We start from the raw sequence: 114,122 nt of genomic DNA, 5'->3' as shown, positions 1-114,122 counted from the left end.
CGGGCGTGCGCCGGGCTTGAGGGCACGGGTGAAGAAGGCGTTGAAGTGCTCGTAGGCGGTGAGGTCTTCGACCAGCGCTTCGCTCATGTTGACTTGGTAACGCTTGGCGAACCAGGCGGTGAAGGCATTCTTGAACCAGCGTACGCGGCACTCGGCCACGCAGCCGGCCAGGCGCGAGAGCAGGTGATGCGGCAGCAGGTACTGGCTGATGATGAACAAACGGGATTTCATGCAGTTTCCTTAAACGTCTACAGGCGTGTCCGGGTGATTGCCCCACTCGCTCCACGAGCCAGCGTAGGCCTTGACCCGTGGATAGCCCAGGGCCTTGGCGACCAGGTAGGTGAAGCCGGAGCGACGGTGGGTCTGGCAGTGGGTGATCACTTCCTTGTCGGGGGTGATGCCCAGGTGCTGAAGGGTCTGTGCGATATCGCCGCGAATGCGCAGGCGGTCGTTGAGGTCCATGCCGGCGGTCCACTCGAAATTGATCGCACCGGGTATGTGTCCGCCTCGGGCGGCCAAGATTTTCTCGCCGGAGAACTCCTGCGGTGCACGGGCATCCCAGACCACCAGGTCAGCGGCGCCCAGGCGGCTTTGCAGGTACTCGCGGGTCGCGGTGGGTTCACTGTGCAGGCGCAGCTTAACCGGTGTGTTCGCCACGGGCGGCACCTCGGTGGACAGTTGATCGGCAGGCCAGGCCTGGATCCCGCCATTGAGGTAGTGGTAGGCCTTGTGCCCGATCACGTCGAGCAGCCAGATGAAGCGCCCGGACCAGCCGCCGCCTTCGTCGTCGTACACCACGTACACCGCATCGTCGCGATGACCCAGTTCGCTGAACAGCTTTTCCAGATCGCCCAGCGCTGGCAACAGGCCGGGCGCAGGCGGTTGGCCGAGCTGGGTGCGCTTGCCGTCGACCAGGCGCGCGCCGGGAATGTGGCCGCTGCCGTAGCGATTGGCGCTGCTCAGATCGACCAGGATCAGCTCGGGCGATTGCAGGCGCGGCAGCAGGTCGTCGGCTTCGATCACCAGAGGCAAGCCGGAAAAATCAGTCATCCACGGTCTCCGGGGGCGAGAAAGGGGCGATTGTAGCGCACGGCTCAGCCATTGCGGTTGGCGAAGCTGGCCAGTGCGCGCTCGATACATTGCGCGGTTTTGCCGAACGCCTGCACGCCAACATCGGCCAGCGGCTTGCCGCCCTGGTCGGCGATCACCAGCATCAGCGCCTGCTCATTCAACGCCAGCGAGCGCAGCAGCACGTGTTCGCTGGGGAACAGGGCGCGCAGTGTGGTGGGCAGCAGGGGCGCGAAGCGGGCGTGGTTTTCCGGCGTCAGGCGCAGTTGCGAGGCCTTGCTCAGCAGTTTTTGCAGCAGGGTGCTTGCGTTCAGGTCGATCTTGAGCGCCGCCGCTTCACGCGGCAGGCCGGCGCTTTGCTGCACGCGCAGGCAGTCGTTGGGCTTGTCCAGCATCAGCAGTAGCACCCGCTGCATGCCGCAGGCCAGCAAGGCATCACGTGCCAGGGTGGCCAGGTGCATGCTGTTGCTGAACGGACTGGGCTGGGTGAGCAGCTCGCCGCACAGGGCACGCCAGCGTTCCAGGTCCTGCGCAGGGGCGGCGGCGCGGTGAGCATGTCCGGGTGCGGTCGGCGTTGCTCCCAAGGCCAGATCAGCGCTTCGGCCGGATGGAACAACGCATGCCGGGCGTGATGGCGGGCGCTGGCGGCCGCCTGCTGGTGGACCTGCTGCTGGACGTCGTCCAGGGTGGTTTGCAAATACAGCGCGGTAAGCAGTTGCCAGCGCAGCAGGTGCGGGTTGTCCCAGCCGACCTGCGCCGACAGCGCCAGCCCGTTGGCCAGCAGCACGGTATTGGCCGGCTGGTTGAACCAGCGGCGCAGACCGCTTTCGTCGTCCAGGCGATGCTGTTGGTTCAGTGCATCGGGATCGCGCGCGATATTCAGCACCTGGGCCAGTTGCTCGCGCTCTTCGAGCAGCAGGCGATAGCCCTGGGTGACCCATTCCGGCAGGCGCCAGTGCAGGGCGACGGCCCGGCACAGTTCCATGATGCGCACGCCGAACAACGCATGCTCCACCTCGGCGGCGTCCTCGCCCTTGTGGATCACCCGCAGTTCCCAGGCGTCGAGCAGCTTGGGGTAGGCCAACGCCAGGGGCCACAGCGGCGAGAGGAACAGCAGGCTGCCCCAGTGGATTTCCTGCCACAGCCGTGCCAGGCGACTGGCGAACAGGCCGTTGGCCTGTTGCGTGGCATGCTGGCTGATCAGCAGGAACTGGCGCAGCACCGGCGGGATGTCGTCGGCCGGCACCGCCGGCAGACGCCCCATGAGTTGCAGGATGCGTGAAAGACCCAGGCGGTTGAGGGCGATCTCCAGGCTTTCGGCCGGCTCGGCCATGCTGGCGTTGGCCGGATGGTTGGCCTCGCGCATGACGCACAGCACCAGCGACGGGCTGTCCTGCATCAGTTCGGCGATGTCGCGCAGCGAGCGGCGGTTGTCGTTGACCGCGGCCAGGACGCGGTCATGACTCTCCTTGGGCACCGGCACACGGATACCGTCGAGTAGCTTTACCCAGCCCTCGAGAGAGGAGGGGACCTGCGCTGGCAGCTTGGTTTCGATTGGCATTTTGACATCAGTCCGAACTGGCTTTTCGCATTATGTGGCTATAGTCTGGCGCAGTTCTGCCGATAAGTAGAAGCAGAGTTTCAAAGCTCCCGCCCCTGAACCTGACCACGACAGCAAGTGCTTCCAATCTATGGCTAAAATTATCGGCATCATCGTCGTATTCGCGAGCGTTCTCGGCGGGTACGTCCTATCCCACGGCAAGATCGCGGCGCTGATCCAGCCATTCGAAGTGCTGATCATCGGTGGTGCAGCCTTTGGTGCCTTCCTGCAGGCCAACCCGGGCTACATGACCCTGCACGTGATCAAGAAGTCGCTGAAGATGTTCGGCAGCCGCTTCACCCACACTTTCTACCTGGAAGTGCTGGGCCTGATCTACGAGATTCTCAACAAGAGCCGCCGCGAGGGCATGATGGCCATCGAGGGCGACATTGAAGATGCCGCCGCCAGCCCGATCTTCGCCAAGTACCCGGCAGTGCTCGGCGACGAGCGCATGACGGCGTTCATCTGCGACTACCTGCGTATCATGTCCACCGGCAACATGGCACCCCACGAGCTCGAGGGCCTGTTCGACATGGAACTGCTGAGCATGAAGGAAGAGCTCGAGCACCCGTCGCACGCGGTGACTGGCGTGGCCGACGGCATGCCCGGCTTCGGTATCGTCGCGGCGGTACTGGGCATCGTGGTGACCATGGCCTCGCTCGGCGAGGGCGACCAGAAGGCGATCGGCATGCACGTGGGCGCGGCGCTGGTCGGTACCTTCTTCGGTATCCTGGCGGCTTATGGCTTCTTCGGCCCGCTGGCCAACTGCCTGCAGCACGACGCCAAGGAAGAGCTGAACGTCTACGAGGCGATCAAGGCCTCGCTGGTGGCCTCGGCCTCCGGCATGCCGCCGTCGCTGGCGGTCGAGTTCGGGCGCAAGGTGCTGTATCCGAAGCATCGCCCGAGCTTCGCCGAGCTGGAACAAGCGGTGCGCGGTCGCTGAGTCATGGAGAACAACCAGCCCATCATCGTCAAGCGCATCAAGCGCTACGGCGCCGGCCATCATGGCGGTGCCTGGAAGATCGCCTTCGCCGACTTCGCCACGGCAATGATGGCGTTCTTCCTCGTGCTGTGGCTGCTGTCCACGGCCACCCCTGAGCAGAAGATCGCTATCGCCGGTTACTTCAAGGATCCGATCGGCTTTTCCGAGAGCGGTACGCCTTACGTCATCGACCTGGGTGGCTCGCCGCAACTGGCGCCGGAAAAGACCATCAACCCGGAAGAGAAGTCCGAGCCCACGCCTGACACCAGCCTGCAACTGGACAAGGACAAGGTCGAGACCATGGCCGAGCAGGTCGAGCAGGAGCGTCTGCAACTGCTGCTGCAGGAACTGCAGAACAAGGTCGAAGAAAACCCGCAACTGCAGAAGTTCAAGGATCAGATCCTGTTCGAAATCACTCAGGACGGCCTGCGTATCCAGATCATGGACGCCGAGAACCGGCCGATGTTCGACTTGGGCAGTGCGCGCCTCAAGCCCTACTTCGAGGACATCCTGCTGGCCATGGCCGACACCATCAAGGCGGTGCCGAACAAGATCAGCGTCAGCGGCCACACCGATGCCAAGCCATACGCCGGCACCGGCGACTTCGGCAACTGGGAGCTGTCGGCCAACCGCGCCAACGCCGCGCGTCGTGCGCTGATAGCGGGTGGTTACCCGGACGATCAGGTGGCGCGGGTGGTGGGCTATGCTTCGTCGTCGCTGTTCGACCGCGAGCATCCGCAGAACCCGGTCAACCGCCGCATCGACATCATCGTGCTGACCAAGAAGGCCCAGCGCGACATCGAAGGCGAGCAGAGCCAGCCCGATGCGCCGGCCAGCCCGACCACGCCGCCCGCCAACGCCGCGCCTGCGGCACCCGGCGCTGCGGCGGCGCCCACCACCGAGCCGGCGCAGCCGATGCAACCGCGCGAGCTGCGCCAGAAGCTGAACATCTTCGAGAACGGCACCTTGAAGATGGACGACAGCAAGGAAAACTGACGCGCTGCCACGGCCCTGCAAGGGCCGTGGCTGTCAGTAGGTGTCTTGGGTCAGGCTGGCCACGATCGAGCGATAGCTGTGCATGCGCTGCGCTGAAACACGACCCTCTTCCAGCGCCTTGAGCAACGCGCAGCCCGGCTCGCGGTCATGCTTGCAGTCGCGGAAGCGGCAGTTGCCCAGCAGGTCGCGAAACTCGATGAAGCCCGCTTCCACATCGTCGCGGCTGACGTGCGCCAGGCCGAATTCGCGGATACCCGGCGAGTCGATCAAGTCGCCGCCATTGGGGAAGTGATAGAGCCGCGCCGTGGTGGTGGTGTGGGTGCCCTGGCCGGACCACTCGGACAAATCGCCCACCCGCGTCTGCGCCTGCGGCAGCAGGCTGTTGACCAGCGACGACTTGCCCACCCCCGATTGCCCGACGAACACACTGATGTGCGTGTCCAGCGTCTGTTGCAGGCGCTGCATGCCATCGCCGTGGTGGGCCGACACTTCCAGCAACGGATAGCCCAGGTCGCGGTACACCGCCAGCAGCGCGTTGAGCGTGGGGCATTGTGCGCGTCGATCAGGTCGGCTTTGTTCAGCAGCAGCAGCGGGCGGATACCGGCGTGTTCGGCGGCGACCAGGTAGCGGTCGATGAGGTTGGCCTGGGGCTCGGGCGCCGGGGCGAAGACGATCACGATCAGGTCGACGTTGGCCGCCACCGGTTTGAGTTGGCCGTGGTTGTTGGGCCGGCACAGCTCGGTGCCGCGCGCAAGCTGCGCCACGATCACGCCGTTGCCCTGGTTGCCGGCACGCCAGACCACCTTGTCACCGGTGACCAGCGCCGGCAGGTTGGCGCGCAGGTTGCAGCGGAACACCTGGCCGGCGGCCTCGCCGTCCTGGGCTTCGACCTCGACCGTGACACCGAAGTGGGCGATCACCAGGCCCAACTGCTCGGGGCCCAGGTCGCCACCTTCGAGCTCCTGCAGCGCGTGCTGCTCGCGTTTGGCAGCGCGGGCGGCGCGTTCACCCTGGATCTTTTCGATGCGCCAGTTCTGGCGGCGATTGAGCTGGCGTTTGGCCATGAAGGTTCCGTGTCGGCGGGGCAGAAAGAAAACGGCAAGCAGTTTAGCACGCTCCACTAGGCTAATATGGCGGCCTATTCGAGGAGCTCATGCATGCACAATCCACAGAACCTGATCTGGATCGATCTGGAGATGACCGGCCTGGACCCGGACACCGATGTCATCATCGAAATGGCCACCATTGTCACCGACAGCGAGCTGAACACCTTGGCCGAAGGCCCGGTGATCGCCATCCACCACAGCGATGAGGTGCTGGCGCGCATGGACGAGTGGAACACCCGCACCCACGGCGCCTCGGGCCTGACCCAGCGCGTGCGCGAGAGCCGCATCGACATGGCCCAAGCCCAGGCGCAGACCCTGGCGTTCCTCGAGCAGTGGGTGCCCAAGGGCAAGTCGCCGATCTGTGGCAACAGCATCTGCCAGGACCGGCGCTTCCTCTATCGCCACATGCCCGAGCTCGAAAGCTACTTCCATTACCGAAACCTGGATGTCTCCACGCTCAAGGAGCTGGCCGCGCGTTGGGCGCCACACGTGCGCGACAGCTTCCAGAAGGGCGGAACGCACCTGGCCCTGGACGACATCCGCGAGTCGATCGCCGAGCTGCGCCATTACCGCCAACACTTCATCAAGGTTTGACGAGCAGCGGCTTGTCGCCGCAGCTTCACGTCATCAGCGGCAAGCGCCCTGTGGCAAACCGTGCACCGCACAGGCTTGTCGCTTGCCGCTTGCCATTCGAAACTGCCTATCAGGTGCATCATGCTGTTGTTGCTCTATCTGATCGCGATCACGGCCGAGGCCATGACCGGTGCGCTGTCCGCTGGACGGCGTGGTATGGACTGGTTTGGCGTGGTGCTGATCGCCTGCATCACCGCCCTGGGTGGCGGGTCGGTGCGCGATGTGTTGCTCGGGCACTACCCGCTGACGTGGGTGAAACACCCCGAGTATCTGGTGCTTACCAGCTTCGCCGCCCTGCTGACCATCTTCATCGCGCCGTTGATGCGCCATCTGCGCACGCTGTTTCTGGTGCTCGATGCGCTGGGGTTGGTGGCGTTCACCCTGATCGGCTGCATGACGGCACTGGAAATGGGCCAGGGCATGCTGGTGGCGTCGATCAGCGGGGTGATTACCGGGGTGTTCGGTGGGATCTTGCGCGACATCTTCTGCAACGACATCCCACTGGTGTTTCGCCGTGAGTTGTACGCCAGCGTGTCGTTCGCGGCGGCCTGGTTCTACTTGGGCTGTGTGTACTTTCAGGTGCCGGCCGAGCAGGCGATGCTGTTGACGCTGTTCGGCGGTTTTCTGTTGCGGCTACTGGCGATCCGCTTTCACTGGGAAATGCCCAAGTTTCATTACAACGATGAGCGATGACGCCTGCGAGACGCTACTCCAGCGCGACCTGATGCCGCGCCAGCGCCCACTGCACATGCTCTCTGACTAATGCCGACGGGTGCTCGCGCCGTGCTTTCAAGGCTTCGATCACGGCGATCGTCGAAGGCGCATTGCCCAAGCCCACCGCCAGGTTGCGCAGCCAGCGCTCATAACCGGCGCGGCGCAGCGGCGAGCCTTCGGTGCGGCTGAGGAAGGTCTTCTCGTCCCACAGGAACAGCGCCGCCAGTTCGGCGTTGTCCAAACCGTGGCGGGGTTTGAAGTCGTCTTCACCGGTGGACTTGGCGAAGCGGTTCCAGGGGCAGACGATCTGGCAATCGTCGCAGCCGAAGACCCGGTTGCCGATCAATGGCCTGAGCTCCACCGGAATGGCGTCCCGCAGTTCGATGGTCAAGTACGAGATGCAGCGCCGGGCATCGAGTTGGTAGGGACCGACGAAGGCGGAGGTCGGGCACAGGTCCAGGCAGGCCTGGCAGCGTCCGCAGTGTTCGCTGGTCTGGGCCTCGTCCGCCGGCAGTGGCAGGTCGACGAACAGTTCGGCGAGGAAGAAATAGCTGCCGGCCTTGCGGTTGAGCAGCAGGGTGTTCTTGCCGATCCAGCCGAGCCCGGCCTGTTGGGCGATGGCCTTTTCCAGCACCGGGGCACTGTCGACGAAAGCGCGGTAGCCGAACGGGCCGATGGCTTCCTGGATGCGGTCGGCCAGGTGCTGCACGCGCTTGCGCACCAGCTTGTGGTAGTCGCGGCCCAAGGCGTAACGCGAGACATAGGCTTTTTCAGGCTGGGCAAGGCGCTGGGCCATGCGTGTGTCGCCGGGCAGGTAGTCCATCCGCAGCGACACCACGCGCAAGGTGCCGGGAATCAGTTCGGCCGGGCGCGAACGTTTCGTGCCATGCGCTGCCATATAGTCCATCTCACCGTGGTGCCCGGCGTCCAGCCAGCGCTGCAGATGCTGTTCGTGTTCGCCAAGCTCGACATCGGCGATGCCCACATGGGCAAAACCGAGTGCGTGGCCCCAATCCTTGATGGACTGGGCCAATAGAGGCAGGTCTGGAAGAGAGGCGGACATGGATGGACAGGCATTACAGGCTCAGGTGCGTATAATTCTGCCAGACATCGGAGCCTTTGACCCCATGCCTCAGACCAAACACCCCGGCAACGCCCCGCTCGCGCTCAGCAGCCTGACCGTCGCGCACCTGCCCGCGCGTCCCGCCGACGCCCACAAAGGCGACTTCGGTCATGTGCTGGTGATCGGCGGCGACCTGGGTACTGGCGGTGCGGTGCTGCTCAGTGCCGAAGCGGCACTGCGCTGTGGCGCCGGGCTGGTCAGCGTGGCGACGCGGCCCGAGCACGTAGCCGCCAGCCTGGCCCGTCTGCCGGAAACCATGTGCCTGGGCGTGAGTTCGGCCAATCAACTGATGGCGGTACTCGAGCGCGCCTCGGTGCTGGTGGTCGGGCCAGGCCTTGGCCAGGCCGCCTGGGGGCGTAGCCTGCTGTCGGCCGTGGCCAACGCGCGGTTGCCGCAAGTGTGGGACGCCGACGCACTCAACGTGCTGGCGCATGCGCCGTTGGCGCTGCCGGCCGGTAGCATCCTCACCCCGCATCCTGGCGAGGCGGCGCGGCTTTTGGGGCTGTCGACCGAGGCGGTGCAGGCCGACCGTGCGGGGGCGGCGCGCAAGCTGGCGCGCCGTCATGACAGCGTGTGCGTGCTCAAGGGCGCCGGCACGTTGATCGCTGACCCGCACGGCCAGTTGCGCGTATGCGAGCGCGGTCATCCGGCGATGGCTGGCGCGGGCCTGGGCGATGTGCTCAGCGGCGTGCTTGCCGCGCTGCTGGCCCAAGGCCTGGACGCGTGGCAGGCGGCGGGGCTGGGCGTGTGGCTGCACGCCTGTGCCGGCGAGCGCCTGGGCGTCCGGGGTAGAGGCTTGGCCGCCAGCGATCTGGCGCCGGTCATTCGAGAATTGTTGGAGGAGCATTCAGCGTGTCAGGCATAACCCTGTTTCTGGCCGACGAACCGGCCACCGTCGCCTTCGGTGCGACCCTGGCTCAGGTCACCGGCGGCCATGGCGTGATCTTTCTGGAGGGCGACCTGGGCGCTGGCAAGACCACCTTGTCACGCGGTCTGATCCGTGGGTTGGGCCACACCGGCGCGGTGAAAAGTCCGACCTTCACCGTGGTCGAACCCTACGAGATCGGCGATATACGCGCTTTTCATTTCGACCTGTATCGCCTGGTCGATCCAGAGGAGCTTGAGTTCATGGGCATTCGCGACTATTTCGAAGGCGATCCCCTGTGTCTTTTCGAATGGCCGCAGAAGGGCGCGGGCGTTTTGCCAAAGCCTGACCTGACCATTACCATAAGCCCCCAGGCGGGCGGCCGCTCGCTGAATCTGTCGCCGCAGGGGGCTCGCGGCGAAGCCTGGTGTGCCACTCTGGCTGCCGAATTCAAACAGTAAGTGGGGAAAGGTATGCCGCGCATCCGCGCACTGGTCGCCATCGTTGGCCTGCTGTTGACAGCAGTGACCCTCGACGCTCTGGCCGTCACGCAAGTCAAGAGCATGCGCCTGTGGCGCGCGCCGGACAACACACGGCTGGTCTTCGACCTGTCCGGACCGGTGCAGCACAGCGTCTTCACGCTCAGTGCGCCCGATCGTCTGGTCATCGACATCAATGGTGCGACGCTGGCCTCGCCGCTGAACGTCTCCACCTCGAACACGCCAATCACCAGCGTGCGTTCGGCTCAGCGCACCCCCACCGACCTGCGCGTGGTGGTCGACCTGAAGAAGGCCGTCACGCCGAAGAGCTTCACCCTCGCGCCGAACGCCCAGTATGGCAACCGTCTGGTGGTGGATCTGTACGACCAGGAGGCTGACGCCATCGCCGCCAGCAACCCGACGCCTGCGCCGGTCGCTACCGCGCCGGCGACCACGCCTGCGGTGCCGGTCACTCCGACCCAACCGGCGATCAAGCTGCCGCCGGTGCCCAACGGCAAGCGCGACATCGTGGTTGCCATCGATGCCGGTCACGGCGGCGAAGACCCCGGGGCCTCCGGCTCGCGCGGACAGCACGAAAAAGACATCGTGTTGCAGATCGCCCGCGAACTGCAGCGCCAGATCAACACCGAAAAGGGCTATCGCGCCGAACTGACCCGCACGGGCGACTACTTCATTCCGCTGCGCAAGCGCACCGAGATCGCCCGCAAGAAGGGCGCCGACCTGTTCATCTCCATCCACGCCGACGCAGCGCCCTCCAAGGCCGCCTTCGGCGCCTCGGTGTTCGCCCTGTCCGACCGGGGCGCCACGTCCGAAACCGCGCGTTGGCTGGCCGACAGCGAAAACCGTTCCGACCTGATCGGCGGTGCTGGCAACGTCAGCCTCGACGACAAGGACCGCATGCTGGCGGGCGTACTGCTGGACCTGTCGATGACCGCCACGCTCAGCTCCAGCCTCAATGTCGGGCAGAAAGTGCTGGGCAACATGGGTCGCATCACGCCACTGCACAAGCAGCGTGTGGAACAGGCCGGATTCATGGTGCTGAAATCGCCTGATATCCCGTCGATTCTGGTCGAGACCGGGTTCATCTCCAATGCCAACGAGGCCAACAAACTGGCCACCCGCAGCCATCAGCAGGCACTGGCACGTTCCATCCACAGCGGCGTGCGCCAGTTCTTCCAGCAGAACCCACCGCCCGGCACCTACATCGCCTGGCTGCGCGACTCCGGCAAGATTGCCCAGGGGCCGCGTGAGCACAGTGTGAGGCCCGGTGAGACGCTGGCGATGATCGCCGTGCGTTATCAGGTCAGCGTGGCCAGCCTGCGCAGTGCCAACAACCTCAAGAGCGAGGAGCTCAAGGTCGGTCAGCACCTCAATATCCCGGCTACTACCCTGGCTTCGCAGCAATGAGCGACGGCGTCCGTATCCAGCTGCTCAGCCCGCGGCTGGCCAACCAGATCGCCGCGGGCGAGGTGGTCGAGCGTCCTGCTTCGGTGGTCAAGGAACTGCTGGAAAACAGCCTCGACTCTGGCGCTCGGCGCATCGATATCGAGGTGGAGCAGGGCGGGGTCAAACTGCTGCGGGTGCGTGATGACGGACGCGGCATCGCCTCGGACGACCTGCCGCTGGCCCTGGCCCGTCACGCCACCAGCAAGATCCGTGAACTGGAAGACCTCGAAGGTGTGCTGAGCCTGGGTTTTCGCGGCGAGGCGCTGGCTTCGATCAGCTCGGTGGCGCGCCTCACCCTGACCTCGCGCACCGCTGATGCCGGCGAGGCCTGGCAGGTGGAGACCGAGGGCCGCGACATGCTTCCACGGGTGCAGCCAGCGGCGCATCCGGTCGGCACGTCGGTAGAGGTGCGCGACCTGTTCTTCAACACACCGGCCCGACGTAAATTCCTCAAGGCCGAGAAGACCGAGTTCGACCACCTGCAGGAAGTGATCCGACGCCTGGCGCTGGCGCGATTCGACGTGGGCTTTCATCTGCGCCATAACGGCAAGAGCATCCTCAGCCTGCACGAAGCGCCAGACGATGTCGCGCGGGCGCGGCGTGTCGGGGCCATCTGCGGTCCGGGCTTCCTCGAGCAGGCGTTGCCGACCGAAGTCGAGCGCAATGGCCTGCGCCTGTGGGGCTGGGTCGGGCTGCCGACCTTCTCGCGCAGCCAGGCCGATCTGCAGTACTTCTTCGTCAACGGCCGCGCGGTGCGGGACAAACTGGTCGCCCACGCGGTGCGCCAGGCCTACCGTGACGTGCTGTTCAACGGTCGCCACCCCACCTTCGTGCTGTTCCTCGAGCTTGACCCCACCGGCGTCGATGTCAACGTCCATCCCACCAAGCATGAAGTGCGCTTCCGTGAGGGGCGCATGGTGCACGACTTCCTGTACGGCACCTTGCACCGGGCACTGGCCGATGTGCGCCCTGAAGATCAATTGGCAGCGCCGGCCGCCAGCAGCGAGATCGTCCGTCCCACCGGTCAGCAGGCCGGCGAGTTCGGCCCGCAGGGTGAAATGCGCCTGGCTGCCTCGGTGCTCGAGCAGCCTGCGGCCGAGTCGCGCCCGACGTTCTCCAATGGCGGCGCCGGGGCGGGCTACCAGTATCAGTATTCGCCGCGCCCGGCGGCGCCCGTGTCGGCCGGCGAGGCCCAGGCGGTGTATCGAGAGTTCTTCGCCCCGCTCGACGGCGCGGCGCCTGCTCCAGCGGCATTGCCGGACAGTCAGGGCGATATCCCGCCGCTGGGCTATGCCCTGGCCCAGCTCAAAGGCATCTACATCCTGGCCGAGAACGCCGTCGGCCTGGTGCTGGTGGACATGCACGCCGCCCACGAGCGGATCATGTACGAGCGCCTCAAGCTGGCGATGGCCAGCGAAGGCCTGAGCGGCCAGCCGTTGCTGGTGCCCGAGTCTCTGGCGGTGAGTCAGCGTGAGGCCGACTGCGCCGAAGAGCATGCGCAGACTTTCCAGCGCCTGGGCTTCGAACTGCAGCGCCTGGGTCCGGAAACCCTGGCGATCCGGCAGATTCCGGCGCTGCTCAAGCAGGCCGAGGCCAATCGTCTGGTTCAGGACGTGCTGTCCGACCTCATGGAGTACGGCACCAGCGACCGGGTCCAGGCGCACATCAACGAGCTGCTCGGCACCATGGCCTGCCACGGCGCCGTGCGTGCCAACCGGCGTCTGGCGATTGCCGAGATGAATGCGCTGCTGCGCGACATGGAAAACACCGAACGTAGCGGCCAGTGCAACCACGGCCGACCGACCTGGACCCAGATGGGCCTGGACGATCTGGACAAACTTTTCCTGCGCGGTCGATGAATGAGTCTTCACCCTCCTGCCATTTTTCTCATGGGCCCGACGGCCGCCGGCAAGACCGACCTGGCCATCGCGCTCACCCAAGCCTTGCCGTGCGAACTGGTCAGCGTCGATTCGGCCATGGTCTACCGCGGCATGGACATCGGCACCGCTAAACCCTCGCCCGAGGTGCTGGTGGCGCATCCTCATCGGCTGGTGGACATTCTCGATCCCGCCCAGAGCTATTCGGCGGCGCAGTTTTGCACCGATGCGCTGGCGGCCATGGCCGAGATCACCGCGCGTGGCAAGATCCCGCTGCTGGTCGGCGGCACCATGCTCTATTACAAAGCACTGGTCGACGGCCTGGCCGACATGCCGCCGGCCGATGCCGCGGTGCGCGCCGAGCTCGAGGCACAGGCCCGCGAGCAGGGCCTGGCCGAACTCCATCGGCAGCTTGCCGAGGTGGATCCGATCTCGGCCGCGCGCATTCACCCCAATGACCCGCAGCGGTTGATCCGCGCGCTGGAGGTGTTCCGCGTCAGCGGCCAGAGCATGACCGCGCATCGGGCCCGTCAATCCTCCGAAAGCAGCGGTGTAGAGGCGGGCGCGGGCGGTCATTTGCCCTATACTGTGGCCCGTCTGGCGATCGCGCCGGCGGATCGTCACGTGCTGCATGAACGAATTGCATTACGATTTTCGCAGATGCTGGAACAGGGCTTCGTCGACGAGGTCCGAGAGTTGCGGACCAGAAGTGACTTGCACGTGGGGCTGCCGTCTATACGGGCAGTGGGGTACAGGCAGGTCTGGGAATATCTGGACAGCCAACTGACAGCCGAACAGATGCGTGAACGCGGTATCATCGCCACCCGTCAGTTGGCCAAGCGGCAATTCACCTGGCTGCGCAGCTGGTCCAATGTGCACTGGCTGGACAGCCTGGCCTGCGACAATCTGTCCCGCACCTTGAAATACCTGGGATCGGCCTCCATATTGAGCTGAGTCCCTGCAATTGCCGTCTATTCTTGCAACAGACGGCGTTAATGAAAGAATTCTTCAGCTTTTTACTATTGATCCTTACAGGAGTGCGGCATATGTCAAAAGGGCATTCGCTACAAGACCCTTACTTGAACACCTTGAGAAAAGAAAAAGTCCCGGTTTCGATCTATCTGGTCAACGGGATCAAGCTGCAGGGCCAGATCGAATCCTTCGACCAGTTCGTCGTGCTGCTGAAGAACACCGTCAGCCAGATGGTCTACAAGCACGCCATCTCCACTGTCGTACCTGCCCGCCCGGTTCGCCTGCCAAGCCCGTCCGATTCCGAACACGGCGACAGCGAGCCAGGCAACGCCTGATAGGAGCCTGCATTGTTCTTTGAGCGCCACGGTGGTGGTGAACGGGCCTTGCTCGTTCACTTGGAAGGTCAGAACCCTGAGGCGCGCGAAGACCCGCAGGAGTTTCAGGAGCTGGCACTGTCGGCCGGGGCGGACATCGTCCACCTGGCCACGGTTGCGCGGCACCAGCCCACAGCGAAGTTCCTGATCGGCAGCGGCAAGGTCGAGGAGCTGCGCGACCTGGTCAAGGCCGAAGAAGCCGACCTGGTCATCTTCAATCACACCCTCACGCCCAGTCAGGAACGCAACCTCGAGCGCGTCTTCGAGTGTCGCGTGCTCGACCGTACCGGCCTGATTCTCGACATTTTCGCCCAGCGCGCACGTACCCACGAAGGCAAGCTGCAGGTCGAACTGGCCCAGCTCGAGCATATGAGCACGCGCCTGGTGCGCGGCTGGACTCACCTGGAGCGGCAGAAAGGCGGTATCGGCCTGCGCGGTCCGGGTGAAACCCAGTTGGAAACCGACCGCCGCCTGCTGCGGGTACGCCTGCGGCAGATCAAGGCGCGCCTGGAAAAGGTCCGCAGCCAGCGCGAGCAAGCCCGGCGCGGGCGTCGTCGTGCGGATATTCCGTCGGTGTCGCTGGTGGGCTACACCAACGCCGGCAAGTCCACGCTGTTCAACGCCCTGACACGCTCCGACGTGTACGCCGCCGACCAGCTATTCGCCACCCTCGACCCCACCTTGCGCCGGCTGGAGCTGGATGACCTGGGGCCGATCGTGCTGGCCGACACCGTGGGCTTCATCCGGCATTTGCCGCACAAGCTGGTCGAGGCGTTTCGCGCCACGCTCGAGGAATCGAGCAACTCCGACCTGCTGCTGCACGTGATCGATGCTCACGAGCCCGAGCGCATGGAACAGATCGAGCAGGTACTGGCCGTTCTGGGCGAGATAGGTGCCGAAGGCTTGCCCATCCTCGAGGTCTATAACAAACTCGACCTGCTCGAAGACGTCGAGCCGCAGATCCAGCGCAATGCCGACGGCAAGCCAGAGCGGGTCTGGGTCTCGGCGCGCGACGGGCGTGGCCTTGAGCTCGTCGGGCAGGCGATAGCCGAATTGCTGGGCAATGATCTGTTCGTCGGCACCCTGCGATTGGAGCAGCGATTGGCGCGCCTGCGTGCGCAGTTCTTCGAGTTGGGGGCCGTACAGAGCGAGGAGCACGACGACGAAGGCAGCAGCCTGCTGAGCGTGCGTTTGCCGCGGGTGGAACTTAACCGTATGGTCAGCCGCGAAGGCCTCGAGCCTGACGCGTTCATCGCGCAACACACTTTGCAATAAATGCCCGTCGAGGTCGCCGGGCAGCCGTGACAGGCATTCTGTAGCATTGGACGGCGCGCCGTGGGCGCGTCTTTGCTTTATCAGATGGAGAGCGCTATGGCTTGGAACGAGCCGGGTGGCAACTCGAACAATCAGGATCCCTGGGGCGGCCGCCGCGGTGGCGGCGGTGGTGGCGACAAGAAGGGGCCACCGGATCTCGACGAGGCCTTCCGCAAGCTGCAGGACAGCCTCAACGGCATGTTCGGCGGCAAGAAGAAACGCGGTGGCGGTGGTGGTGACCGCAACGTCGGCAAAGGCGGCGGCTTCGGCCTGCTGGGCATTGGCCTGGCGGTGCTGGCGGCTATCTGGCTGTACAGCGCCGTCTACGTGGTCGACGAGCAGGAGCAGGCCGTGGTGCTGCGCTTCGGCAAGTACTACGAGACCGTGGGCCCAGGCCTGAATATCTATTTCCCGCCTATCGACCGCAAGTACATGGAAAACGTCACGCGTGAGCGGGCGTACACCAAGCAGGGCCAGATGCTCACCGAAGACGAGAACATCGTCGAGGTGCCGCTGACTGTGCAGTACAAGATCAGCAATCTGCAGGACTTCGTGCTCAACGTCGACCAGCCTGAAGTCAGCCTGCAGCACGCCACCGACAGCGCCCTGCGCCACGTGGTGGGCTCCACCTCGATGGACCAGGTGCTGACCGAAGGCCGTGAACAGATGGCCGTGGATATCCGCGAGCGCCTGCAGCGTTTCCTCGACACCTACCGCACCGGTATCACCGTCACCCAGGTCAACGTGCAGAGCGCGGCAGCCCCGCGTGAAGTGCAGGAAGCCTTCGACGACGTGATCCGTGCGCGCGAAGACGAGCAGCGTTCGCGCAACCAGGCCGAGTCCTATGCCAATGGCGTGGTGCCGGAAGCCCGTGGTCAAGCGCAGCGCATCATCGAGGATGCCAACGGCTACCGCGACGAAGTGATCGCCCGCGCCAAGGGTGAGGCCGACCGCTTCACCAAGCTGGTCGCCGAGTACCGCAAGGCGCCTGACGTCACCCGTCAGCGTCTGTACCTGGAGACCATGCAGGAAGTCTACAGCAACACCAGCAAGGTGCTGGTGACCGCCAAGGACGGGCAGAACAACCTGCTCTACCTGCCACTGGACAAGATGGTCGAAGGCAGCCGCAACAACGCAGCGTCGTCCAGCAGCGGGTCGCCGTCGGTCAACGACGCCGCCGCTCGCTCGACCCCCGACCTGCAACAGCAACAACAGCCGCTGCGCACTAGGGAGAGCCGCTGATGAGCAATAAATCGCTGTTCGCCCTCATCGCAGCCGTGGTGCTGGCGATCGTCGCCTGGAACTGCTTCTACATCGTCTCGCAGACCGAGCGGGCGGTATTGCTGCAGTTCGGTCGCGTGGTCCAGGCCGATGTTCAGCCGGGTCTGCACGTGAAGGTGCCGTACGTCAACCAGGTGCGCAAGTTCGACGCCCGTCTGATGACCCTGGACGCTCCCACCCAGCGCTTCCTCACGCTGGAGAAGAAAGCGGTCATGGTCGACGCCTATGCCAAGTGGCGAGTGAAAGATGCCGAGCGCTTCTACACCGCGACCTCGGGCATGAAGCAGATCGCCGACGAGCGCCTGTCGCGTCGTCTGGAAAGTGGCCTGCGCGACCAGTTCGGCAAGCGCACCCTGCATGAAGTGGTCTCCGGTGAACGTGACGCGCTGATGGCTGACATCACCGCTTCGCTGAACCGCATGGCCAACAAGGAGCTGGGTATCGAGGTGGTGGACGTTCGCGTCAAGGCCATCGACCTGCCCAAGGAAGTCAACCGCAGCGTATTCGATCGCATGAGCACCGAGCGTGAGCGCGAAGCCCGCGAACACCGCGCCAAAGGTAACGAGCTGGCCGAAGGTATTCGCGCCGATGCCGACCGTCAGCGCCGCGTGTTGCTGGCCGAAGCTTATCGCGAAGCGGAAGAGACCCGTGGTGATGGTGACGCTCAGTCGGCCTCCATCTACGCCAAGGCCTACGGCCAGGACGCTGATTTCTACGCGTTCTACCGCAGTCTGCAGGCCTACCGCGAGAGCTTCTCCAGCAAGAGCGACGTGCTGGTCCTGGATCCGAAGAACGAGTTCTTCCGTTTCCTCGACAAGAGCAAGCCGTAAGCGCAAGACGCCCCGCCGGGCAGCTAAAACGTCCGGTGGGGTGCATCCCGAAGAAAAAGGGGTGTATGATGAGTCAGCCGGGAAATTCCCGGCTTTTTTGCGTCTGCAAGGTTGATTGGCCCCAGGCTTTTCGACGACTTGGTCAGCTCGCAGGTATTTCGAGGGTGTTGGCACGGCGGCGGCGCTGGGATCGGTGCTGCCTGCTGTTGTGCGCCAACGCCTGCTTTACAGGCGGCTAACCCGCAGGGCAGCCGCCCGGACCAGAGGGGAAATGGCGTAATGGCAACGGTAGACCGCTGGCTGCTGCCAGATGGCATCGAGGAAGTACTGCCACCTGAAGCGGCGCGCATCGAAATCGCGCGTCGCCAGGTGTTGGACCTGTTCCAGAGTTGGGGCTACGAACTGGTCGTCACCCCGCATATCGAGTACCTGGAATCGCTGCTCACCGGCGCAGGCCAGGACCTGGACCAGCGTACCTTCAAGGTGGTCGATCCGCAGTCCGGCCGCTTGATGGGCTTCCGTGCCGACTTCACCCCCCAGGTGGCACGCATCGATGCCCACACCCTGCGCCGCGAAGGCCCGAGTCGTCTGTGCTATGCCGGCAGCGTGCTGCACGCCGAGCCGCGGGCGCTGTCCACCTCGCGCAGCCCCATCCAACTGGGCGCCGAGCTGTATGGCGATGCCAGCCCGACCAGCGATGTCGAGGTGATCAGCCTGATGCTGAGCACCCTGCAGCTCACCGATGTGGCTGACGTGCACATGGACCTGGGCCACGTCGGTATCTACCGCGGCCTGGCGCGCGCCGCCGGCCTCTGCGGCGCGGTCGAACAGCAGTTGTTCGATGCGTTGCAGCGCAAGGCCGTGGACGAAGTCCACGCCCTGACTGCGGAGTTGCCGAAGGACCTGGGCAACATGCTGCGCGCCCTGGTGGAGCTGTGCGGTGGCCGCGAGGTGCTGGCCGAAGCCCGCGTGCGCCTGGGCCGTGCGCCTGCCAGTGTGCTGGCGGCGCTGGACGATCTGCTGGCCATCGCCGATCGCCTGGCTGCACGCTATCCGCAACTGCCGCTGTACTTCGACCTGGGCGAGTTGCGCGGCTACAACTATCACACGGGCGTGGTGTTCGCCGTCTTCGTCCCCGGTGTCGGTCAATCGATCGCCCAGGGCGGGCGCTATGACGACATCGGCGCCGACTTCGGCCGGGCGCGCCCGGCTACCGGTTTCTCCACGGATTTGAAGACCCTGGTCACACTGGGGCGAGCGGAGGTCGCATTGCCGTGCGGTGGCATCTGGATGCCTGACAACGGCGACGCGGCCCTCTGGCAGCAGGTCTGCCAGTTGCGCAACGAGGGCCAGCGTGTGGTTCAGGCGCTGCCTGGGCAGCCGCTGAGTGCTGCCTTCGAAGCGGATTGTGATCGGCAATTGATTCAGCAGGACGGGCGCTGGCAGGTTCTGCCGCTGACCCATTGAGATTCTTCGCCGGCAATGGGCCGGCAACCAAGATTGCGTGAATGAGGACAAGTGTTATGGGTAAGAATGTCGTCGTCCTGGGCACCCAGTGGGGTGATGAGGGCAAAGGCAAGATCGTCGATCTGCTGACCGAACATGCTGCCGCCGTCGTGCGTTACCAAGGTGGCCACAACGCGGGCCACACCTTGGTGATCAACGGTGAGAAGACCGTTCTGCACCTGATTCCCTCGGGCATCCTGCGCGAAGGCGTGCAGTGCCTGATCGGCAATGGCGTGGTGGTCGCGCCCGATGCGTTGATGCGCGAAATCACCAAGCTGGAAGAAAAAGGCGTGCCGGTGCGCGAGCGTCTGCGCATCAGCCCGGCGGCGCCGCTGATCCTGTCCTACCACGTGGCACTGGACCAGGCCCGTGAGAAGGCCCGTGGCGAAGCCAAGATCGGCACCACCGGTCGCGGTATCGGCCCGGCCTACGAAGACAAGGTCGCGCGCCGTGGCCTGCGCGTCGGTGACCTGTTCCACCGCGAGCGCTTCGCCGCCAAGCTTGGCGAGTTGCTGGACTACCACAACTTCCAATTGGTCAATTACTACAAAGAGCCGGCCATCGACTTCCAGCAGACTCTGGACGACTGCATGGCTTACGCCGAACAGCTCAAGCCGATGATGCTCGACGTCACCGCCGAGCTGCATAATCTGCGCCGCGCCGGCAAGGACATCATGTTCGAAGGCGCCCAGGGTTCGCTGCTGGACATCGACCACGGCACCTATCCGTACGTCACCAGCTCGAACACCACCGCAGGCGGTATTTCCACCGGCTCCGGCGTCGGCCCGATGTACCTGGATTACATCCTGGGTATCACCAAGGCCTACACCACCCGCGTCGGTTCCGGTCCATTCCCGACCGAGCTGTTCGACGAGACCGGCGCCACCTTGGCCAAGCGTGGCCATGAGTTCGGCTCCACCACCGGTCGCGCCCGTCGTTGCGGCTGGTTCGACGCCGTGATCCTGCGCCGCGCCATCGACGTCAACAGCATCTCGGGCATCTGCCTGACCAAGCTCGACGTGCTCGATGGCCTGGAAACCATCAACATCTGCGTCGGCTACAAGAACGAGCACGGTGCCGTCATCGACGCGCCGTCCGATGCCGACAGCTACATCGGCCTGGAGCCGGTGTACGAAGAGATGCCAGGCTGGAGCGAATCGACCCTAGGCGTGAAAGCCCTGGAGGAGCTGCCGCAGGCTGCGCGCAACTACATCAAGCGCATCGAAGAGCTGGTCGGCGCGCCGATCGACATCATCTCCACCGGCCCGGACCGCAACGAAACCATCGTGTTGCGTCACCCGTTCGCCTGATCGACCGCCAGGTCGATTCGACGCCGTAGTCCTGCAAAGGGCTGCGGCGTTTTTGTTTGTGTCGATGACAGGCCGTCGCATTGCTCGACCTTGGCGTATATCCCCGCTGCGCCAGGCACAACCCTTGCTGTAAGAAGCGTCTGTAGCTGCCATCAAAGTAATGGCGCCAGAAACACGGGGGTTCAAACGTGTCTGCCATCCTCTCTCTGTTACGAAGCCGCCTCCTGCGGCCTGTGTTTGTTGCACTCGGTATCGCCCTGCTGGTGCAGGTGCTGGTGGCCGTGGTGCTGACTCGAAGCACCATCTCTGCACTCGAAGCGGATCTGGGCGAGCGCCTGGGCAGTGACAGCCGCAAGCTGGCCGACGAACTGGGCCAGGCGGGCCAGGATGTACGCGGAGGGCTCGACAGCCTTTCTGCCAGCACCCGTCAGCGCTTGAGCGCTGGTCTATCCAGTCGATTGCAGAGCGAACAGCAGCAATTGCGCACTACTTTGGAGCAAAGTCTCAAGGACTCGGCCAACGACATGGCCGAACTGCTGGCCTCGGTGGCACCCAGGGCGATCTGGGATAACGACGTGCCGACGCTCTCCGACTTCGCTCGACGCGCCCAGCGCAATCCCAACGTGTTGTTCGTCATCTACGACAACGCCGAGGGCGAGCACCTGACGCGCTATCTGAATCGGCAGAACCCGATCAACCAGGCGCTCATGGACAAAGGCCAGGGCGAGCGGGCGTTGGACAAGGTGCTGGATGCGGCGCGCCACGATCCTTCGGTGTACTTCGTCGAGGCGCCCATCAGCCCCAACGGCGCCACCATCGGCAAGGTCCTGATGGGGGTATCCACCATGGCCGTGGACCAGACGCTCAGCGCGCTCGACCAGCGCTTTACCGCCCTGATCAGCAGCAGCGAGCAACTGGTCGGCGAAAGCCTGGGCGCGGCTGCCGCCGACAGTGGCAAGGCCCTGCAGGCGCGCCTGGAAACGGCGCAACACAGTGCTACCGCGATGCAGGCCAATACCGCACAGACCGTGCGCGAAGCGGCTGGGGAGCTGCGTTGGCGCATCGGCCTGGGCCTGGCGCTGGTTGGGCTGGGCGTGCTGTTGCTGGTGGCGGTGGTGCTGGGTCGGCGCGTGGTGAGCAAGTTGCGTCTGCTGATCGCCGCCTTGGACGACCTGGCGGCTGGCGAGGGCGATCTGACCAAGCGGGTGGCGCTCGACAGCCGCGATGAAATTGGCGACATGGCCTCAGCGGTCAACCGCTTCGTCGACAAGTTGCAACCCATCGTGCGGGAGGCCGGCGAGGTGGCGCAGCGAACCGGCGTCGAGATCGGCAGCATGGCGCAGCGCACGGCTGGTGCGGATGCGGCGGCGGCGTTGCAGCGTGACGAAGTGGCGGCCAGTCTGCGCGACTTGTCGAGCATGGCCGACGAAGCCCAGGCCGAGAGTCATGCCATGCAGGCGGCCTTGCAGCAGGTGGTGGACATCCGCCAGGCCACCGACGAGAACAGTCGGGCCTCCACTCAACTGGCTAAATTGATCGAGAAGTTGGCCGGCGAAGTGGACAGCGGGGCTCAGGTCATCGAGCGGCTGGCCAAGCAGAGCGAGCAGATCGAGGTGGTGCTGACGGTGATCCACGGTATCGCCGAGCAGACCAACCTGCTGGCGCTCAACGCGGCGATCGAAGCGGCCCGTGCGGGTGAGACGGGGCGTGGCTTCGCGGTGGTCGCCGATGAAGTGCGGGCACTGGCCAGCAAGACGCAGAGCTCTACCGGTGATATCCAGGCGCATATCGTCGCGCTGCAGCAGGGCGCCAAGGAGGCCGTCGCGACCATCGGCCAGGCCGGGCGCCAGGCCAGCGAGGGGCTGTTGGTGCTGCGTGACAACGAACGCCGGCAGCAGTCGGTGCAGGCGGCGGTCGAGCAGGTGCATGCGGCCATCGGTGTGGCCACGCGCGCGGCCGAACAGCAGGCCAACGGTGCTCAGGCGGTGCGGGGCCGGGTAGAGAACATCCATGCCCAGGCCGAGCGGTCGGCCGAGGTGGTCATGCAGACCACCGCCAGCAGCAAGGTGCTCGACGACCTGGCGACGCAGTTGCGTGCAAGCCTTGGCCAGTTCAGGGCGTAAGGTTCACGCCCTGTTCAGGTACATCCGCGTGGTCAGCAGATACACCGGCAATCCTGAAACCACAATCAGCAGGGCGGCGTAGGGCGCTGCCGCTGCGAACTCGACATTGGCGGTGTGAGCCCAGACCTCCGTGGCCAGGGTGGTCATGCCGGTCGGGCTGAGCAGCAGGGTGGCGGTCAGTTCCTTCATGGCGTCGAGGAACACCAGGGCAAAGGCGGCGGCCAAGGCTGGGAAGATGATCGGCAGTGTCACCCGGCAGAAGGCGGCGAGGCTGCTGGCGCCCAGGGTGCGGGCGGCTTCTTCGAGCGTCGGCGAGGCCTTGTTCAGCGCGGTGCGCACCGGTGCCTGGGCCAGTGGCAGGAACAGCAGGGCATAGGCCAGGACCAGCAGCGCGGTGGTCTGGTACAGCGCCGGCACATAGTGCAGGGCGAAGAACACCAGGGTCAGGGCGATCACCAAACCGGGCAGGGCATGCAGCAGGTAGGGCAAGCGTTCGGCCCAGATCGCCAGGCGCCCTTTGTAGCGCACCACCAGGAAGCTCACCGGCAGCGCCAGCGCCACGCAGAAACCGGCACCACCGAGCGAAACCGACAGGGAGGTGAGCAGCGCCTTGCCGATCGCCGCGACCGGGAAGGCTGCAGACGAGCCGACGCTCAGCCAGTAACCGAGCATGGCCAGCGGGATGCCGCTGCCGAGTACGGCCATTCCCAGGCAGAACAGCTGCGCCGGCAGTGTCCAGCCTTTGAGCCGCAACGGTTGTGCACGGCGGGCCACGCCTTGGCCGATGCGTACGTGGCGGGCCTTGCCACGCACGCGCAATTCCAACCAGAGCATCGCCAGGCACAGTGCAAGCAGCACGGCCGAGAGCATCGCCGCATTGGCATTGCTGAACTCCAGCTCGAATTGCTGGTAGATCGCCGTGGTGAAGGTCTGCAGGCCGAGGATCGACAGGGCGCCGAATTCCACCAGCATGTGCAGGGCGATCAACAGACCGCCGCCGAGCATGCTCGGCCACAGCAGCGGCAGGGTGACTTTGAAGAACACGCCGCTGCGGCTACAGCCCAGCGTGCGCGCCGACTCTTCCAGCGAGGTATCGAGGTTGCGCAGGGTGGCCGCCACGGGCAGGAACACCAAGGGGTACTTGGACAGCGCCATGACCAGGACGGCCCCGCCGAGGCCTTCGAAGTCAGAGCTCAGCGACACCCAGGTGAAGCTGCTGACGAACGACGGCACGGCGAACGGCAGGCACAGCACCACGCCCCATAGACGTCGTCCGCGCAAATCGCTGCGTTCGAGCAGCCAGGCCAGCGCCACGCCGACCACCAGGCAGGCGAGGGTGACCCCGGCCATCAGCAGCAGTGTGTTGCGCAGCAGGTCCCAGACGAAAGGGCGCCAGAGCAGGCGCAGGGCTTCATGCCAGCCGGCTTCCCAGGCCTTGATGGCCACATAGGCCAGTGGCAGCAGGCTCGCCGCGACCAGGCACAGAACGGGCAACACCACCCACACGGAGGGGCGCTTGCGGCGCGGCACGAAGCGTACCAGGGCCGACTCGGGCACGGCGGCAGTCATCAGAGCAGGCCGACCTCACGTTCCAGTTCGAGTGCTTCTTCGGCATTGCCCAGATCGGCCGGGCTGATCTTCGGTGGGCGCAGGTCCTCGAATGGCTTCAGGCCACGGTCCGAGACCATGCCCTTGTGCAGGGGGTACTCGGCAGTGGTCTGGGTGATCACGCGCTGGCCCTCTTCGCTGGCCATCCAGTTGAGCAGGGCTTGAGCTTCCTTGGGGTGCTTGCTGGCCTTGACGGCGGCTGCGCCGGAGATGGTCACCAGGTTGCCTGCATCGCCGTCGGCCAGGTAATACAGCTTGGAGTCGAGCTTGCCGCGCTCGCGCTCCAAGGCATACCAGTAGTAGTTGTTCACCAGCACCGCTGCCACTTCGCCTTTCTCGACGGCTTTGAGCGCGACCATGTTGTTGGTGTAGGTCTTGCCGAAGGCCTTCAGGCCCGTCAGCCATTCCTCGGTGGCTTCGCGCCCGTGCATCTTGAGGATGGCCACGGCCTGCTCCTGGAATGCGCCGCTGGTCGGAACGAAGCCGACTTTGCGGTCCCATTCGGGGTTGGCGAAGTCCATCACGGTCTTGGGCAGGTCGTTCTCGTCGATCTTCTTCGGGTTGTACACCACCACGCGGGTACGCGCGGTCACGCCCATCCAGGTCCCGTTACCGGCCACGTATTCCTTGGGCAGCATGTCCAGGGTGTTTTGGTCGATCTTGGCCAGCAGGCCCAGTTCGCCCAGGTTGTTCAGTGGCGGAGATTCTTCGGTGTAGATGATGTCGGCGGGGGAGCGCTCGCCCTCTTCGATGATCTGGCTGGCCAGCTGGTTGCTGCTGCCTTTGCGGATATCGATGTGGATGCCGGTCTTGGCCTCGTAGGCCTTGGCGATGGCTTCGCCGATTTCCTTGTGCTGACCGTTGTACATCGTCAGCGTTACCGGTGCGTCTGCCTGGGCTGCCGGCGCGCCGATCACCAGGCCAAGGACGGCGGCAGTCAGGGTGCGCAGCAGCGGTGTGGGGCGGATCCTCATGCGGGTACTTCCTCGCTTACGGCTACATATTTCGAAACAATGGTAAACGAAATCGTTTCTCATGTGGCTGTGGCGGGGGAAATTCGCTGGGTGCGCGAAGGTGAGGGCGGGCGATGCAAAAAACTCAGGCAAGAAAAAACCCACTAGCAAGCTAGTGGGTTTTTATATGGTGCCCAGGAGAAGACTCGAACTTCCACGACCGTTAAGTCACTGATACCTGAAACCAGCGCGTCTACCAATTCCGCCACCTGGGCAAAGCTTTTGCATCTACAGCGATGAAACTTCAAGCGTCTTGCTGAATGACAGAAAAACCTGCTATCTATCACTCGAAATATTTGGTGCCCAGGAGAAGACTCGAACTTCCACGACCGTTAAGTCACTGATACCTGAAACCAGCGCGTCTACCAATTCCGCCACCTGGGCACACATTCTGTCGAGGTCACATGATGCTTTACATCAGGCTTCATCTCAACTACAACGTCGGCTGACCGTCGTTGTGGTGCGCACTATACGGACGGTCCCTGAGGCTGTAAAGCCCCGGATCGAAAAATTTTTCAAAATCTTCAAGTCGTTGATTCCAGTGACCTATTGCCCTCAGCAGGATATCTGCCGGGGGCTGTCCAAGGCAGACATTTCCGGTTTCAATACGCACATGGCAGAATTCTTATCTATATACCCCAAGGTGAACCCCTTCTGATGGCCGATTGGCAATCCCTCGATCCCGAGGCCGCTCGCGAAGCGGAAAAATACGAAAATCCCATCCCCAGCCGTGAGCTGATCCTTCAGCGCCTCGCCGACCGTGGCGAACCTGCCGCTCGCGAGGAGCTGGCAAACGAATTCGGTCTTTACGAAGAAGACCAGATCGAAGCCCTGCGTCGCCGACTGCGCGCCATGGAGCGCGATGGCCAGCTCATCTATACCCGGCGCGGCACCTATGCCCCGGTAGACAAGCTCGACCTGATCTGCGGCCGCGTCTCCGGCCACCGCGACGGCTTCGGCTTCCTCATTCCCGACGATGGCAGCGAGGACCTGTTCCTCAGCCCGGCGCAAATGCGCCTGGTGTTCGACGGCGACCGTGCACTGGCGCGGGTCAGTGGCGTGGACCGCCGCGGGCGCCGCGAGGGGGCGCTGGTTGAAGTCATCTCCCGCGCCCACGAAAGCGTCGTCGGCCGCTACTTCGAAGAAGGCGGCATCGGTTACGTGACCCCGGACAATCCGAAAATCCAGCAGGAAGTGCTGGTGACCGCCGGCCGTAACGGCGGGGCGAAGATCGGCCAGTTCGTGGAAATCAAGATCACCCACTGGCCCACACCGCGCTTCCAGCCGCAGGGTGACGTGGTGGAAGTGATCGGCAACTACATGGCGCCGGGCATGGAGATCGATGTCGCCCTGCGCAGCTACGACATTCCCCACGTCTGGCCGCAGGACGTGATCAAGGAAGCGCGCAAGTTCCGCTCCGAAGTCGAAGAGAAGGACAAGGAAAAGCGCATCGACCTGCGCCATCTGCCGTTCGTCACCATCGACGGCGAAGACGCCCGCGACTTCGACGATGCCGTGTTCTGCGAGCCGCTGGGCAAGCTGCGCCTGTTCTCCGGAGGCTGGCGCCTGTATGTGGCCATCGCCGACGTCTCGAGTTACGTGCGCCTGGGCTCGGCCCTGGACGTCGAGGCTCAGCAGCGCGGTAACTCGGTGTATTTTCCCGAGCGCGTGGTGCCGATGCTCCCCGAGGAGCTGTCCAACGGCCTGTGCTCGCTGAACCCGCATGTCGATCGCCTGGCCATGGTCTGCGAGATGACCATCAACAAGGCCGGCCAAATGGTCGACTACCAGTTCTACGAAGGCGTCATTCATTCCCATGCGCGCCTGACCTACAACAAGGTCAGCAGCATGCTCGAGCATGCCCGCACCCGTGAAGGCAAGGCCCTGCGCGAGGAGTACAGCGCGGTGCTGCCGGACCTCAAGCACCTCTACGCGTTGTACAAGGTGCTGGTCGACGCCCGTCATACCCGTGGCGCCATCGACTTCGAAACCCAGGAAACCCGGATCATCTTCGGTGAAGACCGCAAGATCGACGAAATTCGTCCGACCGTGCGCAACGACGCCCACAAGCTGATCGAAGAATGCATGCTGGCGGCCAACGTCGCCACCGCCCAGTTCATGCAGAAGCACAACGTGCCGTCGCTGTACCGCGTGCACGACGGCCCGCCGCCGGAGCGTCTGGAAAAACTGCGTGCCTTCCTGGGCGAGCTGGGTCTGTCGCTGCACAAGGGCAAGGAACCGTCGCCCAAGGATTACCAGGCGTTGCTGGCGAGCATCGCCGGTCGTCCGGACTTCCACCTGATCCAGACCGTCATGCTGCGCTCGCTCAGCCAGGCGGTGTACAGCGTCGAGAACAACGGCCACTTCGGCCTGAACTACGAGGCGTACACCCACTTCACCTCGCCGATCCGCCGCTACCCTGATCTGCTCGTGCACCGCGCCATCCGCAGCGTGATCCGCTCGAAGATGGATACCCCGCACGTCAAGCGTGCCGGTGCCATGAGCATTCCCAAGGCGCGCATCTATCCGTACGACGAGACGGCGCTGGAGCAGATGGGCGAACAGTGCTCGATGACCGAGCGGCGCGCCGACGAGGCCACCCGCGACGTGGTCAACTGGCTCAAGTGCGAGTACATGCGCGACCGCGTGGGCGAGACCTTCCCGGGCGTGATCACGGCGGTGACCGGTTTCGGTCTGTTCATCGAGCTGACCGACATCTACGTCGAAGGCCTGGTCCACGTCAGCGCGCTGCCGGGTGACTACTACCACTTCGACGCCGTGCACCATCGGCTGGCCGGTGAGCGTACCGGGCGTAGTTTCCGTCTCGGCGACAGCATCGAAGTGAAGGTCATGCGCGTCGACCTCGAACAGCGCAAGATCGATTTCGAGCTGTCCGAGGCGACGATCAAGGCGCCGGTCGGTCGCAAAGGTCGTGGCGAGTCTGGCGAGCCTGACAAAGCCAAGGCCAATGTCCCGGCCAAGGGCGCGAGCGGTGCCAAGGCCAGTGCGCCTGCTCAGGCCGAGGCCGCACCGGCCAGCGAGGCGCGGATTTCGCCCAAGCCACGCAGCCGCAAGAGCGAAAGTGCCGAGGCCTACTTCCCCAAGGATGCCGTGCAGCGCAACGCCGAAGTGCGCAAGAGTCGTGAAATGAAGAAGGCGCTGATGGGCGACGCCCGCAACCAGGCCTCGCACAAGTCCGAGAAAGGCGACAAGGCATCGGGCAAGACCAAGCATCGCAAGGGGCCGTCGAAGTCCGGCGCGCCACGCAAGGGCAAGAGCAGCAAGTCATGAGTCAGTTGGAAAAGATCTACGGCGTGCACGCGGTGCAGGCCTTGCTGCAGCACCATCCCAAGCGGGTCAAGCAGATCTGGTTGTCCGAAGGACGCAGTGAGCCGCGTCTGCAGGCGCTGTTGGCCCTGGCTGCCGAGAACCGTGTCGCGGTAGGGCAGGCCGAGCGGCGTGAGCTCGATGCCTGGGTTGAAGGCGTGCACCAAGGCGTGGTCGCCGAGGTCAGCCCGAGCCAGGTATGGGGCGAGGCGATGCTCGAAGAATTGCTCGAGCGTAGCGAGACCGCGCCGTTGATCCTGGTGCTCGACGGCGTCACCGACCCGCACAACCTCGGCGCCTGCCTACGCACCGCCGATGCCGCAGGGGCCACCGCCGTGGTGATTCCCAAGGACAAGTCGGCGACCCTCACGGCCGTGGTGCGCAAAGTGGCCTGCGGCGCCGCCGAGGTGATTCCACTGGTGGCGGTCACCAACCTCGCGCGTACCCTGGAGAAGCTCCAGCAGCGGGGGCTATGGGTGGTCGGCACGGCAGGTGAGGCCGAGCAGGAGATCTACCAGCAGGATCTGACCGGCCCGTTGGTGATGATCATGGGCGCCGAGGGCAAGGGCATGCGTCGCCTCACCCGCGAGCACTGCGACTTCCTGGTCAAGCTGCCCATGGCCGGTAGCGTCAGCAGCCTGAACGTCTCGGTGGCCACCGGGGTTTGCCTGTTCGAGGCAGTGCGCCAGCGTCAGGCCAAGCGTTGAATCCATGGGCTGCCCGGCAGCCCGTCGCGACACACGGCCGCGCCACAGGTTTTCGGATACTGTGGGCGCGGCTTTGTACCGCATAAGGGGGGCATCGCGCCCCGGATCTTGAGCGTTCAAGCGGTCTGTTTGCGATTGTTCAAATAATCGCCAATCGCCTTGCTTGTCCGACCGGCCTTCTCTACAATTGCGCCCCTTGCCACGCTGGCAGGTGCGCATGCGCCTCCCCTCAGGGCGAGACACACAGTGTCATTCACTCCTTGTCTGACCAGATTCGCTGGCAGACTACTAACCCGTAAGGAGCATTCATGCGTCATTACGAAATCATCTTCCTGGTTCACCCGGACCAGAGCGAGCAAGTCGGCGGCATGGTCGAGCGTTACACCAAGCTGATCGAAGAAGATGGTGGCAAGATCCACCGCCTGGAAGACTGGGGCCGTCGTCAACTGGCCTACGCAATCAACAATGTTCACAAGGCTCACTACGTGATGCTGAACGTTGAGTGCACCGGCAAGGCCCTGGCCGAGCTGGAAGACAACTTCCGCTACAACGATGCCGTGATCCGTAACCTGGTCATCCGTCGCGACGAAGCCGTTACTGGCCAGTCCGAGATGCTGAAGGCTGAAGAGAACCGCAGCGAGCGCCGTGAGCGTCGCGAGCGTCCTGAGCATGCTGACTCCGCCGACGGCGACGACAGCAATGACAGCGACTCCAGCGATAACGCTGACGAGTAATCCACGGACCTTTAGAGGAGCCTATTAAATGGCACGTTTCTTCCGTCGTCGTAAATTCTGCCGCTTCACTGCTGAAGACGTGAAAGAGATCGACTTCAAAGATCTCAACACCCTGAAAGCTTACGTATCCGAAACCGGCAAGATCGTTCCAAGCCGTATCACTGGTACCAAAGCTCGTTATCAGCGTCAGCTGGCTACCGCTATCAAGCGCGCCCGCTTCCTGGCCCTGCTGCCTTACACCGACAGCCACGGCCGCTGAGACCGGGTCGTCGACAAGCAGTAAGGGATAGGCATGCGAGCGTTGGCTGATTTCATCATGCGCGGTCGCGTGCAGGCCACTGTCGTGGTGGCTGGTTGTGCGGCAATGCCGCTGTTGTTCTGGTTGAGTGCCGCCGCCGGGAGCCTGGTGTTACTGCGGCGTGGTTTCAAGGACGCATCTTCGGTCATCGTGTGGGGCATCTTGCCCGCACTGGCCTGGTGGATCTTCGGCGAGCCGCGCACCTTGATGGTGCTGCTGGGGACGTTGGGGCTGGCCGCGCTGTTGCGCGCCGGGCATTCCTGGAACCGGGTGCTGTTGTCCAGCATCGCCCTGGGCCTGTTGTGCGGTGTCATCCTCGGTTCAGTGTTCCGCGAACCGATCGAAGCTCTGGCGCGAGCGCTTGAAAAAGCCCTGCCGCAGATGCTCGACGGTCTCTACCAGCAGTTGTCGGTGGAGGAGCAGGCACACCTTGGAGCACTCATCGTACCGGTGCTCAATGGCCTGATTGCAGCGTTGCTGCAGGTCGTCAGCGTACTGGCCCTGATGTTGGGGCGGTACTGGCAGGCCGCGTTGTACAACCCTGGAGGGTTCGGCCGCGAATTTCACGCGGTGCGCATACCTCGGGTGCCGGCACTGGTGCTGCTGGCGTGCATGGTGTTCGGGCCGAACTTCGGTTCCGCCGTCGCCCTGCTCACGCCACTGTGCAGTGTGCCGCTCATGTTCGCAGGCATCGCCCTGCTGCATGGGCTGGTGGCCCAGAAACGCCTGGCCAAGTTTTGGCTGGTGGGGTTGTACGTGACGCTGGTGCTGTTCATGCAGCTGACCTATCCGTTGCTCGTGGTCCTGGCCATTGTCGACAGCCTGATTGATTTTCGCGGTCGCCACTCCCCGAAGGGGAATGATTCCGCGAACGGTGAAGGTTAAAAGTTAAGAGGTTTTACCAAATGGAACTGATCCTGCTGGAAAAAGTCGCCAACCTGGGCAACCTGGGCGACAAAGTAAATGTCAAGGCTGGCTACGGCCGCAACTTCCTGCTGCCATTCGGCAAGGCTACCGCTGCGACCGCCGCCAACCTGGCTGCATTCGAAGAGCGTCGTGCCGAGCTGGAAAAAGCCGCTGCCGACAAGAAAGCTTCGGCTGAAAGCCGCGCTGCCCAACTGGCCGAGCTGGAAGTGACCATCACTGCCACCGCTGGCGACGAAGGCAAGCTGTTCGGTTCGATCGGCACCCACGACATCGCTGATGCCCTGACCGCCTCCGGCGTTGAAGTGGCCAAAGCTGAAGTGCGTCTGCCGAATGGCACCATCCGTCAGGTTGGCGAATACGATGTAGCCGTGCACCTGCACAGCGACGTCGAAGCCACCGTACGTGTGGTCGTCGTAGCGGCCTAAGCTGCGCTGATCGGCTGGCCCCTCGCGGGCCAGGCGGTTAACATCGGGCACGGTCCTGTCTGACAGGCCGTGCCCTTTGTCTTTTTAAATTCCTCAGAATTCTTGCGTGGCCATGAACGAGATTACCCATCCCGAACAGCTCGACCTGCAGACTGCTTCCCTGAAGGTGCCGCCGCACTCCATCGAGGCCGAACAGGCCGTGCTCGGTGGTCTGATGCTGGACAACAACGCCTGGGAGCGGGTGCTGGATCAAGTGTCCGATGGCGATTTCTATCGACATGACCATCGCCTGATCTTCCGCGCCGTGCACAAGTTGGCCGATGCCAACCAGCCGTTCGACGTGGTCACCCTGCACGAACAGTTGGACAAGGAAGGCCTGTCCACTCAGGTCGGCGGCCTGGCTTACCTGGCGGAGTTGGCCAAGAACACGCCGTCGGTGGCCAACATCAAGGCCTACGCGGCGATCATCCGCGAGCGTGCCACGCTGCGCCAACTGATCAGCATCAGCACCGACATCGCCGACAACGCCTTCAACCCCCAGGGGCGCAACGCCGAAGAGATCCTCGACGATGCCGAACGGCAAATCTTCCAGATCGCCGAAGCGCGGCCCAAGACCGGTGGTCCGGTCGGCGTCAATGAGCTGTTGACCAAGGCCATCGACCGTATCGACACCCTGTTCAACTCCGACAGCGACATCACCGGTGTATCCACCGGCTTCACCGACCTGGATGAAAAGACCAGCGGCCTGCAGCCGGCCGACCTGGTGATCGTCGCGGGCCGTCCCTCGATGGGCAAGACCACCTTCGCCATGAACCTGGTGGAGAACGCCGTGCTGCGCAGCGACAAGGCGGTGCTGGTGTACTCCCTGGAGATGCCCGGTGAATCGTTGATCATGCGTATGCTTTCCTCGCTCGGTCGCATCGACCAGACCAAGGTGCGCTCCGGCCAACTGGACGACGATGACTGGCCGCGCCTCACCTCGGCGGTCAACCTGCTCAACGACCGCAAGCTGTTCATCGACGACACCGCCGGTATCAGCCCTTCGGAAATGCGTGCGCGCACCCGCCGCCTGGCCCGCGAGCACGGCGAGATCGCGCTGATCATGGTCGACTACCTGCAGCTCATGCAGATCCCGGGCTCGGCCGGCGACAACCGCACCAACGAGATCTCCGAGATCTCCCGCTCGCTCAAGGCCCTGGCCAAGGAATTCAACTGCCCGGTCATCGCCCTGTCGCAGCTCAACCGCTCCCTCGAGCAGCGCCCGAACAAGCGCCCGGTCAACTCCGACTTGCGTGAATCCGGAGCGATCGAGCAGGACGCCGACGTGATCATGTTCGTCTACCGCGACGAGGTGTATCACCCCGAGACCGAGCACAAGGGGGTCGCCGAGATCATCATCGGCAAGCAGCGTAACGGCCCCATCGGCTTCGTGCGCCTGGCCTTCATCGGCAAGTACACCCGCTTCGAGAACCTCGCCCCGGGCATGTACAACTTCGACGACGACGAGTAACCCGCGCCGGCGAGTGGTACTTCCTCATCGCCATGAATCCGACCGCTATCGTCGGATTTGATCAAAATTTGTGCTATATTCCGCGCCCGCGATTTCCCTGCACATTAGAACCGGTCACTGACATGCAAGCAGCCAAACCACTCTACGACTATCCCAAGTACTGGGCCGAATGCTTCGGGCCAGCGCCGTTCCTGCCCATGAGCAGGGAGGAGATGGATCAGCTCGGCTGGGATTCCTGCGACATCATCATCGTGACCGGCGACGCCTACGTCGACCACCCGTCGTTCGGCATGGCCATCATTGGTCGCCTGCTGGAAGCCCAGGGCTTTCGCGTCGGCATCATCGCCCAGCCGAACTGGCAGTCCAAAGACGACTTCATGAAGCTCGGCGAGCCGAACCTGTTCTTCGGTGTCGCGGCCGGCAACATGGATTCGATGATCAACCGCTACACCGCCGACAAGAAGGTGCGCTCCGACGACGCCTACACCCCAGGCGGTCTGGCCGGCAGCCGTCCCGATCGCGCCAGCCTGGTCTACAGCCAGCGCTGCAAGGAGGCCTACAAGCATGTGCCGATCGTGCTCGGTGGCATCGAGGCCTCGCTGCGCCGTATCGCCCACTACGATTACTGGCAGGACAAGGTTCGCCACTCGATCCTGATCGACGCCTGTGCCGACATCCTGCTGTTCGGCAACGCCGAGCGCGCCGTGGTGGAAGTGGCCCAGCGCCTGTCCGGTGGCGAGACCATCGAGTCGATCACCGATGTGCGCGGCACCGCCTTCGTGCGCCGCGACACGCCGGAGGGCTGGTACGAAATCGATTCCACGCGCATCGACCGTCCGGGCCGGGTCGACAAGATCATCAACCCCTACGTCAACACCCAGGACACCCAGGCCTGTGCCATTGAGCAGGCCAAGGGCGAGGTGGAAGATCCGAACGAAGCCAAGGTGGTGCAGATTCTCGACAGCCCGCGGGTGACCCGCGAGAAGTCGGTGATCCGCCTGCCGTCGTTCGAGAAGGTGCGCAACGACCCGGTGCTCTACGCCCACGCCAACCGTGTGCTGCACCTGGAAACCAACCCTGGCAACGCCCGCGCCCTGGTGCAGAAGCATGGCGACGTGGATGTCTGGTTCAACCCGCCGCCCATTCCCATGAGCACTGAGGAAATGGACTACGTGTTCGGCATGCCCTACGCCCGTGTGCCGCATCCGGCCTACGGCAAGGAGCGCATCCCGGCCTACGAGATGATCCGTTTCTCGGTCAACATCATGCGCGGCTGCTTCGGCGGCTGCACCTTCTGCTCGATCACCGAGCACGAAGGCCGCATCATTCAGAACCGCTCCCACGAGTCGATCCTGCACGAGATCGAGGAGATGCGTGACAAGGTGCCGGGCTTCACCGGCGTGGTCTCCGACCTCGGCGGCCCGACCGCCAACATGTACCGCATCGCCTGCAAGAGCCACGACATCGAGAAGCACTGCCGCAAGCCGTCGTGCGTGTTCCCCGGCATCTGCGAGAACCTCAACACCGACCACAGCTCGCTGATTTCGCTGTACCGCAAGGCACGGGCGTTGCCTGGGGTGAAGAAAATTCTGATCGCCTCGGGCCTGCGTTACGACCTGGCGGTGGAGTCGCCTGAGTACGTGAAGGAACTGGTGACCCACCATGTCGGCGGCTACCTGAAGATCGCTCCGGAGCACACCGAGCGCGGTCCGTTGGACAAGATGATGAAGCCGGGCATCGGCACCTATGACCGCTTCAAGCGCATGTTCGAGAAGTTCTCCAAGGAGGCGGGCAAAGAGCAGTACCTGATCCCGTACTTCATCGCAGCCCATCCGGGTACCACCGACGAAGACATGATGAACCTGGCCCTGTGGCTCAAGGGCAACGGCTTCCGTGCCGACCAGGTGCAGGCTTTCTATCCATCGCCTATGGCCTCGGCCACGGCCATGTACCACTCGGGCAAGAACCCGCTGCGCAAAGTGACCTACAAGAGCGAAGGCGTGGAGATCGTCAAGAGCGACGAGCAGCGCCGACTGCACAAGGCGTTTCTGCGTTATCACGATCCCAAGGGCTGGCCGATGTTGCGCGAAGCGCTGACGCGCATGGGCCGCGCCGATCTGATCGGTCCGGGCAAGCATCAGCTGATCCCGCTGCACCAGCCGCAAAGCGACAGTTACCAGAGCGCCCGGCGCAAGAACTCCACGCCTGCCGGCAGTCACAAGGTGGCCAAGGAACAGAAGATCCTGACCCAGCACAGCGGCCTGCCCCCGCGCGCTAGCGATGGCAGCAAGCCGTGGGACAAGCGTGAGAAAGCCAAGGCCGAAGCGTTCGCCCGTAATCAACAGGCGGCCAAGGAGCGCAAGGAAGCGGCCAAAGGCGGCAAGGGCGGCAAAGGCAAGAAGCCGCGTCAGCCGGTGATTCCGCGCTGATCCACCTGCCAAGGGCTGCCTCGCAGCCCTTTTTGATTCCCGTGAAGGCGGCGCATCACTCCGGCCGGGCAAACTCGTAAAGCGCCGCGCCTGTAGCCCCGCATGCATAGGCGGCCAACAGGCCGCGCATGAAATTTCCTAAATTCATCGCACTCGCTCCTAAATGATGGGTTGTCCCATCGTCTATCAAGCAGGCATGATGTGCTCTTAGAAATTTTGTATACAATCCATTGAACAATGCTACTGGCTGGCCTATTGATAGCCCTTGACCCATGTCAGCAAGGGCCTGGTCGGTTTCAGGCAGTCTGGCAATGGATAACCCTCGCCAAGGAGATTCACGATGTTTGCGAAAGCTGTAGCGGTATCCCTGCTGACCCTCGCCAGTGCCTCTGTCTTCGCCGCCGAGTGCTCGGTTACCGTCGATTCCACCGACCAGATGAGCTACAGCACCAAGGAACTCACGGTCGACAAGAGCTGCAAGGAATTCACCGTCAAGCTGACTCACTCCGGCAGCCTGCCGAAGAACGTCATGGGTCACAACCTGGTGATCAGCAAGACGGCCGACATGCAGGCCATCGCCACCGAAGGCATGAGCCAAGGCCTGGACAAGGACTACATCAAGGCCGACAACGCCGCGATCATCGCCCACACCAAGCTGATCGGCGCGCCGGAAAAAGAGACCGAGGTGAAGTTCGACACCTCCAAGCTGGAAGCGGGCGGTGACTACAGCTTCTTCTGCACCTTCCCAGGCCACGTGACCATGATGAAGGGCAAGGTGGTGGTGAAGTAAGCCACGCGCTGTACCGTTGAAATCGTCGGGGCCGCTCTGCGGCCCCGCTGTTTTACGGGGCTGTGCACAACGGCCTGAACCTACTGAATGGCCAGTCGGCTCACGGCAAGCGCCACGGGCAGGCTGGCCGGTCGCGCGCCTCAGGGTGCGTAGGGCTGCTCGCGCTTGTGCTGGGTCTTGCGGTAGGTGGCGACGATGATGTCGAACGCCTCCTGTCGCACCGGCTGGCCCTGCAGGAAGGCATCGATCTCTTGATAGGTGACGCCGTGGGCCGCTTCGTCGGGCTTGCCCGGCTCCAGGTCTTCGAGGTCGGCCGTCGGTACCTTCTCCACCAGCGACTCCGGCGCGCCAAAGTGGCGAGCGATCGCCCGCACCTGGTTTTTCACGAGTCCCGCCAGTGGGGTGAGGTCGCAGGCGCCATCGCCGAACTTGGTGAAGAAGCCCATTACCGCTTCGGCCGCGTGGTCAGTGCCGATCACCAGGCCCGCACGGGCGCCGGCGAGGGTGTATTGGGCGACCATGCGGGTGCGCGCCTTGACGTTGCCGACCACGAAGTCCACCAGGGTGGGCGAGCCGTGCTTCAGTTCTTCCACTTCGGCGGCCAGGGCCTTCACCGCCGGGGCGATATCGACGGTATGCACTTCGTCGGGCTTGATCACCGCAAGGCAAGCCTGGGCGTCGTGCTCGTCATGCTGCACCTGGTAGGGCAGGCGCACGGCAATGAAGGTGTAGGCCTTGTCACCGGTTTCACTGCGCAGCTCGGTGATGGCGCGCTGGGCGAGCAGGGCGGCGGTCAGCGAATCGACGCCGCCGCTGATGCCCAGCACCAGTGTCTTGAGCCGGGCGTTGGCCAGGCAGTCCTTGATGAAGGCCACGCGCCGGGCCACTTCCTGCTCGAGCGCGGCGGCGTCGGCGAAAGGCGGCTGCACCTTGAGCGCCTGGGCAATTTCCTGCTGGACGGCTTGCATGGGTTACTCCTTGCTGGGGACTTTGAATACGTGACGCAGGTAAGCGACGAAATTGTCGTCGCGGCATTGGGTCTTGGCCGCCTCGTCGGAGATCTTCGCCACCGGCGAGCCGTTGCAGTCGGTCATTTTAAGCACGATGCTCATCGGCGCCACGCCCGGTATGTCGCAGGTCAGGTTGGTGCCGATGCCGAAGCTGACGTTGATCCGACCGCGCAGGGCGCGGAAGATGCCCAGGGCGCGGGGCAGGTCCAGGCCGTCGGAGAACACCAGGGTCTTGGTCATCGGATCGATGCCCAGCTTGCTGTAGTGGGCGATGGCTTTTTCCGCCCAGGCCACCGGCTCGCCGGAATCGTGGCGCAGGCCGTCGAAGAGCTTGGCGAAATACAGGTCGAAGTCGCCGAGAAACGCATCCATGGTGATGCAATCGGTCAGGGCGATGCCCAGTAGCCCGCGGTACTCGCGAACCCAGCAGTCCAGCGCGGCGATCTGGCTGTCGATCAGCCGTGGACCGAGCTGCTGGTGGGCCATGATCCATTCATGGGCCATGGTGCCCAGCGGCTTGATGTCCAGCTTCCAGGCCAGATCGACGTTGCTGGTGCCGACGAAGCGCCCTGGGAAGTCGTCGCGCATCATGCGCACCACCTGCTCCTGCACGCGGCTGGAGAAGCGCCGGCGTGTGCCGAAGTCGGCGACCTGCAATTGGCTCAACTCCTCCTCGCTGGCATTGCTACGCAGCCAGTCGAACTTGCGCTGCAACTGCTCGCTCGCCGCACTCAGTGGCATTTGCGGGTGCAGGTGACGGTTGCGCATCTCGCTGATGATCGCCAGCAGCGGCACTTCGAACAGGATCACATGCAGCCAGGGGCCACGCAGGCGCAGGAACAGTTGGTCATGCTCGATGCCCAGGTGCAGGTAGCGCAGGTTGAAGCGGAACAGGCGCAGGAAACGCAGGAAGTCGGGCTTGAGAAAGCTGATGCGTTCCAGGAACTGCATCTGGCCGTCATCGAGGGTCAGGTCGGCCAACTGTTCGATCTGCTGGCGGATTTCGCTCAAGTAAGGCCGCAGGTCCTCGCCGTTGCGGCAGCGGAATTCCCATTCCACGTCGGCGTCCGGGTAGTTGTGCAACACGGCCTGCATCATGGTGAGCTTGTAGAAATCGGTGTCGAGCAGGTTGTGCACGATGCGCTCAGCGAATGCGCTCTCGCTCATTGAATGGCTCCAGGGCGGCGATTGGCGCTCATTGTGCCAGGGTTCGGCGACTGCGCGGGAATGGAAGCAGAGGTTGAGGGTTGGGTCACAGCCTTGAAACGGTGCCTGTCTGTAGCACTCGTGCACCAGCGGTGTGCACTTCGGTGACGTCGCACCGTTACGCGCAGGTTGCAAGTTGATGCCTGTGCTGGTTGCAATGATGGCACCCATGGGTTGCGCCTGGCTGGCGAGGGAGGTGGCGCTTCGCCGGTGCTAGACGGTTGCACGGTCAATAAAGAAACGTCCTACAGGGCGTGGGGCGTTGTCTGAGGCAGCTCCTGTTCCGTCAGATAAAACCGATGGCACGGCCCTTGCTCGGAGCATCGTGTTGATGAAGTTGAAGTGCCAACTAAAAAAACTCTAGGAGCACCACCTCATGTCGCAGACGTTTTACAAGAAAGGTTTCCTGGCACTGGCCGTGGCAACAGCACTGGGTGTTTCTTCGTATGCACAAGCCGACGTGAAGATCGGCGTGGCTGGCCCGATGACCGGGGCCAACGCAGCGTTTGGCGAGCAATACATGAAAGGTGCGCAAGCGGCGGCCGATGTGATCAACAAGGCCGGCGGCATCAATGGCGAGCAGATCGTGCTGGTCAAGGGCGACGATGCGTGCGAGCCGAAGCAGGCGGTGGCCGTGGCCAACCGTCTGGTCGATCAGGACAAGGTAATCGGTGTGGTCGGACATTTCTGCTCCTCCAACACCATCCCTGCCTCCGAGGTGTACGACGAAGCCGGGGTGATCGCCATCACGCCAGGTTCGACCAACCCGCAGGTCACCGAGCGTGGCCTGTCGGCGATGTTCCGCATGTGCGGTCGTGACGACCAGCAGGGCATCGTCGCCGGCAACTACATCGTCGATGTGCTCAAGGGCAAGAAGGTCGCCGTGCTGCACGACAAGGACACCTATGGCCAGGGCCTGGCGGATGCGACCAAGGCGCAACTGGAGAAGCGCGGTGTCAAGCCGGTGCTCTACGAGGGCCTGACCCGTGGCGAGAAAGACTTCAGCGCCGTGGTCACCAAGATTCGCGCGGCCGAGGTCGATGTGGTGTATTTCGGCGGCCTGCACCCGGAGGCCGGCCCTCTGGTACGCCAACTGCGCGAGCAGGGGCTGGATAAAGTGGCATTCATGTCCGACGACGGCATCGTCACCGACGAACTGGTCTCCACCGCCGGCGGCGCCCAGTACACCAAAGGCGTCTACATGACCTTTGGCGCCGACCCGCGCCTGCTGCCCGACAGCAAGGCCGTGGTCGAGGAGTTCCGCAAGGCCGGCACCGAGCCTGAAGGCTACACCCTCTACGCCTATGCTTCGCTGCAGGCACTGGCTGCGGCCTTCAACGGCGCCAAGTCGAACAAAGGCGAAGACGCTGCCAAGTGGCTCAAGGCCAACCCGGTCAAGACCGTCATGGGCGAGAAGAAGTGGGATGCCAAGGGTGACCTGACCGTCTCCGACTACGTGGTCTACCAGTGGGATGCCAACGGCAAGTACCACCAGCTCGAAAAACAACAATAACAACGGCCGTGGCTCGGTCGCCTGAAGGCGCCGGGCCCGGCTGCGCGGTGTCCGTACTTTATCCGTAGATCTGCACAGTCCTGCTCGGCGAGGGTCGTGTCACCCTTGCCCCCGCCGTGGTCGGCGCTCGTGCAATCTCGACAGGTGAGATTGCGTTATGGATGGGATTTTCCTGCAGCAACTGATCAACGGCCTGACCCTCGGGTCGGTCTATGGTCTGATCGCCATCGGCTACACAATGGTCTATGGCATCATCGGCATGATCAACTTCGCGCACGGCGAGGTGTACATGATCTCCGCGTACCTCGCGGCGATCAGCCTGGCATTGCTGGCCTACTTCGGCATCGAGTCCTTCCCGCTGCTCATGCTCGGCACGCTGTTGTTCACCATCGTCGTCACCGGCGTCTATGGCTTCACCATCGAGCGCATCGCCTACAAGCCGCTGCGCAACTCCACCCGCCTGGCGCCGCTGATCAGTGCCATCGGCATTTCGCTGATCCTGCAGAACTACGCGCAGATCAGCCAGGGCGCCCGCCAGCAAGGCGTGCCGACCCTGCTCGAAGGCGCCTGGCGCGTCGACATCGGCAGTGGCTTCGTCCAGCTCACCTACACCAAGGTGTTCATCCTGGTCGCTGCGTTCGCGGGCATGGCCCTGCTCACCTACATCATCAAGTACACCAAGCTCGGGCGCATGTGCCGGGCCACCCAGCAGGACCGCAAGATGGCCTCGATCCTGGGTATCAACACCGACCGGGTGATCTCCTATGTGTTCGTCATCGGCGCGGTCATGGCCGCGTTGGCCGGTGTGCTGATCACCTTGAACTACGGCACCTTCGACTTCTACGCCGGCTTCATCATCGGCATCAAGGCCTTTACCGCCGCGGTGCTTGGTGGCATCGGCTCGCTGCCGGGGCCATGCTCGGCGGGATCATCCTGGGCATCTCCGAGTCGCTGTTCTCGGGGCTGATCAACTCCGACTACAAGGATGTGTTCAGCTTCTCGCTGCTGGTGCTGATCCTCATCTTCCGTCCACAAGGCCTGTTGGGCCGCCCACTCGTGGCCAAGGTGTGAACATGTCCATTGCCCATACTGCCCCTGTCTCCATCCGCAACGGCTTCGACATCAAGCGCAGCCTCGTGGAAACCCTCGTCGCCGGTCTGCTGGCGCTCATCGTCTTCGGCCCGGTCGTCGGCGTGGTCCTCGACGGCTACAGCTTCAACGCCGAGCCTCGGCGCGTGGCCTGGTTGGTCGGCACCGTGATGATTGGCCGCCTGTTACTCAGCCTGTTCCTGCAGAGCGCCGCCGGCCAGCGCTTGCAGCAGGGCTTCGACAACGGCGGCTCCGGCGTGCACGTGCTGGCGCCCAACTACAAATCGCGTCTGCGCTACATCATTCCGGCGCTGATCGTGATCGCCATCGTCTTTCCGATCTTCGCCAACAAGTACCTGCTGACCGTGGTCATCCTCGGGCTGATCTACGTGCTGCTGGGCTTGGGCCTGAACATCGTGGTCGGCCTGGCCGGGTTGCTCGACCTGGGCTACGTGGCGTTCTACGCCATCGGTGCCTATGGCCTGGCGCTGGGCTACCAGTACCTGGGGCTGGGCTTCTGGAGCGTGCTGCCGCTGGCGGCCATCGCCGCCGCCCTGGCCGGCTGCATCCTCGGTTTCCCGGTGTTGCGCATGCATGGCGACTACCTGGCCATCGTGACCTTGGGCTTCGGCGAGATCATCCGCCTGGTGCTGAACAACTGGCTGTCGTTCACTGGCGGTCCGAATGGCATGCCGGCACCGTCGCCGACCTTCTTCGGCCTGGAGTTCGGCCGCCGGGCCAAGGACGGCGGGGTGCCGTTCCACGAATTCTTCGGCCTGGAATACAACGCCAACTACAAGTTCCTGTTCATCTACATCGTGCTGTTCCTGGTGGTGCTGGCGGTGCTGTACATCAAGCACCGGCTGACCCGCATGCCGGTGGGGCGCGCCTGGGAGGCGCTGCGCGAGGATGAGATCGCCTGTCGCTCGATGGGCCTGAACCATGTCCTGGTCAAGCTCTCGGCCTTCACCTTGGGCGCGTCCACCGCGGGCCTGGCCGGGGTGTTCTTCGCCACCTACCAGGGCTTCGTCAACCCGTCTTCGTTCACCTTCTTCGAGTCGGCGCTGATCCTGGCCATCGTCGTGCTCGGCGGCATGGGCTCGACCGTGGGCGTGGTGATCGCCGCGTTCGTACTGACCGTGGCGCCGGAGCTGTTGCGCAGCTTCTCCGAATACCGCGTGCTGCTGTTCGGCGTGCTGATGGTGCTGATGATGATCTGGCGACCGCGCGGGCTGATCCGCATCAGCCGCACCGGCGTGGTCCCGCGTAAAGGAGTGGCGCCATGAGCGACGACATCATTCTCTCGGTGGACAACCTGATGATGCAGTTCGGCGGCATCAAGGCGCTCAGCGATGTGAGCCTCAAGGTGCGCCGCAACCAGATCTTCGCCCTGATCGGCCCCAATGGTGCCGGCAAGACCACCGTCTTCAACTGCCTGACCGGCTTCTACAAAGCCAGTGGCGGACGCATCGAGCTCCACGCACGCGGTACCCGCACCAATGTCATCGAGCTGCTGGGCGAGCGCTTCGAGGCGGCGGACTTCTTCTCCCTGCCGCGCTTCGCCAGTCGCGTGTACTACAAGATGTTCGGCGGCACCCACTTGGTGAACCGTGCTGGCCTGGCGCGTACCTTCCAGAACATTCGCCTGTTCAAAGAGATGTCGGTGGTGGAGAACCTGCTGGTGGCCCAGCACATGTGGGTCAACCGCAACTTGCTGGCCGGCGTGCTCAACACCAAGGCCTACCGCCAGGCCGAAAGCGATGCCCTGGACCATGCGTTCTACTGGCTGGAAGTGGTCGATCTGGTCGATTGCGCCAACCGCCTGGCCGGCGAGCTGTCGTACGGTCAGCAGCGCCGTCTGGAAATCGCCCGCGCCATGTGCACACGGCCCAAGATCATCTGCCTGGACGAGCCGGCTGCCGGCCTCAACCCGCAGGAGACCGAGGCCCTGAGCCGCATGATCCGTGTACTGCGCGACGAGCACGACATCACCGTGGTGCTGATCGAGCACGACATGGGCATGGTCATGAGCATTTCCGACCACATCGTCGTCCTCGACCACGGCAACGTCATCGCCGAAGGGGCGCCGCAGGATATCCGCAACAACCCGACGGTGATCGCCGCCTACCTGGGTGCCGACGAAGAGGAACTGGTATGAGTGCACCCATTCTCGAACTCAAGGACCTGGACGTGTTCTACGGCCCGATCCAGGCGTTGAAGCAGGTCTCGATGCACATCGAGGAGGGCGAGACGGTCAGCCTGATCGGTGCCAATGGTGCGGGCAAGTCCACGTTGCTGATGTCGATCTTCGGTCAACCGCGCGCCAGCGCCGGGCAAATTCTCTATCGCGGCACCGACATCACCCGCAAGTCGTCGCACTACATCGCCTCCAATGGCATCGCCCAGTCGCCGGAGGGGCGGCGGGTGTTTCCCGACATGACGGTCGAGGAAAACCTGATGATGGGGACCATCCCCATCGGCGACAAGCACGCCGACGAGGACATGCAGCGCATGTACGCGCTGTTCCCGCGTTTGAAGGAGCGGCGCAACCAGCGGGCGATGACCATGTCCGGTGGAGAGCAGCAGATGCTGGCCATCGCCCGGGCGCTGATGAGCCGGCCCAAGCTGCTGCTGCTGGATGAGCCGTCGCTGGGGCTGGCACCGATCGTGGTCAAGCAGATTTTCTCGACCCTGCGCGAGCTGGCGCAGACCGGCATGACCATCTTTCTGGTGGAGCAGAACGCCAACCATGCGCTGAAGTTGTCGGATCGTGCCTACGTGATGGTCAACGGGCAAATTCGCATGACCGGTACGGGGCAGGAGCTGTTGGTGAACGACGAGGTGCGCAGCGCGTATCTGGGCGGCCATTGAACAGGATCCCGCCCTATTGCGTGGGGCGGGCATCGATGTGGACAACTTGTCGCACGTGCTTTTTCAAGGGCCTTGAAGGTGCCCTGCATAACCAGCGTTACGCGGGTGGGATCTTTTCCACGATTAATGTTGATCTGCCTGTGGAAAACGTGGTGGCACCTCGCTAGAAGCCCTATGGATAAAGGGTTTGCGGCACGTGTTCATTATTTGACCAATTAGGTCTTATTCACAGAGCGGTGCTGCTGCGGGCCGTCTTCAGCCGTTCGCAATCCATTCGCCCAGGCTGTGGATAACTCTGTGGGCAACCACTGGACAGACAGCTGCATCCAGCGTGGTGTGAGCCTTGCCCCCCGTGTCAGCGCGCAGTGCGGCTGCTCAGGCGGACCGAGAGGCGAGCGTGGTTTCGACAGTTGCCCCCAATCCGTGGGGAAAGCCCTGTGGATAACATGCGCATAGCCTGAGCCAGCCCTTGCGCCATAAGGCATACAGGCTGTTGAACATATTTTGACCAGTGACGCTGTGGCTTGTCGCCAGCCCACGCTGAGGGCATGCTGCCACTCCCGTGACGACCCATCTGCAAAGGAGATCAGCATGACGTCCACCGTATTCATCACCGGGGCTACTTCCGGTTTCGGCGAAGCCACCGCTCGCCGCTTTGCCGAGGCCGGCTGGAAGCTGGTGCTCACCGGACGGCGCAAGGAGCGCCTGGATGCGCTGTGCGCCGAGCTTTCGGCGAAGACCGAGGTGCTGGGGCTGGTGGTCGATGTGCGCGATCGCCAGGCCATGGAGGCGGCCATCGCCAGCCTGCCGCCAAGCTTCGACACGCTTCAGGCCCTGGTCAACAACGCCGGTCTGGCCCTCGGTGCCGACCCTGCACCGCAGTGCGACCTGGATGACTGGGACACCATGGTCGACACCAACATCAAAGGTCTGATGTACACCACCCGACTGCTGCTGCCCCGCCTGATCGCCCATGGCCGTGGCGCAAGCATCCTCAATGTCGGCTCAGTCGCCGGCAATTATCCGTATCCGGGCAGCCATGTGTATGGCGGCACCAAGGCGTTCGTCGGCCAGTTCTCTCTGAGCCTGCGTTGCGACCTGCGCGGCACCGGGGTGCGGGTCACCACCATCGAGCCGGGGCTGTGCGAAAGCGAGTTCTCGCTGGTGCGCTTCGGTGGCGATCAGGCGCGCTACGACGCGACCTATGCCGGTGCCGAGCCAATCCAGCCGCAGGACATTGCCGAGACCGTCTTCTGGGTGCTCAACCAGCCCGCCCACGTCAACATCAACACCCTCGAACTGATGCCGGTGAGCCAGGACTGGGCCGGTTTCGCCATCGACCGCAGCGTCAAGGGCTAGCCACCCCAGGGCGCGGAGCAGACTCCGTGATCTCCTGGCGATTACCGGCTACGCTAAGAAGCCGGCTTGAGGTCGCGGAAGGTCTGGTTGCTGAGCAATACGCCCTGGCTTTGAAGCACATCGTTGAGAACATCGGCCAAGGCAGCGTCCTCCCGTGTTGCGGCGCCTTTGATGTAGCGTTGCAGGCTCTCCAGGTAGCTCAGCTTGAGCGCATGGAGCGCCTTGTTTTTCTCCATCTTGGCGCCATCGTGCTGCTTCCTGGTGGCGTCAATTTCATCTTGCAGGTGTTGCTCTAGCGTCTGCTTAGCCATGATCGTTTCTCCATTGGAGAGATGACCCTAGCACCCGCTTGCACAGGCGAAAACTGGTAGAAATGTCAGGTCCAAGCCAGGACTGGGACGCAGGGGTTCATTGCCATTCACCCAATGTGCAGCAGCCCGTGCAAGGCGGTGGCCAGGTGATAGGGCGTGGTCGAGGGCATGTCGTGACGGCTCACCGCGCCGCTGGCGTCGCGGCACTCGTGCCAACCGGCGGGGTACAGGAAGTCGTCCTGCAGGGCGGTCAATTGCTTCACCAGGCGGGGTTCGGCGTTCGACCGCAACGTCAGCGCGCGCAGGTACTCGGCTTTGGCCCAGATGCGCTGCGTGGCGTCGAGCACGCGGCCGTCGATGTCCAGCGTCGCCACCACCGCGTTGCCTTGCACGCCATGCTGTTCGGCGTAGCTGAAAGCGCGCTCGATGGCCGTGTGCAAGGCACTGTCGCGCAGTAGCGGTGAGGTATCGAGCAAGAACAACCATTCGAACTGATGGCCGGGCTCGAACCAGTTATCCACAGCCGCCAGCGGCTTTTCCATCATCACGCCATGCGCCGGATCGATGAAGTCACGGTGCAGGGCTGTGCATAACTGCACCAGGGCCTGCTCGACCGCCGTGTCCTCGCGCACTGCCAGGGTTTGAAGAAAGGCTTCGGCCAGGTGCATTTGCGGATTCTGCAGCGGCCCACTTGAGAGATCCGACCAGTCCTCACCCAGCACCGCCTCGTAGAGTCCATCGTCGCGGGCGAAGCGTTCTGCAATCACCGCCAGGGCAGCGTTGAGGGTCGACTCGACCAGTCCCTCGCGCACCTGCCCCCAGTAATGCGCGCAGGCAAAGGCGATGAAGGCATGGGTGTACAGGTCTTTGCGCCGGTCCAGCGGCGTGCCGTCGGCGGCGATGCTGTAGAACCAGCCACCGTGCTCGGCATCGTGGAAGTGCCGCTGCAGCGAGCGGAACAACGCCGCTGCACGCTCGGCCGCCCCTGGTTGCTCAATGCGGCTGCTGAACAGGTACAACTGCCTTGCGCACGCCATGGCCCGATAGCGCTGCACCGGCAGAGGACGGTGGTCGGCATCGAGCGCCTCGAAGGGCAGGGCCATGTCAGCGTTCCAGCCCGGCCCTTGCCACAGCGGCACGATGCGCGAGTCGAAATGCTCACGGACCTGGGCCAGGCGGTTGGTCAGCTCGGACGGTTCAGGAAGGGACTTGGACATGGCAACGCTCGTGACAATCGGGCAGGTCGCCATGTTAACAGCTAGCGGCAAGCGGCAAGTTGCGAGCGACAAGAAAAAGCCGTGCACTCGCCGGCTTGCCGCTTGTCCTATCCCCGATTGCCCAGGCCTTGCCAGTGGCGTGCGCCGACGAAGATGAAGCGCAACTGCTGGGTGATCTTTTCCTGGGGCGTCAGCGCCTGCGGGCAGGTCGGGTCGGGGGTGTCGATCAGCTCGGGGAGCGTCGCGAACACGGTCTTGACCACCAGGTCGGCCATCACCGTCAAGGCGGCGCTGTCCAGGTGTTGCCAGCGTTTCATGCGTGCCAGATCCGTGGCCAGGTCCGAGCTGATGTCCTCGCGCAGGCGGGCGATGGCTTGGCGTACTGGCTGCGAGCCGCCGTACTGCTCGCGGGCCAGGAACAGGAACTGGGCGTGATGCGCCGCGACCACGTCGAGGAAGATGCGCACCGAAGCGTCGGTAATACCGCCCAGTTCGAATTCGTTGTGCCGCACCAGGCGGATCGTGTGGCGGAAGGTGGCGTCGACCTCGGCCACCAAGGCCAGGCCCAGGGCGTCCATGTCGGGGAAGTGTCGGTAGAAGCCGGTGGGGACGATGCCAGCGGCCTTGGCCACTTCGCGCAGGCTGATGCTGCTGAAGCCACGACCACTTTCCATGAGCTGACAGACCGCATCGAGCAGGGCCAGGCGGGTCTGTTGCTTCTGTTCGGCGCGCGGCAGCATGGGCGGTGAGTTCTGAGGCTGTACGGCAGGGCACTCTAGTGAATAAAACGAAGAGCGGTCAATGGCCTGGGATGTCGTCTAGAGAGGGGAGTCGGGGCTGCGTGGCAACCCCGGCATGCTGGCGTGAAGAACGTGGGTAGGCTCAAAGCCGTGGGACTGTGTCGCTTCGGCAGCCAACCGCATCAGCTCACCCGGCGGCTGTCGATCAAACGATCCGAGCCACCTTCGGCCACGCGGTCGTTGCGTTCGATCAGACGATCCGAGCCACCTTCGGCCACGCGGTCGTTGCGTTCGATCAAGCGATCCGAGCCACCTTCGGCCACGCGGTTGTTACGTTCGATCAAGCGATGCGATCCGAGCCACCTTCGGCCACGCGGTTGTTACGTTCGATCAAGCGATCCGAGCCACCTTCGGCCACGCGGTTGTTACGTTCGATCAAGCGATCCGAGCCACCTTCGGCCACGCGGTTGTTGCGTTCGATCAGACGATCCGAGCCACCTTCGGCCACGCGGTCGTTGCGTTCGATCAGGCGATCCGAGCCACCTTCGGCCACGCGGTTGTTACGTTCGATCAAGCGATCCGAGCCACCCTCTGCAAGGGGTTCAAGGGCTGCGCGATCACCGTCGAGGTGGGGCGAGCTTCGCCGCTCAAGGGTTGTTCGGCGGCCGGCAGGGCGAAGGCATTGGCGGCCAGAAGGGAAAGACCAAGGCTCAGCAACAGTGGGCGTTTCATGATTCAGTGCTCCTCGTGGGATGCGAAAAGTGGGTACGAGGGCAATGCTACGCTCGGTAACTCAGCAGAGAAGTTCATACGGTCGATGGTAACAATCAACGCCAATGATGTTCGTCGCGCGAGGCTCTAGCGCGGGTGTTGCAGGGCGTCGTTCAGCGCGCCAATCAGGTCGCGGGTGGCGTGTATCTGTCCCTGGAACTGGGCAGTGGGTCAGAAAAACTTCGCTATCATGACCGTCATCGATAAAACCCTGCCGGCTTTCGTCAGTCCCAGCTAATGAACGCCAAACGCCGCACCGCTTCAGGTCATGCAGTCAGGAGAGCCCCGCAATGACGCGCCCCACCAGAATCTTCACCTGGATCCTCGCCAGCCTCCTAGCCCTGCTGGTGATACTGGTGGTGGTGATCGCCACCTTCGACTGGAACCGCATCAAGCCGCTGCTCAACGAAAAAGTCTCCGAAGCCTTGCACCGTCCCTTCGCCATCAATGGCAACCTGGCCGTGCACTGGCAGCGCGAGCGCGACGAGGGCGGGTGGCGCGCCTGGGTGCCGTGGCCGCGTTTCGTCGCCGAAGACCTGACGCTAGGCAACCCGGACTGGCTCAAAGCGCCGCAGATGGTCGGTCTAGAGCGGGTCGAGTTCCGCCTCTCGCCCTTGCCGTTGCTGGTTCAGACGATTTCCATTCCGCGCATCGACCTCACCCATCCCACCGCCAGCCTGACCCGCCTGGCCGATGGCCGTGCCAACTGGAACTTCGATTTCGGGCCCAAGGACGAGAACGCCGAACCCTCGAAGTGGGTGCTGGACATCGGCGCCATCGGTTTCGACCAAGGCAATGTCAGCTTCGACGACCAGACCCTCAAGACCCAGATGAAGGTGCAGATCGACCCACTGGGCAAGCCGATTCCGTTCAGCGAGATCGTCGGCAAGGCCAAGGCCGACGAGACCGGCGGCGCGCAGGACTACGCCTTCGGCCTCAAGGCCCAAGGTCGCTACAAAGGTCAGGCGGTGAACGCCACCGGCAAGATCGGTGGCCTGTTGGCGCTGCAGGACAGCCGCCAGCCGTTCCCGCTGCAAGTGGATGCGCGCGTGGGCGATACCCGCGCTGCCGTCGCCGGCACCCTGACCGACCCGCGCAACCTCGGCGCCCTGGACCTGCGCCTGAAACTCTCCGGCAGCAGCCTGGGCAACCTCTATCCCCTGACGGGCGTGACCTTGCCCGACACCCCGGCCTATTCCACCGACGGTCACCTCACCGCCAACCTGCACGACGCCGGCGGCGCGCGTTTCCGCTACGAAGACTTCAACGGCAAGATCGGCGACAGCGACATCCACGGCGACCTGGCCTTCGTTGCCAGCCAGCCACGGCCCAAGCTGTCCGGCAAGCTGGTTTCCAACCAGTTGCTGTTCAAGGACTTGGCGCCGCTGATTGGTGCCGACTCCAACGCCGAGCAGAAAGCCCGCGGCGGTGCCAGCAAGCAACCCGGCGACAAGGTGTTGCCGGTCGAGGAATTCCGCACCGACCGCTGGCGCGCCATGGACGCCGACGTCTCCTTCGCCGGCAAGCGCATCGTCCACAGCGAGCAATTGCCGTTCAAGGACCTGTCGGCCCACGTAGTGCTGGAAGACGGTCTGCTGCGCCTGACTCCGCTACGCTTCGGCGTGGCCGGTGGCAACCTTGATGCCAACATCCGTCTGGATGGCCGCTCGGTGCCGATGCAGGGCCGCGCCCGCCTGACCGCGCGCGGCTTCAAGCTCAAGGAGCTGTTCCCCACCTTCGCACCCATGCAGACCAGTTTCGGCGAGCTCAATGGCGATGCCGACATCAGCGGGCGCGGCAACTCGGTGGCGGCGCTGCTCGGCACCTCCAATGGTGACCTGCGGCTGTTGATCAACGATGGCGCGATCAGCCGCAGCCTGATGGAAATCGCCGGGCTCAACGTCGGCAACTATGTGGTGGACAAGTTGTTCGGCGACGAGGACGTGAAGATCAATTGCGCGGCGGCCGACGTCGGCATCAAGGATGGCTTGGCCAGTACCCGGCTGTTCGTCTTCGATACCGAGAACGCGATCATCTACATCAACGGTACTGCCAACTTCGCCACCGAACGCCTGGACTTGAAAGTCACCCCCGAATCTAAGGGCCTGCGCCTGTTCTCGCTGCGGTCGCCGTTGTACGTGCGCGGCGCGTTCGCCAAGCCCAGTGCCGGCGTGCAAGCGGTGCCCCTCGCCTTGCGCGGGGCAGGCATGGTGGCATTGGGCGTTGCGGTGGGGCCGGCGGCGGGGCTGCTGGCGTTGATCGCACCCAGCGGTGGCGAGCCTAACCAGTGCACACCGCTGCTAGAGCGCATGAAGGCTGGCAAGGCGCCGGCTGCGGTGAAGTCGAAGAAGTGATGCGCTTGAAGAAGGCTGCAGTGCTGACGCTGTTCACTTGAGATCTGTATTGCTGGCATTGGGGCTGCTGCGCAGCCCATCGCGGCACAAGGCCTCTCCCACAAAAATCCGTGCAAGGCCCTGTTTTCAGGCGTTACGCGGACGTTGTGGGATTCCAATCCATGCACACCGCTGCTAGAGCGCATGAAGGCTGGCAAGGCGCCGGCTGCGGTGAAGTCGAAGAAGTGATGCGCTTGAAGAAGGCTGCAGTGCTAACGCTGTTCACTTGAGATCTGTATTGCGGGCATTGGGGCTGCTGCGCAGCCCATCGCGGCACAAGGCCGCTCCCACAAAATCCGGGCAAGGCCCCTGTTTTCAGGGTTTACGCGGACGTTGTGGGAGCGGCCTTGTGCCGCGAAAGGGCCGCAAAGCGGCCCTGACGATACCTGACTTACAGGCCTTCGAGCAGGTCCGACATGTCGTCGGCGTGCTCTTCTTCCTGGGCCAGGATGTCTTCGAAGATGCGGCGAGTGGTCGGGTCTTTGTCGCCGATGTACTGGATGATCTCGCGGTAGCTGTCGATGGCGATGCGCTCGGCCACCAAGTCTTCGAGGACCATCTCCTTGAGGTTGGAACCGGCCACGTACTGGGCGTGGGAGTTCTTGCTCAGGTTGTCCGGGTTGAAGTCCGGTTCGCCACCGAGTTGCACGATACGCTCGGCCAGCTTGTCGGCGTGCTCGGATTCCTGGATGGCGTGCTCGAGAAATTCATCGGCGGCGTCGCTGGCCTTGATGCCGCTGGCCATGAAGTAGTGGCGCTTGTAGCGCAGGGTGCAGACCAGCTCGGTGGCCAACGACTCGTTGAGCAGGCGGATGATCTCTTCACGGTCGGCCTTGTAGCCTTCGGTGATGGCGCCGTTCTCGACGTGCTCACGTGCACGATGGCGCAGGGTTTCGATATCGGTCAGTACAGAGTTGCTCATGGGATTCTCCAGTCGAATCAGCTTTTCAGGTCAGAGTCTCGAGAGGTTTACGCGCCAGGCACGGCCTTGCGGTCCTCTTCTCGTTGCTTGCAGGTTTTGAAACCTTTGGCGTCGACATGCCCGCTGGCGTCGAAGCGCACGTAGTAAGGCTGCTGCTTGCCATCCTTGTTGAGGATGTAGTCGTTGCAGATGCCCCCGTTGGGCAGGTCGCTCATGTTCGACGGGCTGCCGCCAATGGCGATGACCTTCTGCGTGGTCATGCCGTTCTCGACCTGCTTGACCAGCGGCTCGTTGCGATAGGTGACGTAGTCGACCGGATTTTCCGGGCGGCTGTTGCTGCTGCAGGCGGCGAGGGCTGCGCTGGCGATCAGGACGGCCAGGGTCGCTTTGCTCATGATTACGCTCCTTGCAAAAGGTCCGTTACGGGTGGCTGTTAAGCTTGGAACCGCACGGCGCGTCAGGAGTTCGATTCATCAAGCGAACCGGCAAAAGCCCGGGATACGGAGGCTGGCCGAGGATGTAAAAATTCTTGTCTACACTCAGCGGGACGAGCGCGCATCCAGCGCGCAGACAAGGAGACCACTCCATGAAGCTGCTGCACGTATCATTGCTGGTGTTGGGCATGTCGATCGCTGGGCAGGGATTCGCCGCCACGGCGCAACAGGAAAAGATGAAGACCTGCAACGCCGAAGCCACGGGCCAGTCGCTCAAGGGCGATGCGCGCAAGGCGTTCATGAGCACCTGCCTGAAGAAGTCGCCCCCCACCCAGCAGGAGAAAATGAAGACCTGCAACGCTGACGCCAGCGGCCAGTCGCTCAAGGGCGACGCACGAAAAGCGTTCATGAGCGACTGTCTGAAGAAGAAGTGACCGGTGCCTATGCCTGTCGCCTGAAGGCTGGCAGACTGCGGATCTTCCCGCTGTCTGCCGCCGAGGCTGTATGACCTTCACTCCCCGCCAGATCACCCTGGCCAGTTGCATCATCGTGGTTGCCGGCCTGCTCCTGGCGTTGCCCCTGAAGTTGTTGCCCAGCCTGCTGGCCGGTTTGCTGGTGTTCGAACTGGTGAACATGCTCACCCCGCGCCTGCAACCGCTGATCGCCGGCCAGCGCGCCCGTTGGCTGGCGGTGGCACTGTTGGGCACCTTGGTGGTCACCAGCCTGGCGTTGCTGATCGCCGGCGCCTTCAGCTTCCTGCTGCACGAGGCCGAGAACCCCGGCGCTTCGCTGGACAAGTTCATGGGCCTGGTGGAGCGCGCGCGGGGTCAGTTGCCGCCGTTCATCGAGGGTTACCTGCCCGCCAGCGCTGCCGAGTTCAAGGTGGCCATCGGCGACTGGATACGCAGTCACCTGAGCGATCTGCAACTGGTGGGTAAGGGCATGGCACACATGTTCGTGACCCTGCTGATCGGCATGATTCTCGGCGCCATCATCGCCTTGCAGCGCATACCCGACCTGTCCCGACGCAAGCCGCTGGCGGCCGCGCTGTTCGAGCGCCTGAGCCTGCTGGTTCAGGCGTTTCGCAACATCGTCTTCGCGCAGATCAAGATTTCCCTGCTCAACACCACCTTCACCGGCATCTTCCTGGCCGTGGTGCTGCCGCTGTTCGGCGTGCACCTGCCGTTGACCAAGACCCTGATCGTGCTGACCTTCCTGCTGGGTCTGCTACCGGTGATCGGCAACCTGATCTCCAACACGCTGATCACCATCGTCGGGCTGTCGCTGTCGATCTGGGTGGCGGCTGCCGCGCTGGGATACCTGATCGTGATCCACAAGGTCGAGTATTTCCTCAACGCGCGTATCGTCGGCGGGCAGATTCGCGCCAAGTCCTGGGAACTGCTGCTGGCGATGCTGGTGTTCGAAGCGGCGTTCGGGTTGCCGGGGGTGGTGGCGGGGCCGATCTACTACGCCTACCTCAAGAGCGAGTTGCGGCGTATGGAGCTGGTTTGAAGGGTTTCACCTGCAAAGCCTGTAACGAGCGGGGGCTATAAACCCCCGCGCGATCTCAGACCGCCCCGTAGCGCTTGCGCGCTTCGATCGCCAGCCCGCTGCCGATGCTGCCGAAGATGTTCCCTTCCACGTGCCGGGCGTTGGGCAGCATCGCCGCGACGCTGTTGCGCAGCGCCGGGATGCCGCTGGAGCCGCCGGTAAAGAACACCGTGTCGACCTGCGCCGCCGTTACCCCGGCCTTGACCAGCAGCTCGTCGACACTGCCGCGTACCCGTTGCAGCAAACCGTCGATGGCGTCTTCGAACAAGGCCCGGCTCAACTGCGCCACCAACCCCGACTCGACCCGGCCCAGGTCGATGCTGCGGCTGTCGCGGTCGGTCAGCTCGATCTTGCTGGCCTCCACTTCCATCGCCAGCCAGTGCCCGGCGCGCTGTTCGATCAGGTTGAACAGCCGGTCGATGCCCAGGGTGTCCTCGATGTCATAGCGCATGTTGCCCAGGGCCAGTTGCGATTTCTGGCCATACAAGGCGTTGATGGTGTGCCAGGTGGCCAGGTTCAGGTGATAACTGGTGGGCATCAGCGCGCCGCTTTTCATTCGGCTGCCATAGCCGAACAGCGGCATCACGCCTTGCAGGCTGAGCTGCTTGTCGAAGTCGGTACCGCCGATGTGCACGCCGCCAGTGGCGAGGATGTCGTCCTGGCGCGCGTCCAGCCGATGACGCTCGGGTGACAGGCGGATCAGGGTGAAGTCCGAGGTACCGCCGCCGATATCGACGATCAGCACCAGCTCTTCAGCGGCGATGCCCGACTCGTAGTCGAAGGCGGCGGCGATGGGTTCGTACTGGAACGACACGTCCTTGAAGCCGATCTTGCGCGCCACCTCGGCCAGGGTATCCTCGGCCTCCTGGTCGGCGGCGGGATCGTCGTCGACGAAGAACACCGGGCGGCCCAGCACCACCTGCTCGAAACTGCGCCCGGCACTGGCTTCGGCGCGCTTCTTCAGTTCGCCGATGAACAGTCCCAGCAGGTCCTTGAAGGGCAGCGCGCTGCCCAGCACGCTGGTGTCGTGCTTGATCAGCTTGGAGCCCAGCAGGCTCTTGAGCGAGCGCATCAAGCGGCCTTCGTAGCCTTCGAGGTACTCGTGCAGGGCCAGGCGGCCGTACACCGGGCGACGCTCCTCGATGTTGAAGAACACCACCGACGGCAAGGTGATCTTGCCCTCTTCCAGGGCGATCAGCGATTCGACGCCCGGGCGGTGCCAACCCACGGTGGAGTTGGAGGTGCCGAAGTCGATGCCGAGGGCGCGGGCCGGGGATACGTCAGACATGGGGGAAAGCTTCCGGAGGCAAAACGGCCGCGCAGTTTATGCCAGTGGCCGACAGAATCAAGACCGATCGTCTGTCATGGTGCAACGCCAAACGGCCCTTGAAAGGCTATGCTTCACCCCTATCTTCACAAGCAGCACGATATTTCCTACTGGTGATCCTTAGATGGACTTCAAAGACTATTACAAGGTACTCGGCGTTGACCCCAGCGCGGACGAGAAGGCGATCAAGGCGGCCTACCGCAAGCTGGCGCGCAAGTATCACCCTGACGTCAGCAAGGAGCGCGACGCCGAGGACAAATTCAAGGAGGCCAACGAGGCCTACGAAGTATTGGGCGACGCCACCAAGCGCGCCGAGTACGACGAGATCCGCAAGTACGGTGGCCAGCACGGCCGGCCGTTCCAGGCACCGCCGGGCTGGGAAAGCCGTGGCGGTGGCGGCGGTGGTTTCGAGGGCGGCGATTTCTCCGACTTCTTCAGTTCGATCTTCGGTGCCCGTGGCGGCAATCCCTTTGGCGGCGCGCGCGGCCAGCAACAGCAGCGCAGTGCCGGCAGGCGAGGGCAGGACGTGGAACTGGAACTGGCGGTGTTTCTCGAAGAAACCTTGAGCAAGGAATCCAAGCAGATCAGTTTCCAGGTGCCGCAGACCAACGCCGCCGGGCAACGCACCGGCTTCACCACCAAGACCCTGAACGTGAAGATCCCGGCCGGGGTCACCGACGGCGAGCGCATCCGCCTCAAGGGTCAGGGCGCACCGGGTGCGGGCGGCGGCGCCAACGGCGACTTGTTCCTGACCATCCGTATGGCGCCGCATCCGCTGTTCGACGTCGAGGGCCACGACCTGATCATCACCGTGCCCCTGGCACCGTGGGAAGCCGCCCTGGGCACCAAGGTGGCGGTGCCGACGCTCACCGGCAAGATCAACCTGACCATCCGCCCCGACAGCCAGAGCGGCCAGCGCCTGCGGGTCAAGGGCATGGGCCTGGCCACCAAGCAGGGCGAGCGCGGCGACCTCTACGCCCAGCTCAAGGTGGTCATGCCCAGCACCTCCGATGCGACCACCCGCGAACTGTGGACCAAGCTCTCCGAGCAGGCCGCGTTCAACCCGAGGACACAATGGAGTAAGTGACCATGAGCAGCACCCTGATCGTTCAACTGGACATGCGAACCCTCTGTCAGGAAGCCGACCTCACGGCCGACTGCGTGATCGAGATCGTCGAGCACGGCATCGTTGAACCCTCAGGGCGAACGCCCGACGACTGGGTGTTCGACGACCGCGCGCCGGTCACCGTCAGGCGCGCGGTGAAGCTGCACCAGGAGCTGGAGCTGGAATGGGAAGGGGTGGCGCTGGCGCTGGAACTGCTGGAGGAAGTGCAGCAGTTGCGCAGCGAGAACAGCATGTTGCGGCAGCGTCTGGGGCGGTTCGTGCAGGCCTGACCTGCCATTTATGTCAGTAGACGCTACTAGTGGGGCGTTCTAGCGTGATGACTCCACGCATTGCAGAACTTCCAACTCAGGAGCGTCGAGATGAGCGTGCATACGATTAACGAAGCCCAATTCGAAGAACAGGTGCTGTCAGCGAAGAAACCGGTCGTGGTTGAGTTTTTCAAGTACCGCCCCGACGGCCGGGAAAACGCCAGTAATCGCATGAGCAAGGTGATGGATGACTGGGCATCGTCTGAAACCCGTGCAGACTTTGTGCGTATTTCGCTGGTCGATAACCCTGTCGTCGCCGAGCGCTATGCCGTTCAGTCCGCTCCGACGCTATTGATCTTTTCCGAAGGCGAGCAGGTTGAGGAACTGATCGGCTATTACGACGTGGAGCGGCCCAAGGTATTGCTGGACCGCCACCTGTAAGCGATTGTGCTGCGCTAATCAGGGCGTCTGTCGATCAGGTGGACGCTCTGAGCTGTTCAGCCCTAGCTGCATGAAGGTCAGATCCAGCCACCGGCCGAACTTCACCCCCACCTGCGGCATCTGCCCGGTCACGGTGAAGCCCAGGCGCTCATGCAGGCGGATCGAGGCGGCATTGCCGCTTTCGATGGCCGCCACCATGACGTGCTTGCCGCCGCGGCGGGCACGTTCGATCAGCGCCTGCATCAGCAGCGGTCCCAGGCCTTTGCCACGCTGGTCGCCGCGCACGTACACCGAGTGCTCCACCGTGTGGCGGAAACCTTCGAACGGGCGCCAGTCGCCGAACGAGGCGTAGCCGAGCACACCGCTGTCGTCGGTCGCCACCAGGATCGGGTAGCCCTGCTCGGCCCGGGCGGCGAACCAGGCCTGACGGTTGGCCAGGTCCACCGGGGTTTCATTCCAGATCGCCGTGGTGTTGCGCACGGCGTCGTTGTAGATGTCGAGGATGCCGGCCAGGTCGTCGGGCCGGGCATCGCGGATGCAGTCGCTCATGGCAGTGTCTCGCGAAGTCGAGGCCGCAGATTAAATGGTTACCAGCCCGCGCACACCCTCGGCCTGCATGTTTTCGCCACGGCCGCGCTGCACGATCTCGCCACGGGCCATCACCAGGTACTGGTCGGCCAGCGCCTCGGCGAAGTCGTAGAACTGTTCCACCAGCAGGATCGCCATGTCGCCGCGCTGCGCCAGGCGGCGGATCACCGCGCCGATTTCCTTGATCACCGAAGGCTGGATGCCTTCGGTGGGCTCGTCGAGAATCAGCAGGCGCGGGCGGCTGGCCAGGGCACGGCCGATCGCCAGTTGCTGCTGCTGGCCGCCGGACAGATCGCCACCTCGGCGCTGCTTCATCTGTTCGAGCACCGGGAATAGTTCATAGATAAACGCCGGCACCTGCCGCGCCTCGCGGGCGCTGAAACGCGACAGGCCCATCAGCAGATTCTCTTCCACCGTCAGGCGCGGGAAGATTTCCCGGCCTTGGGGCACGTAGGCGATGCCCGCGTGCACCCGCTGCTGGGGCTTGAGCGCGGTGATCGGCTTGCCTTCCCATTCGATGCGGCCCTCGCGGGCGGGCACCAGGCCCATCAGGCAGCGCAGCAGGGTGGTCTTGCCCACGCCGTTGCGGCCCAGCAGGCAGGTCACTTCGCCGACCTTGGCCTCGAACGACAGGCCTCGTAGGATGTGGCTGCCGCCGTAGTATTGGTGCAGTGCGTCGATTTTCAGCATGTTCTGCCATCCGATGATTCAGGTCGTGGGCGCGGGCTCGCCCCGCGCTAGCGCCAGACCTGCAAATGATGTTGGCCGGGCAGGTCTAGACGCGGGGCATACCCGCTCCCACGCCGATTCAGCTTCTCCCTAGCGACCGAGGTACACCTCGACCACCCGCTCATCCGCCTGCACCTGTTCCAGCGATCCTTGCGCCAGTACGCTGCCGTGGTGCAGCACGGTGACATGATCGGCGATGCTGCCGACGAAGCCCATGTCGTGCTCCACCACCATCAGCGAGTGCTTGCCCGCCAGCCCCTTGAACAGCTCGGCGGTGAACTCGGTCTCGGCGTCGGTCATGCCCGCCACCGGCTCGTCGAGCAGCAGCAACTGTGGCTCCTGCACCAGCAGCATGGCGATCTCCAGGAACTGCTTCTGGCCGTGCGACAACAGCCCGGCCTGGCGCGAGGCCTGGCTGTGCAGGCGCACGGTGCTCAGCACCTGGTCGATACGCGCGCGCTGCGCGTCGGTCAGCCGTGCGGTCAGGCTGGCCCACACCGATTTGTCGGTCTTGAGTGCCAGCTCGAGGTTCTCGAACACCGTCAGCGCCTCGAACACCGTCGGCTTCTGGAATTTGCGGCCGATGCCGGCCTGGGCGATCTGGTATTCGCTCAGGCGGGTCAGGTCGAGGGTGTCGCCGAAGAAGGCGCTGCCGCTGTCCGGCCGGGTCTTGCCGGTGATCACGTCCATCAGCGTGGTCTTGCCGGCGCCGTTCGGGCCGATGACGCAGCGCAGTTCACCGACGCCGATGTACAGGGTCAAGGCGTTGAGCGCCTTGAAGCCGTCGAAGCTGACGCTGATGTCCTCCAGACTCAGCACGGTGCCGTGGCGGGTGTCGAGTCCGGCCTTGCGGGGCTGGCCCAGGCCGATGGCATCGCGACCGCTGCCGAGCTGATCGAACACCGGCTCGAGCATGAACTCTGGGTGTACCGCAGGCAGGCCTCTCATGGCTGGCTCCTTTTCTTCAACAGCCCGACCACGCCCTTGGGCAGGTACAGGGTGACCAGAATGAACAGTGCGCCGAGGAAGAACAGCCAGAACTCCGGAAAGGCCACGGTGAACCAGCTTTTCATCCCGTTGACCAGACCCGCGCCGAGCAGTGGGCCGATCAGTGTGCCGCGTCCGCCCAGGGCCACCCACACCGCGGCCTCGATGGAGTTGGTCGGCGACATCTCGCTGGGGTTGATGATGCCCACCTGCGGCACGTACAGAGCACCGGCCAGGCCACACAGCACGGCGCTGAGCACCCACACCAGCAGCTTGAAGCCGCGCGGGTCGTAGCCGCAGAACATCAGGCGGTTCTCGGCGTCGCGCAGGGCGGTGAGCAGGCGGCCGAACTTGCTGCGGGTCAGCCGCCAGCACAGGTACAGGCTGCTTAGCAGCAAGCCCACGGTCAGCAGGAACAACACCGCCCGCGTGCCTGGCGCGGCCACGTCGAAGCCGACGATGGTGCGGAAGTTGGTAAAGCCGTTGTTGCCGCCAAAGCCGGTCTCGTTGCGGAAGAACAACAGCATGCCGGCGAAGGTCAGGGCCTGGGTCATGATCGAGAAATACACGCCCTTGATCCGCGAGCGGAAGGCGAACCAGCCGAACACCAGGGCCAGCAGCCCCGGCGCCAGCACCACCAGGCACAGTGCCCAGGCGAAATGCTGGGTACCGGCCCAGTACCACGGCAGCTCGCTCCACGACAGAAAGGTCATGAAGCCAGGCAGGCCGTCGCCGGCGGCCTGGCGCATCAGGTACATGCCCATGGCGTAGCCGCCCAAGGCGAAGAACAGGCCGTGGCCCAACGACAGTAACCCGGCGTAGCCCCAGACCAGGTCCAGGGCCAGGGCGAGGATGGCGTAGCAGAGGATCTTGCCGACCAGCGTCAGGGTGTAGGCCGAGACCTGCAAGGCGTGCCCCTCGGGCAACAGCGACAACAGCGGCAGGGCGATCAGCACCAGGGTCAGCAGGGTGCCGAGGGCCAATGACAGCCGGGGCCCGGCCTTCTGCGCGGCGGTGACAAGCAGTGGCTGGTTCATCAGTCGATTACCCGTCCCTTGAGGGCGAACAGACCTTGCGGGCGCTTCTGGATGAACAGAATGATCAGCGCAAGGATGAGGATCTTGCCGAGCACCGCACCGATCTGCGGTTCCAGCAGCTTGTTGGCGATGCCCAGACCGAAGGCCGCCCAGAGGCTGCCGGCCAGTTGCCCGACGCCACCGAGCACCACCACCAGGAAGGAGTCGATGATGTAGCTCTGGCCCAGGTCCGGGCCGACGTTGCCGACCTGGCTCAGGGCCACGCCACCGAGGCCGGCGATGCCCGAACCGAGGCCGAAGGCGAGCATGTCCACGCGGCCGGTGGACACCCCGCAGCACGCCGCCATGTTGCGGTTCTGGGTGACGGCACGCACGTTCAGCCCCAGCCGCGTGCGGTTGAGCAGCAGCCAGGTGAGCAGCACCACGGCCAGGGCGAAGCCGATGATCACCAGGCGGTTGTACGGCAGCACCAGGTTCGGCAGCACCTGCACGCCGCCGGACAGCCAGGCCGGATTGCTCACTTCGACGTTCTGCGCGCCGAACAGCAGGCGCACCGCCTGGATCAGGATCAGGCTGATGCCCCAGGTGGCCAGCAGGGTTTCCAGGGGGCGGCCATAAAGGTGGCGGATGACCGTGCGCTCCAGCGCCATGCCGACCCCGGCGCTGATGGCGAAGGCCACCGGCAGGGCGATCAGCGGATAGAACTCCAGGGCGCCGGGGGCGTAGCGCTGCACCAGCACCTGAACCATGTAGGTGCTGTAGGCGCCGAGCATGAGCATTTCGCCGTGGGCCATGTTGATCACCCCGAGCAGGCCGAAGGTGATGGCCAGGCCCAGCGCCGCCAGCAGCAGGATCGAGCCCAGCGACAGGCCGCTGAAGGCCTGGCCGAGCAGTTCGCCGATCAACAGCTTGCGTTGCACCTGGGCCAGGCTGGTCTCGGCGGCGGTGCGCACGCCCGAATCGCTTTCCGCACCGGGTTGCAGCAGTGCTTCGAGGCGGGTGCGGGCCAGCGGGTCGCCTGTCTCACCAAGCAGGCGCACGGCGGCCAGACGTACCTGCGGTTCGCTGGCGCCCAGTTGCAGGTTGGCCAAGGCCAGACCCAGCGCGGCGTGCACCGCCGGGTCGGACTCCTGGGCGAAAGCGCGGTCGAGCGTTGCCATCTGCGCCGGTTGCGCGCTCTTCTGCAACTGCTGGGCCGCGCCCAGGCGCACACGGCTGTCGCCTGCGGACAATTGGTGGCTGGCCAGGGCGTTGTCGATCAGGCCGCGCAAGCGGTTGTTCAGGCGTACCTTGCGCGTGTCATCGGCGGCGATGCGGCCTTCGCGCAGGTTCTCTAGCAGCGCCAGGCGCGCAGGGTCCGGTTGCGCGGCCCAGCGTTCGAGCAAATTGGCCTGCTCGGCAGGCTTGGCCGCGAGGAAGAATTCGCCCTCGCTGGCCTCGGCTGCCAGCGGCAGGAGCAGTAACAGCGTCAGCAGCAGTCTGAGCATGTGGGCAGTCCTGGAAATCGGAGGTGGATTCATCGCGGGGCAAGCCCGCTCCCACAGGGGCTGTGTAACCCCATGTTCATGGGGGCACGCGGCTGTTGTGGGGGCGGGCTCGTCCCGCGATTGGGCCGCAGCGCGGCCCCCTGCACTCAGTTGCCTTTCACGGCATAGTCAGGCCGCTTGTCGTTGCCCGGAATGAACGGGCTCCAAGGCTGCGCGCGCAGTGGCTGTTCGGTCTCCCAGACCACGCTGAACTGCCCGTCGTCCTGGATCTCGCCGATCATCACCGGCTTGTGCAGGTGGTGGTTGGTCTTGTCCATGGTCAGGGTGAAGCCCGACGGCGCCTGGAAGGTCTGCCCGGCCAGCGCTTCGCGCACCTTGTCCACATCGGTGGACTTGGCTTTTTCCGCTGACTGCGCCCACATGTGGATGCCCACGTAGGTGGCTTCCATGGGATCGTTGGTCACCGCCTTGTCGGCGCCGGGCAGGCCTTTGGCCTTGGCATAGGCCTTCCAGTCAGCGACGAACTTCTGGTTGACCGGGTTATCCACCGACTCGAAATAGTTCCAGGCCGCCAGGTGACCGACCAGCGGCTTGGTGTCGATGCCGCGTAGCTCTTCTTCACCCACCGAGAACGCCACCACCGGCACATCGGTGGCCTTCAGGCCCTGGTTGGCCAGTTCCTTGTAGAAGGGCACGTTGGAGTCGCCATTGACGGTGGAGATCACGGCCGTCTTGCCGCCAGCGGAGAACTTCTTGATGTTGGCGACGATGGTCTGGTAATCGGCGTGTCCGAACGGGGTGTACACCTCTTCGATGTCCTTGTCGGCCACGCCTTTGCTGTGCAGGAAGGCGCGCAGGATCTTGTTGGTGGTGCGCGGATACACGTAGTCGGTGCCCAGCAGGAAGAAGCGCTTGGCGCTGCCGCCGTCTTCGCTCATCACATACTCAACCGCTGGGATCGCTTGCTGATTAGGCGCCGCACCGGTGTAGAAGACGTTTGGCGACATCTCTTCACCCTCGTACTGCACCGGGTAGAACAGCAGCCCGTTGAGTTCCTCGAACACCGGCAGCACGGACTTGCGCGACACCGACGTCCAGCAGCCGAACACCACCGCGACCTTGTCCTGGGTCAGCAACTGGCGGCTCTTCTCGGCGAACAGCGGCCAGTTGGACGCGGGGTCTACCACCACAGGTTCGAGCATCTTGCCGTTGACCCCGCCCTTGGCGTTGATCTCGTCGATGGTCATCAGCGCCATGTCCTTGAGCGACGTCTCGGAGATGGCCATGGTGCCGGACAGCGAATGCAGGATGCCGACCTTGATGGTCTCGGCGGCCTGGAGGCTCCAGCTCAGGCCCATGGCCGCGAGCGATGCGCTGAGGGTAAAGGCCTTGATCAGACTACGACGCTTCATGTGCTCTCTCCGCTGCGTTGTTGTGGTGTTGGCGCAGGGGAGCCTGCAAAGGCTGTGCCGTGGTGCGCAAAGGCACGCGGCAGACGGGCTGTGCTTCGGGGCGGGGCGTAGGCGGGGGCGAGGTTGGTGCTCGGTGGTGAGGGCTGCACCGAGATGGGGCCGGGGCGGGGTGATCGGGGCCGCACGGCGGCCCCGCGTCAGTCAATCGCGACGCACGGCGCCGCGCGCCTGGCGCTTGCTGCGCACGAACTGGTAAGTCACCGCCAGAATCAGGAACCACAGCGGCGTGACCACCAGCGCCGAGCGGGTATCGGCCTCCAGGCTCAGCAGCACCAGGATGAAGGCGAAGAACGCCAGGCACACGCAGCACATGAAGCGTCCGCCCGGCATCTTGTACTTCGAGGCCTGGTGCAGGGGCTCACGGTGCTTGCGGTAGCTCAGGTACGACAGCAGGATCAGCGTCCAGACGAACATGAACAGCACCGCCGACACCGTGGTCACCAGGGTGAAGGCTTCGATCACGTTCGGCACCAGGTAGATCAGTACCGCGCCCAGCAGCAGGCAGGTGCAGGAGAAGTACAGGCCGTTGGCCGGGACGGCGCGGCGCGACAGTTTCTCGAACGCCTTCGGCGCGTCACCTTCCTGGGCCAGGCCAAAGAGCATGCGGCTGGTGGAGAACACACCGCTGTTGGCCGAGGAGGCCGCCGAGGTCAGTACCACGAAGTTGATGATGCTCGCCGCTGCCGGCAGGCCGGCCAGCACGAACAGCTCGACGAACGGGCTCTTGCCCGGCACCACGTCGCGCCATGGGGTCACGGCCATGATCGCGATCAGTGCCAGCACGTAGAACACGATGATGCGGATCGGGATGGAGTTGATCGCCCGGGGCAAGGTGCGCTCGGGGTTCTTCGCTTCGGCAGCGGTGGTGCCCACCAGCTCGATGCCGACGAAGGCGAACACGGCGATCTGGAAACCGGCGAAGAAGCCCATGACCCCATGCGGGAACATGCCGGCGTCGTTCCACAGGTTGGCCAGTTGCGCGGTGCGCCCGCTCGGCGAGGTGAAACCGGTGACCACCATGTATAGGCCGGTGGCGACCAGGCCGAGGATGGCGATGATCTTGATCAGGGCGAACCAGAACTCCATCTCGCCGAACAGCTTGACCGTGACCAGGTTCAGCGACAGCAGCACCGCCACGCAGGTCAGTGCCGGTATCCACTGGGGAAGCTCCGGGAACCAGAATTGCGTGTAGGCGGCGATGGCGACCACGTCGGCGATGCCGGTGACCACCCAGCAGAACCAATAGGTCCAGCCGGTGAAGTAGCCGGCCCAGGGGCCGAGCAGGTCGGCGGAGAAGTCGATGAACGATTTGTAGTTCAGGTTCGACAGCAGCAGCTCACCCATGGCGCGCATGACGAAGAACAGCATGAAGCCGATGATCATGTAGACGAAGATGATCGACGGGCCGGCCAGGCTGATGGTCTTGCCCGAGCCCATGAACAGGCCGGTGCCGATGGCGCCGCCGATGGCGATGAGCTGGATGTGGCGGTTGGTCAGGTTGCGTTGCAGATGCTTGTCATCTGTCGGGGAGGGAGAGGTTTGGGTCATAGGCTGCATTCCATTGAGGGTCAGTCTTTTTGTGCGCGAAAGCCGGCTAGGCTATCACGTCGCGTTCCGATCGCGGGTGTGGCAGATCGGCACGATCTTGACGGCGCAGACAGGACGATCACCTGACCGGCATCAAGCGTTGCCCTTTTCCCAGGTAAACCCGCCTGCACCGCTGCACCCGCGAAAACACATCGCTGCTCACGCCTGAGACACGACCCGACTCCGCCCTATCACCAGGCTGTCGAGCGCCCACATCACCAGCATCGATACTCCCACCAATGGGAAGACCACGCCCAGCACCAGCATCACCCCCACGGCGGTCTTCCAGCGCGGCAGGTTATGGCGTAGCGGCGGGACGCCAAGTCCGCCAGACGGGCGGCGTTTCCACCACATGACCAGCCCGCTGACCGCGCCCAACAGAATCATCAAGCACACCAGCAGGATGATCGCCTGGTGCACCGGGCCGAACATCCGCCCCTCATGCAGCATCACCCCCAGCTCAGTGGCGCGCGCCGCCGTGCCGTAGTCCTGCCAGCGCACGTCGGCCAGCACCTGGCCGGTGTATTGGTCCACATGCAGGGTGGCGTCGTGGCGCGGGTCGTCGGCGAATACGGCGATGGTGAAGACGCCGTCGGCGGTGGTCGGCGCAGTGATGCTGTAGCCGGGCGTCACGCCACGCGCGTCGGCCAGGTCCTGGACTTGCTGCAAACCGATTTGCGGCGCCGCCGGGGCACTGTGGCCGGTGTGGTGGCCCCTATGCTCGGCGTGCGCACCGGACACCGGCATCGGCGTATTTTCCAGGGCCCAGGGCACGGTTTGGCGGTGAGCGTTGTTGAGCGCACCGGCCTGTTGGTTCGAGGTGGGCACCGTAGTCCACATGGCCGCCGGAAAGCGGTTCCACAGCTCGGCGTATTGCTTGCCCCAGAAGCCGGTCCAGGTCATGCCGCTGAGCAGCATGAACAGCAGCAGTGCCGATCCCCAGAAGCCGACGACCGCATGCAGGTCGCGCCACAGCAGGCGCCCGCGCGCCGTCAGGCGTGGCCACAGCACGCCGGCGCCGCTGCGTCCACGCGGCCACCACAAGTACAGCCCGGACACCACCAGCACGATGCCCCAACCCGCCGCCAGTTCCACCAGACGGTCGCCCAGGGTGCCGATCATCAGTTCGCCGTGCAGGGCGCGGGCGATGGCTTGCAGGTTGCGCTTGCCGTCCTGGACGCCCAGCACTTCGGCGCGGTAGGGATCGACGAACACGTTCAGCTCACGGCCGCCGTCGTGCACCACGAACTGCGCACTGCGCTCGGCGTTCAGCGGCGGCAGGTACTGGCCGATGTGGCCCTGGGGATAGGCCTGCTGCACTTTGGCCAGCAGGGTGTCGGCGCTCTGGCGCTGCGCGCCGGCCTCGACCACCATCAGGTCGCGGTACATCCAGGGGTCGAGCTGCGGCTTGAACAGGTAGACGATCCCAGTGAGCGCCAGCAGGATCATGAACGGTGCGACGAACAGCCCGGCGTAGAAGTGCCAACGCCAGGCCAGGTTGTAGAAGGAAGGCTTCGGTTGTTTCACGGTATCTCCCGTTCGCCCCAGCGGGCGCGGTGTTGGCCGCGTCCGCGGGGTCGATGTCGTTGTTGTTATGTCAGAAGCTGAAATCGACCTTGGTCCAGAAGGTTCTGCCCGGCTCGTTGACAGGCTGCGGATCGGCGGCCGGATAGCCGAACCCGGCGCTGCCGGCCAGGTTCAGGTGCTCGGCGTAGGTCTTGTCGAACAGGTTGTCGACACCGGCGCTGAGCTTGAGGTTACGGTTGACCTTGTAGGCCCCGTTAAGCGAGAACACGCCGAATCCGCCGCTCTTCTCGTAGTCCTTGCCGACCACGTTGCCCTGGTTCTGGGCGATGCGGTTCTGCGCCGCCACCAGCCGCCACAGCCCGCCGACGCTCCAGGCGTCGCGACTGTAGGTCAGGCCCAGGCGACTTTCCAGCGGTGGCATCTGCGGCAGCGCCTTGCCGTCGCTGCTGTTCTTGCCCCAGGCGTAGGCCAGGGTGGCATCGGCCTTCCAGTTGTCGGTCAGCGCATAGGCCGCGCCCAGCTCGCCGCCCATGATGCGCGCATCGATGTTCTGCGCCTGGGTGCTGCTCATGCCCATCATGCCGGTGCGGTAGTCGAACAGGATGTAGTCGCGGATCTGTCCGACATAGCCCGACGCCCAGGCCTCCAGGCGCTCATCCTTGTACTGGAGGCCGACGTCGAGCTGGGTGGTCTTCTCCGGCTTGATGGCGTCGAAGGCATTCACCGCGCCGTTGGGCCCCTGCTTGGGCGAGAACAGCTCCCAGTAGTCGGGGAAGCGCTGGGCGTGGCCCAGGCCGATGTAGGCGGTGGCCGGGATTGCAGCGAGGTCATGCTCGTAGCGCACGAAGCCGCTGGGCAGGGTGTCGGCGCGGGTGTCGCCGACGGTGGCGCTGGTCTGGCGGAAATCACGGGCCGAAGCACGGTCCAGGCGGGCGCCGGCGATCAGCCGGTCTTCGCCGGTGGCGTACCAGGTCAGCTCGCTGAACGCCCCGTAGTTGTGGAAGTCGGCGTCCTTGGTCCAGGGCTGGCCCTTGTGGGCGTCGACGCCCATGCCGCCGCGCTTGCGGTGCTCGTTGGTCTGCGCGTCGAGGCCGCTGATCAATTGCACGTCGGCCCAGCGCCAGGTGGCCTTGAGGCGCGCGCCGAGGGTGCGGCGGTCGACGTTGCTGACCATGGGCATGCCCATCATGCCGCGCCCGGACGGGGTGCGCAGGCTGTAGTTGTCCATCACGTGGTCGGCGTAGTTGTAGTAGACCTGCGCCTCGACCGTGTCCAGCACCTCGCCCAGGTTGGACTTCTCGAAACGCAGGCCCAGGCTTTCGCGCTTGAATTGCGAGCCGTCCATGCCCCGGCCGGCGTAGCGCGCCTCGCCGTCGCCCTTGCCAGCCGTGAGTTCGAGCAGGGTATCGGCGTCCGGGGTCCAGCCCAGGGTGACGTCGCCATTCCACTTGTCCCAGCGCGACGGCACCGTGTCGCCGTGGCCATCGTGGTAGTCGTCGGCGCGCGACTGGTTGCCGACGAAGCGGGCGTAGCCCTGATCGTTGCCGGCGGCGGCGTCGAGCACCTTGTCGAAGCGGCCGTTGGAGCCGGTCAGCAGGCTGGCGTTGACGCGGCTGCCGAGGGTGCCGAACTTTTCCGGCTCGCGCTCGAAGAGGATGGTCCCGGCCGAGCCGCCAGGCCCCCAGATCACGCTCTGCGGGCCTTTGATCACGGTCAGGCGATCGTAGGTTTCCGGGGAGATGTAGGAGGTCGGTGCGTCCATGCGGTTGGGGCAGGCGCCGAGCATCACGCCGCCGTTGGTGAGGATGTTCAGGCGCGAGCCGAACATGCCGCGCAGCACCGGATCGCCGTTGGTGCCGCCGGAGCGGATGGCGGAGAAGCCGGGGATGGTTTTGAGGTAGTCGGCGCCGTCGCTGGCCGGCACCGGCTGGCGGGGATCCTTGGGGTTGGTGACCACGGTCAGCGGCGAGCTGGGGGCCACGGCAGTGATCACCGTCGGGCTCAGTTCGGGTGCGTCAGGGTGCGAGTGGTCGGCGGCGACGGCCAGCGCGAGAGGGCTGAGCAGCGAGCCGCAGAACAGGGCGAGGGTGCGCGGTAGCGCAGGGATACGGGTGCAGCCGGACATAATGATTCCAGTCGATCAGTCGTGAAGACGCGCAAGGCCACCTGGCCTTGGGCATTGAGGGGTTCAGACGACGATCGACAGGGGCGGCGCACGGCTGCGCGCGCCGGGAAACACGGCATGCAGGGCATGGCCCTGGCGGGTGGGAATGGCGCCCAGGGTGGGCGGCGCCAGGCGGCCGGCACTGAGTGGGCTGAGGGTCTGGGGCAGGGCAGGGCAGTTGAACAGCAGGCTGCAATAACCGCAGCGTTCCCAGTCGGCGTGCAACTGGCCGTCGTTGCAGTGGTCCTGCGCGGCCGGCTCGGCGTGCGCCATGGGCATGCTCATGTCCATCGCCGTGCCGGCGTGGTGATCCATCGGCAGCGACTGGGAAACCAGCGGCCCGATGAAGATCATCCACATGGCGAACAGGCTCAGCCAGCCGCCACCGACGCGCCTGCGATCAGGGCGGGTGTTGCGGGCTGTGCGTGTGCGCGACAGGCTCATGGCCAGCGCCGATCAGCGGTCAGTGCGCGTGGGCGTGTCCGGCCTGTTCGGCGGGCGGCTGTTTCTGCACCACCACCTGGACGGTGACGTCGCCGGCCTTCTCGAAGTGCAGGGTCAGCGGAAAGCGCTTGCCGTCGTCGAGCAGGCTACGGTCCTTGGGCTGCATCAGCATGACGTGGTAGGCGCTGGGGGCGAACACCACGTCCTTGCCCGCAGGCACCTCGACGCCCTTGACCTGCTGCATCTTCATGGCGCCGGTGGTGGTTTGCACATGCTCGTGCAACTGGGTGTCGTCGCTGATCGGGCTGTCGGCGCCGAGCAGGCGATCGTCGCTGGCGCCGTTGTTGTGCACGACGAAGTAGGCGGCGACGTTAGGGGCGTTGGGCGGTAGTTGCAGCGACCAGGGATGGGCGATATGCAGTTCGCCCACGCTGTATTCGTGGGCGTTGGCGAAGGCGCCGGGCAGCAGCAGGGCGGCCAGGATGAGGGCATGCTTGAGCATTGAATGTTCTCCGGTCTGTCGAGGTTCAGGGACGGCGTCGTGAACTCAGACCAGGGGAGAGGCGCGCGGATTGAGCGCTGGCCACAGTTGGCGCGGCGTCGGCTGGTGCGCGGGCAGTGGCGGTGACTGGGCGAAGCTGCGCCCGGGCGGGCTGTGCAGGTGCGGCGCGTGGCCGGTGAGGGCGAGCGCCGGAGCGCTGCCGGAACAGCACCAGCAGTGTTGCATGCCGGCGTGTTGGTCCTGCTGGCCGAGATCGATCTTGGCCAGGGACTGTACGTCGAACGTGGCCTTTCTCGCCCCGCTGGAGCAGAAGGCACCCCACAGCAACTGCTCGGCCGCACCCTTGGGCGCGGCCGAAGACAGCGGCATGGCCAGCAGGTTGAACAGCACTGCAAGGCAGGCTATCCAGGCAATGTGCCGACGTGGGGTCATGGAAAGATCCGGTCAGGAATCAGGTGGCTATTGTACGGCGCAGTATAGGGAAAAACGCCCCGGTGCGGTGATCTGCCGCAGAGGCGAGTCGCCCCGTCAAACCTTGCCGCGCCCCAGCAGCCCGCGCACGGTTTCCTGCAGGTCCGCCGGTAGCACCACGACCTTCGAATTGTCGCTGCCGGCCAAGTTCTCCATGGCGCCGATGTAGCGCTCGCCCAGCAGGTACATGGCGGGCGTGGTTTCGTTGCCTACTGCCTCGCGCACCAGCGAGATCGCCCGCGCCGAGGCTTCGGCCAGGCTGATCTGTGCTTCGGCATCGAGGCGGGCGGCCTGCAGGCGGGCCTCGGCTTCGAGGATCGCCGCCTGTTTGGCACCTTCGGCGCGGGTTACGTCGGCCTTGCGCTCACGCTCAGCGGCGGCCTGGCGTTCCATGGCCTTTTGCATGTTCTCCGACGGCTTGATGTCCTGAATCTCCACCGAGCGCACGGTCACGCCCCAGTCTTCGGTCTGCTCGGACATCGCCTCGCGCAGGCGTGCCTTGATCTGCTCGCGGCTGGACAGCGCTTCGTCCAGGTCCATGGCGCCGACGATGGCGCGCAGCGAGGTCATGGTCAGGCTGGTGACGGCGAAGGAGAAATTCTGCACGCCATAGGAGGCCTTCTGCGGGTCCACCACTTTGGCGAAGCACAGGGCATTGGCGACGATCACCGCGTTGTCGCGGGTGATGATTTCCTGCTGCTGCACGTCGAGGATGATGTCCTTGGTCGGCAGGCGATAGGCGACCACGTCCATGTACGGCACGAGGATGTTCAAGCCGGGCTTGAGGGTGCTGTGGTAGCGACCCAGGCGCTCGACGATCCACTCCTCGCCCTGGGGGACGATGCGCACGCCCTTGAACACGGTGATCAACACGAACAACGCGATGGCACCGACGACGATGAGGCTGGTCATTGCTAGCTTCCTTTCAGTAGAGGTTCAGGGGCGGGTCACCCGAACGATGTTGCCTTCGATGGCGCTCAGGCGCACACGCTCGCCAGCGGCGATGTCGCTGTCGGCGATGCAGGTCCATTCTTCGTTGCCCAGCACGGGCTTCTGAAAACGCACACGGCCTTTCTGGAACTGCGACACGCTGGCGGTGAGCAGGCCGACTTCGCCGATCACGCTGTCGGCGGTCCAGCGCAGGTCAGGCTTCTTGTTGCGAAACACCTTGAACCACAGCAGCGTGGTGACGGAGGACAATGCCACCCACAGCAGCACTTGCATGTCCAGTTGCAGGGCCGGCGCGACCAGGGCGATCAACGCCACCAGCACGGCGCCGATGCCGAACCAGAGAATGAAGAAGGTCGGCAGCACCAGTTCCAGCAGGATCAGCGCGATGCCGAAGACGAGCCAGATCCACCATTGCATTTCCATATGGGCAGGGCCTTGCGGTGAGGGAGGCTGAAGTTTACGGCAGGGGGCCGCGACTGTCTTGTGCCTGAGCTTTGGCAGTGGTGAGGGCGGCGGTGAGCTGGCGTGTTGGGGTCGCCGTTTGGCGTCCTGCAGATGTGCAGCGCTCGGGATCATGGGGCCGCTACGCGGTCCAATCGCGACGCAAGGCCGCTCCCACGAGGGCGTGCAGACTCCAAGAAGTTGAGCAAGACCACGGGTCGGTGGTAGGTGAAAGACAGTTGGCCCCCACCGAGATTGCGCTCGCTTTATTTCCGGGGCACGGCATGCGGAACCGGGTAATCATGCGTTTGTTGTTCATCTACAGCGCATGACTTCTAGAATCCAGCGCGTCTTTTTGTGGGAGCGGCCTTGTGTCGCGATTGGACCGCACAGCGGTCCCGGCAATGGCAGCGGCGAAGCTGAAAACCTGGGACCGCTACGCGGCCCAATCGCGGCGCAAGGCCGCTTGTATGGTGATACTCGAAGGGGTGGTGGGACGAAAAGGCCGAATCTGACTGTCCACAAACAGTACAGACCGTGGGAGACCTCGCCCCACCCCTTCACCAAAGCGCCGATAAAGAATGCATCGTTTGCAAGCGACGATAGAAGCAAGCCAGCGCCTCTTGGTGAACCCCCTCCGAGCCCAAAAACCATACCGTGGGAGTTCAGGTCATGGCAATGCGAGTCGAGAAGTTCATCATTGGCGTCGATGTCGCCAAGGTCGAACTGGTCAGTTACTGCGAGGACACTGCTCAACAACACGCGTTTAATAATACCAAGCCTGAGATCCGCAAATGGCTGGCACTTCAGCCTGCCAATACGGCCATCTGTGTTGAAGCCACCAACGTTTATCACCTGGACTTGGTGGAGATGGCTTACGAAGTGGGTTTTGCCGTCTATGTCGTCGATGGGTTCCAGCTGAGCAACTACCGAAAAGGAATTGGCGGGCGTGTCAAAACCGATGCGTCTGATGCCTGTCTACTCGCCCGTTTCCTTAATCGTGAGGGCAGTGCGCTTCGTCCTTGGACGCCCCCTCCAGCCGTCTACAGCAAGCTCCAGAGCCTTCTGCGACGCCGAGCAGCACTGGTGTCGGCACGCACCAGCCTGACCCAGAGCTGGGGAAACGAAGTGTCCCTCAAAGAAGCCTTCAAAAGTTTTGCCAAGCACTTTGCATCGCTTGATCTGCTGATTCAAAAGCGTTTGAAGACATTAGTGAGAGAGGCAGGGCTGAGCGAGCAGGTTGCCCGCTGCCAAGCAGTTGAAGGCATTGGTTTTCTAACGGCTGTCGCTTTGGTCACTGCCTTCATCCGTGGCGACTTTAAGCGAAGCGACTCCTTCATCGCTTTTCTGGGTATGGATCTGGAAGTTTCCGAATCAGGCCAGAAATGCGGACGCAGACGCTTGACCAAGCGCGGCTGCTCAGAAGTGCGCCGACTCTTGCACAACGCCGCCATGTCCGCTAGCAAGACCGAGGCCTGGAAGGAGGTCTATGAACATTATCGGAGTACAGGTAAGGCAACCACTCAGGCCCTGGTCATCCTGGCGCAAAAGCTGGCCAGAATTGCATTCGCCTTGATGAAGACTCAAGGCGAATACGTGAGCAAAGGCGGCAAAAAGCATTGCCCACAACCATAGAATCTCCCACGAGGGCGTGCAGACTCCAAGAAGTTGAGCAAGACCACGGGTCGGTGGTAGGTGAAAGACAGTTGGCCCCCACCGAGATTGCGCTCGCTTTATTTCCGGGGCACGGCATGCGGAACCGGGTAATCATGCGTTTGTTGTTCATCTACAGCGCATGATTTCCAGAATCCAGCGCGTCTTTTTGTGGGAGCGGCCTTGTGTCGCGATTGGACCGCACAGCGGTCCCGGCAATGGCAGCGGCGAAGCTGAAAACCTGGGACCGCTACGCGGCCCAATCGCGGCGCAAGGCCGCTCCCACGAGGGCGTGCAGACTCCAATGAAGTTGAGCAAAACCACGGGTCGGTGGTAGGTGAAAGACCCCCCAGTCCAACCAGGTCATGGTTGTCATACGAAGCAACACTGCAATCCAACCGCTCAGGCGCACCGCGTCTATCGTCGAACGCACCTTCCACAGGAGCGCGACATGGACCGTCCCAGTTCCCATCGGTTACGACGAGGCCGCTTTTCCGAGCCAGGCCGTTTCTATCTGCTGACCACCACCACCCGCAATCGCCTTGCTCTTTTCGACGCGTTCCCGCTCGCCCGGACGGTCATTTCTCAATTGAGACATTCTGACCAAGAGCAGGCCTGCCGATCGCTGGCCTGGGTGCTGATGCCTGATCACCTGCATTGGTTGATCGAGTTGGGCAATGTGAAACTCGACACACTCATGTGCCGCTTCAAGTCCCGCAGCAGTTGCGCACTGTATCGGGCAGGGGCCCCACGTAGGCCCATCTGGCAGCCAGGCTTCCATGATCGAGCGCTGCGTCGTGAAGACGACCTCAGGGCTGTCGCTCGCTACATCGTTGCCAACCCGCTCCGAGCAGGTTTGGTCAGGCAAGCGGGTGATTATCCGCATTGGGATTGCGTGTGGTTGTGAGCCCGGCAGTACTCACCGGCCCAGGTTTCACAACCCCAACGCCTCACTCAGCGTCGCCACCGACTCGAACAGTCGATCCACTGTCGGCAGCGGCGGGCGCTTGAGCACCAGGACCGGCACCCCGCGCTCGCGGGCCACTTGCAGTTTCGGCTCGGTGGCGGCGCTGCCGCTGTTCTTGCTGACCAGCACGTCGATCTGCCGTCGTGCGAACAGCGCCCGCTCGTCTTCCAGATGAAACGGCCCGCGTGCGCCGATCACTTCGCAGCGCGCGTTGCCCGGACAGGCTTCCAGGGCGCGCAGGGTCCAGAACTGCTGCGGCGGGATGGCCTGCAAATGTTGCAGCGGCTCGCGCCCGAGGGTGAACAGGGGTCGCTGAAACGGCGCCAGGGCGTCGATCAGCGCTGTCCAGTCGGCCACCTCGCGCCAGTCGTCTCCCGGCTGGGCCTGCCACGCCGGCCGGCGCAGCGCCCAGCAGGTCACCCCGGCCGCCTGCGCGGCGCGGGCGGCGTTGGCGCTGATCTGCGCGGCATAAGGGTGGGTGGCGTCGATCAGCAGGCTGATACGTTCGGCTTTCAGGTACGTCGCCAGCCCTTCGGCGCCGCCATAGCCGCCCACGCGCACCTGGCAGGTCAGGTCGTCGGGCACACGACCGATGCCGGCCAGGCTGTAGACGTGCTGCGGGCCCAGGCGCCGGGCGATGGCCAGGGCCTCGGTGATGCCGCCGAGCAAAAGAATGCGCTCGCTCATTGCACACCCGCGGTGCCGACCACACCGCCCTGGCGGTCGATGGCGAAGACCTCCACCTGCACCTGCGCTGGCACCACGCTGCGGGCGAATGCCAGGGCGTGGGCGCAGACCGCATCGCCTAGAGCGACACCCGCCGCATGTGCCAGCGCCAGCGCCTGCTGGCTGGTGTTGGCGGCGACGATGGCGTCTTGCAGCGCGGCGGGCGCGCCGATGTCCGCTGCCCAACTGGCCAACTGCGGCAGGTCGATGCTCGAGTGGCGGCTGTGCAGGTCCATGTGCCCAGCGGCGAGCTTGCTGATCTTGCCGAAGCCGCCGCACAGGGTCAGGCGTGCCACTGGCACTTTGCGCACATGCTTGAGCACCGCGCCGACGAAGTCGCCCATCTCGATCAAGGCCATTTCCGGCAGGCCGTAGATCCGCCGCATGGTGTCCTCGCTGGCGTTGCCCGTGCATGCGGCGATGTGCGTGCAGCCATTGCTGTGGGCGACATCGATGCCCTGGTGGATCGAGGCGATGTAGGCCGCGCAGGAAAACGGCCGGACGATGCCGCTGGTGCCCAGAATCGACAGCCCGCCCAGGATGCCCAGGCGCGGGTTCATGGTCTTGAGCGCCAGCGCCGCGCCGTCCTGCACGTTGACCGTGACCTCGAACCCACCGACATAGGCGCAGGCGTCGGCCAACTGCTGCAGGTGTTCGCCGATCATCCGCCGCGGCACCGGGTTGATCGCCGGCTCGCCCACCGCCAGCACCAGGCCGGGGCGGGTGACGGTGCCCACGCCCTCGCCGGCGACGAAGCGCACGCCGGGCTGTTCGATCAGCCGCACCTGGCTGTAGAGCAGGGCGCCATGGGTCACGTCCGGGTCGTCGCCGGCATCTTTCAGGGTGCCGGCTTCGGCGCGCTCGGCATCGCGCCGGCAGAACTCCAGGCGCATCTGCACCTGCTTGCCCTTGGGCAGGGTGATCTGTACCGCATCGCTGGTCTGGCCGGTCAGCAACAGGCGCGCCGCCGCCAGGCTGGTGGCCGTGGCGCAGCTACCGGTGGTCAGGCCGCTGCGCAGCGGCGCCGGTTGTTCACGGGTTTCTTCACGCATCGACGGGCTTGACCACCTCGAGCAGGGTAATCGGCAGGGCTTGGCGCCAGGTGTCGAAGCTGCCCAGGGCCTGGGCCTGGGCCACATGCAGGCGGGTCAACTCGCCGCCGTGCGCTTCGCGGAACTGCGCCAGGGCCAGCTCGCTCTGCAAGGTCACGGCATTGGCCACCAGCCGCCCGCCGGGGCGCAGGCGCTCCCAGCACACCGGCAGTACGCCCTCGCCCGTGACACCGCCGCCAATAAAGATGGCATCGGGGCGCTCCAGCGCGGCCAGGGCCTGCGGCGCCTTGCCACGAATCAGTTGCAGACCCGGCACGCCGAGCTGGTCGCGGTTGAATTCGATGAAGCCCTGTCGGCCTTCGTCGACCTCGATGGCCAGGGCGCGGCAACTGGGGTGGGCGCGCATCCATTCGATGCCGATCGAGCCACAGCCGGCACCGACATCCCACAACAGCTCACCCGGCTGCGGCGCCAGACGCGCCAGGGTGATGGCGCGCACGTCACGCTTGGTCAACTGACCGTCGTGGCGAAAGGCACTGTCAGGCAGACCGCTGACCGGTGACAAGCGCGGCGTGTCGGGCGCGGCCTGGCAGTCGATGGCGACCAGGTTGAGCGCGGCGCTGCTGCCCGCTGGCCACGCGTCGGCGGTGCCGCTCAGGCAGCGTTCGGCCGCCCCGCCTAAGTGCTCGAACACCTGCAGGCGACTGGGGCCGAAACCGCGTTCGCAGAGCAACCGGGCGATGGCGGTCGGGCTGTCGCCGTCATTGCTCAGCACCAGCAGGCGCACGCCGCTGTAGAGATGGGCATTGAGCGCCGCCAGTGGCCGCGCCACACCCGAGACCACCTGCACCTCCTGCAAAGGCCAGCCCAGGCGCGCGGCGGCCAGAGCGCAGGAGGAGGGCATCGACAGCACCTGCATCTGCTCGGCCGGCACCTGGCGCGCCAGGCTCGCGCCGACGCCGTAGAACATTGGGTCGCCGCTGGCCAGCACGCACACCGGCTCGCCGCGCCGGGCCAGCACCGGTGCCAGGGAGAACGGGCTGGGCCAGGGCTGGCGCTGGCCGACCACGCAGCGTGGCAGCAACGCCAACTGGCGCGGGCTGCCGAAGATCGTCGGTGCGCCCAGCAGTGCGCGCCGGGCCTGTTTACCCAGGCCGCTGAAACCGTCTTCGCCGATGCCTACTACTGTCAGCCAGGGGGCCATGTGATGCTTCCGTTGGGTTGAGGGGCACGATCAGCGCCAGCGCGATTTCCACGACCGGCTCGACCACCGGCTTTTCATGCCGCTGGACAAAGCAGGCATAATACCGCGCCTTCCCTCCACAAGCGCGCCTTGACGATTGCCGGACACCCTCTTGAAGCCAAGCCCAACCCCCGCGCAGCACCACGTCCCTCGGCCTGTCCGGGGTTGTGGCGCATCGTCGCTGCGCGCGATGGCGGTATCTGCCGGATCAAGTTGCCCGGCGGGCGTTTGCTGGCTGCCCAGGCCGAGGCCGTGGCCGACGCCGCCGAGCACTACGCCTCGGGCGTGATCGAGTCGACTAACCGCGCCAACCTGCAAATCCGCGGCATCGGCGCGCAGCACCCGGCGCTGATCGAGCACCTGCTGGCTGCCGGGCTGGGGCCGCGCGAGGCCGCTGGCGACGATGTCCGCAACCTGATGCTCAGCCCGCTGGCCGGCCTCGATCCGGCCAGCGTCGTGGATGTTCGCCCGCTGGCCGCGCAACTCTTGCAACTGCTGGAAACCACCCCGCGCCTGCATGCGCTGTCGGCCAAGTTCGCCGTGCAGTTGGACGGCGGCGAGGACCTGGCGATGCTGGCTCACCCCCATGATCTGTGGCTGTCGGCCCTCACCCTCGACGGCGAGCCCTGGCTGGCCTTCGGCCTGGCCGGCTGTCCGGGCGAGGATCCGCCGCTGGGGGCCGTGCCGTTCGACCAGGGGTTGGCGCTGGTGCAGGCCGTACTGGAACGCTTTCTCGACCTGGCCAGCCCTGAGCAGACGCGCATGCGCCACCTGCTGCAGACCTGTCCGGCGCAAACCTTCGTCGCCGGCCTGGGCTTGCCGATTCGTCACGATGGCGCCGTACTCAACTGGCGCCGCCCGGCGAGTCAGGCGCGCTGGCTCGGCGCGCTGGCCCAGCGTCACGGCGTGGCCCTGGGTGTCGCGCCGCCGCTGGGACGCCTGACTCCAGACATGCTGCGCGGCGCGGCACACTTCGCCCGTCTGGTCGGAGACGGCAGCCTGCACCTGACCCCCTGGCAAAGCCTGGTACTGCCGAACCTCGACCCCACGCAGCTCATCGACGCCCAGGCGGCGCTGGCCGAGCTGGGCCTGATCGACGCTGCGCAGCAGCCGCTGGCCCGCCTCGCGGCCTGCACCGGTTCCAGCGGCTGTGCCCGCGGCCTGGCCGACACCAAGGCCGATGCCCGGCTGCTCGCCGGCCGGTTGCACCACGGCGGCCCGGCCAGCGTGCACCTGACCGGCTGTCCGCGCTCCTGCGCCATGGCCCACGTGGCCCAGGCGACCTTGCTGGCCCGCGCGCCCGGACGCTACGACCTCTATCTGCGCGACGCGCGCCTGCCCGGCTTCGGCCGCTTGCGCGCCTGCGACCTTACCCCAGAAGAAGCAGGCGCCATGCTCGACCTGCCGACGGAGCACCTTGATGATTGACTACATCCGCGATGGTCAGGAGATCTATCGCAATTCCTTCCGCATCATCCGCGAGGAGGCCCGCCTGGAGCGGATTCCCGCCGACCTGGAAAAGCTCGCCGTGCGCGTGATCCATGCCTGCGGCATGGTCGAGGCCATCGATGGCCTGCAGTTTTCTGCCGGCGCGGGTCTGGCCGGACGCCAGGCCCTGGCCAACGGCGCGCCGATCCTGTGCGATGCGCACATGGTCGCCGAGGGCATCACCCGCGCCCGCCTGCCGGCCAACAACCCGGTGATCTGCACCCTGCGCGACCCGCGCGTGCCGGACATGGCCAAGGCGGCCGGCAACACCCGCTCCGCGCTGGCCCTGGAGCTGTGGCGCCCGCACCTGGCCGGCAGCGTGGTGGTGATCGGCAATGCCCCCACGGCACTGTTCTACCTGCTGGAAATGCTCGATGCCGGGGCGCCCAAGCCCGCACTGATCCTGGGCTTCCCGGTGGGCTTCGTCGGCGCTGCCGAGTCCAAGGCCATGCTCGCCGCCGACAGCCGTGGCGTGCCCTTCGTGATCATGCAGGGCCGCCTGGGCGGCAGCGCCATGGCCGCAGCGGCCGTCAACGCACTGGCCACGGAGGTGGAATGATGCAGGCACGCGGACGTCTGCTCGGGCTGGGCGTAGGCCCCGGCGATCCCGAGCTGATCACGGTCAAGGCGCTGCGCCTGCTGCGTGAGGCGCAGGTGGTGGCCTACTTCGTGGCCAAGGGCAAGCGCGGCAACGCCTTCGGCATCATCGAGGGGCACTTGCAGGCGCAGCAGACGCTGCTGCCGCTGGTGTACCCGGTGACCACCGAGGCGCTGCCGGCGCCGTTGTCGTACGAACAGGTGATCAGCGACTTCTACGACGAAGCCAGCGTGCAGGTGGCCGAACACCTGGAGGCCGGCCGCGACGTGGCGGTGATCTGCGAGGGCGATCCGTTCTTCTACGGCTCGTACATGTACTTGCACGACCGCCTCGCCCAGCGCTACGAAGCCCAGGTGATCCCAGGCGTGTGCTCGATGCTTGGCGGCGCCTCGGTGCTGGGCGCGCCGTTGGTGTACCGCAACCAGACCCTGACCGTGCTCTCTGGCGTGCTGCCCCACGCCGAGCTCAAGCGGCGCCTGGCCGATGCCGACGCGGCGGTGATCATGAAGCTGGGCCGCAACTTCCCCAAGGTGCGCGAGGTGCTCGCCGAGCTGGGCCTGGATGGCCGCGCCCTGTACGTGGAGCGCGCGACCATGGCCAACCAGAAGATCGTCGCGCTCGATGCGGTCGATCCGCAGTCCTCGCCGTATTTCTCGCTGATCGTGGTGCCGGGGGAAAAATGGCAGGGATGAACACGCAGGCGATGGCCATCGTCGTGCTAGGCCTGGGCAGCCTGGCCACCGCACGGCGCCTGCAGCAGCGTTATCCACAGGCGCGCATTCATGGCCTGAGTGGGCGTGTGGAAGGCGTCGATCACCTGTATGCCTCGTTCGGCGACACCCTGCGCGCGCTGTACCGCGCGGGCGTGCCGATCATCGCCCTGTGCGCGGCCGGCATCGTCATTCGCAGCCTCGCCGCTGTGCTCGACGAAAAGGGCAGCGAGCCGCCGGTGCTGGCGGTGGCCGAGGACGGCAGCGCAGTGGTGCCGCTGCTCGGTGGCTTGAGCGGGGTCAATGGGCTGGCCCGCGAGCTCGGCGAGGCGCTGGGAGTGGCTGCGGCGATCACCACCAGCGGCGAACTGCGCTTCGGCACCTGCCTGCTCAACCCGCCGCCCTGTTACGCCCTGGCCGACCTGGAGCAGGGCAAGCGTTTCGTCTCCGACCTGCTGGCCGGCGAGCCGCTGCGCATCGAAGGCGCGGCGCCTTGGCTGGCCCAGGCCCCACTGATCCAGGCCGACGACGCACGCCTGACCTTGCACGTGGGCTGCACGGCGCGCCCGGCCAGCCGCGATGAACTGCTGATCCACCCGCGTTCGGTGCTGGTGGCGGTGGACGAGACCCCGCCCGAACTGGCGCGGCGCGTGCGTGAGGCGCTGGCGGCGGCGAACATCGCCCAGGCGTCGCTGGCCTGCCTGCTGGCGAGCGAACCGGCGATGGCCGAACCCGCCGTGCACGAGGCGGCCCGCGAACTGGGCGTGATCCTGCGCTTCGCCCCGGCAGGCGTCAGCGTCAGCGAGAGGGCGCAGCAAGCGCTGGCCGGTGCGCAGGTGATCGAGCAGGACGGCCTGGCCATCGCCGTGGCCGCCGCGCCGTTCGATGCGCAGCAGATTGGCCGGGGCCGTGGTCGTCTGGCGGTGATCGGCCTGGGCCCCGGCGCGGCCGAGCTGATGGTGCCGGCGGTTAAGGCCGAGCTGGCCCGCGCCGAGGATGTACTGGGCTACGAGACCTATGTGCGCATGGCCGGTCCTTTCCGCGACGACCAAGTGCTGCACTGCACCGACAACCGCGAAGAGATGCAGCGCGCACGGCATGCCTTCGCGCTGGCGGCGCAGGGGCGTTCGGTGGTGGTGGTGTCGTCGGGCGATCCGGGGGTCTTCGCCATGGCCGCCGCCGTGCTCGAAGCGCTGCATGAGTCCGACGATCCGGCCTGGCACCGGGTCGACCTGCAGATCCTGCCCGGTGTCTCGGCCTCGCTGGCCACCGCTGCTCAGGCAGGCGCGCCGCTGGGGCACGACTTCTGCGTGCTGTCGCTGTCGGACAACCTCAAGCCCTGGTCGATCATCGAAACCCGTCTGGACCTGGCGGCTCGGGCCGATCTGGTGCTGGCGTTCTACAACCCCATCTCCAAGGCCCGCCCCTGGCAACTGGGCCAGGCCCTGGACGTCGTGCGCCGTCACCGCGACGGTCGCACGCCGGTGGTGCTGGGGCGTGACATCGGCCGGCCGGGACAGACGCTGAAGGTGGTGACGCTCGCCGAGCTGCTGCCGGAGATGGTCGACATGCGCACCATGGTGCTGGTCGGTTCGTCCACCACCTGCGTATTCCAGCATCCGGGCGGCGTGCAATGGGTGTACACCCCGCGCTGGTATCCCCCGCACGGCTGACCGCAGAGGAACTCCTTCAGCGCGCCACGCCAGGCGGCGCCTGGCTAACGTGGTGGTCCCTGATGTGCAGGGACCATCCCAAGGAGTTTTCAAATGAGCGACGATAAAACCAGCGCCGATGCCGGCTTGCTGGTCGAAGGCAACCTGTTGGCCTGCGGTGCGGGCATGTCCGATCAGCACCGCCAGGATGTGAAGAACGCTTTCCACTTCGCCACCCTTGCCGCAGACAAGGTGCTGGACATCGAAAAGGATGGCAAGGCGTGGTACGACAAGTTCCTCGACGCCATGCGTGACGTCGGTTTCACCACCCCCAAGCGCAGCTTCGAGATGGAAACATCCACCGAGCTCAGCGTCACCCTCGGCGCCGTGGCCGTGCGCGTCATCGGCGCGGCCGGCAGTGCACTGCTCGGCGGCACTGCAGTGGGCGCGCTGGCGAAGAAGGCGTTCGACAAGCTCACCACGGTGGAGAGCGACACTCGCATCGTCTACCACAAGAAGAAGAGCAAGGACCGCGGCGTGGTGGGCATGGCCGCGTGTGTGGAAACTGCCAAGGGCGATGTGGTCATGGTCATGAGCTGCGTGCAATCGACCGCGCCGAACATCGACGATGACGTGCTGGGTGTGCAGTTCAAGCTCGATACGTCGGATTACTACGCCGGTCAGGCAGTACTGACCCTCAACAGCTTCGTCTACGAAAAGGTGCGCGCCACCCTCGAGGAAAAGCTCGGCGTGCGCAGTGTCGAGAACGTGCTGCAGTACGACATCTGATCCAGGCGCGGCGTCCGTGGGCGCCGCGTTTCCGAGTTCGTCCAGACGGGAACTACCGCCATGACCTATCACGATCACACCGTGCTGTTGGTTGGCCACAGCGTCGTGCTGATGCCGCCGGACAGCGCGCCGCAGGCACGCGCCGATGCCCTTGATTCACTGCACTATTGTCAGTTGCTGGCCAGCAAGCAAGCTGGCGAGCGCTTCGACCATCCCGACGCCTGGGCGGCGGCCTATCGCCAGGCGTTCGCTGCGCTGAGCTGGATCCGCACCGTCAACTTGCACGAACAGCTCACCTTGGGCGCCGACGGTCTGGGCGCTGATGACGCACCCTTGGCCACTTGGTTCAAGCAGCGTCAGATCGCGCTCGATGCACTGAGAGAGACGGTCGCCGACCGCGTCTGCGACCATGCGGCGGGCCTCGATCATCTCCTGCGTTTTGCCGTGCGCCAGCAGGCCGACCGTGCGGACGTGAGCGTCGAGTTCGCGCTGCTCGGCAGTGGTCCGAGCCTGGACCTGTGCAGCGTAGCGTGGCGCAGCGAGCAGCCGGTGACCCGCGACACTTTCGCAGCGGCCTTGCGCCACCTGCCGTCCAGTGTCGAGGTGAGCCTGCGCGCGATGTCATTGAACCTGAACACCCAAGCCTTCGCGTCACGCCGCGCCGCCCTGCATGGTCTGGTCGAGCAGAAGGAGCGCGATCAGCCACGGCGCCTGGAGCTGGGAGTGAAGAGCCATGAGTGAGCACAATGCTGCCGTGATCGGCGCCGGTGTGGTGTCGTTCCTTCCGGGCCTGTCGCTGGCGCAGATGGACAAGGTGAAACTGGCGCTGGCGCTGGCCGAGCGCGCGACCCAGGGTGCGTTCGAAGAGGGCCTGGTGCAGGACTGGTTCGCCTACTACCGCAACCAGTTGAAGTTCATGGGCTGGGATGCGGTGACCGCCGAGCAGATCCATTGGCCGGACGATTCACGAACCGAGCAGGTGGACAAGGTGCTGAGCCTGATCGCCAAGACCGCCGGCGGCCATTTCGCCGATGCGGTACAACTATCGCTGGCCAAGCTGCTGGGCAATCCCAAGCCACTGGCCAGCCTCGAGCACCACGCCCAGGCGCGCCAGCACTTCCAGCTACTGCCCTGCGCTCCGGCCGGCGAGCACCGCGTGGACATGGTGCTGTACCACGAGATCGACACCCGCGATGTCTGGAGCGCTGGCTTTCTCACACGCCAGCGCAACCTGAAAAACATCCGCGCCGAACTCGTGCGCTTCAACCTACTGGCCTTCGAGCACAGTCACCTGCCCAAGGTGCAGCAACGCGTGGTCGAGGTTTCACTCAACCGCATCCTCGATTACGACCTCTAGTTGCTTGCAGCTTGCAGCTTGCAGCTTGCAGCTTGCAGCTTGCAGCTTGCAGCTTTCAGTCTTGCTGGCGCTGGCTGACCCAGAACTGGATCAGCTCGCGCAGCTGAGACAGCTCCACCGGTTTGGCCATGTGTCCATCCATGCCGACCTGCAAGGCGCGCTCCTTGTGCTCGCCGAGAATGTGTGCGGTCAGCGCCACCACCGGCGTGCGCGGGCGCTGGTTGGCCAGTTCCCATTGGCGAAGCTGTTCGGTAGCGGAGAACCCGTCCAGCACAGGCATCTCGCAGTCCATCAGCACCAGGTCGTAGCGCTGGGTCTTCATCGCCATCAGCGCTTCTTCGCCATTGCTGGCCGTATCGGGCTCGAGGTTGAGCTTGCCGAGCATGCCGCGAATCACTTTGGTGGAAATGCTGTTGTCCTCGGCCACCAGGATGCGGAAGTCGGTGGGCAACTCCAGCGGTGCCGGGGCGTTGCCCAGGGCGCTGGCCAGGGCCGTCTCGCGACCGCGCTGGGCCAGTTCCTCGGCGAGGGTGGTCTTGAGCGTGTAACCGGCCACCGGCTTGGCCAGGATGCGTTTGATCCCGGCGTTGCGGGCGATGACCTTGCTCGGCGCATTGCTGATCCCCGTGAGCATGATCACCAGGATGTCGTGATTCAGGCTCGGGTCTTCCTTGATCTTCGCCGCCAGTTGCATACCGGTCATGCCGGGCATGTTCTGGTCCAGCAGTACGGCGTCGAAGTAGTCGCGCAGGTGCGCCTTGGTGCGCAGCAGCGCCAGCGCTTCCTTGCCCGATGGTACTGCGCTGACGTTCATGCCCCAGGCGCTGCACTGCTGCACCAGCACCTTGCGGCAGGTGTCGTTGTCGTCCACCACCAGCACCCGAGCGTCGCGCAGCGAGCCGTCGAGGTCGGCGCTAGGCTGTTCGAGGCGCACCGGATCCAGCGGCAGGGTGAGCCACAAGGTGTTGCCACGGCTGGTGCTGGTCTTGATGCCGAACTCGCCCTGCATCAGGCCGATCAGTTGCTTGGCGATCACCAGGCCCAGGTGGCCGCCGAGCTTGTTGCTGGAGAGGAAATGGTGGCTGTGCAACTCGGCTTGCAGTAGCGCCTCGCGCTCGGCGCTGGGCATCGGCTCGCCGCTGTCCTGCACGGCGATGCGCAGGCGCGTGGCGCCGCCGCGCTGATCGAGGGCCACCACCAGCAGGATTTCGCCTTGGTCGCCGTTCTTCAGGGCGCTTTCCAGCAGGCTGGACAGCGCCTGGCGCAGGCGTGTCGGGTCGCCGCTGATGACCCGCGGCACCTGCGGCTGGGTGAAGCTGATCAGCTCGATGTTCTGCTGCTCGGCCTTGGCCCGGAAGATGTTCAGGCAGTCTTCGATCAGGGCATTGAGGTCGAACTGCACATCGTCCAGCTCGATCTGCCGCGATTCGAGCTTGGAGATGTCGAGGATCTCGTTGATCAGGGTGAGCAACTCGTTACCGGCGCTGTGAATGGTCTGCACGTAGTCGCGTTGCTTCACCGACAGGGGCGTGCCGAGCAGCAGTTCGGTCATGCCCAGCACGCCGTTCATCGGGGTGCGGATCTCGTGGCTGATCTTGGCCAGGAACTCGGCCTTGGCATTGATCTCGGCATTGCTGGCAGCCAGCGCGCGGCTGGCGCGCACGCGCTCGTCGTTGGTTCTGCGCAGGCGCTCGCTGACCGCCAGGTTCAGCAGCAGGCCGCTGACCACCGTCAATCCCAGCAGGATGCACAGCAGCCACGGTGTGGCGGTGCGGGTCAGGCCGAGCAGGGCGGGCAGCAGCACCAGGCCGCCCAGGCTGAACACCAGCATGCCCGAGGCGAACAGCCGCGCAGGCGTGTAGCCCTGATACCAGTAGTAGGTGCTGATCAGGAGCATGCTCAGGCTGCCGAGGGCGAGCAGGACGTAGGTGGTGAGGTTCAGCGGCAGGGTGTCGACGAACAGCAGCAGCAGGCCGCAGAGCCCGCCGATGAGCATCTGCGCCTGTAGCAGGCGGTTCAGCCGGCGGGAAGCGCAGGGGGCGAAGAAGCGTTGGGTGAAGTGCAGGCCGACCAGCCCGGCCAACACCAGCATCAGGTAGGCCGCCGGGGTTTGCGCGCTGTGCCACAGGCGCCACCAAGGGCCGCAGAGGTTGAGCAGGATCAGCGCGCTGAGCAGCATCAGCGCGTGGTACAGCGCCAGCACCAGGGTGGTGCCGGAGCGGGTGTAGAAGAAGCGGATCAGGTTGTGCAGGATCAGCATCGCCAAGGCGCCGAACAGCAGGCCGAACAGCAGCGGTTGACGTTGGTCGCTGGCGGCCTGCGCCGCCGATTCCAGGCTGATCGCCGGTCGCAACTGGTGTTCGGACACCAGCCGCACATAGAGGTCCAGCGCTTGCGTGGCATTGGGTAACGCCAGCACATGGTCGCTGCCACGCAAGGTCGGGTTGCCATCGCTCGGCGCGCGACCATGGTGGAACTGGCGCAGCAGCTTGCCGTCGGCCAGGGCATAGAGGTCCAGGCGCGAGAGGTCGGGGGCGAAGATCCGCAGCAGGCGTTCCTGGTCGGCAGGCTCGAGGCGGTAGTGCAGCCACAGGGCCTGGTCAGGCCCGGCAGCGTCCAACGCGTCCAGCTCGAGGGGGCTGAACTGGTTGCGGTAGCGTTCGGAGCGGATGTCGGACAGTTGCAGGCTGGCCTGCTCGTCGAGCAGCACCGACCAGCCCGAGCCTTGTTCGGCCGAAGCCGGCAGCAGGCAGAGCAGGGTCAGCAGGCTGACCAGCAGGGCAGTGGCAATCCGAAGCCGACGCACGACGAGATCCTTTCTGGGCTGAGGGGCCGGGCGACAACTATGCGCGGCGGGGCGCGACGAAGGCAAGGCCCCGAAGGGCCCTGTCGACGAGCGCGGGGCAGGCGTTAGCGTGGGTATTCACCGCGCTCGCGGGCGATGGCGCGATAGCCGATATCGGTACGGTAGAAGCTGGCATCCCAGCTGATCTGTTCAGCCAGGCGGTAGGCCTGTTGCTGGGCCGCCTGGACGGTGTCGCCCAGGGCTGTGGCGCAGAGTACGCGACCGCCGGCGGTGACCACTTGGCCCTCCTTGAGCGCAGTACCGGCATGGAACACCTTGCCTTCCAGCGCGGCGGCCGCGTCCAGGCCGCTGATCGCCGCGCCCTTGGCGTAGTCGCCCGGGTAGCCACCGGCCGCCAGCACCACGCCCAGGCTCGGACGTGGATCCCACTGCGCCTCGACCTTGTCCAGGGCCTTGGCGAAGGCCGCTTCGATCAGCAGCACCAGGCTCGACTCCAGGCGCAGCATCACCGGTTGGGTTTCCGGGTCGCCGAAGCGGCAGTTGAATTCGATGACCTTGGGATTGCCCGCCTTGTCGATCATCAGGCCGGCATAGAGGAAGCCGGTGTAGACGTTGCCTTCGGCGGCCATGCCGCGCACGGTCGGCCAGATCACCTGGTCCATCACGCGCTGGTGCACCTCGGCGGTGACCACCGGCGCGGGCGAGTAGGCGCCCATGCCGCCGGTGTTCGGGCCGCTGTCCTGGTCGCCGACACGCTTGTGGTCCTGGCTGGTGGCCATGGGCAGCACGTTGTGGCCGTCGACCATGACGATGAAGCTGGCTTCCTCGCCGTCGAGGAACTCTTCGATCACCACGCGCGAACCAGCATCACCGAAGGCATTGCCGGCGAGCATGTCGCGCACGGCGTCTTCGGCTTCCTGCAGGGTCATGGCGACGATCACGCCCTTGCCCGCGGCCAGGCCGTCGGCCTTGATGACGATCGGTGCGCCTTTCTCGCGCAGGTAGGCCAGGGCCGGTTCGATCTCGGTGAAGTTCTGGTAGTCGGCGGTCGGGATCTTGTGGCGAGCCAGGAAGTCCTTGGTGAAGGCCTTGGAGCCCTCCAGTTGCGCCGCGCCCTGGGTCGGCCCGAAGCAGTCCAGGCCACGGCTGCGGAACAGGTCGACCACGCCGATGACCAGCGGCGCTTCCGGGCCAACGATGGTCAGGTCGACGTTCTTCTCGGCGAAATCGGCCAACTGCTCCAGGGCGCAGACATCGATGGCGACGTTCTCGCACTTGGCTTCGGTGGCAGTGCCCGCGTTGCCGGGGGCGACGAAGATTTTCTCGACCCGTGGATCCTGCGCGACTTTCCAGGCCAGGGCGTGTTCACGACCGCCGCTGCCAATGATCAAAACTTTCATTACAGACTCCTTCGGAGAAGCTGCAAGCTGCAAGCTGCAAGAAAAGCGCTATGCGCTGATTCTGCCAACCCTGCAGCCAGGGGATGTGTGGTGCTGCCGCTGCAGGCAAGCGCTCAGGGCTCTTGCTTGCAGCGTGTAGCTTGAAACTTGCCGCTACCGTTTAGTGGCGGAAGTGACGCATACCGGTAAACACCATCGCGATACCGGCCTCGTCGGCGGCGGCGATGACTTCGGCATCGCGCATCGAGCCGCCCGGCTGGATCACCGCGCTGATGCCGACCTTGGCGGCGTTGTCGATGCCATCGCGGAACGGGAAGAACGCGTCCGAGGCCATGACTGCACCTTGCACCTGCAGGCCAGCATGCTCGGCTTTGATGGCAGCGATGCGCGCGGAGTTGACGCGGCTCATCTGCCCGGCGCCGACGCCGATGGTCTGACGGTTCTTGGCGTAGACGATGGCATTGGACTTGACGAACTTGGCCACTTTCCAGGCGAACACCAGGTCATGCAGTTCCTGTTCGGTTGGCGCGCGCTGGGTCACGACCTTCAGCGCCTCGGCACCGATCATGCCGATGTCGCGGCTCTGCACCAGCAGGCCACCGTTGACGCGCTTGAAGTCCCAGCCCATCGGGCGCTCGGCTGGCCACTGGCCGCACTCGAGCAGACGCACGTTCTGCTTGGCTGCGACCACTTCGCGGGCGGCCTGGGAGATGCTCGGGGCGATGATCACTTCGACGAACTGACGCTCGACGATGGCCTTGGCGGTTTCGCCGTCCAGTTCGCGGTTGAAGGCGATGATGCCGCCGAACGCCGACTCGCTGTCGGTGGCATAGGCCAGTTCATAGGCCTGGCGGATGCCGCCTTGGTCTTCCGGCACCACGGCCACGCCGCACGGGTTGGCGTGCTTGACGATGACGCAGGCCGGCTTGACGAAGCTCTTCACGCATTCGAGCGCGGCATCGGTGTCGGCCACGTTGTTGAACGACAGTTCCTTGCCTTGCAACTGAAGGGCGGTGGAGATGCTGGCCTCGCCCTTGTTCGCCTCGACATAGAACGCCGCGCTCTGGTGCGGGTTTTCGCCGTAGCGCATTTCCTGGGCCTTGACGAACTGAGTATTGAAGGTGCGCGGGAATTCGCTGCGGCCTTCGGTGGACAGTTGCGCCTGGGTCTGGTCGATGCTGCCCATGTAGTTGGCGATCATGCCGTCGTAGGCGGCGGTGTGTTCGAAGGCCTTGAGCATCAGGTCGAAGCGCTGAGCGTAGGTCAGGCCGCCGGCCTTGAGGCTTTCCAGGACTTGGGCGTAGTCGCTGGCGTTGACCACGATGGCCACGTCTTTATGGTTTTTCGCGGCCGAGCGGACCATGGTCGGGCCGCCAATGTCGATGTTCTCAATGGCGGTCGGCAGATCGCAGCCCGGCTTGGCGATGGTCGCCTGGAACGGATACAGGTTCACCGCGACCAGGTCGATCGGCTTGATGCCGTGTTCGTCCATGATGGCGTCGTCGGTGCCGCGACGGCCGAGGATGCCGCCGTGGATCTTCGGATGCAGGGTCTTGACCCGGCCGTCCATCATTTCGGCGAAGCCGGTGTAGTCAGCCACTTCCACCGCGTTCACGCCGTTGTCCTTGAGCAGCTTGTAGGTGCCGCCGGTGGACAGGATCTCGACACCGAGCTGTTGCAGCTCGCGGGCGAACTCGAGGATACCGGTCTTGTCGGAGACGCTGATCAGGGCGCGGCGGATCGGCAGGCGGGTAGTCTGGTCGGTCATTTCGGATTCCATAACGCGGTGGAGTCAGCAAAAAAGGCGCCTCTTTCGACGGAGCCGCCTTTTCTGATTGGGATTCTGGCTTACAACAGGTCGTACTGCTTGAGCTTCTTGCGCAGGGTGCCGCGGTTGAGCCCGAGCATCTCGCTGGCCTTGGTCTGGTTGCCCTTGACGTGGTTCATCACGCTTTCGAGCAAGGGTGCCTCGACTTCCGAAAGCACCAGGTTGTACACGTCCGTGACGGTGGCGCCTTCCAGGTGGGCGAAGTAGTTGTGCAGTGCCTTCTCGACGCTGTCGCGGAGCGTCTGCCCCTCTTCGCTCGGCGTGTTCAGGTGCTGCTTGAGGTTGGCGTTGTCGCTCACAGGCGTTGTTCCACTCACTAATGTCTCGCTCATCATCGTCATGCGGCCACCCCTTGTCCGTCCTCTGTCTCAAGGCTCTGTCGACGTTCGGCGAAGAACGCCTGAACGTTGGCGCATTGCGCTTGGGTATCTTCCAAGGCATTGAACCGGGCGCGAAACTCCCTGCCGCCCTTGCGTGTTGCCAGGTACCAGCCCACATGCTTGCGGGCGATACGAACGCCCATCACATCGCCGTAGAAGGCGTGCAATGCGGCCAAGTGCTCCAGCAGAATGCGTTCCACTTCGTCCAGCCCTGGGGCTGGAAGCTGCTCGCCGGTGCGCAGGTAATGCTCGACCTCGCGGAAGATCCACGGGCGTCCTTGCGCGGCGCGGCCGATCAGCAGGCCGTCGGCACCCGTGGCCGCCAGCACCGCTCGGGCCTTCTCCGGAGAGGTGATATCGCCGTTGGCGAACACCGGAATCGACACCGCCTGCTTGATCGCGGCGATGGTGTCGTACTCGGCGTCACCGGTGTACAGATCGGCGCGGGTCCGGCCATGCACGGCCAGCGCCTGGATACCTGCCTGTTCGGCGATCTTCGCCACCGTCAGGCCATTCTTGTTCGAGCGGTCCCAGCCGGTGCGAATCTTCAGCGTGACCGGCACATCGACCGCCGCGACCACCGCCTCGAGGATCTCGGCGACCAGCGCTTCATCTCTCAATAAAGCAGAGCCTGCCGCTTTGTTGCAGACTTTTTTCGCCGGGCAGCCCATGTTGATGTCGATGATCTGCGCCCCGGATTCGACGTTGGCCCGCGCCGCCGCCGCGAGCATCTGCGCATCGCCGCCGGCGATCTGCACCGAGCGCGGTTCGGGATCGCCTTCGTGGATGCGGCGCAAACGCGACTTGCGGCTGTTCCACAGGTTCATGTCGCTGCTGACCATCTCCGACACCACCATGCCCGCCCCTAAGCGTTTGCAGAGCGTGCGAAAAGGCTGGTCCGTGACCCCGGCCATGGGCGCGAGGATCAGGTTGTTGTGCAGTGTGTATGGGCCGATGCGTACCGCCGACATAGGTGTTCCCTGTTGTGGGGCCGGATCAATTGGAGTTCGAAAAAGGGATCGCATGATACCCGCTCTCGGTGACCGGATAAAGATGGATCTGGATAAAAAGTGAGCAGCTTGGCGCAGGCGCCAAGCGACAAGCTATGAGCTGCAAGCTGCAAGCCAGCGCGGATCGGCTTCAGCTTGCCGCTTGCCGCTTGCCGCTTGCAGCTGCGTCAATCCGGGGAGCGGAAGCTGAGGCTGTAGTTCACCGCCTTGGGGCCGGGGTCGAGGATGTCGAGGGCGATGTGGATGGGGGTCTGGCTGGGCATTTCGCCGCGCCCGGCCAGCTCGCCCGAGAGGTACTCGCTGGGCTTGAAGCGACGGCTGGCGATCAACTGGCCGTTGAGGTCGGCGAAGCGCAGTTCCAGCAGCGGGAAGGGCTGGCTGAACGGGGCGCGGTTGTAGATGATCGCGTCGACGATCAAGGCGCCCTTGAAATCTGGGTGGCTGCGCACCACCAGGTTGCTGCTCTTGATGCGGTTGATGTCGACACGGGTCGGCACCTGGCAGCCGAGCGTCGGGCACAGTTGCTGGAACAGCGGGCGATAGCGGTCGTGGCGGGCCATTTCGTCGAAATGGTAGTAGACGTACTGGAACACCAGCAGGCCGGCGGCGATCAGCGCCAGCGCGCCCCAGAGCAGGCGCTTGCCCCAGTTCGGCGCGGGTTTGTGCCAACCCAGTTGCAGTGGATCGTCGATCACCTCCACCAGCGGCGCCTTGCGGGTCCGGCCCGGCGTGCTCGACAGCATCGGCTCCAGCCGTTCGTCGGCGCCGGTTTCGTCGGGGGGCTCGAGGTCGCGGGCCGAGATCCGCACGGCAGCAACTTCGTCGTCCAATGCCGACAGGCCGCTGCGCTCAAGCGCTGGCTCGCGCAGGGGCGGCGCCTCGTCGAAGGGTTCGTCGTGCTCGGCGTGCAGCCCGGTGGGGCGTTCGTCGTCGTCCAGGTCCAGGCGCGTGCCCAGCGAGGGTTCGGTGCGCGCGCTGTCTTCGGCGTCGAGGTCCGGCGCCGGGGTGTCGAGCGGAATCGGCGTCGGAGGGGGCTCGGGATGCGGTTCGAGGTGCTCGTCGTTGGCCGTGCCGAAGGCCTGCTCGCCGAGCTCATCGGCACGCGGATCGTCGCGTCGCGCCTGCAGCGAGTCGTCGCCCTGCGCGCGCTGACGCTGCGCGTCCGGACCGCGGCGCTCCAGATGGGCGAGGGCCTGGTCCAGGTCCATGGCGTCGAGGTCGGCAGCCCAGTCGCCCTGAGTGGGCGGCGGCGCCACGGGGTCGGCGGCCACCGGGGCGGCTGCCAGGGCTGTCTGCGGCGGCTGTGCCGCAGCCTCGGTCAGCGGCTTCACGGCGCTGATCTGGCTTTGTTCGAGCAACTGCCGAGCGGCGTTGAACACCTGCAGGCACTGCCCGCACCGCACCACCCCACGGGCCACGCTCAACTGTTGATGGTTGATGCGAAAGCGGGTCTGGCAATGCGGGCACTGAGTGACGAAACTGTCGGTCATGCGGCGATCCGGGGGCTGTGCAGGGGTTGGGTCCAAGAGGTTTAGCGGCGACGGCCACTGATGCGCACCCAGCCGTCGCGTTCGGCGATCGGGTCCAGGTCGAAATCGTCAGCATAGGCCTTGGCCACCTCTTCGCCCTGTTCGGCGAGGATGCCCGACAACGCCAGCAAGCCACCGGGGCGCACCAGGCCGGACAACTGCGGCGCCAGCGACACCAGCGGCCCGGCGAGGATGTTGGCGACCAGCACGTCGGCTTGCAGGGCCGGCAACTGCTCAGGCAGGTAAAGCGCCAGGCGCTGTTCGGCGATGCCGTTGCGTCCGGCGTTGTCACGCGAGGCCTCCAGGGCCTGCACGTCGATGTCGGTGCCGACCGCCTCGCGGGCGCCGAGCAGCAACGCGGCGATGGCCAGGATGCCCGAGCCGCAGCCGAAGTCCAGCACCTGAACGCCGTCCAGCGCCTGACCGTCGAGCCATTCCAGGCACAGGGCGGTGGTGGGGTGGGTGCCGGTGCCGAAGGCCAGGCCCGGATCGAGTAGCAGGTTCACCGCTTCGGGCTGCGGCGCCTGGTGCCAGCTCGGCACGATCCACAGGCGCTGACCGAAGCGCATGGGCTGGAAGTTGTCCATCCAGCTGCGTTCCCAGTCCTGGTCCTCGATCACCTCGGCCTGGTGCTCCGGCAGCGCGTCGCCGGTCAGCAGGCGCAGGTGGGCGAACACCTGCTCCGGCTCGGCGTCGGCCTCGAACAGCGCCAGCAGATGAGTGTGCGACCACAGTGGCGTGGTGTTGAGGTCGGGCTCGAAGATCGGCTGATCTTCGGCGTCCATGAACGTGACCGAGACGGCGCCGACTTCCAGCAGCGCGTCTTCGTAGGTTTCGGCTTGTTCCGGGCTGATGGCCAGGCGTACTTGCAGCCAGGGCATGGCGGGCACCTTTGGTAAATCTGCAGGGGCAGCGACGGGGCTGCGCGAAAGCGTGCAAGTTTACGCGAGTGCGCGGGGTTTGTAGAGCCGAAGGCCTGGCCTCGATCGCAGCGTTAGGCGCGACCCAGGCCAGGCGGGCGCCACGTTCAGGGGTGGCGCAGGAACGCCAGTACGGCAGCGTTTACCGCGTCGGCAGCCTCCATCTGCACCATGTGCCCGACACCCGGTAGCACCTGCACTTGGGCACCCAGCCCGTCGGCATGGGACGCCGGGATGATCGCGTCTTCGGCGCCCCAGACCAGCAGCGTCGGGTGCTCGGCGGTCACGCTGCGCAGGTCGTGCCGTTGCCGGTCGCCCTCGGCCAGCGCCGCCGCCAGTTGGCGCAAGGCGGCGTCCACGCCCTCCAGGCGCTTGAACTTGAGCATGTCCTCGAGCATTTGCCGAGTCACCTGCGTGGCGTCGGCGAACAGCTGGCTCATCGGTCCTTTCAGGGCATTGCGGCTGCCGGCCTCGATGAAGTCGTGCAGGTACTGGCCGTTGAGGGTCTCGCCCAGTGCGGCGCTGGCGACCAGGGTCAGGCTGGCCACTCGCTGCGGCGCCAGGCGCGCCGCATTCAGGCATACCGCGCCGCCCATGGAGTGACCGGCCAGGTGGGCGCGGGCAATGCCCAGGTGATCGAGCAGGGCCAGCACCGCCTCGCTCAGTTCGTCCAGGTCTCCGCGCTGCAGGGCCTTGGCCGATTCGCCGTGGCCGGGCAGGTCGAGCGCGATCACCCGACGTTCGGCGGCCAGGGCCGGGTGGTTGAACAGCCAGTTGTTCAAGTCGCCGGCAAAGCCGTGTACCAGCACCAGCGGCGTGTCGCCTTCGCCCAGCTCGAACCAGCGCAGCAGGCGCCCACCGACCTCGGCCTTCTGCGGCAGCGGCCCCTGGGTCTGTTCGCTGCCGCCAGCGGCGACGAACTCGGCCTGGAAGCGCTGCACCACGGCGTCGATCTCGGCCTCGTCGGCTTCGCCCTCGACCACCACAGCCAGCAGCGCCCCCACCGGCAGGGTTTCGTCGGGCTGGGCGACACAGCGACGCAGCACGCCGGTGAACGGCGACTCGACGCTGCCGTTGATCTTGTCGGTCTCGACGTCCAGCACTTCTTCGCCGACCGTGAGCCTGTCGCCTTCCTGCTTGAGCCAGGTATCGACCCGGCCTTCGCTCATCGACAGGCCCCACTTGGGCATGGTCAGGGTATGAATCTGGCTCATGCGGCATTCCTCGCAGCGTCGATCACTTTATGCACGGCCGCTTCGATCTTCGCCGCGTCCGGCAGGTAAAGGTCTTCCAGCGCGTCGGAGAACGGCACCGGCGTGTGCGGCGCGGTGACCATCTCGATCGGGCCCTTGAGCGCGCAGAAGGCTTTCTGCGCCACCAGTGCGCTGATGTCGGTGGCCATCGAGCAGCGCGGGTTGGCTTCATCGATCACCACCAGTCGGCCGGTCTTCTCCACGCTCTCCAGAATGCTGTCCTCATCCAGCGGGCTGGTGGTGCGCAGGTCCAGCACTTCGCAGTCGATACCCTGGCGGGCTAGGTTGGCGGCCGCTTCCAGCGCGACGTGGACCATGCGCCCGTAGGTCACCAGGGTCACGTCGTCGCCGTCGCGCAGGTAGCTGGCCTCGCCGAACGGCACCGTGTACACCTCTTCCGGCACCTCGCCCTGCAGGCCGTACAGCAGCTTGTGCTCGCAGAAGATCACCGGGTCGTTGTCGCGGATCGCCTGGATCAGCAGGCCCTTGGCGTCGTAGGGCGTGGCCGGGCACACCACTTTCAGGCCGGGGATGTGCGTCCACAGCGAGGTGAGCATCTGCGAGTGCTGGGCGGCGGCGCGCAGGCCAGCGCCGTACATGGTGCGCATCACCAGCGGGGTCACGGCCTTGCCGCCGAACATGTAGCGAAACTTGGCGGCCTGGTTGAGGATCTGGTCCAGGCAGCAGCCGGCGAAGTCGACGAACATCAGTTCGCAGACCGGGCGCAGCCCTTGGGTCGCGGCGCCGACCGCCGCGCCGACGTAGCCGATTTCCGAGAGCGGCGCATCCAGCACGCGGCCGGGAAACTGGTGGTACAGGCCCTTGGTCACGCCGAGCACGCCACCCCAGGCGTCGTCCTCGCCGGGCGCACCGGCGCCGCCGGCCACGTCCTCGCCAATGATGAACACCGTGCTGTCGCGGCGCATTTCCTGAGCCAGGGCCTCATTGATGGCCTGCTGGTAGCTGATCTTTCTTGCCATGGTGATTCTCCTTGTCGTTCTTCGGGTCGGCTCAGGGATAGGCGACGTAGACGTCGGTGAGCAGGTCGGCCGGTTGTGGCTTGGGGTCGGCCTTGGCGCGGAGCACGGCCTCTTCGATCAGGTCGGCGACGCGGGCGTCGATGGCGTCGAGCTGGGTGGCGTCGAGCAGGCCGGCGCGGGTGGTCTTGTCGCGGAACTGCAGCAGGCAGTCGCGCTGCTCGCGCAGGTTCTTCACCTCGTCCGGGGCGCGGTAGGTCTGGGCGTCGCCCTCGAAGTGACCGTAGTAGCGGCTGAGCTTGACCTCGATCAGCGACGGCCCTTGCCCGGCGCGGGCGCGCGCGATGGCGGCAGCGGCGGCTTCGTAGACGGCGAAGAAGTCGAAGCCGTCGATGGTCACTCCGGGCATGCCGAACCCGGCGGCGCGGTCGGCGATGTGGTCGCAGGCCACCGACCAGGTGGACGCAGTGGCTTCGGCGTAGCCGTTGTTCTCGGCGACGAAGATGCACGGCAGGTTCATGATCGAGGCCAGGTTCATCGCCTCGAACACTGCACCTTCGTTGGAGGCGCCGTCGCCGAAGAAGGCCACCGCCACGTCGTCGCGGCCCTTGAGCTTGGCCGCCAGCGCCGCACCGGCCACCAAGGGTGCGCCAGCCCCGACGATGCCGTTGGCGCCGAGCATGCCCTTGCCCAGGTCGGCGATGTGCATCGAGCCGCCCTTGCCGCCGCACACGCCGGTGCGCTTGCCGTAGATCTCGGCCATCATGCCGTGCACATCGACGCCCTTGGCGATGCAATGGCCGTGGCCGCGGTGGGTGGACGCGATGCAGTCGCTGTCACGCAGGTGCGCCATGACCCCGGCTGCCGACGCTTCCTCGCCGGCATACAGGTGGACGAAACCGGGGATCTCGCCAGTGGCGAACTCCACGTGCAGGCGTTCCTCGAAGGCGCGGATGGTGCGCATCACTTCATAGGCATGCAGCAATTGCGCTGAACTGAGCTCAGTGGACATGTTGTTGTTCTCCAGGGGTTGTCTCAACACGGGGTTGCAGGGTGCAGTCGGTGGCCGTGGGCCACGGCCAGCAGGCGATGACGGGCGGCGTGGGCGAGCACGGCCTCGACCTCGACGGTCAACGGTCCGTGCAGGTCTAGGGTGATGGTCGGGGTGTCGTGGGCGGCGAATTCGATCTCGCGCTCGCCGTCGAGCGCCAGGGTGCCGGCACGCAGGTGCGGACGCTGCGGAGTATCCGGGCTCAGCGTGCCGCTGGCGCTGATGCCGCAGCCTTGCAGCAGGCCGGGGGCCAGCGGCACGATCAGCGCCTGTTCGGCACCGGGGCTCAGGCGCACCCAACTGCCCAGCGGCGCCTCGCGGCTCACCGGCTGCCACAGCCCGCACAGGGCCGACAGGCCGATGGCGTGGGGCTCGGCGAAGCAGGCGAAGATTTCGTCGAGATCCTCGCGCCGGCTGAGGGCGCGGGCGCCGACGAAACGCTGGGGCGAGACCGCGACTTCGACCAGCGCCCATTCGCACAGGCTCTGCTCGGGCACTTTCACCAGCAGTCGCTTGTTGCGCCGCAGCGCCAGGCTGGCGGGCACCCGACCCGTAGCGACCAGCCCGGCAGCGAGTCCGGCGCTGGTGGCTTCGCGCAGTTGTGGGAAGGCGTTGTTGGTGCCGGTGGACAAGGTCAGCAACGGGATGTCGCCCACGTGCGCCGCCACCGCCTTGTGGGTACCGTCGCCGCCCAGCACGGCGATCAGGTCCACGCCGCGCTCGCGCATGCGGCGGGCCGCCAGGTGGGTGTCGGCGACGGTCTGGGTCAGGGGCAGGTCGAGGATTTCCACGGCCGGCCAGTGCTGCAGACTCGCCCCCGGCCCTTGGCTGGCCTTGAGTACGGCAGCGGCGATCCCGGTCATGTCGCTGGGCAGCAGCACCTTGTCCACGCCCGTGGCGCCGAAGGCCGCGAGCAGGCGCTGGATGGCCGAGGCCTTGTCGGTGCTCGAGTGCAGCCCGGCGCTGCTGGTCAGGCGCCGCAGGTCGCGACCGGAGGCCGGGTTGGCGATGATTCCGAGGGTGGGGCCGGGCTGCGTCATGGCGCACCTCATCTTGTTGTTATGCCTTGCCCGGAGCAGGAGCAAGCGCAGTGCCAGCTCTTGGGTTTGGTGCTGAGAGGGCCGTAATAGAGCACTCTGGGCAGAGTTCGACGGAGCGCGCCCGGGACTTCGCTGAGACGCGGCGTGTCGCTTGGCTCACCCGCGGCGGGGGCTGCTGAGACGCGGCGTCTCACGCCTGCCGATAATCAGACGAGGCTTGTCGATGCCTGTCGGCGAGCGCTTAATGGCCGCACAACGACAAGAACCACAGGAACCGGAGGCCTCATGCTTGCCGCGCATTCCCGAGCCCACGTCGATTGCGTCAGTCGCGTGGTGAAAAACGCCGAGCGCTTGCCCCAGGCGCCCGTACCGCCGCTGATCCTCGACTCCTGGCGACGCTCCATGGAGGTGTACCGTCTGGACCCGGCCTCCCAGCAGGGCCCGCGCATCCTTTCACAACGCCTGCTCAACGAATGCCGCGAACGCGCCGAGCTGTTCCTGCGCATCGCCGGCGATGCCGTGGCGCGCCTGCATGAACAGGTGCGCGGCGCCGACTACTGCGTGCTGCTCACCGATGCCCAGGGGCAGACCATCGATTACCGGGTCGAAACGAACATCCGCAGCGACTGCCGCAAGGCCGGGCTGGACCTGGGCGCCTGCTGGTCCGAAGGCGAGGAGGGCACCTGTGGGGTCGCGGCGGTGCTGACCAGCAAGGCGCCGGTGACAGTGCACAAGCGCGATCACTTTCGCGCCGCGTTCATCGGCCTGACCTGTACGGCGGCGCCGGTGTTCGACCCGCTGGGCGACCTGCTGGGGGTGATCGACGTTTCCGCGCTGCGCTCGCCCGATGAACGGCGCAGCCAGCACCTGATTCGCCAACTGGTCGAACGCACGGCGCGGGAGATCGAGAACGCCTTCTTCATGCACCAGACCCAGAGGCACTGGGTGATGCGCGCGCACGGTACGCCGGGCTACGTGGAGAGCCAGCCTGATTATCTGTTGGCCTGGGATGCCGAGGGCCGCCTGCAAGCACTCAACAGCCTGGCCCGGCAGCGCCTGGTGCAGCGGCTGGGGCGGCTGCCGGCGCACATTGGCGAGCTGTTCGACCAGGCGCAGTTGCGCCAGGTCTGCAACGCCTCGGCCCAGCGCCTGCCGGGGCTGGGTGGCCTGTATGGGCGGGTCAGCGCGCCGCGCCAGCGTACCCCCGCCTCGCCGCTGCACAGCGCGCAGGATTCGCGTATCGCACAGCATCTGCGCCTGGCGACGCGGGTCAAGGACTGCAACCTGGCGGTGCTGGTCGAGGGCGAGACGGGGGCGGGCAAGGAGGTGTTCGCCCGCCAGGTGCACCACCAGAGCCAGCGCAGCGCCGGTCCCTTCATCACGCTGAACTGTGCGGCCATTCCGGAAAGCCTCATCGAAAGCGAGCTGTTCGGCTATGTGGCCGGGGCTTTTACCGGGGCGTCGAGCAAGGGCATGCAGGGGCTGTTGCAGCAGGCGCACGGCGGCACACTGTTCCTCGACGAGATCGGCGACATGCCGCTGAACCTGCAGACGCGTCTGCTGCGGGTGCTGGCCGAAGGTGAGGTGGCGCCGCTGGGCGCGGCGCGACGTGAGCGCGTCGACATTCAGGTGATCGCCGCCACGCACCGCGATCTGGCCGCGCGGGTGGCGCAGGGGCTGTTTCGCGAAGACCTGTATTACCGCCTGGCCAATGCCCGCTTCGCGCTGCCGCCGCTGCGCGCGCGCGAGGATAGGCTCGGTCTGATCCAGCGCTTGCTCGCCGAAGAGGCCGCGGCCTGCGGTGTGGACGTGGTGCTGAGCGATGCGGCGTTGCAGGCGCTGCTGGAATACCGCTGGCCTGGCAACCTGCGCCAGTTGCGCCAGGTGCTGCGCTATGCGTGCGCGGTGAGTGAAGGCGGGCAGGTGCAATGCAGGGATCTACCGCACGAGGTACGCGGCGAGGTGCCGGAGACGGGCGACGGCGTGGTGTCCTGCCCGGCACGACAGGCGTTGCTCGACGCGTTGATTCGCCATCGCTGGAAACCGGCTGACGCCGCGCGTGCACTGGGTATTTCGCGGGCGACTTTGTATCGGCGGGTGCACGAGCATCGGATCGAGATGCCACGCATGAAAGGCTGAGCGCCCCGCCGACGACCGAGCGCCCATGAAAAACCCCGGAACGCGTCCGTAATGCTGTTCACTTAAAGAATGCTGGGTCCGCTTCGCGGCCCTTTCGCGGCACAAGGCCGCTCCCACAAAGTCCGCGCAAACCCTGAAACATGGGGCTGTACGGACCCTGTGGGAGCGGCCTTGCGCCGCGATGGGCTGCGCAGCAGCCCTAATTCCAGCAATACAGATATTAAGTGAACAGCATTACGGAACGCGTCCGGGGTTCGGGTCCATCACGCTAACGCGATCACTCCTGGTTGGCCAGTTTGTGCTCGAGGTAGTGGATGTTCACGCCGCCTTTGCAGAACCCTTCATCGCGCACCAGGTCGCGGTGCAGCGGGATGTTGGTCTTGATGCCATCGACGACGATTTCGTCCAGGGCATTGCGCATACGGGCCATGGCCTCGTCGCGGTCCTTGCCCCAGGTGATCAGCTTGCCGATCAGCGAGTCGTAGTTCGGCGGGACCGAATAGCCGCTGTACAGGTGCGAATCGACACGTACGCCATTGCCGCCTGGTGCGTGGAAGTGCTTCACCGTGCCTGGGCTCGGGATGAACTTCTTCGGGTCTTCGGCGTTGATCCGGCATTCCAGCGAATGGCCGTGGACGACGATATCTTCCTGGCGGAACGACAGCTTGTTGCCTGCGGCGATGCTGAGCATCTCCTTGACGATGTCGACACCGGTGACCATTTCCGAGACCGGGTGTTCGACCTGGACGCGGGTGTTCATCTCGATGAAGTAGAAGCGGCCGTTCTCGTACAGGAACTCGAAAGTACCGGCACCGCGGTAGCCGATCTCGATGCACGCGTCCACGCAGCGCTTGAACACTTCCTGGCGGGCGTTCTCGTCGATGCCGGGAGCTGGCGCTTCTTCCAGCACCTTCTGGTGACGGCGCTGCAGCGAGCAGTCACGGTCGCCCAGGTGGATCGCGTTGCCTTGGCCGTCGGACAGGACCTGGACTTCCACGTGGCGTGGGTTGGTCAGGAACTTCTCCAGGTACACCATCGGGTTGCCGAAGGCCGCACCGGCTTCGGTACGGGTGAGCTTGGCCGAGGCAATCAGGTCCTCTTCCTTGTGCACCACGCGCATGCCGCGACCACCGCCGCCGCCAGCGGCCTTGATGATCACCGGATAGCCGACTTCACGGGCGATGGCCAGTGCGGTCTCTTCGTCTTCCGGCAGCGGGCCGTCGGAGCCCGGCACGGTAGGCACGCCGGTCTTGATCATGGCGTCCTTGGCCGACACCTTGTCGCCCATCAGGCGAATGGTGTCGGCTTTGGGGCCGATGAAGGCGAACCCGGATTTTTCCACCTGCTCGGCGAAATCAGCGTTTTCAGCCAGGAAGCCGTAGCCCGGGTGGATCGCCGTGGCGCCGGTGACTTCGGCCGCCGCGATGATCGCCGGAATATGCAGGTAGGAATCCTTGGACGATGCAGGGCCGATGCAGACCGACTCGTCTGCCAGGCCCAGGTGCATCAGTTCACGGTCGGCGGTGGAGTGCACCGCGACGGTTTTGATGCCCAGCTCTTTGCAGGCACGCAGGATCCGCAGGGCAATTTCCCCACGGTTGGCGATCAGGACTTTTTCGAGCTTCCCAGACATCGTTGGCTCTCCGCGATTCAAACGACGGTGAACAGCGGCTGGTCGAACTCAACCGGCTGGCCGTCTTCTACCAGGATGGCGTCGATGACACCGCCGATTTCGGCTTCGATGTGGTTCATCATCTTCATGGCTTCGACGATGCACAGGGTGTCGCCTTTTTTCACGGTCTGGCCCACTTCAGCGAAGTTCGGCGAGGTCGGCGAAGGCTTGCGGTAGAAGGTGCCGACCATCGGCGAGCGGACCACGGTGCCTTTGAGGGCAGGCGCTGCGGCTTCGGCGGCCGGTGCAGCGGCGGCGGCAGGGGCAGGGGCAGGGGCGGCAACCGGTGCGGCCATCGGCGCTGGCGCGGCGAAGTATTGGGCGCCGGCAGGGGTTTTGCTGTTACGGCTGATGCGAACGGACTCTTCGCCTTCCTTGATTTCCAGTTCGTCGATGCCGGACTCTTCCAACAGTTCGATCAGCTTTTTGACTTTACGGATATCCATTAATCAGCAACTCCCAGGATTCGGTCGGGGACTTAAAATGTGAAAACGTGTCGAAAACGTTTCTTCGTAGTGCTTTCAGGGCCAGGTCCATCGACCTGAACCGCGTGTCATCGGGGCTGTGCGTTGGCAGCCAGATGTTCCAGGGCCGACTCCAGGGCCAGGCGGTAGCCGCTGGCGCCCAGGCCGCAAATCACACCTACAGCCACGTCGGAGAAGTAGGAGTGGTGACGGAACGGTTCACGCTTGTGCACGTTGGAGAGGTGCACTTCGATGAATGGGATGCTCACTGCGAGCAATGCGTCACGTAATGCGACGCTGGTGTGGGTGAACGCTGCCGGATTGATCAGGATGAAATCCACGCCTTCCTGGCGCGCCGCATGGATGCGGTCGATCAGCTCGTATTCGGCATTGCTCTGCAAGTACTGCAGATGGTGGCCGGCGGCGCGTGCGCGCTGCTCGAGGTCCTGGTTGATCTGGGCGAGGGTGACAGCGCCATAGACGCCTGGCTCGCGGGTGCCGAGCAGGTTCAGGTTAGGGCCGTGCAGCACCAGTAGGGTGGCCATCTGCGTATTCCTTGGTTTTGTAGGGCAATTCGACATAGCGCGGCGACTATGCCGCAAGTCGGTGGCAGTGTCCAGTTCCCCGCAATAGCCAGCACGTTGACCGAGGTTCGGGCAAAGTATGTGACTGCAAGCCTGGGTTTGGTCACTTTCGTGGGATAAAAACGCCGCAGTGGGACGTTATAGCCCCAGCTTGCCGCGCACGCGCGTCAGAATCGTCGCAAATTCCTCGGCATTCACCTCGCCTATCACCCGATCAGTGGTCATTTCGCCGCCGTTCGCGGCAAAGAACAGCATCGCCGGTGGGCCGAACAGTCGGTAACGGTCGAGCAGGCTGCGCTGTTCGGCGCTGCTGGCGGTGATATCGAAGCGCAGCCGTTTGAAGCCGGACAGCATCGGCTGGACCTGGGCGGCGCCGAGCACGTCCTTCTCGATCACTTTGCAACTGATGCACCAGTCGGCGTACCAGTCCAGCAGCACCGGCTGGCCGGCCGCTTTGGCCTGGGCCAGGGCCGCGTCCAGCGCGGCGGGGGTGGTGAGGGTCTGCCAGGCATCGGCCTGTGCAGGCGCCGCCGAGGCGGCAGACGCGGGCGGCGGCAGCGGCCGCAGTGGGTCGCCTTGACCGGCCAATGCGCCGTACCAGCAGGCCAGGGCGTAGACCAGGCACAGCAGGCCGAGCAACTGCGCCAGGCGCTGGCGCGGCGACTTGACCACGAACTCCAGCGCGCCGAGGAACAGTGCCACGCCAGCGGCCAGCAGGCCGACCAGCAGCAGCGTCAGCGGCCCGGGCAGCACGCGGCTGAGCAGGCCGATGGCCACGCCCAGCAACAGCACGCCGATGATGTTCTTCACGCTGTTCAGCCATGGCCCGCTCTTGGGCAGCCAGGCCGCGCCGCCGGTCGCCACCAGCAGCAGCGGTGCGCCCATGCCCAAGCCCAGGGCGAACAGTTTCAGGGCGCCGCCGACGGCATCGCCGCTGGCGCTGATGTACAGCAGGGCGCCCGCCAATGGCGCCGATACGCAAGGCGAGACCAGCAGGCTGGAGAGCACCCCGAGCACCGCAGCGCCCAGCAGTGATCCGCCGCGCGTGCCGCGTGCCACCCGGTCCAGGCGCTGGCTCAGGGCGTGCGGCAACTTGAGTTCGAACAGACCGAACATGGCCAGGGCGAACACCGCGAAAAACAACGCAAAGGGCACCAGCACCCAGGCCGATTGCAGGCGTGCTTGCAGGTTCAGGCTAGCGCCGAACAGCCCCATCAACGCGCCGAGTCCGGCGAAGCTGGCGGCCATCGGCAGCACGTAGGCCAGCGACAGGCTCAAGCCACGCCAACCGCCCACCTGGCCGCGCAGCACCACGCCGGACAGAATCGGCAGCATCGGCAGCACGCAGGGGGTGAAGGTCAAGCCGAGGCCGGCGAGGAAGAACAGCAGCAGCGCCTGCCAATCGAGCCGTTCGGTGGCACTGGCGGCGTTCGCCGCGCCCTCTCCCGGAATGCTCAGGCGCGCGGTTTCCGGGGGATAGCACAGGCCTTTGTCGGCGCAGCCTTGATAACCCACCAGCAAGGTGAAGGCGCGTGGGTCGGTGCGCGGCACCTCGATGTCGACGATGCCGTGGTACACCTCGACGTCGCCGAAGAACTCGTCGTGCTTGGCTTCCCCCTGGGGAATGCGTGGGCTGCCCAGGGCGATGTCGCCTGGCTCGCTGCGCACCTGGAAGCGGTGACGATAGAGGTAGTAGCCCTCGGTGGCGACGAAGCGCAATTTGATCGACTGCGCATCGGCCTGGAGCAGTTCCAGCTTGAAGGCTTCGTGGACCGGCAGGAAGTCGGCGCTGTTGGACAGCGAGGCGGCGCCCAGGGTGGCGCTGGGACGGTTGTCGAGCAGGCCCGAGGCGAAGCTGGGGCCGGCCAGCAGCAGGAACAGCAGAAAAAACAAGCGGCGCATGGCGGACTCGCGAGGTGGAACGTGGCCGGCATGATAGCGGAGTTGGCAGCGGCTGGGGGCGATCGGGCTGGGTGCGGCGGCGAAGCGCCGCACCCCAGGGCGCTTACACGCGAAACGCGCCGACCGCCTGGTTCAGTTCGCCGCCGAGCTGCAGCAGTTGCTCGCTCTGCTGGCGACCTTCGCCGATACGCTGCAGGTTGTCTTCGCCCAGGGCATGGATACGCTCGCTGTGGTCACGGATCTCGCTCACCGCGCCGCTCTGCTGGGCGGTCACATCGGCGATGCGCACCGCCGTGTCGGCGATGGTGCGAATGGCGCTGACGATCTCGTCCAGCGCACCGTCGGCCATTTGCGCCTGGCTGGCGGTGGCCTCGGCATGTTCGAGCTGGGTGCGCATGCCGCTGACCGATTCGCGCGCGGCCTGTTGCAGGCGGTCGATCAGCACCTGGATTTCGCCGGTGGCGCCGGTGGTGCGCTGGGCCAGCGAGCGCACCTCGTCGGCCACCACGGCGAATCCGCGGCCCATCTCCCCGGCACGGGCCGCCTCGATGGCGGCATTGAGCGCCAGCAGGTTGGTCTGCTCGGCGATGGCGCGGATCACCGTCAGCACGCCGCCGATGGTCGCCGACTCGGCCGCCAGTTGCTCGATCAGTTGAGCATTGCCCTGCACCTCGTCGACCAGCGCACGCAGCCCCGACAGGCTGTCGCCGATCACCGCCTGGCCGTGCTCCACGGCGCGACCGGCGTCACGGCTGGCGTCGGCGGCCGCGCTGGCGTCGCCGGCCACCTGCTGGATGGTCGCTTCCAGTTCGCCCAGGGCGTCGCGGATCTGCGCGGTGTCGCCGGCCTGGCGTTCGGCACCGTCGTGCAGCGCCGTGCTCATGCCGGCCAGGGCATGGCTGCTGCCGGCGACCTGTTCGGCGTTGTCGCGCAAGGTGCCCACCAGCGTCACCAAGTACTGGCGCAGGCGGTTCAGCGAGGCCTGGATCTCGTGCAGTTCGAGGTTGGTACGGCCCAGCTCCACGGGTTGGCCGAAGTCGCCTTCGGCCCAGCGCGACAGGGCCGGTGCCAGGCTGGTGAGGGTGCGGGTGAGGCGCCGTTGCAGGGTGTCGATGAGCAGTGCGATCAGCAGGATCAGGCCGATCATCACGCCCTGGGTGAGCCGCACTTCGGCGGCGATCTTCGCGTGCTGGCCACGCACCTGCGGCTCCAGTGCGGCGATGGCCTGCTGCACGGCATCGATACGTTCGCGGGTACTGGCGGCCAGCGCGGCGCGGCGCTCGATCTGTTCGCGGGTGCGCTGCAGCTCGGCGGGGTAACGGCCGAGCAGGCTTTGCAGTTCGCGCTTGAGGCCGACGGCGACATCTTCCTGGCGTTCGTTGGCCTGGCTTTGCAGGCCCATCATCGCGGCGAAGTCGTCGGCGCCGGACTCGGCGGCGCGGGTCACCCCCAGCAGCGGCAGGGCGTCGATGAGCTGGGCCTGGGCGCGGATCTGCTGCAGCTCGCGTTCCACCTCGTCGGCCAGCTCGGCGCGACCGCTGCTGACCAGTTTGTCGCGGGCCAGCGCCAGGCGGCCCAGGTGCAGCGAGGCGTCCAGCAGGGGCGTCAGGTAGCGCGGCGCCTCGGCGCTGCCGCTGTCACGGGCGTAGCCGGCCAGTTGTTCGAAGTTGGCCCCCAGCTCGCGCTCGGCTTGCAGCAGCAGGGCTTGCGGGTCGCCGGCCAGTTTGCCGGCGGCCAACAGTTCGTTGGCGGTGAACGCCTGCAGGCCGTCGAGGCTGGGCCGCAGTTGCGCGGCCAGATCCTCCGGCCACTGGGCCAGCGCCTCGTGCAGGTGGCGGGTGGCCTCCGTGGCGGCGGCATGGCGCAGGGCGTCGCCACTGGCCAGGTAGGCCTGGATGTTGTCGGCGGCCTGGTTCTGGAACTGCTGAGACAGGCTCAGGTAGCGCTCCATCAGTTGGTAGGGGCGCTCCAGTGCGCGCTGCGACCACCACAGGGTCGCGCCCAGGGCAAAGCACACGGCCACCAGCAAAAGGGTGTTGAAATTGGTCAGCCACTTCAGGCGCATAGCCGCTAACTTCCTGGGCAATGGTGAGGTAGGTGGCTGAAGTTATTGCGATTTTGTGACGCCGTGATGACGGCGGAGGCTTGGCGCCCTAAAAAAGTGGCACATTGCTGGTATGGCTGGCGTCGTGGCCGATGGCCGTGCAGGAAACGCCGTGGGCGCTTACGGCTCGACCCGCATCACGCAATTGCGCCCGGCATGCTTGGCCCGGTACAGCGCCTCGTCCGCAGCACTGGCCATGCTCTGGGCATCGAGCGCCTCGTCGAGCTGCACCACACCGGCACTGAAGGTGCATTGCAGGTCGTGAGGCTGGGCGGGGTAGTGGATTTCGGCGAAGCGCTGGCGGATCTGGTCGAGCACCTTGTGCGCGGCATCCAGCCCGGTGTCAGGCATCACGATGGCGAATTCCTCGCCGCCGTAGCGGCCGATGAAATCGGTCTTGCGCAGGCGCTGCTTGAGAAACAACGCCAGGCTCTTGATCACGCGGTCGCCCATGGGATGGCCATGGCGATCGTTGATCTTCTTGAAGTGGTCGATGTCGAGCATGGCGAAGCTCAGTGGCCGTTGCTCGCGGCGGGCGCGGAAGCTGCAGTCTTCGAGCAGTTGCAGGATGTGGGTGTGGTTGTACAGCCCGGTCAGGCTGTCACGGACCATGCGCGCCTTGAGGTGGCGGGCGCGGGCGGCGCGGTTGCGCACGGTGGTGATCAGGTGGCGGGCGCGGATCGGTTTGGTGAGAAAGTCGTCGCCGCCCTCGCTCATGGCCTCGAGCTGCTTGTCCAGGTCGTCTTCGGCCGACAGGTAGATGATCGGCACGCTGACGTAGCGGTCGTTGTGGCGGATCACCTTGGCCAGTTCCACGCCGGTACAGTCGGGCATGTACATATCCAGGATGATCAGGTCGGGCTGAAAGTCCGCCAGTTCGGCCATGGCGCGCATCGGCTCGGTGAGGGTGCGGGTGATGATGCCGGCGCCGTTGAGCAGGCGCTCGGTGTTCAGCACCTGGGCCCGCGAGTCGTCGATGACCAGCACGCGGAACGGCTCGTACTGGGTGGCGCTGGTGAGCAGTTCGACTTTCTCCAGCAGGCTCGACGCTTCCAGGGTGCCGGTGAGGAACTCCTGGCCGCCAGCCCGCACCGCTGCCAGGCGCGTGGGGGTGTCGGCTTCGTGCAGGCTGAAGAACAACAGTGGGATGGGCGTTTGCAGACCGAGTTGGGCGTCGGCCGCCAGGCGCAGGCCGGCGCCGGGTCCGGCGAAATCCACGTCCATGACGATCGCCGCCGGCAGGTGCTCGCTCAGCGCCGCGCGCAAGGCCTCGCCGCTGTCCAGGGCTTGTGCGCTCAGGCCGAAGAACGCCAGTTGCTGGGCCAGGCGCTCGGCGCGCTCGGCGTCCTGCAGCAGGATATGCACGGGCTTGCGCACGGCCGGCAAGTGCACGCTGTCGAGCTGGTCGCCCTGGCGCAGGCCTGTGCGCGAGAGGCGCTGCATCAGGCGGTTGAGCTCACCGATCAGTTGCGAGTTGAGGCGCGCGCTGTTGGCTTCGATGGCCTCCAGGGTCTGACCGATGGCCTGCGCCAGGCCGATGTGTTCGGCCTGCTCGAAGCGCTCGGCGTAGCGCTGCAGGCGCAGGTTGGCATCGCTCAGTTCGCCCAGTCCGGCACTCGACCATTCGCCGCGCTGCAGGCGTTGCCAGGTCTCCAGCATCTGTCGAGCCTGGTGGATGACCCGCTGGGCGAAGTGTTGACGCAAGCGCTCGTGGCTGGGCTCGGCGTGTCCGGTCATGTCCTGTCTGCTTGTTCGAAAGAGGTATGCAGGTTCAATGATGGCTCTATGCTAGCAGCTCTGATCCTACCCGTGAGTGCCGCGGATCAACAAAGCGTTCACGCCCGTCCATTCAGTTTGCGACTCGTGGGTCGCTTATGCGCATGGCGGCGTCTGCTTTATAGTGCCCAGGTGCAGGCTCGCCGTGGCACCCTGGCACGGGCCTGTGGTCCAAGCCCCTGAACCCTCATGTTTGATTAAGGACAACGCCATGCTGGACTGGAAAAACCGCGAGGCCAAGGCCGAGCGGCGCGAGCGCGCCGACGGCCGTGGCGCCGCCACCCGTAGCTACTTCGGCGGCCTCTGGAGCCGCGCCCTGCTTATCCTGATCGGTGTGTACCTGGTGGTGTGCATCGGTCTTGGCTGGTACTGGAGCCAGGAACCGGCCCTGTTCCCGGTGCAGCAGAATGCCCAGGCCGCTGCCCAGCGCAACGGCCAGCAGATGGTGATCGGCTACACCACCACCGAAACCCTGAAGACCGTCGCGGCCACGCTGCTCGACAAGCCCGGTGGCTACATCGCCAACGACCGCTTCCCGCCAGGCCTGTGGATGGACAACATGCCGAGTTGGGAATACGGCGTGCTGGTCCAGGTACGTGACCTGTCGCGCGCGCTGCGCAAGGACTTCGCCCGTTCGCAATCGCAATCCACCGAAGACGCCGACCTGGCCAAGGCCGAACCGCGCTTCAACTTCGACTACAAGAGCTGGATCCTGCCGTCCAGCGAATCGGAGTTCGAGGAAGGCATCAAGTCGCTCAGCCGCTACCAGGCGCGCCTGGCCGCTGGCGACAAGGGCGCGATCTTCTACACCCGTGCCGACAACCTCAACAACTGGCTGGGCGACGTGGCCACGCGCCTGGGTTCGCTGTCCCAGCGTCTGTCGGCCAGCGTCGGCCGGGTCAAGCTCAACAGCAACCTGAAGACCGAAACCGTGCAGGCCGGCCAAGCGCCGCAGGTCGACGAGGAAATCGTCGAGACGCCATGGCTGCAGATCGACAACGTGTTCTACGAAGCCCGTGGCCAGGCCTGGGCGCTGTCGCACCTGCTGCGCGCCATCGAAGTGGACTTCGCCGACGTACTGGCGAAGAAGAACGCGACGGTCAGCGTGCGGCAGATCATCCGCGAGCTGGAAGCGTCGCAGGAACCGCTGTGGAGCCCGATGGTGCTCAACGGCAGCGGCTTCGGCATGTGGGCCAACCACTCGCTGGTGATGGCCAACTACATTTCCCGGGCCAACGCCGCCGTGATCGACCTGCGCCAGTTGCTCTCGCAAGGATGACCCTGAGCCCTGACGAAGCCGCACACCGTGCGGCTTCGGACGCCGAGTCGGTGGCCTGGGTCGATGCCCAGGACCGCTGCTTGGGCGCTCTGCCGCGGGCCGAGTTGCGCGAGCGCGGGCTGATCGGTCGCTGCACCTTCATCCTGCTGTTCAATAGCCGAGGCGAGCTGTGCGTGCACCGGCGCACCTTGAGCAAAGCGCTGTATCCCGGCTTCTGGGATGTGGCGGCCGGCGGCATGGTGGGGGCGGGCGAAAGCTACGACGCCTCGGCAGCGCGAGAGCTTGGTGAGGAATTGGGCATCGCGGATGTGCCGTTGCGCTTCCATAAGAAGTTCTACTTCGACCAGCCGGGCAACCGGCTGTGGTGCGCGGTGTACTCGGCCGTGTCCGATGCGCCGTTGCGCTTGCAGCCTGAAGAGGTGATGGAGGCGCGCTTCATCAGCGTGGCCCAGGCCGAGGCCGAAAGCCGAGTGAAGGATTACTGCCCGGATTCGCTGGTGGCGTTGCAGCGGTTCAAGGCCAGTTCGTGACAGCGCTGGTATCGGCAGCGCGGGGCGTCCGCCCCTGAACAGCGCGTCGCATAACGCGTGGAAAATGCCGCAATCCGCTACTTAGCAAGCCATCGATTTACCGTTACACTGCGCGCCCTTTTCGGGCTGTCGCCGCATCTGCGACAGTAGCGCCGCCCCTGCCAGAGTGGGGCTTCGCGGTCGGTCCAGCGATGCTGCGAGCCGACCAGTTTTTGTCCTCAGCAAGAGGAACAAAAGTGGCCAAGAAAGCTTCTTCCTTTTCCGCCCTCGGCGGTCTCGTGTTTTCCACCGACGCCGGTCGGCATTGCCCCGACTGCAGTCAGCCGGTGGATGCCTGTGTCTGCAAGCAGCAGGCCGTGCCCGAAGGCGATGGCATCGCCCGCGTGCGCCGCGAAAGCAAAGGGCGTGGCGGCAAGACCGTCACCACCATCAGCGGCGTGCCGCTACCGCTCGATCAGCTCAAGGAACTGGCCAGCACCCTCAAGCGTCGCTGCGGCACTGGTGGCGCCCTGAAAGACGGCGTCATCGAGATCCAGGGCGATCATGTCGAACTGCTGCTCGGCGAATTGCTCAAGCAGGGTTTCAAGTCGAAGAAGTCCGGCGGCTGACCCCGCGCCGAGGATTTTTCGCCCGTGGCTTTCTAAACTCGTTCCTGTGGTCAGGGTCTACCGCCGCAGACGGACGAATCGTCATCATCAGCTTTCATACTGCGCGCGCCTCCCAGGCGGGGCAGTGTCCAGAACTTATCGACAGGGGACTTGAATGTCCGTACGACGCACACGCAAAGACGATGGCAGCCAATGGACCGTGGCCGACAGCCGCAGTGTTTACGGGATCCGCCACTGGGGTGCTGGCTATTTCGCCATCAATGATGCCGGGCGCGTCGAAGTGCGCCCCAACGGCCCGGACAGCTCGCCGATCGACCTCTTCGAACAGGTCGAGGAGCTGCGTCAGAGCGGCCTGTCGCTGCCGCTGCTGGTGCGTTTCCCGGACATCCTGCAGGACCGCGTGCGCCAATTGACCGGTGCCTTCGACGCCAACATCGCGCGCCTGGAATACCAGAGCCAGTACACCGCGCTGTACCCGATCAAGGTCAACCAGCAGGAAGCGGTGGTGGAGAACATCATCGCCACCCAGAACGTCTCCATCGGCCTCGAAGCCGGCTCCAAGCCTGAGCTGCTGGCGGTGCTGGCGCTGGCGCCCAAGGGCGGCACCATCGTCTGCAACGGCTACAAGGACCGCGAGTTCATCCGACTGGCGCTGATGGGCCAGAAGCTGGGCCACAACGTGTTCATCGTCATCGAGAAGGAGTCCGAGGTCGCCCTGGTGATCGAGGAAGCCGCCGAGCTCAAGGTCAAGCCGCAGGTGGGGCTGCGTGTGCGCCTGTCGTCGCTGGCGTCGAGCAAGTGGGCCGACACCGGCGGGGAGAAGTCCAAGTTCGGGCTGTCGGCTGCGCAGTTGCTGTCGGTGGTGGCGCGCTTCCGCGAGGCGGGGCTGGATCAGGGCATTCGCCTGCTGCACTTCCACATGGGCTCGCAGATCGCCAACCTGGCCGACTACCAGCACGGCTTCAAGGAAGCGATTCGTTACTACGGCGAACTGCGGGGGTTGGGCTTGCCGGTCGATCACATCGACGTGGGCGGCGGCCTGGGCGTCGACTATGACGGCACCCACTCGCGCAACGCCAGCTCGATCAACTACGACATGGACGACTATGCCGGCGTGGTGGTGGGCATGCTCAAGGAGTTCTGCGACGCGCAGGGCCTGCCGCATCCGCACATCTTCTCCGAGAGCGGCCGCTCGCTGACTGCGCACCACGCCATGCTGGTGATCCAGGTCACCGACGTGGAGAGCCACAACGACGAAGTGCCGACCATCGAGAACAAGGCTGCGCTGCCCGAGACCGTGCAGTGGCTGGTGGACCTGCTCGGTCCGACCGACATCGAGATGGTCACCGAGACCTACTGGCGTGCCACGCACTACATGGGCGACGTGGCGGCGCAGTACGCCGACGGCAAGCTCACCCTGGCCGAGAAAGCCCTGGCCGAGCAGTGCTACTTCGCCGTGTGCCGGCGCCTGCACAACTCGCTCAAGGCGCGCCAGCGTTCGCACCGCCAGGTGCTGGACGAACTCAACGACAAGCTGGCCGACAAGTACATCTGCAACTTCTCGGTGTTCCAGAGCCTGCCCGACACCTGGGCCATCGGCCAGGTCCTGCCGATCATCCCGCTGCACCGCCTGGACGAAGAGCCGATGCGCCGTGCAGTGCTGCAGGACCTGACCTGCGACTCCGACGGCAAGATCAACCAGTACGTCGACGAGCAGAGCATCGAGACCAGCATGCCGGTGCACGCGGTCAAGGAAGGCGAAGACTATCTGCTGGGCGTGTTCCTGGTCGGCGCTTACCAGGAGATCCTCGGTGACATGCACAACCTGTTCGGCGACACCGACTCGGTGAACATCTACCAGAACGCCGACGGCAGCGTGTACCACGCCGGTATCGAGACCCACGACACCATCGAAGACATGCTGCGCTACGTGCACCTGTCGCCGGAGGAGTTGATGACCCATTACCGCGACAAGGTGGCCAGCGCCAAGATCAGCGCACGTGAGCGCACCCAGTTCCTCGACGCCTTGCGTCTGGGGCTGACTCGCTCGTCTTATCTGTCGTCCTGATTGCCTAGGTGAGGTGGGGCTGCGGTGCAGCCCCTTCCCGGTCCGAAGCCGTTCTATCTATGTCTCGGAGCCGTTGTGCGCGCTAGGTTGCTGGCACAGCTCGCCAGTCGAGTTGTGGACTGCAGTTGCAGCCTTGTACCGCGAAAGATCTGTGCAGCGGGTCCAGCATCAGCCAACCCATCCCCGTTGCCGTTGCAACCTCCACCCCACCCACCCCAATGTCACCGCGCGCAACCCCATGAACCCGAGAAACGCCAACCACAACCCGTGGTTGCCGAGCCCGCGCAGGGCGAATGCCACGGGCAGGGCGATCGCGACCGATACCAGCATCGCATTGCGCATCTCGCGGGCACGTGTGGCGCCGATGAACAGGCCGTCGAGCAGGTAACTCCACACCGCCACCAGCGGCAACAGGGCCAGGTACGGCAGGTACGGGTAAGCGGCTGCGCGCACGCTGGCGATGTTGGTCTGCAGGTCGATGAACAGGTGCCCGCCCAGCAGGAACGCCGCGGCGAATAGCAGGCTGACGATCAGCGACCAGCCGCAGGCCACCACCAACGAGCGGCGCAAGGTGTCGCGCTCGCGCGCGCCGATGGCGTGGCCGCACAGGGCTTCCACGGCATGCGCCAGGCCGTCGAGGGCATAGGCGGTCAGGAGCAGACCATTGAGCAGCAGGGCATTGGCGGCCACCGTCGCCTCGCCCAGGCGCGCGCCCTGCACGGCGATCAGCAGGAACACCAGTTGCAGCGCCAGGCTGCGCAGGAAGATATCGCGATTGACCGACAGCAGCGGTCGCCACGCCTGCCAGCGGGTGAGCGCCGACCAGACGATCCGTCCGGGATGCGCGCGCAGCGCCGGCCGGGTCAGCGCCAGGCCGAGCAGGGCGGCGCTCCATTCGGCGATCACCGAGGCCCGCGCCGAGCCCAGCACGCCCCAGTCCAGGCCGAGCACGAACCACAGGTTCAAGGCGATGTTCAGCACGTTGGTGGTCAACAGGATCGCCAGCGGCGCCCGCGCGTTCTGGGTACCGAGGAACCAGCCGACCAGGGCGTAGCTGGCCAGCGCCGCCGGCAGGCCGAGCAGGCGCGTATGGAAGAACGTCTCGGTGGCGCTGCCCAGTGCCTGGCTGGGCTGCATCGCGTGCAGCGCCAATTGGCTGAAGGGCAGGGCGAGCAAACCGACCACCAACGCCAGCGCCAACGCCAGTAGCAAGCCCTGCGCCAGCACCTGGCGCAGCGCGGCACCGTCGGCGCGCCCGGCGGC

The 114,122-nt window shown here is 65.1% G+C and carries 98 protein-coding genes, 2 tRNA genes and 4 pseudogenes (2 of these 104 running past the window's edge); 51 read left to right on the top strand and 53 right to left on the bottom strand.

What is annotated here, in order from left to right; translation table 11 throughout:
• The 3 genes and pseudogenes from asd to GKC70_RS21355 form a co-directional block, all read right to left on the bottom strand.
• Window positions 1–231, bottom strand: the 5' portion of a protein-coding gene (gene asd, locus GKC70_RS21365; protein ID WP_342649844.1) for an archaetidylserine decarboxylase. Its footprint begins 633 nt before the window's first position; the window shows 231 of its 864 coding nt (coding positions 1–231); it begins with the start codon at window positions 229–231; its stop codon lies off the left edge, out of view.
• A 9-nt stretch (window positions 232–240) separates the two neighbouring features.
• Window positions 241–1,050, bottom strand: a complete 810-nt coding sequence (locus tag GKC70_RS21360) for a rhodanese-like domain-containing protein (RefSeq protein WP_342649843.1) — start codon at window positions 1,048–1,050, stop codon at window positions 241–243.
• A gap of 44 nt (window positions 1,051–1,094) precedes the next feature.
• Window positions 1,095–2,629: pseudogene (locus GKC70_RS21355) on the bottom strand (HDOD domain-containing protein).
• A 130-nt stretch (window positions 2,630–2,759) separates the two neighbouring features.
• Here GKC70_RS21355 and motA point away from each other — a divergent pair.
• Both motA and motB read left to right on the top strand, forming a co-directional pair.
• The gene (gene motA / locus GKC70_RS21350; protein ID WP_029612787.1) at window positions 2,760–3,611 is read left to right on the top strand and encodes a flagellar motor stator protein MotA; all 852 of its coding nucleotides are present in this window, start codon (window positions 2,760–2,762) and stop codon (window positions 3,609–3,611) included.
• 3 nt (window positions 3,612–3,614) lie between these two features.
• Window positions 3,615–4,646, top strand: coding sequence for a flagellar motor protein MotB (motB, locus tag GKC70_RS21345; protein WP_342649842.1), 1,032 nt, complete (start codon window positions 3,615–3,617; stop codon window positions 4,644–4,646).
• Window positions 4,647–4,679: 33 nt separating this feature from the next.
• On the opposite strand, the pseudogene rsgA reads toward motB, so the two are convergent.
• Window positions 4,680–5,710 (bottom strand): annotated as a pseudogene (gene rsgA / locus GKC70_RS21340) (small ribosomal subunit biogenesis GTPase RsgA).
• A 93-nt stretch (window positions 5,711–5,803) separates the two neighbouring features.
• Between rsgA and orn the strand changes: the two are divergent.
• Window positions 5,804–6,346 (top strand): oligoribonuclease, encoded by a 543-nt coding sequence (gene orn, locus GKC70_RS21335; RefSeq protein WP_029612782.1) that lies wholly within the window; start codon window positions 5,804–5,806, stop codon window positions 6,344–6,346.
• Between the two features lie 117 nt (window positions 6,347–6,463).
• Window positions 6,464–7,078 (top strand): trimeric intracellular cation channel family protein, encoded by a 615-nt coding sequence (locus GKC70_RS21330; RefSeq protein ID WP_205419316.1) that lies wholly within the window; start codon window positions 6,464–6,466, stop codon window positions 7,076–7,078.
• A gap of 13 nt (window positions 7,079–7,091) precedes the next feature.
• Here the strand turns inward: GKC70_RS21330 and queG are convergent, their stop codons facing one another.
• Window positions 7,092–8,162: a tRNA epoxyqueuosine(34) reductase QueG gene (gene queG / locus GKC70_RS21325; protein ID WP_029612780.1), complete on the bottom strand. Its 1,071-nt coding sequence runs from the start codon at window positions 8,160–8,162 to the stop codon at window positions 7,092–7,094.
• A gap of 64 nt (window positions 8,163–8,226) precedes the next feature.
• On the opposite strand from queG, the gene GKC70_RS21320 reads away from it, so the two are divergent.
• From GKC70_RS21320 to GKC70_RS21265, 12 genes are all read left to right on the top strand, one after another.
• On the top strand, window positions 8,227–9,087 hold the full coding sequence (locus tag GKC70_RS21320; RefSeq protein ID WP_342649841.1) for an NAD(P)H-hydrate dehydratase: 861 nt from the start codon (window positions 8,227–8,229) through the stop codon (window positions 9,085–9,087).
• Complete coding sequence (gene tsaE / locus GKC70_RS21315; RefSeq protein WP_039582855.1) at window positions 9,075–9,548, top strand: tRNA (adenosine(37)-N6)-threonylcarbamoyltransferase complex ATPase subunit type 1 TsaE; 474 nt, start codon at window positions 9,075–9,077, stop codon at window positions 9,546–9,548. The genes GKC70_RS21320 and tsaE overlap by 13 nt, the downstream gene beginning before the upstream one ends.
• Complete coding sequence (locus tag GKC70_RS21310) at window positions 9,549–10,994, top strand: N-acetylmuramoyl-L-alanine amidase (protein ID WP_342649840.1); 1,446 nt, start codon at window positions 9,549–9,551, stop codon at window positions 10,992–10,994.
• Window positions 10,991–12,892 carry a DNA mismatch repair endonuclease MutL gene (mutL, locus tag GKC70_RS21305; protein ID WP_342649839.1) on the top strand — a complete coding sequence of 634 codons (1,902 nt, stop codon included), beginning with the start codon at window positions 10,991–10,993 and terminating at the stop codon, window positions 12,890–12,892. Before GKC70_RS21310 ends, mutL begins: the two co-directional genes overlap by 4 nt.
• Window positions 12,893–13,864, top strand: a complete 972-nt coding sequence (gene miaA, locus GKC70_RS21300; protein WP_342649838.1) for a tRNA (adenosine(37)-N6)-dimethylallyltransferase MiaA — start codon at window positions 12,893–12,895, stop codon at window positions 13,862–13,864.
• Between the two features lie 92 nt (window positions 13,865–13,956).
• Entirely contained in the window at window positions 13,957–14,217 is a 261-nt protein-coding gene (hfq, locus tag GKC70_RS21295; RefSeq protein ID WP_029612777.1) for an RNA chaperone Hfq, read from the top strand.
• 12 nt (window positions 14,218–14,229) lie between these two features.
• Window positions 14,230–15,531: a ribosome rescue GTPase HflX gene (gene hflX, locus GKC70_RS21290; RefSeq protein ID WP_039582859.1), complete on the top strand. Its 1,302-nt coding sequence runs from the start codon at window positions 14,230–14,232 to the stop codon at window positions 15,529–15,531.
• 96 nt (window positions 15,532–15,627) lie between these two features.
• Window positions 15,628–16,812 carry an FtsH protease activity modulator HflK gene (gene hflK, locus GKC70_RS21285; RefSeq protein ID WP_295486833.1) on the top strand — a complete coding sequence of 395 codons (1,185 nt, stop codon included), beginning with the start codon at window positions 15,628–15,630 and terminating at the stop codon, window positions 16,810–16,812.
• Window positions 16,812–17,681: a protease modulator HflC gene (gene hflC, locus GKC70_RS21280; RefSeq protein WP_039582862.1), complete on the top strand. Its 870-nt coding sequence runs from the start codon at window positions 16,812–16,814 to the stop codon at window positions 17,679–17,681. Before hflK ends, hflC begins: the two co-directional genes overlap by 1 nt.
• Before the next feature lie 279 nt (window positions 17,682–17,960).
• The gene (locus GKC70_RS21275) at window positions 17,961–19,148 is read left to right on the top strand and encodes an ATP phosphoribosyltransferase regulatory subunit (RefSeq protein ID WP_116887461.1); all 1,188 of its coding nucleotides are present in this window, start codon (window positions 17,961–17,963) and stop codon (window positions 19,146–19,148) included.
• A 56-nt stretch (window positions 19,149–19,204) separates the two neighbouring features.
• Entirely contained in the window at window positions 19,205–20,497 is a 1,293-nt protein-coding gene (locus tag GKC70_RS21270; RefSeq protein ID WP_039582866.1) for an adenylosuccinate synthase, read from the top strand.
• A 188-nt stretch (window positions 20,498–20,685) separates the two neighbouring features.
• The gene (locus GKC70_RS21265; protein ID WP_342649837.1) at window positions 20,686–22,620 is read left to right on the top strand and encodes a methyl-accepting chemotaxis protein; all 1,935 of its coding nucleotides are present in this window, start codon (window positions 20,686–20,688) and stop codon (window positions 22,618–22,620) included.
• Window positions 22,621–22,623: 3 nt separating this feature from the next.
• On the opposite strand, the gene GKC70_RS21260 is transcribed toward GKC70_RS21265, so the two are convergent.
• From GKC70_RS21260 to GKC70_RS21245, 4 genes are all read right to left on the bottom strand, one after another.
• Window positions 22,624–24,189 carry an iron ABC transporter permease gene (locus GKC70_RS21260; protein ID WP_342649836.1) on the bottom strand — a complete coding sequence of 522 codons (1,566 nt, stop codon included), beginning with the start codon at window positions 24,187–24,189 and terminating at the stop codon, window positions 22,624–22,626.
• On the bottom strand, window positions 24,189–25,202 hold the full coding sequence (locus tag GKC70_RS21255) for an extracellular solute-binding protein (protein WP_039582870.1): 1,014 nt from the start codon (window positions 25,200–25,202) through the stop codon (window positions 24,189–24,191). Before GKC70_RS21255 ends, GKC70_RS21260 begins: the two co-directional genes overlap by 1 nt.
• Window positions 25,203–25,369: 167 nt before the next feature.
• A tRNA-Leu gene (locus tag GKC70_RS21250) sits at window positions 25,370–25,456 on the bottom strand.
• An 82-nt stretch (window positions 25,457–25,538) separates the two neighbouring features.
• Window positions 25,539–25,625: transfer RNA gene (locus GKC70_RS21245), tRNA-Leu, on the bottom strand.
• Between the two features lie 273 nt (window positions 25,626–25,898).
• On the opposite strand from GKC70_RS21245, the gene rnr reads away from it, so the two are divergent.
• The 9 genes from rnr to azu all read left to right on the top strand — a co-directional run bounded on the left by rnr (window position 25,899) and on the right by azu (window position 36,388).
• Window positions 25,899–28,532, top strand: coding sequence for a ribonuclease R (gene rnr, locus GKC70_RS21240; protein ID WP_342649835.1), 2,634 nt, complete (start codon window positions 25,899–25,901; stop codon window positions 28,530–28,532).
• A complete protein-coding gene (gene rlmB / locus GKC70_RS21235; protein ID WP_116887465.1) occupies window positions 28,529–29,275 on the top strand; it encodes a 23S rRNA (guanosine(2251)-2'-O)-methyltransferase RlmB in 747 nt (248 codons plus the stop codon). The genes rnr and rlmB overlap by 4 nt, the downstream gene beginning before the upstream one ends.
• Window positions 29,276–29,583: 308 nt before the next feature.
• Entirely contained in the window at window positions 29,584–30,009 is a 426-nt protein-coding gene (gene rpsF / locus GKC70_RS21230; protein ID WP_029612766.1) for a 30S ribosomal protein S6, read from the top strand.
• A gap of 28 nt (window positions 30,010–30,037) precedes the next feature.
• A complete protein-coding gene (rpsR, locus tag GKC70_RS21225; RefSeq protein WP_003249563.1) occupies window positions 30,038–30,268 on the top strand; it encodes a 30S ribosomal protein S18 in 231 nt (76 codons plus the stop codon).
• A 33-nt stretch (window positions 30,269–30,301) separates the two neighbouring features.
• Window positions 30,302–31,192: a hypothetical protein gene (locus GKC70_RS21220; RefSeq protein WP_342649834.1), complete on the top strand. Its 891-nt coding sequence runs from the start codon at window positions 30,302–30,304 to the stop codon at window positions 31,190–31,192.
• A gap of 20 nt (window positions 31,193–31,212) precedes the next feature.
• Window positions 31,213–31,659, top strand: coding sequence for a 50S ribosomal protein L9 (gene rplI / locus GKC70_RS21215; protein WP_029612764.1), 447 nt, complete (start codon window positions 31,213–31,215; stop codon window positions 31,657–31,659).
• Window positions 31,660–31,771: 112 nt separating this feature from the next.
• Window positions 31,772–33,169, top strand: a complete 1,398-nt coding sequence (gene dnaB, locus GKC70_RS21210) for a replicative DNA helicase (protein ID WP_342649833.1) — start codon at window positions 31,772–31,774, stop codon at window positions 33,167–33,169.
• A gap of 122 nt (window positions 33,170–33,291) precedes the next feature.
• Window positions 33,292–35,598: a YgiQ family radical SAM protein gene (locus tag GKC70_RS21205; protein ID WP_342649832.1), complete on the top strand. Its 2,307-nt coding sequence runs from the start codon at window positions 33,292–33,294 to the stop codon at window positions 35,596–35,598.
• Between the two features lie 340 nt (window positions 35,599–35,938).
• Complete coding sequence (gene azu / locus GKC70_RS21200; protein ID WP_342649831.1) at window positions 35,939–36,388, top strand: azurin; 450 nt, start codon at window positions 35,939–35,941, stop codon at window positions 36,386–36,388.
• A gap of 140 nt (window positions 36,389–36,528) precedes the next feature.
• Here the strand turns inward: azu and nadE are convergent, their stop codons facing one another.
• Together nadE and pncB are read right to left on the bottom strand one after the other, a co-directional pair.
• On the bottom strand, window positions 36,529–37,356 hold the full coding sequence (gene nadE, locus GKC70_RS21195; protein WP_029612756.1) for an ammonia-dependent NAD(+) synthetase: 828 nt from the start codon (window positions 37,354–37,356) through the stop codon (window positions 36,529–36,531).
• Window positions 37,357–37,359: 3 nt separating this feature from the next.
• The gene (pncB, locus tag GKC70_RS21190; protein WP_342649830.1) at window positions 37,360–38,565 is read right to left on the bottom strand and encodes a nicotinate phosphoribosyltransferase; all 1,206 of its coding nucleotides are present in this window, start codon (window positions 38,563–38,565) and stop codon (window positions 37,360–37,362) included.
• A 415-nt stretch (window positions 38,566–38,980) separates the two neighbouring features.
• Between pncB and GKC70_RS21185 the strand changes: the two genes are divergently transcribed.
• The 6 genes and pseudogenes from GKC70_RS21185 to GKC70_RS21160 all read left to right on the top strand — a co-directional run bounded on the left by GKC70_RS21185 (window position 38,981) and on the right by GKC70_RS21160 (window position 45,436).
• Window positions 38,981–40,117, top strand: a complete 1,137-nt coding sequence (locus GKC70_RS21185) for a branched-chain amino acid ABC transporter substrate-binding protein (RefSeq protein WP_342649829.1) — start codon at window positions 38,981–38,983, stop codon at window positions 40,115–40,117.
• 157 nt (window positions 40,118–40,274) lie between these two features.
• Window positions 40,275–41,188: pseudogene (locus GKC70_RS21180) on the top strand (branched-chain amino acid ABC transporter permease LivH).
• 2 nt (window positions 41,189–41,190) lie between these two features.
• The gene (gene livM, locus GKC70_RS21175; RefSeq protein ID WP_295481524.1) at window positions 41,191–42,492 is read left to right on the top strand and encodes a high-affinity branched-chain amino acid ABC transporter permease LivM; all 1,302 of its coding nucleotides are present in this window, start codon (window positions 41,191–41,193) and stop codon (window positions 42,490–42,492) included.
• Window positions 42,489–43,364 (top strand): ATP-binding cassette domain-containing protein, encoded by an 876-nt coding sequence (locus GKC70_RS21170; protein ID WP_116887470.1) that lies wholly within the window; start codon window positions 42,489–42,491, stop codon window positions 43,362–43,364. Before livM ends, GKC70_RS21170 begins: the two co-directional genes overlap by 4 nt.
• Window positions 43,361–44,077, top strand: coding sequence for an ABC transporter ATP-binding protein (locus GKC70_RS21165; protein WP_039582895.1), 717 nt, complete (start codon window positions 43,361–43,363; stop codon window positions 44,075–44,077). Before GKC70_RS21170 ends, GKC70_RS21165 begins: the two co-directional genes overlap by 4 nt.
• Before the next feature lie 591 nt (window positions 44,078–44,668).
• On the top strand, window positions 44,669–45,436 hold the full coding sequence (locus tag GKC70_RS21160; protein WP_080754788.1) for an SDR family oxidoreductase: 768 nt from the start codon (window positions 44,669–44,671) through the stop codon (window positions 45,434–45,436).
• Window positions 45,437–45,489: 53 nt separating this feature from the next.
• On the opposite strand, the gene GKC70_RS21155 is transcribed toward GKC70_RS21160, so the two are convergent.
• From GKC70_RS21155 to GKC70_RS21140, 4 genes and pseudogenes are all read right to left on the bottom strand, one after another.
• Window positions 45,490–45,747, bottom strand: coding sequence for a hypothetical protein (locus GKC70_RS21155; RefSeq protein ID WP_342649828.1), 258 nt, complete (start codon window positions 45,745–45,747; stop codon window positions 45,490–45,492).
• Between the two features lie 107 nt (window positions 45,748–45,854).
• Window positions 45,855–46,964 (bottom strand): AGE family epimerase/isomerase, encoded by a 1,110-nt coding sequence (locus tag GKC70_RS21150; protein WP_342649827.1) that lies wholly within the window; start codon window positions 46,962–46,964, stop codon window positions 45,855–45,857.
• Between the two features lie 107 nt (window positions 46,965–47,071).
• A complete protein-coding gene (locus GKC70_RS21145) occupies window positions 47,072–47,704 on the bottom strand; it encodes a TetR family transcriptional regulator (protein WP_342649826.1) in 633 nt (210 codons plus the stop codon).
• A gap of 182 nt (window positions 47,705–47,886) precedes the next feature.
• A pseudogene (locus GKC70_RS21140) lies at window positions 47,887–48,436 on the bottom strand (phage infection protein).
• Between the two features lie 329 nt (window positions 48,437–48,765).
• On the opposite strand from GKC70_RS21140, the gene GKC70_RS21135 reads away from it, so the two are divergent.
• Window positions 48,766–50,829: an AsmA family protein gene (locus GKC70_RS21135; protein ID WP_342649825.1), complete on the top strand. Its 2,064-nt coding sequence runs from the start codon at window positions 48,766–48,768 to the stop codon at window positions 50,827–50,829.
• Between the two features lie 430 nt (window positions 50,830–51,259).
• On the opposite strand, the gene GKC70_RS21130 is transcribed toward GKC70_RS21135, so the two are convergent.
• Window positions 51,260–51,790 (bottom strand): ferritin-like domain-containing protein, encoded by a 531-nt coding sequence (locus GKC70_RS21130; protein WP_342649824.1) that lies wholly within the window; start codon window positions 51,788–51,790, stop codon window positions 51,260–51,262.
• Between the two features lie 47 nt (window positions 51,791–51,837).
• Window positions 51,838–52,185, bottom strand: a complete 348-nt coding sequence (gene osmE / locus GKC70_RS21125; protein ID WP_039582900.1) for an osmotically-inducible lipoprotein OsmE — start codon at window positions 52,183–52,185, stop codon at window positions 51,838–51,840.
• 191 nt (window positions 52,186–52,376) lie between these two features.
• Here osmE and GKC70_RS21120 point away from each other — a divergent pair, with 191 nt between their 5' ends.
• Together GKC70_RS21120 and GKC70_RS21115 are read left to right on the top strand one after the other, a co-directional pair.
• Window positions 52,377–52,658 (top strand): PsiF family protein, encoded by a 282-nt coding sequence (locus GKC70_RS21120; protein WP_029613666.1) that lies wholly within the window; start codon window positions 52,377–52,379, stop codon window positions 52,656–52,658.
• A gap of 70 nt (window positions 52,659–52,728) precedes the next feature.
• Window positions 52,729–53,736: a membrane protein gene (locus tag GKC70_RS21115; protein WP_029613667.1), complete on the top strand. Its 1,008-nt coding sequence runs from the start codon at window positions 52,729–52,731 to the stop codon at window positions 53,734–53,736.
• 55 nt (window positions 53,737–53,791) lie between these two features.
• Here the strand turns inward: GKC70_RS21115 and GKC70_RS21110 are convergent, their stop codons facing one another.
• Window positions 53,792–55,063 (bottom strand): Hsp70 family protein, encoded by a 1,272-nt coding sequence (locus tag GKC70_RS21110; RefSeq protein WP_317871182.1) that lies wholly within the window; start codon window positions 55,061–55,063, stop codon window positions 53,792–53,794.
• A gap of 163 nt (window positions 55,064–55,226) precedes the next feature.
• Here GKC70_RS21110 and cbpA point away from each other — a divergent pair, with 163 nt between their 5' ends.
• The 3 genes from cbpA to GKC70_RS21095 all read left to right on the top strand — a co-directional run bounded on the left by cbpA (window position 55,227) and on the right by GKC70_RS21095 (window position 56,917).
• Complete coding sequence (gene cbpA, locus GKC70_RS21105) at window positions 55,227–56,189, top strand: curved DNA-binding protein (RefSeq protein ID WP_029613669.1); 963 nt, start codon at window positions 55,227–55,229, stop codon at window positions 56,187–56,189.
• 2 nt (window positions 56,190–56,191) lie between these two features.
• Window positions 56,192–56,497 (top strand): chaperone modulator CbpM, encoded by a 306-nt coding sequence (locus GKC70_RS21100; RefSeq protein ID WP_342649823.1) that lies wholly within the window; start codon window positions 56,192–56,194, stop codon window positions 56,495–56,497.
• A 90-nt stretch (window positions 56,498–56,587) separates the two neighbouring features.
• Window positions 56,588–56,917: a thioredoxin family protein gene (locus GKC70_RS21095; RefSeq protein WP_342649822.1), complete on the top strand. Its 330-nt coding sequence runs from the start codon at window positions 56,588–56,590 to the stop codon at window positions 56,915–56,917.
• 18 nt (window positions 56,918–56,935) lie between these two features.
• Here GKC70_RS21095 and GKC70_RS21090 read toward each other — a convergent pair whose 3' ends face one another.
• The 14 genes from GKC70_RS21090 to GKC70_RS21025 form a co-directional block, all read right to left on the bottom strand.
• Window positions 56,936–57,466, bottom strand: a complete 531-nt coding sequence (locus GKC70_RS21090) for an N-acetyltransferase family protein (protein WP_342649821.1) — start codon at window positions 57,464–57,466, stop codon at window positions 56,936–56,938.
• Between the two features lie 30 nt (window positions 57,467–57,496).
• On the bottom strand, window positions 57,497–58,195 hold the full coding sequence (urtE, locus tag GKC70_RS21085; RefSeq protein ID WP_039582907.1) for an urea ABC transporter ATP-binding subunit UrtE: 699 nt from the start codon (window positions 58,193–58,195) through the stop codon (window positions 57,497–57,499).
• Between the two features lie 129 nt (window positions 58,196–58,324).
• A complete protein-coding gene (gene urtD / locus GKC70_RS21080) occupies window positions 58,325–59,182 on the bottom strand; it encodes an urea ABC transporter ATP-binding protein UrtD (RefSeq protein ID WP_342649820.1) in 858 nt (285 codons plus the stop codon).
• Window positions 59,179–60,258: an urea ABC transporter permease subunit UrtC gene (urtC, locus tag GKC70_RS21075; RefSeq protein ID WP_342649819.1), complete on the bottom strand. Its 1,080-nt coding sequence runs from the start codon at window positions 60,256–60,258 to the stop codon at window positions 59,179–59,181. Before urtC ends, urtD begins: the two co-directional genes overlap by 4 nt.
• Window positions 60,258–61,745 carry an urea ABC transporter permease subunit UrtB gene (urtB, locus tag GKC70_RS21070; protein ID WP_317871178.1) on the bottom strand — a complete coding sequence of 496 codons (1,488 nt, stop codon included), beginning with the start codon at window positions 61,743–61,745 and terminating at the stop codon, window positions 60,258–60,260. The genes urtC and urtB overlap by 1 nt, the downstream gene beginning before the upstream one ends.
• Before the next feature lie 146 nt (window positions 61,746–61,891).
• Complete coding sequence (gene urtA / locus GKC70_RS21065; RefSeq protein WP_342649818.1) at window positions 61,892–63,157, bottom strand: urea ABC transporter substrate-binding protein; 1,266 nt, start codon at window positions 63,155–63,157, stop codon at window positions 61,892–61,894.
• Between the two features lie 201 nt (window positions 63,158–63,358).
• Window positions 63,359–64,765, bottom strand: coding sequence for a D-serine/D-alanine/glycine transporter (gene cycA, locus GKC70_RS21060; RefSeq protein WP_342649817.1), 1,407 nt, complete (start codon window positions 64,763–64,765; stop codon window positions 63,359–63,361).
• Window positions 64,766–64,963: 198 nt separating this feature from the next.
• Window positions 64,964–66,331, bottom strand: a complete 1,368-nt coding sequence (locus GKC70_RS21055; protein ID WP_342649816.1) for a PepSY domain-containing protein — start codon at window positions 66,329–66,331, stop codon at window positions 64,964–64,966.
• 70 nt (window positions 66,332–66,401) lie between these two features.
• On the bottom strand, window positions 66,402–68,456 hold the full coding sequence (locus tag GKC70_RS21050; protein ID WP_342649815.1) for a TonB-dependent copper receptor: 2,055 nt from the start codon (window positions 68,454–68,456) through the stop codon (window positions 66,402–66,404).
• A gap of 63 nt (window positions 68,457–68,519) precedes the next feature.
• Window positions 68,520–68,939, bottom strand: a complete 420-nt coding sequence (locus GKC70_RS21045) for a DUF2946 domain-containing protein (protein WP_342649814.1) — start codon at window positions 68,937–68,939, stop codon at window positions 68,520–68,522.
• 19 nt (window positions 68,940–68,958) lie between these two features.
• Window positions 68,959–69,441 carry a copper chaperone PCu(A)C gene (locus GKC70_RS21040; protein WP_342649813.1) on the bottom strand — a complete coding sequence of 161 codons (483 nt, stop codon included), beginning with the start codon at window positions 69,439–69,441 and terminating at the stop codon, window positions 68,959–68,961.
• A 45-nt stretch (window positions 69,442–69,486) separates the two neighbouring features.
• Window positions 69,487–69,873, bottom strand: coding sequence for a DUF2946 domain-containing protein (locus GKC70_RS21035; protein WP_342649812.1), 387 nt, complete (start codon window positions 69,871–69,873; stop codon window positions 69,487–69,489).
• A 96-nt stretch (window positions 69,874–69,969) separates the two neighbouring features.
• Complete coding sequence (locus GKC70_RS21030) at window positions 69,970–70,824, bottom strand: SPFH domain-containing protein (protein ID WP_342649811.1); 855 nt, start codon at window positions 70,822–70,824, stop codon at window positions 69,970–69,972.
• A gap of 24 nt (window positions 70,825–70,848) precedes the next feature.
• A complete protein-coding gene (locus GKC70_RS21025; RefSeq protein ID WP_029613677.1) occupies window positions 70,849–71,286 on the bottom strand; it encodes an NfeD family protein in 438 nt (145 codons plus the stop codon).
• A gap of 690 nt (window positions 71,287–71,976) precedes the next feature.
• Between GKC70_RS21025 and GKC70_RS21020 the strand changes: the two genes are divergently transcribed.
• Both GKC70_RS21020 and GKC70_RS21015 read left to right on the top strand, forming a co-directional pair.
• Window positions 71,977–72,939: a transposase gene (locus tag GKC70_RS21020; protein WP_342649810.1), complete on the top strand. Its 963-nt coding sequence runs from the start codon at window positions 71,977–71,979 to the stop codon at window positions 72,937–72,939.
• A 469-nt stretch (window positions 72,940–73,408) separates the two neighbouring features.
• Window positions 73,409–73,864 carry a transposase gene (locus GKC70_RS21015; RefSeq protein ID WP_304485283.1) on the top strand — a complete coding sequence of 152 codons (456 nt, stop codon included), beginning with the start codon at window positions 73,409–73,411 and terminating at the stop codon, window positions 73,862–73,864.
• 27 nt (window positions 73,865–73,891) lie between these two features.
• Here the strand turns inward: GKC70_RS21015 and GKC70_RS21010 are convergent, their stop codons facing one another.
• From GKC70_RS21010 to cbiE, 3 genes are read right to left on the bottom strand one after another with little or no spacing between them, the layout of a single operon-like run.
• Window positions 73,892–74,611, bottom strand: a complete 720-nt coding sequence (locus GKC70_RS21010; RefSeq protein ID WP_342649809.1) for a cobalt-precorrin-6A reductase — start codon at window positions 74,609–74,611, stop codon at window positions 73,892–73,894.
• On the bottom strand, window positions 74,608–75,702 hold the full coding sequence (locus GKC70_RS21005; protein ID WP_342649808.1) for a cobalt-precorrin-5B (C(1))-methyltransferase: 1,095 nt from the start codon (window positions 75,700–75,702) through the stop codon (window positions 74,608–74,610). The genes GKC70_RS21010 and GKC70_RS21005 overlap by 4 nt, the downstream gene beginning before the upstream one ends.
• Entirely contained in the window at window positions 75,695–76,906 is a 1,212-nt protein-coding gene (cbiE, locus tag GKC70_RS21000) for a precorrin-6y C5,15-methyltransferase (decarboxylating) subunit CbiE (RefSeq protein ID WP_342649807.1), read from the bottom strand. The genes GKC70_RS21005 and cbiE overlap by 8 nt, the downstream gene beginning before the upstream one ends.
• 135 nt (window positions 76,907–77,041) lie before the next feature.
• Here cbiE and cobG point away from each other — a divergent pair, with 135 nt between their 5' ends.
• The 7 genes from cobG (at window position 77,042) to GKC70_RS20965 (ending at window position 83,539) form a co-directional block, all read left to right on the top strand.
• Window positions 77,042–78,373 carry a precorrin-3B synthase gene (gene cobG, locus GKC70_RS20995; protein WP_342651559.1) on the top strand — a complete coding sequence of 444 codons (1,332 nt, stop codon included), beginning with the start codon at window positions 77,042–77,044 and terminating at the stop codon, window positions 78,371–78,373.
• The gene (locus tag GKC70_RS20990) at window positions 78,366–78,992 is read left to right on the top strand and encodes a precorrin-8X methylmutase (protein WP_039582945.1); all 627 of its coding nucleotides are present in this window, start codon (window positions 78,366–78,368) and stop codon (window positions 78,990–78,992) included. The genes cobG and GKC70_RS20990 overlap by 8 nt, the downstream gene beginning before the upstream one ends.
• On the top strand, window positions 78,989–79,723 hold the full coding sequence (locus GKC70_RS20985; protein WP_295481577.1) for a precorrin-2 C(20)-methyltransferase: 735 nt from the start codon (window positions 78,989–78,991) through the stop codon (window positions 79,721–79,723). Before GKC70_RS20990 ends, GKC70_RS20985 begins: the two co-directional genes overlap by 4 nt.
• On the top strand, window positions 79,711–81,414 hold the full coding sequence (gene cobJ, locus GKC70_RS20980; protein WP_342649806.1) for a precorrin-3B C(17)-methyltransferase: 1,704 nt from the start codon (window positions 79,711–79,713) through the stop codon (window positions 81,412–81,414). Before GKC70_RS20985 ends, cobJ begins: the two co-directional genes overlap by 13 nt.
• A gap of 93 nt (window positions 81,415–81,507) precedes the next feature.
• The gene (locus tag GKC70_RS20975) at window positions 81,508–82,182 is read left to right on the top strand and encodes a hypothetical protein (RefSeq protein WP_295481581.1); all 675 of its coding nucleotides are present in this window, start codon (window positions 81,508–81,510) and stop codon (window positions 82,180–82,182) included.
• Between the two features lie 60 nt (window positions 82,183–82,242).
• Complete coding sequence (locus tag GKC70_RS20970; protein ID WP_342649805.1) at window positions 82,243–82,923, top strand: hypothetical protein; 681 nt, start codon at window positions 82,243–82,245, stop codon at window positions 82,921–82,923.
• A complete protein-coding gene (locus tag GKC70_RS20965; protein WP_342649804.1) occupies window positions 82,916–83,539 on the top strand; it encodes a hypothetical protein in 624 nt (207 codons plus the stop codon). Before GKC70_RS20970 ends, GKC70_RS20965 begins: the two co-directional genes overlap by 8 nt.
• Window positions 83,540–83,594: 55 nt before the next feature.
• Here GKC70_RS20965 and GKC70_RS20960 read toward each other — a convergent pair whose 3' ends face one another.
• From GKC70_RS20960 to GKC70_RS20910, 11 genes are all read right to left on the bottom strand, one after another.
• Window positions 83,595–86,345, bottom strand: a complete 2,751-nt coding sequence (locus GKC70_RS20960) for a response regulator (RefSeq protein WP_342649803.1) — start codon at window positions 86,343–86,345, stop codon at window positions 83,595–83,597.
• Window positions 86,346–86,449: 104 nt separating this feature from the next.
• Window positions 86,450–87,745 carry a phosphoribosylamine--glycine ligase gene (gene purD, locus GKC70_RS20955; RefSeq protein ID WP_039582956.1) on the bottom strand — a complete coding sequence of 432 codons (1,296 nt, stop codon included), beginning with the start codon at window positions 87,743–87,745 and terminating at the stop codon, window positions 86,450–86,452.
• Window positions 87,746–87,905: 160 nt separating this feature from the next.
• Window positions 87,906–89,513 carry a bifunctional phosphoribosylaminoimidazolecarboxamide formyltransferase/IMP cyclohydrolase gene (purH, locus tag GKC70_RS20950; protein ID WP_342649802.1) on the bottom strand — a complete coding sequence of 536 codons (1,608 nt, stop codon included), beginning with the start codon at window positions 89,511–89,513 and terminating at the stop codon, window positions 87,906–87,908.
• An 80-nt stretch (window positions 89,514–89,593) separates the two neighbouring features.
• Window positions 89,594–89,914: a DNA-binding transcriptional regulator Fis gene (gene fis / locus GKC70_RS20945; RefSeq protein ID WP_342649801.1), complete on the bottom strand. Its 321-nt coding sequence runs from the start codon at window positions 89,912–89,914 to the stop codon at window positions 89,594–89,596.
• Entirely contained in the window at window positions 89,911–90,924 is a 1,014-nt protein-coding gene (gene dusB / locus GKC70_RS20940; protein WP_039582958.1) for a tRNA dihydrouridine synthase DusB, read from the bottom strand. Before dusB ends, fis begins: the two co-directional genes overlap by 4 nt.
• A 206-nt stretch (window positions 90,925–91,130) precedes the next feature.
• Window positions 91,131–92,453 (bottom strand): DUF3426 domain-containing protein, encoded by a 1,323-nt coding sequence (locus GKC70_RS20935; RefSeq protein ID WP_342649800.1) that lies wholly within the window; start codon window positions 92,451–92,453, stop codon window positions 91,131–91,133.
• Window positions 92,454–92,494: 41 nt separating this feature from the next.
• Complete coding sequence (gene prmA / locus GKC70_RS20930; protein WP_116887495.1) at window positions 92,495–93,373, bottom strand: 50S ribosomal protein L11 methyltransferase; 879 nt, start codon at window positions 93,371–93,373, stop codon at window positions 92,495–92,497.
• A gap of 146 nt (window positions 93,374–93,519) precedes the next feature.
• Window positions 93,520–94,626 carry an acetoin dehydrogenase dihydrolipoyllysine-residue acetyltransferase subunit gene (locus tag GKC70_RS20925; protein ID WP_342649799.1) on the bottom strand — a complete coding sequence of 369 codons (1,107 nt, stop codon included), beginning with the start codon at window positions 94,624–94,626 and terminating at the stop codon, window positions 93,520–93,522.
• Entirely contained in the window at window positions 94,623–95,645 is a 1,023-nt protein-coding gene (locus GKC70_RS20920; RefSeq protein ID WP_029614155.1) for an alpha-ketoacid dehydrogenase subunit beta, read from the bottom strand. The genes GKC70_RS20925 and GKC70_RS20920 overlap by 4 nt, the downstream gene beginning before the upstream one ends.
• 31 nt (window positions 95,646–95,676) lie before the next feature.
• Window positions 95,677–96,654, bottom strand: coding sequence for a thiamine pyrophosphate-dependent dehydrogenase E1 component subunit alpha (locus tag GKC70_RS20915; protein ID WP_295481594.1), 978 nt, complete (start codon window positions 96,652–96,654; stop codon window positions 95,677–95,679).
• A 23-nt stretch (window positions 96,655–96,677) separates the two neighbouring features.
• Window positions 96,678–97,733, bottom strand: a complete 1,056-nt coding sequence (locus GKC70_RS20910; protein ID WP_342649798.1) for an NAD(+)/NADH kinase — start codon at window positions 97,731–97,733, stop codon at window positions 96,678–96,680.
• A 285-nt stretch (window positions 97,734–98,018) separates the two neighbouring features.
• On the opposite strand from GKC70_RS20910, the gene GKC70_RS20905 reads away from it, so the two are divergent.
• Window positions 98,019–99,872 carry a sigma-54-dependent Fis family transcriptional regulator gene (locus GKC70_RS20905; RefSeq protein ID WP_342649797.1) on the top strand — a complete coding sequence of 618 codons (1,854 nt, stop codon included), beginning with the start codon at window positions 98,019–98,021 and terminating at the stop codon, window positions 99,870–99,872.
• Between the two features lie 277 nt (window positions 99,873–100,149).
• Here the strand turns inward: GKC70_RS20905 and accC are convergent, their stop codons facing one another.
• The 6 genes from accC to GKC70_RS20875 all read right to left on the bottom strand — a co-directional run bounded on the left by accC (window position 100,150) and on the right by GKC70_RS20875 (window position 108,335).
• Window positions 100,150–101,505, bottom strand: a complete 1,356-nt coding sequence (gene accC, locus GKC70_RS20900) for an acetyl-CoA carboxylase biotin carboxylase subunit (RefSeq protein ID WP_342649796.1) — start codon at window positions 101,503–101,505, stop codon at window positions 100,150–100,152.
• Between the two features lie 17 nt (window positions 101,506–101,522).
• Window positions 101,523–101,990 carry an acetyl-CoA carboxylase biotin carboxyl carrier protein gene (gene accB, locus GKC70_RS20895; protein ID WP_342649795.1) on the bottom strand — a complete coding sequence of 156 codons (468 nt, stop codon included), beginning with the start codon at window positions 101,988–101,990 and terminating at the stop codon, window positions 101,523–101,525.
• 107 nt (window positions 101,991–102,097) lie between these two features.
• A complete protein-coding gene (gene aroQ / locus GKC70_RS20890) occupies window positions 102,098–102,553 on the bottom strand; it encodes a type II 3-dehydroquinate dehydratase (protein WP_029614230.1) in 456 nt (151 codons plus the stop codon).
• Between the two features lie 177 nt (window positions 102,554–102,730).
• Entirely contained in the window at window positions 102,731–104,494 is a 1,764-nt protein-coding gene (locus tag GKC70_RS20885) for a protein-disulfide reductase DsbD (RefSeq protein WP_342649794.1), read from the bottom strand.
• A gap of 103 nt (window positions 104,495–104,597) precedes the next feature.
• Complete coding sequence (locus GKC70_RS20880; RefSeq protein WP_342649793.1) at window positions 104,598–106,559, bottom strand: methyl-accepting chemotaxis protein; 1,962 nt, start codon at window positions 106,557–106,559, stop codon at window positions 104,598–104,600.
• Between the two features lie 159 nt (window positions 106,560–106,718).
• The gene (locus tag GKC70_RS20875; protein ID WP_342649792.1) at window positions 106,719–108,335 is read right to left on the bottom strand and encodes a diguanylate cyclase; all 1,617 of its coding nucleotides are present in this window, start codon (window positions 108,333–108,335) and stop codon (window positions 106,719–106,721) included.
• A gap of 250 nt (window positions 108,336–108,585) precedes the next feature.
• Between GKC70_RS20875 and GKC70_RS20870 the strand changes: the two genes are divergently transcribed.
• The 4 genes from GKC70_RS20870 to speA all read left to right on the top strand — a co-directional run bounded on the left by GKC70_RS20870 (window position 108,586) and on the right by speA (window position 112,859).
• Window positions 108,586–109,653 (top strand): DUF2333 family protein, encoded by a 1,068-nt coding sequence (locus GKC70_RS20870; protein ID WP_039582974.1) that lies wholly within the window; start codon window positions 108,586–108,588, stop codon window positions 109,651–109,653.
• On the top strand, window positions 109,650–110,183 hold the full coding sequence (locus GKC70_RS20865; RefSeq protein ID WP_342649791.1) for an NUDIX hydrolase: 534 nt from the start codon (window positions 109,650–109,652) through the stop codon (window positions 110,181–110,183). The genes GKC70_RS20870 and GKC70_RS20865 overlap by 4 nt, the downstream gene beginning before the upstream one ends.
• Before the next feature lie 236 nt (window positions 110,184–110,419).
• Window positions 110,420–110,791, top strand: coding sequence for a translation initiation factor Sui1 (locus tag GKC70_RS20860; protein WP_342649790.1), 372 nt, complete (start codon window positions 110,420–110,422; stop codon window positions 110,789–110,791).
• A gap of 154 nt (window positions 110,792–110,945) precedes the next feature.
• Window positions 110,946–112,859: an arginine decarboxylase gene (gene speA, locus GKC70_RS20855; RefSeq protein WP_029614350.1), complete on the top strand. Its 1,914-nt coding sequence runs from the start codon at window positions 110,946–110,948 to the stop codon at window positions 112,857–112,859.
• Window positions 112,860–113,027: 168 nt separating this feature from the next.
• Here the strand turns inward: speA and GKC70_RS20850 are convergent, their stop codons facing one another.
• On the bottom strand, window positions 113,028–114,122 hold the 3' portion of the coding sequence (locus GKC70_RS20850) for an MATE family efflux transporter (RefSeq protein ID WP_342649789.1). Its footprint extends 243 nt past the window's final position; only the last 1,095 of its 1,338 coding nucleotides appear in the window; its start codon lies beyond the right edge, outside the window; the stop codon is at window positions 113,028–113,030.

Source organism: Pseudomonas sp. REB1044 (assembly GCF_038813925.1).
Lineage (GTDB): Bacteria > Pseudomonadota > Gammaproteobacteria > Pseudomonadales > Pseudomonadaceae > Aquipseudomonas > Aquipseudomonas boreofloridensis.
Note: the sequence above shows the minus strand (reverse complement) of the source record. Positions and strands in the feature narration are given on the sequence as shown.

Bases quoted from the DNA above. Each gene is read 5' to 3' on its own strand.
- GKC70_RS21360 (WP_342649843.1), bottom strand. From the start codon at position 1,050: ATGACTGATTTTTCCGGCTTGCCTCTGGTGATCGAAGCCGACGACCTG.
- motA (WP_029612787.1), top strand. From the start codon at position 2,760: ATGGCTAAAATTATCGGCATCATCGTCGTATTCGCGAGCGTTCTCGGC.
- motB (WP_342649842.1), top strand. From the start codon at position 3,615: ATGGAGAACAACCAGCCCATCATCGTCAAGCGCATCAAGCGCTACGGC.
- orn (WP_029612782.1), top strand. From the start codon at position 5,804: ATGCACAATCCACAGAACCTGATCTGGATCGATCTGGAGATGACCGGC.
- queG (WP_029612780.1), bottom strand. From the start codon at position 8,162: ATGTCCGCCTCTCTTCCAGACCTGCCTCTATTGGCCCAGTCCATCAAG.
- GKC70_RS21320 (WP_342649841.1), top strand. From the start codon at position 8,227: ATGCCTCAGACCAAACACCCCGGCAACGCCCCGCTCGCGCTCAGCAGC.
- mutL (WP_342649839.1), top strand. From the start codon at position 10,991: ATGAGCGACGGCGTCCGTATCCAGCTGCTCAGCCCGCGGCTGGCCAAC.
- miaA (WP_342649838.1), top strand. From the start codon at position 12,893: ATGAGTCTTCACCCTCCTGCCATTTTTCTCATGGGCCCGACGGCCGCC.
- hfq (WP_029612777.1), top strand. From the start codon at position 13,957: ATGTCAAAAGGGCATTCGCTACAAGACCCTTACTTGAACACCTTGAGA.
- hflK (WP_295486833.1), top strand. From the start codon at position 15,628: ATGGCTTGGAACGAGCCGGGTGGCAACTCGAACAATCAGGATCCCTGG.
- hflC (WP_039582862.1), top strand. From the start codon at position 16,812: ATGAGCAATAAATCGCTGTTCGCCCTCATCGCAGCCGTGGTGCTGGCG.
- GKC70_RS21275 (WP_116887461.1), top strand. From the start codon at position 17,961: ATGGCAACGGTAGACCGCTGGCTGCTGCCAGATGGCATCGAGGAAGTA.
- GKC70_RS21270 (WP_039582866.1), top strand. From the start codon at position 19,205: ATGGGTAAGAATGTCGTCGTCCTGGGCACCCAGTGGGGTGATGAGGGC.
- GKC70_RS21260 (WP_342649836.1), bottom strand. From the start codon at position 24,189: ATGACTGCCGCCGTGCCCGAGTCGGCCCTGGTACGCTTCGTGCCGCGC.
- GKC70_RS21255 (WP_039582870.1), bottom strand. From the start codon at position 25,202: ATGAGGATCCGCCCCACACCGCTGCTGCGCACCCTGACTGCCGCCGTC.
- rnr (WP_342649835.1), top strand. From the start codon at position 25,899: ATGGCCGATTGGCAATCCCTCGATCCCGAGGCCGCTCGCGAAGCGGAA.
- rlmB (WP_116887465.1), top strand. From the start codon at position 28,529: ATGAGTCAGTTGGAAAAGATCTACGGCGTGCACGCGGTGCAGGCCTTG.
- rpsF (WP_029612766.1), top strand. From the start codon at position 29,584: ATGCGTCATTACGAAATCATCTTCCTGGTTCACCCGGACCAGAGCGAG.
- rpsR (WP_003249563.1), top strand. From the start codon at position 30,038: ATGGCACGTTTCTTCCGTCGTCGTAAATTCTGCCGCTTCACTGCTGAA.
- GKC70_RS21220 (WP_342649834.1), top strand. From the start codon at position 30,302: ATGCGAGCGTTGGCTGATTTCATCATGCGCGGTCGCGTGCAGGCCACT.
- rplI (WP_029612764.1), top strand. From the start codon at position 31,213: ATGGAACTGATCCTGCTGGAAAAAGTCGCCAACCTGGGCAACCTGGGC.
- dnaB (WP_342649833.1), top strand. From the start codon at position 31,772: ATGAACGAGATTACCCATCCCGAACAGCTCGACCTGCAGACTGCTTCC.
- GKC70_RS21205 (WP_342649832.1), top strand. From the start codon at position 33,292: ATGCAAGCAGCCAAACCACTCTACGACTATCCCAAGTACTGGGCCGAA.
- azu (WP_342649831.1), top strand. From the start codon at position 35,939: ATGTTTGCGAAAGCTGTAGCGGTATCCCTGCTGACCCTCGCCAGTGCC.
- nadE (WP_029612756.1), bottom strand. From the start codon at position 37,356: ATGCAAGCCGTCCAGCAGGAAATTGCCCAGGCGCTCAAGGTGCAGCCG.
- pncB (WP_342649830.1), bottom strand. From the start codon at position 38,565: ATGAGCGAGAGCGCATTCGCTGAGCGCATCGTGCACAACCTGCTCGAC.
- GKC70_RS21185 (WP_342649829.1), top strand. From the start codon at position 38,981: ATGTCGCAGACGTTTTACAAGAAAGGTTTCCTGGCACTGGCCGTGGCA.
- livM (WP_295481524.1), top strand. From the start codon at position 41,191: ATGTCCATTGCCCATACTGCCCCTGTCTCCATCCGCAACGGCTTCGAC.
- GKC70_RS21170 (WP_116887470.1), top strand. From the start codon at position 42,489: ATGAGCGACGACATCATTCTCTCGGTGGACAACCTGATGATGCAGTTC.
- GKC70_RS21165 (WP_039582895.1), top strand. From the start codon at position 43,361: ATGAGTGCACCCATTCTCGAACTCAAGGACCTGGACGTGTTCTACGGC.
- GKC70_RS21160 (WP_080754788.1), top strand. From the start codon at position 44,669: ATGACGTCCACCGTATTCATCACCGGGGCTACTTCCGGTTTCGGCGAA.
- GKC70_RS21155 (WP_342649828.1), bottom strand. From the start codon at position 45,747: ATGGCTAAGCAGACGCTAGAGCAACACCTGCAAGATGAAATTGACGCC.
- GKC70_RS21150 (WP_342649827.1), bottom strand. From the start codon at position 46,964: ATGTCCAAGTCCCTTCCTGAACCGTCCGAGCTGACCAACCGCCTGGCC.
- GKC70_RS21145 (WP_342649826.1), bottom strand. From the start codon at position 47,704: ATGCTGCCGCGCGCCGAACAGAAGCAACAGACCCGCCTGGCCCTGCTC.
- GKC70_RS21135 (WP_342649825.1), top strand. From the start codon at position 48,766: ATGACGCGCCCCACCAGAATCTTCACCTGGATCCTCGCCAGCCTCCTA.
- GKC70_RS21130 (WP_342649824.1), bottom strand. From the start codon at position 51,790: ATGAGCAACTCTGTACTGACCGATATCGAAACCCTGCGCCATCGTGCA.
- osmE (WP_039582900.1), bottom strand. From the start codon at position 52,185: ATGAGCAAAGCGACCCTGGCCGTCCTGATCGCCAGCGCAGCCCTCGCC.
- GKC70_RS21120 (WP_029613666.1), top strand. From the start codon at position 52,377: ATGAAGCTGCTGCACGTATCATTGCTGGTGTTGGGCATGTCGATCGCT.
- GKC70_RS21115 (WP_029613667.1), top strand. From the start codon at position 52,729: ATGACCTTCACTCCCCGCCAGATCACCCTGGCCAGTTGCATCATCGTG.
- GKC70_RS21110 (WP_317871182.1), bottom strand. From the start codon at position 55,063: ATGTCTGACGTATCCCCGGCCCGCGCCCTCGGCATCGACTTCGGCACC.
- cbpA (WP_029613669.1), top strand. From the start codon at position 55,227: ATGGACTTCAAAGACTATTACAAGGTACTCGGCGTTGACCCCAGCGCG.
- GKC70_RS21100 (WP_342649823.1), top strand. From the start codon at position 56,192: ATGAGCAGCACCCTGATCGTTCAACTGGACATGCGAACCCTCTGTCAG.
- GKC70_RS21095 (WP_342649822.1), top strand. From the start codon at position 56,588: ATGAGCGTGCATACGATTAACGAAGCCCAATTCGAAGAACAGGTGCTG.
- GKC70_RS21090 (WP_342649821.1), bottom strand. From the start codon at position 57,466: ATGAGCGACTGCATCCGCGATGCCCGGCCCGACGACCTGGCCGGCATC.
- urtE (WP_039582907.1), bottom strand. From the start codon at position 58,195: ATGCTGAAAATCGACGCACTGCACCAATACTACGGCGGCAGCCACATC.
- urtD (WP_342649820.1), bottom strand. From the start codon at position 59,182: ATGAGAGGCCTGCCTGCGGTACACCCAGAGTTCATGCTCGAGCCGGTG.
- urtC (WP_342649819.1), bottom strand. From the start codon at position 60,258: ATGAACCAGCCACTGCTTGTCACCGCCGCGCAGAAGGCCGGGCCCCGG.
- urtB (WP_317871178.1), bottom strand. From the start codon at position 61,745: ATGCTCAGACTGCTGCTGACGCTGTTACTGCTCCTGCCGCTGGCAGCC.
- urtA (WP_342649818.1), bottom strand. From the start codon at position 63,157: ATGAAGCGTCGTAGTCTGATCAAGGCCTTTACCCTCAGCGCATCGCTC.
- cycA (WP_342649817.1), bottom strand. From the start codon at position 64,765: ATGACCCAAACCTCTCCCTCCCCGACAGATGACAAGCATCTGCAACGC.
- GKC70_RS21050 (WP_342649815.1), bottom strand. From the start codon at position 68,456: ATGTCCGGCTGCACCCGTATCCCTGCGCTACCGCGCACCCTCGCCCTG.
- GKC70_RS21045 (WP_342649814.1), bottom strand. From the start codon at position 68,939: ATGAGCCTGTCGCGCACACGCACAGCCCGCAACACCCGCCCTGATCGC.
- GKC70_RS21040 (WP_342649813.1), bottom strand. From the start codon at position 69,441: ATGCTCAAGCATGCCCTCATCCTGGCCGCCCTGCTGCTGCCCGGCGCC.
- GKC70_RS21035 (WP_342649812.1), bottom strand. From the start codon at position 69,873: ATGACCCCACGTCGGCACATTGCCTGGATAGCCTGCCTTGCAGTGCTG.
- GKC70_RS21030 (WP_342649811.1), bottom strand. From the start codon at position 70,824: ATGACCAGCCTCATCGTCGTCGGTGCCATCGCGTTGTTCGTGTTGATC.
- GKC70_RS21025 (WP_029613677.1), bottom strand. From the start codon at position 71,286: ATGGAAATGCAATGGTGGATCTGGCTCGTCTTCGGCATCGCGCTGATC.
- GKC70_RS21020 (WP_342649810.1), top strand. From the start codon at position 71,977: ATGGCAATGCGAGTCGAGAAGTTCATCATTGGCGTCGATGTCGCCAAG.
- GKC70_RS21015 (WP_304485283.1), top strand. From the start codon at position 73,409: ATGGACCGTCCCAGTTCCCATCGGTTACGACGAGGCCGCTTTTCCGAG.
- GKC70_RS21010 (WP_342649809.1), bottom strand. From the start codon at position 74,611: ATGAGCGAGCGCATTCTTTTGCTCGGCGGCATCACCGAGGCCCTGGCC.
- GKC70_RS21005 (WP_342649808.1), bottom strand. From the start codon at position 75,702: ATGCGTGAAGAAACCCGTGAACAACCGGCGCCGCTGCGCAGCGGCCTG.
- cbiE (WP_342649807.1), bottom strand. From the start codon at position 76,906: ATGGCCCCCTGGCTGACAGTAGTAGGCATCGGCGAAGACGGTTTCAGC.
- GKC70_RS20990 (WP_039582945.1), top strand. From the start codon at position 78,366: ATGATTGACTACATCCGCGATGGTCAGGAGATCTATCGCAATTCCTTC.
- GKC70_RS20985 (WP_295481577.1), top strand. From the start codon at position 78,989: ATGATGCAGGCACGCGGACGTCTGCTCGGGCTGGGCGTAGGCCCCGGC.
- cobJ (WP_342649806.1), top strand. From the start codon at position 79,711: ATGGCAGGGATGAACACGCAGGCGATGGCCATCGTCGTGCTAGGCCTG.
- GKC70_RS20975 (WP_295481581.1), top strand. From the start codon at position 81,508: ATGAGCGACGATAAAACCAGCGCCGATGCCGGCTTGCTGGTCGAAGGC.
- GKC70_RS20970 (WP_342649805.1), top strand. From the start codon at position 82,243: ATGACCTATCACGATCACACCGTGCTGTTGGTTGGCCACAGCGTCGTG.
- GKC70_RS20965 (WP_342649804.1), top strand. From the start codon at position 82,916: ATGAGTGAGCACAATGCTGCCGTGATCGGCGCCGGTGTGGTGTCGTTC.
- purD (WP_039582956.1), bottom strand. From the start codon at position 87,745: ATGAAAGTTTTGATCATTGGCAGCGGCGGTCGTGAACACGCCCTGGCC.
- purH (WP_342649802.1), bottom strand. From the start codon at position 89,513: ATGACCGACCAGACTACCCGCCTGCCGATCCGCCGCGCCCTGATCAGC.
- fis (WP_342649801.1), bottom strand. From the start codon at position 89,914: ATGACGATGATGAGCGAGACATTAGTGAGTGGAACAACGCCTGTGAGC.
- dusB (WP_039582958.1), bottom strand. From the start codon at position 90,924: ATGTCGGCGGTACGCATCGGCCCATACACACTGCACAACAACCTGATC.
- GKC70_RS20935 (WP_342649800.1), bottom strand. From the start codon at position 92,453: ATGACCGACAGTTTCGTCACTCAGTGCCCGCATTGCCAGACCCGCTTT.
- prmA (WP_116887495.1), bottom strand. From the start codon at position 93,373: ATGCCCTGGCTGCAAGTACGCCTGGCCATCAGCCCGGAACAAGCCGAA.
- GKC70_RS20925 (WP_342649799.1), bottom strand. From the start codon at position 94,626: ATGAGCCAGATTCATACCCTGACCATGCCCAAGTGGGGCCTGTCGATG.
- GKC70_RS20920 (WP_029614155.1), bottom strand. From the start codon at position 95,645: ATGGCAAGAAAGATCAGCTACCAGCAGGCCATCAATGAGGCCCTGGCT.
- GKC70_RS20915 (WP_295481594.1), bottom strand. From the start codon at position 96,654: ATGTCCACTGAGCTCAGTTCAGCGCAATTGCTGCATGCCTATGAAGTG.
- GKC70_RS20910 (WP_342649798.1), bottom strand. From the start codon at position 97,733: ATGACGCAGCCCGGCCCCACCCTCGGAATCATCGCCAACCCGGCCTCC.
- GKC70_RS20905 (WP_342649797.1), top strand. From the start codon at position 98,019: ATGCTTGCCGCGCATTCCCGAGCCCACGTCGATTGCGTCAGTCGCGTG.
- accC (WP_342649796.1), bottom strand. From the start codon at position 101,505: ATGTCTGGGAAGCTCGAAAAAGTCCTGATCGCCAACCGTGGGGAAATT.
- accB (WP_342649795.1), bottom strand. From the start codon at position 101,990: ATGGATATCCGTAAAGTCAAAAAGCTGATCGAACTGTTGGAAGAGTCC.
- aroQ (WP_029614230.1), bottom strand. From the start codon at position 102,553: ATGGCCACCCTACTGGTGCTGCACGGCCCTAACCTGAACCTGCTCGGC.
- GKC70_RS20885 (WP_342649794.1), bottom strand. From the start codon at position 104,494: ATGCGCCGCTTGTTTTTTCTGCTGTTCCTGCTGCTGGCCGGCCCCAGC.
- GKC70_RS20880 (WP_342649793.1), bottom strand. From the start codon at position 106,559: ATGCGCCTGAAGTGGCTGACCAATTTCAACACCCTTTTGCTGGTGGCC.
- GKC70_RS20875 (WP_342649792.1), bottom strand. From the start codon at position 108,335: ATGACCGGACACGCCGAGCCCAGCCACGAGCGCTTGCGTCAACACTTC.
- GKC70_RS20870 (WP_039582974.1), top strand. From the start codon at position 108,586: ATGCTGGACTGGAAAAACCGCGAGGCCAAGGCCGAGCGGCGCGAGCGC.
- GKC70_RS20865 (WP_342649791.1), top strand. From the start codon at position 109,650: ATGACCCTGAGCCCTGACGAAGCCGCACACCGTGCGGCTTCGGACGCC.
- speA (WP_029614350.1), top strand. From the start codon at position 110,946: ATGTCCGTACGACGCACACGCAAAGACGATGGCAGCCAATGGACCGTG.